This is a genomic window from Streptomyces sp. NPDC017993, from assembly GCF_044328065.1.
GTDB lineage: Bacteria > Actinomycetota > Actinomycetes > Streptomycetales > Streptomycetaceae > Streptomyces.
In genome coordinates, this window is the sequence record NZ_JBIRGO010000006.1 from 338,109 (window position 1) to 448,226 (window position 110,118).

The following is a 110,118-nucleotide window of genomic DNA, read 5'->3' on the forward strand; positions in this document are numbered from 1 at the left end:
TCCGCGCTACGGGGTGCTGGGTGCGGCGGTGTCGTGGGGTCTGGCGATCGTGGTGGACAACGTCGCGTCGGCCCTGCTGGTCCGCTACCGCCTCGGCTTCCGCACGGTCGACCGCGGCTATCTGGGGGCGGCGCTGGTCGGCGTCGGCGTGGTGGCGCCGCCGGCGTTCGCCATGCGGACGTTTTTCGGCGATAGTTCGCTAGGTGCGTCCTTGGGAATTGTTTTAGCCATTGGGGCTTTCTGCGCCTCCGTCTGGCGCTATCGTTTGCCGCTGGGGGTAGGGGAGTTCTTCGGAGCGCTGCGCAAGCGCAGCTCGGAAAACTCGCGATGAACGCTGGGCCCATTTCCGCACAGAACTCATCTCGGTTCCGCTTCTCATCCTGTCAATTTCGATCGCGCTGTGCTTCCAGGGGGGACCTGTGCGCCAAAGAAGCAGACACATCAATCTCTTGCTCGCCGCTGCCGTACTCGGCACCGCGTCCACGGTGATGGCCGCCGGGCCGGCGCAGGCCGCCGGCGAGCCCACGCTGACCGCCGATCCGCTGAGCACCTGGCAGACCGACGGCATCGTCTGGGCCATGGCGTACGCCAAGGGCATCGTCTATGTGGGGGGCACCTTCACACACATCCGGCCGCCGGGGGCCGCTCCCGGCACCGGTGAGCTGGCCCGTACGAACTTCGCGGCATTCGATGCGAAGACCGGTCAACCGCTGTCGTGCGCCCCGGCCTTCACCGGCGGGACGGGCACGATCCGGGCCATGAAAGCCTCGCCCGACGGCTCGCTGATCTACCTCGGAGGTTCGTTCAGCAAGGCCGGATCGGTCGGCCGGTCCAACACCGCCACCCTCAACACCGCGGACTGCACGATCGGTTCGGCGTGGAAGCCGACGGTCAGCTCCACCGTGCGGGCCATCGACGTGACCGCCGACACGGTCTACGTCGGCGGCGGTTTCGACACGGTGCAGGGGCAGACCCGCGAACGGATCGCCGCATTGCGGCCGACGGGCGACCTGCTGCCGTTCAAGGCCACGATCCGCGGCTCGTCGGTCTCCAACGACCCCACGCCCGCGGTGAATGCGATCACGGTCGCGCCCCAGCTCAACAAGGTGATCATCGGCGGCCGTTTCACCTCGGTCAACGGCAGCCTGTTCGGCGTGCACGCGCTGGCGGGCCTGAACGCGACCACCGGCAAGACCGTTCACAGCTTCACCGGCTGGATCCCCAACAGGTCCGCCGTGAAGGCGCTGGTCAACGACGGCACGAACTTCTATCTGGGCGCCGAGGGATCGGGCGGCGGTGTCTTCGACGGTCGGGCCGCAGGCCGGCTCTCCGACGGCTCGCAGGTCTGGAAGGACACCTGCCTGGGCGCCACCCAGGCCGTCCTGCCGTACAAGGGCGTGCTCTACAGCGGCTCGCACGCGCACAACTGCTCCTCCACCCCGGGCGGCTTCCCGGACATCGAGAACCGCCAGCACTTCCTGGCGCAGTCGATCTCCGACAAGACGATCCTGCCGTGGTTCCCGGACACCAACGACGGCATCGGCGAGCAGATCGGCCCGCGGGCGCTGACCATGGCGGACGGCATCCTGTGGGCCGGCGGCGAGTTCACCACCGTCAACGAGAAGGCCCAGCAGGGCCTGACGAGGTTCGCGGCCGCGCCCGACACCGGGGCCCCGCAGGTGCCGATCCTCAGCGGGACGAGCTCCTCCCGGGGCAAGATCACGCTGAACTGGAAGGCTTCCTGGGACCGGGACAACGGCGTCCTGACGTACAAGATCTACCGCGACGGCGTCTATCTGACCTCGCGCAACCAGGATTCGCGCTACTGGAATCGGCCCAACATGAGCTTCACGGACACCGTGGATCCCGGCACGCAGCACCGCTACTCGATCGAGGTCACCGACGGCACCAACGTCTCCGGGCGCAACGGCCCGGTCTACGTCACCGCCAAGAGTTGATCGCACGCCGAGTGGGGGGTACATGACGCACCGAGTAGGTTACGCACCCGGGGTCTACGACCTATTCCACGTCGGGCACTTGAACATTCTCCGGCACGCCAGGAGTCAGTGCGACTATTTGGTGGCGGGTGTGGTGTCGGACGAAATGGCTGTACAAGCCAAGGGAAAGGCGCCGGTCATTCCGCTCACCGAGCGGTTGGAGATCGTGCGCAGCGTGCGATTCGTCGACGCGGCGTTTGTCGAAACCGTGCCCGACAAGCTGGAGACGTGGCAGCAGGTGCGCTTCAACGTCATCTTCAAGGGCGACGACTGGAGGGGCACGGAAAAGGGCGGCAGACTGGAACGCGACTTCGCGACGGTGGGGGTGGAAGTGATCTATTTCCCCTACACCGTGCACACGTCGAGCACCTTGCTGCGCAAGGCACTCGACGGGCTCGCGGCTTCCGCCTGACCTGACGAATCGGCCGTCCCCGGCGCCTCAGCGCCCGGGGGCGGCCAGTTCGCGATACCACTTGGCCAGGAACGCCACCATGAAGAGAACATGCGCGGCGAGCAGGACGCAGTAGAGCGTCACGAACAGGTCGCGGCTGCCGAACGCCAGGAAGATCGCGCAGAACACCCCGTAGTCGACCGGCAGCAGTGCGACGGAGCGCAGGGTGGACGCGGGGGCCACGACCGCCGGCGCGCCCGCAGCGCTCTTGAGCCGCTCCGCGCGCTTGAGCTGTTCGGTGAGGATGCCGCCGAAGAAGACCATGACCGCGGCGAACTGGAACGCGACGGGAACGAGCAGATACACGGGGGCGGAGAAGTCGAAGTGGCGGTAGAACGAGATGAGCACAGCCATGTGGAGGGCCAGCATCTTCGCGCAGTCGACCACGTGATCGAGCCACTCCCCGGCGGGGCTGCCGGTGCCGGTGAGCCGGGCGAGCTGCCCGTCGGCGGAGTCGAGTGCGAAACCGAGGACCAGCGCGACGAAGACACCGAGCGCCACGGCGGGCGAGGGGCCGAGCGTCGCGATCAGTGTGCCGCCCAAGAGGGTGAACGCCGCACTGATCAGGGTTATTTGATTGGGCGTCAGCTTCATGCTGTAGCCGACGGCGGCGAGTATCCGGCCGGCCGGCCGGTTCACGTAGCGCGAATACAGAGACACCCCCTTCGCGGATTTCTGCGCCGCGGAAAGCTCTCTGATCGCGTAACCGAACTGGCTCATGTCCCCCACCTGATGACTGGACCCCCCGAAGGAGCAACATCATGGCAGGAAGGCTCTCCCGGTCAACCGGCGGCGCCACCCGCAGGGCGGTGCTGGCGGGTACGGCCGCCGCGTTGGCGGCCGGCCTCGCGGGCTGCGACTCCCAGGAGTCCCCGCCGTCCCCGGATCCTCAGGACGACGCCAAGGCCCGCACCGTGACCGGCCGCAAGCCCAAGGGCAAGGACGTCGTCGACGTGGTGGCGGACTTCGGCGCCAAGGGAGACGGACGCACCGACGACAGCCGCGCGTTCGCCCGTGCGTACACCTACGCGGCGGGCCGGGTGTGGGACCACATCGGCCGTACGGTGATCGACGTGCCGGCAGGGACCTACCTCATCCGGGAACCCAATGCCCTGATCAACGCCGGCGGCGGCAAGCTGAAGGCCAACGGTCTCCGGTTCCGGGGCGCCGGCAAGCGGATGACGCAGATCCTGTTCGCTCCGGCGCGGGCCGAGAACGCCTACCTCTGCCGCAACGAGGACAGCTGGGCGAACATCATGTTCGAGCAGATCGGATTCCGTTCCGGCACCCCCGGCGCCTCCTTCTTCTACTCCTACTCGACCGGTCAGGCGCAGGACTACCGCTTCACCGCCTGTGAGTGGACCGGTGAGTGGACGTACGGACTCGCGCTCGACGGGAGCAACACCAACTCGGAGATGCGCTGGGACGCCTGCCGGGTGGGCGGCGCCTACCGAAAGGCGTTCCTCTACTCCGGGCTCTCCCAGAAGTCGACGGATCCGCGGCAGCAGGACCAGTTCCTCAACTACTGGTTCAACGACATGAAGGTCGAGTACGAGTGGGGCAACTTCCTGGAGTTCCCCTACGGCGGTTCCATCACCTGCCGCGGCGGCTCGTACATCATCACCGGGCGGCGCCCGCAGGCCTCCAGCCCCTACGGGCGCACCAGCACCTTCTTCCGCTTCCCCCGCGGTCCGCACCACGACTCCGTGCAGCGCTTCCACGCCGAGGACATCCGCTTCGAGGTGCGCGACCCGGAGACCGTCGTGATCGACTGCGCCTGGGACAGCGGGACGGTCCACTTCAACGACTGCGACGACACCGCTCAGTCCTTCAAGCCGTTCGCGAAGGGGACCCGGCCCCACCGCTACCACATCGGCGCCAGAGGCCCCCTGGTGCGCTATGACTCCTGCCAACTGTCCGGGCAGCACGTCTACGAACAGAAGGACCCCGGCGGCTCCGGCACCCGCGCCCGCTACGACATGTGCCTGCTGCGGAATCACTCCCAGAAGAACTTCGTCAAGGGCGCGGGCGGCCGGGTGACGTTCGTCGACTGCATCGGCAAGTGAGCTGACCCCTCACCCGGACCACGACACGGACTCCGGCCGGTCACAGGACCGGCCGGGGCCCCTGCGGATCGGCCGGTGTCAGGAGTTGCGTTCCGACGAGGATCGGGTATGCGAGGAACTCCGCACCTCTTCGGTGCGGGCCCTTCGGCCGGTGCGCCAGGGGCGGGCCGGGATGCGCCACGCTCCGTGGTTGCACACGGTGGAGGGTGTACGCATCAGCAAGATCTGGAGTGGTCATGGGCAATGAGGAGCACCGAGAGCAGCAAGGCGCCGAGCCCGGCGCCGCCCAGCGTGAACGCGATCAGGCGGACGCGGCGCAGCGGAAGGCCGCCCAGGAGGACGCTCCGCCGCTCACGCCGCCGCGCCACGAACCCATGGCGAAGAAGCCTGGCGATCAGCGCAGCGCCGACGGCGGGACGGCATCGCCCGTCCGCGACGACTCCCGGGAAGAAGACTCCCAGGAGTGACCGCCGCACCCGGCTCCCGACGTACTCGATCACGCCGGCGCCGCCGCTGAGGGCATCTGCCGTGCCATACGGCGAACGGTCCCCCCTCAGGGCAACGAGCCTCTGTGGTGGGGCGCCCTACCTCAATGGGCGACGTTGAGCCATTCGTGGTGTGATCGAAGGTGGGGGTCAGCAACGAACGCTCCGAAGGCTGGAGGAATCATGGCCAAGAACCTGCGAGCCCGGGACATCATGACGGACGGGGTGCAGTGCGTCGGCGCGCACGAGACGCTGTTCGACGCGGCGAAGATGATGCGTGATCTGAAGGTCGGCGCTCTGCCGATCTGCGGGGACAACAACAAGCTCATGGGCTTGATCACCGACCGCGACATCATCATCAAGTGCGTCGCCGAAGGAATCGACCCGTCCACGGTCCAGGCGGGGACCCTGGATGGAGAGCTGCACTGGATCGATGCCGAGGCGGATGCCGCCGAGGTCCTGCAGACGATGGAGAGCCACCAGATCAAGCGCCTCCCGGTGATCGACGTGGGCAGTGGCCACCGCCTGATCGGCATGATCACGGAGGCCAATCTCGCGAAGAACCTCAGCGACGAACAGATCGCGGAGTTCGCGAGCCGCGTGTACGCGGCCGCGGGCTGACCCGCCGGGCGCCGTACTTCACCGTGTGAAGTCGCCGCAGTTGCACCGCGGTTCGGGGTGGAGCTGCGGCTCTTCCGCGTCCGCGTCCGTGGCGGTCCGATCCTGGCGGACCGTGCGGAACAGGCCCGCCCACAAGAAGGGCTCGCCGTAGTGCGGGGATTCGGCGGGCTCGTCGTGCATGCGACGCAGCTCGACCTCGGCAAGGTCGGAGAAGATCCGGCGCAGGGAATCCGGCGTGTAGGCAAGACCGCCGTGAAGGCGGGACTCGCGGTAGTAGGCCGCGTCGGGGAGTTCGGAGCCCATCTCGCCGGCCGCGAAGCAGGTGAGCCCGAAGTGACCACCAGGGGCCAGGAGGCGGTCGAGCAGGGCGAGGTAGCTGATGCGGCGGTGGGGCGGCAGATGGTGGAAGCAGCCCGAGTCGTAGATCAGGTCGTAGGTCCCGCCCAACTCGGTCTCGGTGAGGGCGAAAGCGTTGGCGCAGTGGAACCGGATGTCGACTCCGGCCTCGCCGGCGCGCTCTTCGGCCCATGCGACAGCGGTCGGCGAGAGGTCGACCGCGTCCACCGCGAAGCCCAGGGATGCCAGATGGAGGCTGTTGCGTCCCGGCCCGCAGCCCAGGTCGAGGGCCCGGCCCGGCGTGATCAGGCCCCGGTCCAGGTACGCGACCAGGTTTTCGTCAGGCTTCGCCACGAAGAACGGCACCGGCTTGGAGCGGTCGTCGTAGAAGCCGTCCCACCAGGTGGCTGCGTCTGCCGTCCAGCGATCTGCATCCGGCGCGAACAGGCCGTCGAGGAGCTCCAGCACGTCGTCGACCGTGCGTATGTTCCGGTCCATCCGATCCCCTTCCACGTGCCCGGGACGCTAGCCCCAAACCCGGTAAATGCCCAGTTCAGAGGTCATATGGCGAGGCCGCTGACGAGGTTGACGGCGCCTGCGCGCGCACGGAAGGCATCCCGCTCCCGACCCTCCCGCACGGGCGCGCACACCCCCGTTGAGAGCCGCTACGGTGGCTTGCCGGACATACCTGAGGCACGTTTTTCAGGTGCTCTCGTGGCCGGTCAAGGCTTCCCGGCCGCTCTCCCGCTGCTGCCTCCCCGCTACCTCTGCCCGGCCACTGCTCACCGGTCCCGGAAGCAGTCCATGGCCAGCCTGACTTTGGCCGCAGCCTCGTCCAGCGCCCTTTCACAGGTGGCCAGTTCGGCCGAGGTCGCGGCACTGGTGCCTGGCTGCTCCGCGGCCCGTCGGCACAGAGCGGCGACCGGATGGCTGAGAGCTCCGATGGTGTTCGCGACGGCGTAGAGCACTTCGTGAGGCGCGTCGGTCTCGGCGATGTCGTCGACCAGCGCCATGCGCGAGGCGGCCGATCGCAACTCCGCGGCGAGGGACACGGCGGCACTGGACACGGCGACTCCTTCTCGTTCGCACCTGCCGGCATGGGCCGAGGAGGCCCGCCCCGGTAGTGCGGGTCACCGGCCCGACGCGAAGACCGTACGACACGACCAGGTGCGCCCGAAGGACCGCTCACTGCTCACCGCGCCACCTCCCCGAGATCCTCATCTGGGGTAAAAGGGCAGGTCAGGGAGTCTCGGGCAACCCGACGGGCGAAGCGGTCGCGACGCGAGGAAGACGCGGGAAGACGTACGGGGGCGGGCGTGTCCTTGCCCGCACCTGGCCGGCCCGCTCGTAGCTCTTGAGTCTCCAGCCGGTGGAAGGACGAGACTCCCTCCCATGAGCGACGCACACCCGCAACTGCTGACCATCGGGCAACTCGCCCGGCGCACCGGTCTCGCCGTACGCACCATCCGTTACTGGTCGGACGTCGGCGCGCTCCCGCCCGCGGGCCGGTCCGAGGGCGGCTACCGGCTGTACGACGCGGGGTGCGTGGCCCGCCTGGAACTCGTTCGGACCCTGCGGGAGCTGGGCATCGGGCTCGGGGACGTACATCGGGTCCTGAGCGGTGACAGCACCGTCGCTGAGGTCGCGGCCACGCATGTGGCAGCACTCGACGCCCGGATACGCGCCCTCAAGGTCAGCCGGGCCGTCCTGTCCACCGTGGCGAAGCGCGGGTCCACCGCAGAGGAGACAGCCTTGATGAACAAACTGGCCCGACTGTCCGCCGCCGAGCGCCGGCAGATCATCGACGACTTCACCGCCGAGGTGTTCGACGGCCTGGGAGTCGCGTCCCGCATCAGCGAGCGCATGCGGCGCAACCCGATCGAACTGCCCGACGACCCCACACCCGAGCAGGTGGACGCCTGGATCGAGCTGGCCGAGCTGGTCCAGGACCCGGACTTCCGCTCGCGGATGCGCACGCTGATGACGCTCACCACGGCAGGGCCGGGAGAAAAACCCCCGCCCAGCGCATCCGTCTGGTTTGCGGGCCATGCCGTACAGGTGGTCGGCGCGGCACGCTCCCGCGGGGTGGACCCGGTCGGCCGGGACGCGGCCGCCGTACTGGCCGATCTCTTCGGGGACGCCGACCGGGCAGATGTATTGCGAGGGCTCCGGGCAGGCATGCTGGCCGAAGCGCAGAGGTACCGGCGGCTCGTGGCGATCGTCCGAGGACGCGAGCCGCAGCCGGCGTACACGGAGGAACTCCACTGGCTGGAGCGTGCCCTGCAGACCGAGGTTCAGCAGGCCCTTTGAGCGGCCTTGGCCCCGCCTCGGCCGCTCACACGTCGCTCGACCACCACACCCCGCGCGATCGTGCAAGCCGGCCTGACCGCGGATGCCGGGCGGAGGACCACCCCCATGGCGGTGTGCCGCCGTCCGGCTGCCCGGCCGGCGCGGCGGCTGCCCCGAGGTGATCAGGATTGTCATTACGGGCTTGGCCTGGTGCGCCTCGCTCACCTCGCCTCCCCGGGCGGATCAACCAGCGGCCGGTTCACCGCCCCCTCGCGCCCCGGCTGATGTCCTGCGGCGCTCTACGGCAGGTGCCAGACTTGAAGCACTGCGCCTGGCCGCCGGCCGGGGCCCCGCCGCCGAGGGGGAACACATGACCTGGGCCTCCTGGACCACCATCGGAATCCACGCACCCCGCGGTGCTGTGCGCACCGTGGAATCCGGCGTGATGGAAGGTGACCTGACCATCCACACCACCTGGTCCGACGACGAGGCGCACGTAGCAGTCCAGTACACAGGCGCCACGGAGTGGTACACCATGGCCGGCAGCCCCGTGCCCTGTCATTCCGAAGAGGCCAGCCGCAACTTCCATCAAGCCGTCGTCGAAGCGGTACGGGGCGAGGACGACGCGCCCTCTCTGCGCGACCTCTTCCACCAGTAGGGCGCACGACCGGGCGCGGCGGCGTCTGGCCCGGCCCGCCTCCTCACATTCGCACGCGGTGCGTGGCTCGTCGGCTCCTCGACTCGCGCCCTCAGCGGCGAGCCGCGAAAACGGCGGTCCACCACGGGCCGTGCCGGCCACCCTGGACGCCCACGCCCGCGTCCCGGAAGGCACACGTCACCAGGATCGTGTGGTGCTTGTGGCTCTTCCGCCAGGCCCGGACCACGGCCCCGGGGCCCCGCTGCCCCCGCGCGATGTTCTCGCCCGCCCGGCTCCACCGATACCCCTGGTCCGTGAGCCGACTGCCCGGATCGGTGCCGGTGCTGCCGGTGTGGGAGAGGGCCTGGACACCGGCCATGTGGTCACTGTGGCTCTGGGCGGCTCTCGACAGCGCGGGGTTCTCTCGCACAGGCGGACAGTCGGCCTCCGCCCGTACCCGGTTGATCAGCCGGAGCACGCGGTGTGGCGCACCCCGGAGCGCGGCCGGCCCACGCCACGGAGTGTTTCCGGCGTGCGGGTCGGCGACGGGCGGCCGACGGGCCGGGGGATGCTGGTGCCGCCAGGCCCCCTGCCACACCGCGGCGAGAGCCGGTGGCCGGTCTCGGTGCGTGGGCGGTGCAGGAGCGGCGAGGAGCGAGCCCTTGCGGAAGTGGTGAGGCGGAACGGCACGGCTCGCGGGCTCGTCGCCGCCCCATCCGGCCCCGGTGAGGGCCGCCGCCATCAATACGGTCGCTACGGCCCGCGTGCCGGAGTTCACGTATCGTCCCGAACCGCTCCCCATAGGCGCTCTCGCTCTCTCCCCGTGCCGCACCGTGTGAGCCGCACCGTGTGGATAGCTGCTGCCTACCCGTGGGACGCCGAGCACCATCCGGGCACGGGCGCATGTCATCCGAAAAGTGAAGGGATGACGGGATAGCCGGATGGTCGATGGCGTGTGCGGATCCCGCCGTGCGCACCATGGAAGGCCGCCATCGCCCGCTCAACAACTCCGCTTCCCCGGCAGGGAGATGGCGTCCCACCCAGCTGCGCCTTATGTTCACCCGGAACGACGCAACTCCGGCCCGCGCCAAAGCACTTGCTCTGAACGCCGTCGGCGCTCACCGGCCGGCGCGCGAGTTCACCTCGCGCTTGCCCGGGCATCGCGTAACGGACGCCCGGCCGTCACGGCGCGGTCCCAGGCTCACGCTGTTCGCCATGTCCCCGACACACAGGAGTCGCTCCAGTGGCCAGGTACCGTCCCGTCCCTGCACTCGCGGTAGCGGTGAGCGCAGCCCTCGTGGCACTCACCGCCGCAACCGGGCCCGCCGACGCGAGCACCGGCACCCCCACCGCACTGCCCGCCGTCACACCACGGGCGGAGACCCCCGCGTTATTCGACGACGAGGCGGGCGGCAACGCCAACGCCGACGACCCCGCGATCTGGCGCAACGCCACCGACCCGGGCCGCAGTCTGGTGATCGCCACGGCCAAAGAGGGCGGGCTGCGGGTGTACGACCTGGACGCGCGGCAGGTCCAGTCCCTCCCGGCTCCCCCCGCCCCCGGCCCGGACGACGCTCCCGGCCGGTTCAACAACGTCGATCTCGTCTCCCGGCTGCAACTCCCCTCGGGGCGTGCCGACATCGCCGTGGCCAGCGACCGTGGCCACGACAAGCTGCGCATCTACCGCATCGACCGCGACCGCCCCGGTGGTCCACTGACCGATGTCACGGACCCCGCCGCGCCGACCGTCTTCTCCACGGGCCAGGACGAGATCAACGAGCAGCAGACAGCCTACGGACTCGCCACGTGGACCGATCCGGCGACCGGTCGTTCCTACGCGCTGGTCAGCCGCCGCAATCGCACCAGCATCGCGCTGCTTGAACTCACCGCCACCCCGCGCGGCACCGTCGGCTACCGAACCGTCCGCACCCTCGACCTCCCGTCGTCGTTCCGGCTGCCCAACGGCTCCTCATGGACACCCTGTGCGGAACCCGGTGAACTGCCGCAGGTCGAGGGCATGACCGTCGACCCGGCCGCCGGGATGCTCTATGCCGGCCAGGAGGACGTCGGCATCTGGCGGATCCGCGCCGACCTGACCAGCAGGCCGCAACTCCTGGACCAGGTCCGCGAGTACGGGGTCCCGGGTGTCTACGACGAGGAGACCGAGGAGTGCACGGCCGGCGCCGACCCCGGTTACGGCGGCTCGCACCTGGCGGCCGACGTCGAGGGGCTGACGGTGCTCACCGAGGCCGACGGCGACGGCTATGTCCTGGCGTCCAGCCAGGGGGACAACACCTTCGCCCTCTACGATCGCGAAGTCGCTGACCGCAACGAGTACGAGGGCGGCTTCCGGGTGTCCGCCTCGGGCACGGTGGACGGTTCGGAGGAGTGCGATGGCGCGGCAGTGCTCAACGCCCCGCTCGGCAGGAAGTACCCGCACGGCCTGCTCGTCGTCCAGGACGGCCACGACACCCCGGCGGAGGGCGAACGCGAGGCCACCGGCTTCAAGTTCGTGGACCTCGGCGAGGTCATGGACAGCGTCGACGACTGAGTGCGGTTGAGCCGTCGTCGACGGCTGGGTGCGGTTGAGCCGTCCCGCAGCTGTCCAGGGACGAGCGAAGATCTCTGGTACATGACGCGATAGCTGAAGGACCGGTCGGCCAGTGGGCCGACCGGTCCAGGAACATCCGGCTTGAAACCGAAGGCAGAGAAGGAGACTGCCATCGGTGGACCCGTGCCGGCGCGCGGATCGGGTCCACGGGAGAATCCGGCCCGGAACACTCAGCTTTCGGCGAGGAGCCCTTCGCGCAGCTGATTGCAGGCACGGCTCAGCAGACGCGAAACATGCATTTGCGAGATACCGAGTTCGTCACCGATCTCGGACTGTGTCATTTCCGCTCCGAACCGCATTTGAAGCAGAGCCTGGGCACGGTCGTCGAGCTTTTCGATGAGCGGCTTGAGCGCCTGAATGTCCTCGGCACGGGCGAGCGCGGGGTCTTCCTTGCCCATCAAGTCGGCGACAAGTCCGGTCTGCTGCTTGCCGCCCGTCGCCTCTATGGGCCGGTCGATCGAGTCGGCGCTGTAGCCGTTGCAGGCGACGAGTCCCTCGATCACCTCTTCCTGCCCGAGGTCCAGGTGCTCGGCGAGCTCGGCGACACTCGGGTCGTGAATGCCCTGCCCTTCCAGGTCCTCCCGGGCGCGGGCGAGATCGACGCGCAGTTCCTGCAGCCGGCGCGGGACATGTACGGACCAAGTGGTGTCGCGGAAGAAGCGCTTGATCTCGCCGACGATGTACGGCACGGCGAAGGTGGTGAACTCGTTCTCCAGCGCGACGTCGAAGCGGTCGATGGCCTTGATCAGACCGATCGTGCCGACCTGCACGATGTCTTCCATTTCCTGCCCACGGCTGCGGAAGCGGCTCGCCGCGTACCGCACCAGCGAGAGGTTCATCTCGATCAGGGTATTGCGGGCGTACTGATACTCGGCGGTGCCTTCCTCCAGCAGCGCCAAGCGGTCAAAGAACAATTTCGAGAGGCGGCGGGCGTCGCGCGGAGCGACGCGGCGGGCGTCCCCAACCGGCGGCAGAGGGGTCTCCGGCCGAGCATCCTGGGCAACCTCTGCCCGGTCGGCCGTTGGCAGATCCTTCACCGCTGCGGTTTCCATGTCCTGCTCCTCTCTGCTAGCCGGAACGTCATGCCTCGCCTACCCACTGGTCATGCGAAAAACCTCTTACCCGTGGCTCGTTGACACTCTTTCTCGCCCGTCGGTGCTCCCTGACGGGTCCGGCACTGCCGCAGCACCGTGTGAATGACCATGGCGTGCGGATGAGTGAATGCGCCGCTCCCGCGGGTGACGTCCCGGCGCAGGCAACGGCTCGCGGCGCGGAGCAGCCGTTGAAGTGTGCCGGTGAGCCGCCGTCCGCAGGTCGCGGGGCCGCGTTCGCATGTCCGTCATTCCTGACCGAGTTCCTGGAGGCTCCGTGTTCGTACGCTCCCGCCGCCGCGCCGTAGTCCTGACCGCCGTGACCACTGCTGCCCTCGCGATCAGCGCCTTCACCTTCGTACCGAACAGCGGTCCGGCCAACGCGAAGCCGGAGAGCAAGAGCAAGAAGAAGACCGAGTGGATCGCGGTCAAGAAGGCACACACCCAGCCTCAGCATCTGCAGCCGGGCGACAACTGGACCATCTACCTCGACCTGCGCAAGAACGACAACGGCAAGCCGGGGCGCATCGTCGGGGACGGCAGCGCGCAGTGCAGCGCGGTCGACGTGAGGCCCCAAGGCGCCATCGTGCAATGCCAGTACGTGCTGCGCAATGATCACGGCACTCTGGCACTCACCTCGTTGATGGACCGCTTCGGCCCGGGCCCGCACTCCGCCGGAGCGTCGGTCAACGGAGGGACGCGCGCCTACGCCGAGGCCGAGGGCGACGCGGTCGTCACCATGCACGACGAGCGCGTGACCTTGCGCGTCCGCCTCGGCGACTGACGACGCGCGCCCCCGACCGCCACACGCCCCGCACAACCGCTCGTTGACGGACGGACGGCACGGGGCGGCGGCGGGCGGCGGGCGGCGGGCGGCGGGCGGCGGGCGGCGGGCGGCGGGCGGCGGGCGGCGCGGAACTATGCAGCTCCCGAGTGCTCTCAGCCCAGCCGAAAGCCACACCGGCCACAGGCGCCCCCGTCCCCACGGGGGCGCGCCGAAAAGCCATAAAATGCCACTGGAACCTCGGCCTCACCGAGCAGTCTCAGCCGTGCGTCCAGGCCGACAGGGCCGCCGCGAGGATCGTCACCACGGCGAGGCCGATTCCCGCCGCGCGGAGCGGGCCGCCCGTGGCCACCCGCAACGACGACGGGCGTTCCGCCGTCCGCACCCAGGGGGCGGGTCCGTAGTACGGGGTGTCCAGCCAGTACGCCCCCAGCAACTCGGCGTGTGACAGCGGCTCGTCATGCTTCATCTCAAAAGGGTCCATATCACCGCCAACGAGAGACCCTGGCTTCGGCAACGAGACACGCGCGCACCGCAACCTGATCGTCATCGACGCACCCTGTGCCGACGACATCCGCCGGGCGGCCCATCCCTCTAGACGGTGCAGACGGTGAACAGGCCCCCGTCGGGATCGCGGATGACCGCGCGGGCACGGCAGGTGCCGCTGTCGGTCGTCGGCAGTGGAGTGACGGTGCCTCCGGCTTCGACGGCGGCCTCGGTGGCCCGTGCCAGGTCGTCGACGGGGAAATCAACGCTCCACCGGGGCCGGACCCTGGGATCCGGGTCGGCGGCGATGCCTCCGCCGCGCAGGGCGGCGACGGTACGCGCACCGTCGCGCACGACGACCTGGCCGTCCTCCTGGATCGCGGTGCAGGTGCCCGGCTGTTCCGAGGAGGACCAGTCGAAGACCTCGCTGTAGAAGATGGCGGCGTCGGACGCCGTTCGCGTCCGCAGCTCGACCATGGCCGGTGCGTTGCCCTGTCCTACCGACCATGGCAACACCTCGCCTTCCCAGAACCCGAAGACCGCGCCGTCGCGGTCGGCGGCGAGCCCCGCGCGGCCCTTGCCGAGGGCGAGTGGCCCCACCGCCATGGTCGCGCCCCGCTCGCGGATGCGGTCCGCGGTTCCGTCCGCACTCTCGACGGCGAAGTACGGCGTCCATGCCACCGCCACCTGAAGGCTCTGGGCGAGGGCGCCGATGCCGGCGACAGGCTGCCCGTCGAGCAGGGCGACGGAGAACTCCTCCCCCAGGCTTCCGGGCCGGTAGCTCCAGCCCAGGACCGCCGCGTAGAACTCCTGGGTCGCCCGCAGGTCGCGGGTGACGAGGTTCGCCCAGCACGGGGCACCGCGGACCGGCGTGCTGTGCGCTGTTTCCGACATGACGTCCTTCCCACTCGGTTGGCCCCTGCCCGGCGACTGCCCGGCTGTGCGCAGCGCAATCCCCGCACGAGGCAGAGGCGTTGCCGAGGGTCCGAGGGGTCGGCGAAATGACGGACGAGCGGACGCTCAAGTTGAGTGCGCGTCGAGCGCCCGACGGCCGGAGGCGCGCCGCGGGCCGCCCGCCCGCAGCGCCTGTCCGCCTCGCTCAGCTGCCGTCAGTTGATGTCGCAACCGATGCCGTCGCCATCCGCGTCGAGTCGGTGCGGGTCGTCGTCACCCACCCACACGGGCCCGTCGAGGTCGGGGCAGTCGACGTCAGGAACACCGGCGGGCGGTCCCGGGGGATACAGCTTGCTGTTCTCGTCATTCGGTGTCTGCCCTGGTGCGGTGTCCTGCGGGCTGGGCGTCGAGTCGCCCAGCTCCTCTATGGCGGCGCCGGTGATGACACCGCCGCTGACGGTGTAGCTACCGGCGTATTGGCGCACGGTCCCGTCCGTCTGGAGTGCGTCGAGGGTCACCGACACGGTGTTGCCGCTGACGTCGACGATGCTGACGCTGTCCCGGGCCGTGTCCGCGAAACCCGCCTGGAAGGACTCGAAGGAGCCGCCGAGGCTCTTGCCGCCCAGCTCCCACGCCCGTCGGAAGTCGCGCGCGTTGACCGCCGCGAAATACGCCTTGACGGTGGACTCGGCATCAGCAGGCGGCTTCACCGTCTGTTTCGGCGGGGCGGACGGCGGCGTCTGCGACGCGGGAGGGGGGTTGGACTGCGGCCTCGTGGGCGTCGGGGGCTCGGTGACGGTCTGCGTGCTGGTGACCGTCGCGCCTTCCTGTGCGTTTCCTTCGCCGGAGCCGCAGCCACTGAGGCCTGCTAATGCCAGCGTCCCGGCCAGAAGCAGGGCGGAACCTGCGGGGAGAATGCGGCTCATCGGGTCACCTCACGGTGCTGATCGCGCTCTGCCCTCAGTGTGCGCCGCCCGCCACGGCGACGCCCGTGGATCATCCAGGAGCGCGCCCGCCGCAGGGTGCAGCCGGCGGTGCGTACTGTGCTCCGACGGCTGCGGGAGGGACATCGCGGTGACCGACGGCCGGCCGTCGGCGTGCGGGACGACCCCGAGGACCACGTCAGTCACAGCAGACTGGGACCGATGAAACTCTTGCGCCGACATGCCCCTACGCGCCGGCGCCGATCGCCCTGGGCGGTATCGGTACGCCGAGCCTGGACGGCCACACACGCCTGTGCGCCGCGACCGGCCAACGGTCGCTCGTGGAGAGCTTCGGCAGTGACGGGCATCCCGGCTCCTAACACCGGCGTCGACGCGTGACACTCTCCTGATGGCGGGTCACCACCCCGCCGAAACCCAGACGGTGCTGTGGTCACGCGTGCTGGACCGACTGCACGGCCCGCGACGGCCGCGTCACCCAGGTCCGCCGTGCGATCGGCACGTCACAGCCCTCCCGGACGCGGGACGCGCCCCCGTCGCCCTCTGACGCACGCCGCCCGCGCGGCGACGGCACCGTGCTCCAGGCGGCGGATCCCGGCAGGCCAGGCCCCCGCTCCGGCGGAAAACTGGACCGATACCGGAGCCCTCCCCGCCACGTCCCGGGCCCCGTATTCAGGAAGAGGCGATGACCGTGACGACGCCGCACGAAGGCGAGCCCGAGGGTGGCCACGACCCCGCGCGGAACGGCGAGCACACCGGTGCCCCTGATCGCGGACCGGTCGGCGACGGCACCCCCGGCTCCCCCGGCTCCTCCGCCGACTCGACGACGGACGGCGAGTCCACCCCCGCCAGCCCCACCGCGCTGCGCAAGCGCTCATGGAAGGACGCCCTCAAACGCACGCTGCGGGAGTTCCAGGCGGACAACCTCAGCGACTGGGGAGCCGCACTCACCTACTACGGCGTGCTGGCCATCTTCCCCGCCCTGCTGGCCCTGGTGTCCATCCTGGGCCTGCTCGGCAGCTCGACGATCCAATCGCTCATCGACAACCTCGGCAGCCTGGCCCCGGGGTCCGTCCGGGACGTCCTCACGAACATGCTGGAGCAGATGGAGGACAGCCAGGGCGCGGCAAGCCTCGCCCTGATCGTGGGCATCGTCATCGCCCTGTGGTCCGCCTCAGGGTACGTCGCGGCTTTCATGCGGGCCGCCAACGCCATCTACGACATCGGCGAGGGACGACCGGTGTGGAAGACCTTGCCGGTACGTCTGGGGATCACGGTCGTCGTGGTGGTGCTGCTGGCTCTCACGGCGATCGGGGTGGTGTTCACCGGTCCTCTCGCCCAGAAGATGGGTCAGGTCCTGGGGCTGGGCGACACGGCGCTGACGGTGTGGAACTTCGCCAAGTGGCCGGTACTCGTCATCCTGGTCTCGTTGATCTTCGCGGTGCTCTACTGGGCCGCTCCTAACGTCAGACGCACCTTCCGCTGGGTGACGCCGGGCGGTCTCCTGGCCGTGGTGATCTGGCTCGTCGCCTCCGCGCTGTTCGGCCTGTACGTGGCCAACTTCAGCAGCTACGACAAGACCTACGGCAGCTTCGCAGCGGTGATCATCTTCCTGGTCTGGCTGTGGATCTCCAACATCGCGACCCTGCTGGGTCTGGAGTTCAACTCGGAGCTCGAACGGTCCCGGGCCATCGAGGGCGGCCACCCGCCCGAGGAGGAGCCGTACGTCGAACCGCGCGACACCCGCAAACTCTGAGAGAGAGTCCGTGAACCGGGTCAGCGGGTGAAGCGGTTGCTGAGCTGCCAGGTGGCGGCGGTCCGGGTCACGGCTTCGTGGGTGGCGGGGAGGTCTCGTAGCCGCGTACGAGGCGGCGGAACCTGGCCGGCCAGGCGAAGGAGCATTCCACGACCCAGCGGCGGTGGAGCAGGACATGGCCCTTGGCCTGGTCAGGGCGCTTGACGATCGCCACGGCCAGGTCCCAGATGTTGCGCTGCGTAGATCCGGCACCACGCCCCCGCGCGCGGATCCACCGGCGGGGCAGGGCGTAGACGGTCTGGTGCCGCGGGAAGTCGGCCGGCAGGGCCCGCGCGTTCCGGATGCGGGCCAGGTAGAAGATCGCGTCCAGGACCAGGACCAGGGCCCGGTCCCACTGCTCGGGCCTGCCTCCGCGCCCGTCGGTGCTCCCCGTCGCCGGGAGCAGCAGCGCCGGCAGCGCCCACTGCCCGTCGGTCATCGTCGAACCGGGGTACAAGTGCCGCCGCGAGAGACGATCACCACCCCGGCCTGAGCAGGGCAGGGCAGGGCGAGTCTGCACTCGCCGATACGTGCACCCGGGCTCCTGGTAGGGCCGGAAAGCCTGGGCAACTCCTCTCCTGCCAGGAGTCCTTCACCTTCCGTGCGAGCCGCCCACCGATCGAGCACGCGGGCGCACTTCGCATCGTCCGGAGGTGTCGCCCGGCGCCTCACATATGTTGCCGACGCCGTCGGCGAAGGCGCGTCAGTGGTGGTGACCCTGCCGGCCGAGGGTTTCCACGGGGGTCGCGCCGGGGCGGGTCCACTGCGGCACGGGCCGGCTGGTCGGGCCCCAGGTGGCGACGCCGTCGGCGTCCGAGCGCCAGGTGCAGCTGATCGGCTCGCCATGCCCGCCGACGGGCGCGCCGGTCTGCGGGGCCTCGGGCCAGCCCTCGGGGTCGTCCTCCCACGCCTCGCGGCGGCCGTAGGGCGTCATGTCGAGCAGGCCGAGGGACCCGTTGACCGGCTCGTTGCCACGTCCCGTCGTGGAGTAGGTGAGGAACACGCGGTCGCCGTCGCGCAGGAAACAGGCGATGTGCCCCATCTGTCCGCCGATCGGCGCCTCCACGCCCCGCACCGAGTACCAGGGCTGGGTGTAGCCCATGAACTCGACGTAGGGAGCCACCTCGTCCCACGGGCCCGAGGTCAGGACGGCGAACGAGACGCCCCGGGCGTTGAGGTAGACGGCGTCCTTCACGTGCCAGGCCGTGGTGGTGCAGCCCTCGCACTGCCCCTGGTGCGGTGCGCCGTCGTACCACATGTGCTGGTAGACCACGAGCTCGTCGCGACCCTGGAACAGGGATAGGAACGGGACCGGCCCGTCAATGCCGGTGACCTTGACCGCGCCGTCGAGCTCGACCATCGGCAGCCGTCGCCGGGCCGCGGCGATCGCGTCGCCCTCATGGGTGTGCGCCTTCTCGCGGACCAGCAGCTCCTCGCGCGCCGCCTGCCAGGTGGCCAGGTCGACGACTGGCGGCTTGCCGGGGAGGTCGCCGCTCGCGTTGCCGGGCGTGGTCGTCATGGTGCCCTCCGTGGTGTCTCGTGCCGGGCGGCGTCGTACGACGGGCAACGACGCTCACCGGAACAGACTCGCGACCCGGCCGGAACTCATCGCACCAGGAGGCACCCTCGGTCGAGCCTGCACGGACCACGTCGGGCCGACATCTTCACAGGCGCGCTCTGGCGCCGGTTTCACCCGGGGCCCCGTCGGCAACGCGGTCCGGCCGGCGTCTTTCCCGGTCAGCGCGCGTAGAGCACGGCGTAGGCCATGAAGAACGCCGCGCAAAGGAGGACGACGATCCCGATGATGATGGCGGGGCCTTTGGCCCAGCCCCGCGTGAGGTCGGCGCGAGGGCCGGTCTCCGCACCCGTGCTGTCCTCACCGGGCGGGGTCTCCCCCGGGGGCACCAGACCACCGGGGTCAAGGCCGGGCGTGCGACGAGGCTCCGGATCCGGTTCTTGCGTGTCCATATGTCGAGCTTGCCCGATAGCGACCGATTCATTGGTGAGCGACGCCGGATCATTACCCCGGCCGCCGTGCGCACCGCGCCACGGGCGAGCGAGGAACCGCCGCCCCCCCAAAGATCTTGAGCGGCGTCTGCGGCGGCCACCCGATACCGCCGTGAGCTGCGGCATCGGCCACGGCGCGGGCCGAGTCGCCCGCCCCGCAGCCACACAGCGGCAGATAACCTCTCCCCCGAGCCCGGGAAAATCTGCCGCGGTGAAGGTAGACATGGAAAAACGACGCGGTTAGGGTTTCTCGGGTAGCCGACGAAGTCAGCGATAGGCGGCGGCGACGAACTGCCGCGAGGAACGCGGAACGGCAGTGGAGTGGTGGGGCCGGAAGTGCGCGATGGTCCCACGACTGATTGCCGGGCCGGGCGGCCGCAGGGTCGCCACCCGCAGAACCACAACACGGAGCAGGAAGTTCAACCGAGGAATTGAGAGAGGAGCAGACACCATCAGGATGGCCCGAGCAAGGCCCAGGCCGCTCGGGAACCGCAGGCCCCGGAATGGAAGGTGGTCCCCGGTCACGCATTCGCGATCCCCGTATCTCCGACCTCCCAGACGGACATGCGGAAACAGAAGGCCGGCGCCCGGCGCCGGCAGATGGTGTTGAAACCCCTCGGGGCCCCGGTGCCGTACGGCGCCGGGGCCCCTCGACGCGTCACAGAAGAGGTGCAAATGCCCCCAGAAAATCCCCCGAACACCACCGACCGACTTGATGATGACGATTACCCTGCCTACACCATGGGCCGCGCCGCGGAGATGATCGGCGCCACGCCCACCTTTCTCCGGGCCATCGGCGAGGCACGCCTGATCACCCCGCTGCGATCAGAGGGCGGCCACCGCCGCTACTCCCGCTACCAACTGCGCATCGCCGCCCGCGCCCGCGAACTCGTCGACGACGGCATGCCGATCGATGCCGCATGCCGCATCGTCATCCTGGAAGACCAGCTCGAAGACGCTCACCGGCTGAATGCCTCACTTCGCGAGTCCACGGCCGGAACGGGCGAGAGCGCGCATTCCTGACCGGTGTATTACCCCACGCCGGACGCCGGGGCAGCAGGCACCAACTACGTACGGGTGACACGCCGTCGCCGTCCTTTCCCACGTCGGCCACGGCCCCGGGACGGGCGGCGGCCGGGCCACCCGACAGGGGCCCCCGTCAGCGGAAACAGCCGTCCGGGCCGCGGATCGTGCGGCCCGGACGGACGAATATCTCCAGCCTCAGACGCAGAATTTTTCCCGATGTGCGGCAAGGGTTCACGACCCGACGAGCGCAGCGATATTACTCACCGCGCCCGTTCGCATGCACCGTGTTACTGTCGATCTCAGTTGCAGTTGTGGTTCCCAAAGACTTCAAGTGCGCTTAACGGCTTTCCGTGCCGGTGGGTGTGCTTTTGTATTTCCGGTGCATTCCGGACGGGGTAATCATCGCGGCAACGCCGGCCGCGCACAGTGCGCGGCCCGGGAATTGCCCCGAAGGAGATATGGCATGGCTACCGGCACCGTGAAGTGGTTCAACTCGGAAAAGGGTTTCGGCTTCATCGAGCAGGAGGGCGGCGGCGCTGACGTCTTCGCCCACTACTCGAACATCGCCGCCCAGGGCTTCCGCGAGCTTCAGGAAGGCCAGAAGGTGACGTTCGACGTGACGCAGGGCCAGAAGGGCCCGCAGGCGGAGAACATCGTCGTCGCCTGACCGAGGCGCACGAGCCGGTTGGGGCCCGCACCGTGAGGTGCGGGCCCCAACTGTTGTGCCACAACGGGCCGTCGGTGCTGCAGCGACCTTGAGGCGCCCCACTCTTCGCGCACCTCTTTCAGACGCTTCGACCGTTCGACACCGATATGTGCGGATCCATGCGTTCTTCACGGCTCCTTCATGACAATCACGACTGTTTCACCTCCCGGCCGCATGACAGCGTTCGTGGCATCACGAGGCCGAGGGAGTGGGATGAACAAGGGTTACGCCGTCTTCTGCGACGCCGACCGGCAGTTCTACGACGCCCCGCATCGGCTGCCGGCCACGGGCAAGGGCAGCGCCGGCCTCTACGAGACACTGCGGCAGGAGCTGCCGGACGGCTGGCAGCGCCACCGCTCGGGCGACTGGCTGGCGTTCCGCCCGCTCGACCGTGAACTGCCCAGCCAGGGCTGGAAGATTCACGTGTCCGCGTGCTTGGACAACGCCGAGAAGGTGCTCGACCGGGTCTGGGACTACTGCGTACCGAGAGCCATCGCCTTCAAGTGCATGCCGAGCCGGTACCTGCTGCACACACGCAACGCCAAGTACGCCGACCGCGGCGCCAGCGGGAAGTTCCTCACCATCTACCCCGCCGACGAAGCGCAGTGCCGCGTCATCGCGGAGGACCTGGACGCGCTGCTCGGGGGCGAGCCGGGGCCGTACATCCTCAGTGATCTGCGCTGGGGTGCCGGGCCGGTGTACGTCCGCTACGGCAGCTTCACCGAGCGGCACTGCTACGACGACGCGGGTGAGCTGTGCCCCGCGGTGGAGGACGCGCAGGGCCGGCTGGTCCCCGATCGCCGGGAGCCCACGTTCCACGTACCGCCGTGGGTCACGCTCCCGGACTTCCTCGAACCGCATCTGGCCGCCCGCTCCGCGACCACTGTCACCGAGATCCCGTACCGCATCGAGCGCGCGCTGCACTTCTCCAACGGCGGCGGCGTCTACGTCGCCCGAGACCTGCGCACGGACGAGCGGGTGGTGCTCAAGGAGGCCCGACCGCACGCCGGACTTGCCGCGGACGAGGCCGACGCGGTGACCCGTCTGCGGCGTGAGAGAGACGCACTGCGGCGACTGTCAGGGCTGGGGTGCACTCCCGAGGTGCGCGACTGGTTCACGCTGGGCGACCACTCCTTCCTTGCGTTGGAGTACATCGAGGGGCGGCCGCTGAACAGCTTCTTCGCCCATCGCCACCCGCTGATCGAAGCGGATCCCGGCCCGGACCGGCTCGCCGAGTACACGGAGTGGGCCCTTCGTGTGCACGGTCTGGTGGCGGACGCGGTCGCCGCGATCCACGCCCGCGGCGTGGTCTTCAACGATCTGCATCTGTTCAACATCATGCTGTCCGAGGACGAGACCTCGGTGGTGCTGCTGGACTTCGAGGCCGCCGCGATCGACGACCAGAGCGTCCGTCAGGTCATCGCCAACCCGGGCTTCGTGGCCCCCGCCGACCGCCGGGGCTTCGATGTCGACCGCTACGCCCTGGCCTGTCTGCGGCTGGCCCTGTTCCTGCCGCTCACCAGCCTCTTCGCGGTGGACCGTACGAAGGCGGCGCATCTGGCGCGGATCGCCGCCGAACAGTTCCCGGTACCACGGGCGTTCCTCGACGAAGCGGTGGCGGAGATTCTGCGCGGGCACCGGGCACCGGCCACACCGTCGACCGCGCCCGCGGACGCCGGGGCGGACTACCTGCCGGTAGCGCTGGACGACTGGCCGCGCAGCCGCGACTCCATGGTGCGAGCCGTGCTCGCGTCGGCCACGCCCGAGCGGGAGGATCGCTACTTCCCGGGCGACATCGCGCAGTTCGCGACGGCGGGCGGCGGCACCTCCTTCGCCAACGGCGCCGCCGGGGTGCTCTACGCCCTGGCCGAGACCGGCGCCGACCGCTGCCCCGAGGCCGAGGAATGGCTGCTGCTGCGGGCGAAGTCACCCGCCTCCGGCAGTCCGCTCGGCTTCTACGACGGCCTGTCCGGCGTCGCCTGGGTACTGGACCGACTCGGACACCGCGAGCACTCCCTGGCGCTCGTCGAGCGGATCACCGCCGAGAGCTGGACCGACATCGCTCCCGATCTGCACAGCGGGCTGGCGGGACTCGGCCTGGCCCTCGACTCCCTCGCCACGTCCACCGGCGAGAGCGCCCTGCGGGACAAGGCACTGCGGTGCGCCGAACTCGTCGCCGAGAGCGCCGAAGCGTCCGGCGGCGAGGGCACACAGGCCCGCCCGGCGGCCCGTGCCGGCCTCCTGCACGGAGCCACCGGCACGGCGCTGCTCTTCCTCCGCCTGTACGAACGGACCAAGGACACCGCCCTGCTGGACCTGGCCGCCGACGCGTTGCGCCGGGATCTGGCCCGCTGCGTACAGGGCGTCGGCGGCGCTTTACAGGTCGACGAAGGCTGGCGGACGATGCCGTATCTCGGCGCCGGCAGTGTCGGTATCGGCATGGTGCTCGACGACTACCTCGCGCATCGTGCGGACGCGGAGTTCGAACGGGCGCGGGGCGAGATCGTGCGGGCCGCGCAGGCCAAGTTCTATGCCCAGCCGGGGCTGTTCCGCGGCGCGGCGGGCATGGTGTTGCACCTGAGCCGCACCACGGCCGGTGGCCCCGGTACGCACGCCGCCGATCTGCGCAGGCAGATCGCCTCACTCTCCTGGGGCGCCGTTCCCTACCAGGGGCACCTGGCCTTCGCCGGGGAGCAGATGATGCGCCTCTCCATGGACCTGAGCACCGGCACCGCAGGGTGCCTGCTCGCGCTGGGCAGCGCGCTGCACGACAAGCCCGTGCACCTGCCCTTCCTCCCGCCGCCACCGCGGCCCTGAAGCCGGCCCCTCCGGGGGCCGAATGAGAAAACCCTGTCCCCACCTATGAGAGGAACCATCATGACCCTTCTCGACCTCCAGACGATGGAAACCCCCAAGGCCGAGACGACGGACGAGTTCACCGGCGGCGGAGGCGGCGGAAGCCGCGCGAGCCTGCTGCTCTGCGGTGACAGCAGCCTGAGCGTCACCACCTGTAACTGACGGCCGTCTGCGCTGAGGCTCAAGCCTCCGCGTGATGTGCTCGCGGCAGCCCCGGGCGGACAACCGTCCGGGGCCGCCGCTCCGCCGTACCCGTCCCACGGAGCCGAGGTCCGCACCGCATGGCCCCCACCTCCGGGCCCGCCGCGCCCCGGCGGCCCACCGCCCCGCACGGCGCACCGGACACCGGTGCCCGCCGTCTGCTGGCCGGCGCCCTCCGACACAGCGCGGGCCGAACCGCGGCCGTCTGTCTCTTCAGTACGGGCTCCGCCGCGGCGGCCGTCGCCCTGCCCGCCGTACTCGGGCACACGCTCGATCTGGCGCTGGAACACTCGGCGGCCCTCCCCCACGCGGTAGCCCTGTGCGCGATGCTGCTCGCCGCCGAGGTGCTGCTGGACACGCTGGTGGCGTGGACCGGGGGCGTCACCACCGCCCGTAGCACCGCGTGGCTGCGCCGCCGCGGTGTCGATCATCTGCTGGCGCTGGCCCCGCACCGCGCTGCCGACCGCTTCTCACCCGGCGATCTCGTCACCCGGCTGACCGGCAACGCCGCCGAAGCGGGTGCCGCACCGACGACGGCGGCCACCGGCCTCGCCGCCGTCCTCACCCCGGTGGGCGGTCTGCTGGCCCTTGCGCTCACCGACCTCTGGCTGGCCGCCGTGTTCATCGCCGGGGTACCCCTTCTGGCCCGCCTGCTGCGTGTGTTCGCCCGTGGCTCATCCGACAGCGTCTCGCGCTATCAGCGGGTTCAAGCGGACATCGCCACCCGGCTCGTCGAAGCGCTGGGGGGCGCCCGCACCGTGGCCGCCGCCGGCACTGTGGACCGTGAGCGTGCCCGCGTCCTCACCCCGCTGCCCGAACTGGGCGCGCAGGGACGGCAGATGTGGCACGTGTACGGCCGCGCCGTGGTCAGCAGCAGCATCCTGGTGCCGCTGCTGACGACCGCCGTGCTCGCCGTCGGCGGAGTGCGGCTGGCGCACGGCGGCCTGTCCGTCGGAGAGCTGCTGGCGGCTTCCCGCTACGCGGTCCTCGCGGCCGGCCTCGGTGGTGTGATCGGACAGCTCAACTCCCTGCTGCGCAGCCGCGCCGCGGCCCGTCGGGCGGCCGAGCTGCTCGCGGTGGCACCGATGCGCAGCGGCAGCCGCCCGCTGCCGGACGGTGGCCCCGGACGGCTGGAGCTGCGTGCGGTCACCGTGGTGCGCGGGGGCGCCACCGTGCTGCGCGACATCGACCTGGTCGTGCCGGGGGGCACCACCATGGCTGTCGTCGGGCGGTCCGGAGCGGGCAAGTCGCTGCTCGGCGCCGTGGCCGGCCGGCTGGCCGATCCCGACGTCGGCGAGGTCCTGCTGGACGGGGTGCCGCTGACCGAGGTGGACCCGGCGGCGCTGCGCCGGGAGGTCGGGTACGCCTTCGAGCGCCCGACGCTGCTCGGTGACACCGTCGAGGCCGCGGTCGCCTTCGGGCCGTACCGCCCGCCCGCCGGGGAGATCGAGGCCGCGGCGCGTGCGGCCGGCGCCGACACCTTCGTGCGGCTGCTGCCCAAGGTGTGGTCCGCGCCGCTCCGCGACGCCCCGTTGTCGGGCGGTGAGCGTCAACGCCTGGGTCTGGCGAGGGCGTTCGCCCATGCCGGCCGACTACTGGTCCTCGACGACGCGACCTCCAGCCTGGACAGCGTCACCGAACTGCACGTCGGCCGCGCGCTGGTGCACGACGTACAGCCGGGCACCCGACTGCTGATCGCCCACCGGGTCTCCTCCGCCGCCCGCGCCGATCTGGTCGCGTGGGTGGACAACGGCCGGATACGTGCCGTCGGCCCGCACGACCGACTGTGGGAGGACGCCGCCTACCGGGCGGTGTTCGCCCATTCCGGTGACGACGCGACGGCGGCCCCGTGACGAGCACACGCGAGCGGCTGCTGCCGCAGGCACTGCGCTTCCTGGGCCGCCGCAAACGGGTACTGCTCACCCTGGCCGGCTGGTCGCTCCTGGAGTCGGCGCACACCTTCCTCGGCGGCTACGGCATCGCCATGGCACTGGACCACGGCTTCCTGGCCGGCCGCACCGGTACCGGGCTGGTGTGGCTGGGCGTGGCAGCGCTGGCCGTGGTGGTGGGCGGGCTGGCCGGCGGCGGGGTCTTCCGCGGGCTGGCCGACCTCGTCGAGCCGCTCCGGGACGGTCTGGTGCGCCGGGTGGTGGGGAGGGCGCTGACGCAGGCCGTGTCGGAGCCGGCGCGCGCGGCCGACAGTGCCGTGGTCTCCCGGTTGACGAACCAGACCGAGATCGCCCGGGACAGCTTCGCCGGGCTGGTGCTGGTCGCGCGCTCCTTCGTGTTCACCGCCGTCGGCGCGTTGCTGGGGCTCGCGTCGCTGGCACCGCAGCTGTTGCTGCTCGTACTGCCGCCGCTGATCGTGGGCCTGCTGCTCTTCCTTGCGACGCTCCGTCCCATGGCCGGCCGCCAACGCGCCTTCCTGCACGCCGACGAGGCGGTGTCGACGCAGGTCGGGGCGATCGCGACCGGACTGCGGGACGTGGTGGCCTGCGGCGCGCAGGAGCTGACGGCCGCACGGGCGCACGCCGTGATCGAGAGCGAGGCACGGGCAGCGCGTTCCCTCGCCCGGTGGGCGGCCGCGCGCTCGCTGTCGCTGGGCGTGGCGGGGCATCTACCGGTCCTGCTCCTGTTGGTCGCCGCCCCCTGGCTGTTGCGTCAACAGGTCACGGCAGGCGCCCTGTTGGGAGCCTTGACCTACCTGACCCAGTCCCTCCTGCCGGCTCTGCACACCTTGATGAACGCGCTCGGGGCGGCCGGCACCAGGCTGCTCGTGGTGCTCGACCGACTCACGGCCGGGCCGGAGGAGCCGAGCGGGCCGGGCACGCAGCGCCCCTCCACACCGCCTGCCGCGAGCCTCAACCCAAGCGCTGCGCCCTCGTCTCCGCCCGCCCGGGCCCGCCAGGGTGGCTCCCGGGTGGAGCTGCGTGCGGTGACGTTCACCTACGGTTCCACGGCCCAGCCCGTGTTGCGCGACCTCGATCTCACGGTCGAACCGGGCGAGCACCTGGTCGTCGTGGGCCCGAGCGGTATCGGCAAATCCACCCTGACCGGGCTGGTGGCCGGCCTCCTCGAACCCGCGCACGGCGAGGTGCTGGTCCAGGGAGGGCCGGCGCGCGTCCCGAGCGCCGACGATCCCGCGCTGCTGCGGGTGCTCATCCCGCAGGAGGCGTACGTCTTCACCGGCAGCGTGCGCGAGAACCTGCTCTACCTGTGCACGGCGGGGGCGCCCGCGGCGGCCCTGGAGGCGTCGGCGGAGGCGGTCGGGCTCGGTCCGTTGCTGCACCGCCTGGGCGGTTTCGACGCGCAGATCGATCCCGCGTCCTTGTCGCAGGGCGAGCGTCAGCTCATCGCGCTGGGCCGGGCCCACCTCTCCCCCGCACCGCTGGTGCTGCTGGACGAGGCGACCTGCCACCTCGATCCGGCGGCCGAGGCACGGGCGGAGCTGGCCTTCGCGGAGCGGCCGGGGACGGTGATCGTCGTGGCGCACCGGATCAGTTCGGCCCGGCGGGCGGACCGCATTTTGGTCCTCGACGGCGTCCACGCCGCCTGCGGCACTCACGACGAGTTGCTCAGCCGCTCGGCGCTCTACCGTGACCTGGTCGGGCGTTGGCACGCGGAACGCCTCTGAGAGCGACCAGGCCGCGCCCCGTAAGTGATCTTGTGGGGTCTCGACTTGCGTGGGTCCAGCCGCCACGGCCGAACCCCGCACGCGGCCGACCCGCCTATTACGGCTGTGTCGCGATCTGGATCAGGTTGCCGCAGGTGTCGTCGAAGACGGCGGTGGTGACCGGGCCCATCTCCAGGGGCTCCTGGGTGAAGGTGACGCCGAGCCCGCGCAGGCGCTCGTACTCCGCCTTCACGTCGTCGACGGCGAACTGGGCGAGCGGGATGCCGTCCTCTACGAGCGTGTCGCGGTAGGTCTTGACGGCCGGGTGGCCGGCGGGCTCCAGGAGGAGTTCGGTGCCGCCGGGCTCGTCGGGCGAGACGACGGTCAGCCACCGGTCCTTCTCGCCCACCGGGACGTCGTACTTCTTCACGAAGCCGAGGATCTCGGTGTAGAAGCGCAGGGCCTTGGCCTGGTCGTCGACGAAGACGCTGGTCAGATGGATCTTCATGGGGTGTTCTCCTCCGGTCCGGATGATTCGGGCACGAGCCATCGCTCGGCTATCTGCCGCAGCGGGGCCGTGTTCAGGTCGTGGAACTTGTAGCGGCCCTCCCGCCTGGTCTCGACGAGCCCGGCGGCCTCCAGCACGGCGAGGTGCTGGGAGACCCCCTGGCGCGAGATCCCGAGCTGGTGCTTCATGCTCAGTCGCGAGCAGATCTCGAACAGTGTCTGTCCGGACTTCTCCACAAGCTCGTCGAGGATGGTGCGGCGAGTGGGGTCGGCCAAGGCTTTGAAAAGGTCGTCGGCCACCATCGCAGGATAGGCAACTACTCACTTGCCTATCAAGTCGAGGCGCGCCGCGTACCGAGTCGGCCCGCCGTCGGCAGGCGCAGGTCCGCGGGCGGCGTCGCGGTAGGCGGCAAGCTTGCCGACGCCAAGAGCCGCGGTCATCTCCCGGCCGCGTCGAGGAGGATCCGCACCAGCTCACGCGGCGGGGAGAACATCGGCATCTCCCGCCCCTGCCACCAGCCGGAGGCGAAGGCATCCCCGTCGGCCGGGCCGGTGGAATCGACGAAGACCACGCGGGCCGGCCGGTCACCGATCCGTTCAACGGCCAGGCCGACCGGGATGCCGGAGTAGCTGTGGCCCACCAGGACGACATCGAGGCCGTCCTCGCTCTTGCTTGTGCCCGACGTCGCGACAACTGGGCGGATGCAAGAGCCTGCGAGACGGAATCGGGTCGTCGTCTCAGGTGACGTTGCCTCTCAGGTGCGCTTCTGCGGCGTCGTCTCAGTTGATGTTGCCGGAGCGTGGGCCGTCCGCCTTTCACTGCGCGCCCCTCGATCGAATGCCCGCATCGTGGTGTGCCGCACTTCGTTTCCCGAGCCGGCGATCCCGGTCACCGCGACAGTCACGACGCGCGTCCTGACGTCAGTGGCGTCCGTAGGCACGGGCGAGTACGCCCACGGTGGCGGCCATGGCCTGCCGCAGGTCGGTCGGCGCGACGACCTCGACGTCGATACCGAGCCGCAGCAGCTCACCGCAGGCGTGCTCGGTGCTCTCCGTCGGAATGACCGCCTCGACCCATCCGTCGTCGCCGACGGCGGTCGCGGTGGAGTCGACGGCCCGCACCACCTCCGGAGGAAGATTGTCCGGCAGGCGTCGGCGTCCCTGTGGGGACAAGCGGATGGTGGCCGAGCCGGTGAAGCGGCGTGCCTGGAAATCGTCGAGATAGGAGGTCCAGTACGCGCCCAGGTCGAAGTCCTGCGGCCGATCGAACCGCTCGTCGCTCAGCACCGTGTCGAGGACTTGGGTGACCCGGTAGGTCGCGATCCGACTCTCCGCAGCGGCCACGAGATACCAGATTCCGGACTTGAGTACCAGGCCATAGGGGCGGAGACGGCGACGCACCTCTTGCGGCGCGCGCCAACGGCGGTAGAGGACGTCCACCGCACGCCGGGTGAGCACGGCGTCGACGAACAGGGGGAGATACGGCGTCTGTTCAGGCTCCCGGTACCAAGCCGGAGCGTCCAGGTGGAACACCGCCGCGGTCCGCGCCGCCTCCTCACGCAGTTCCGCCGGCAGCGCGGCCAGCAGCTTCAGCCGTGCTGCCATCACCTCCGCCGCGAGCCCCAGATCGGCGGCGGGGCCGGGCAGCCCGGCGAAGAACAGCGCCCGTGCCTCGCCCTGGCTCATCCCGGTCAGGCGGGTGCGATAGCCGTCGAGCAGCTGGTAACCGCCTCCGCGGCCCGGCTCCGCATAGACCGGGACCCCGGTGGCCTGCAGACGCGCCAGGTCACGGTATGCGGTCCGCACGGACACTCCCAGCTCGTCGGCGATTCCCCGCGCGGACATCCGCCCACGGGATTGCAGCAACAGCAGTACCGACAGCAATCGACCAGCAGACATGGGCGCATTCTCCCCGGAAACCCTGACAGCCCCTGACACACGGCTGTCCTACCGTCAGTCCACGCCCAGCTCCGACCGAACGAGCGGGGAACTCATGCCCGGAAGAGAACTGAACAGGAGCATGCCGTGACGCCTACCGATCCTGTCGGCCGCCCCGCCGTGATCGAGCTTCGCCAGTACACGCTGCGTCCCGGCCGACGCGAGGAACTCATCGAGCTGTTCGACCAGGAGTTCGTCGAAACCCAGGAAGAGGCCGGGATGTTCGTGCTCGGCCAGTTCCGAGACCTCGACGCCCCGGACCGCTTCGTCTGGCTGCGCGGGTTCCGGGACATGGCAGCACGACACCGCGCGCTGACAGCCTTCTACGACGGCCCCGTCTGGGCCAAGCACGGCCCCCAGGCCAACGCCACCATGATCGACTCCGACGACGTCCTGCTGCTGCGCCCCCTGCCGGAAGAGGACGGCTTCGCCCTCTCCCCGTCCGAGCGTCCCCGGGTCGGCGCTCCCGCACCGGACCGATTCGTGTCCGCCACCGTGTGGTCCTTCCCTCCCGGACGACCCGACGGCGTCGCACTTTTCCGGGACGGGCTCCTTCCCGTCCTGCACACGACAGGGCCCGCACCGCTCGCCGCCCTCACCACCGAGACAGCACACAACACATTCCCCAGGCTGCCCGTCCGCAGCAGGGAGAACGTCGCCGCGGTCTTCACCTCTTACCCCGACGAGAGCACTTACCGACAGCACCTCGCCGATGTACAGGCCCATCCCCTCGCGCGGGACGAGCTCCTGCCGGGCATCGAGCGAGAACAGACAGCGGCCCCCCGGATACTGCGGCTGGCGCCTACAGGCCGCTCAGTCCTCTCCTGACCCGTCGTGCCTCACCCTCTTCGTGGCGCTGTTCGGGGAACGGTCACCGTGACCGTTCCCCGAACGCTTCCGCTTTCTCCACTGCTCAGGTACCGCAACGTAGCGGAGCGGTCCGACAACCGCCCCGGAACGCTTTCGACCCGCGTCCTAGAGCCAGCCCGCCCCCTGGGAGATGCGGATGGCGTCGACCCTGTTGCGGGCTCCGGTCTTGCGGTTGATCGCGGCCATGTAGTTGCGGACCGTGCCGTTGCTCAGATGCAGCTCACGAGCGATTTCGGGGACCGAAGCGCCGCCGGCGGCGAGCGTCAGCACTGACAACTCGCGTTCCGTCAGCGGCATTTCGGTGGCTTGCAGAAAGTCCACCGCGAGCGAGCTGTCGACATAGCGCTGCCCGGCAGCCACCAGCCGTATCGCACGGAGCAGGCGCACCGGAGGGGTGTCCTTGTCCACGATGCCCAGGGCACGGGCGGCCACGGCGCGGCGCAGCACTCCTGGCCGGCACGCCGTGGCCAAAACCAGCAGCGCGCATCCCGGCCCCCCGGGCCCGTTCGGGGACTCCGCGGTGCCGGGTGCGTCGCCGTCGACGATGCAGACCTGCGGACGGAACGCCCGCGCACGGCCGGGCGCTTTGTTCCAGGGGGCCGCGGCGACCTCGATGTCCTCCTCGTCGCTCAGTAACGCGGTGAGCGCGGAGCGCATCAGCCAGGTGTCGTGCACGAATAAAACCCGGATCACGTTCGCCCCTGTTCCTGAAGTTTCGAACCTTGCACCGAGCACGTCCATTAGTACCCGGTTCGAACGAAACGCGGTCTTCGCTTTTCGGCCATTGGGGCGCACGCCGGAGCGCACAAATTCCTATTGCGCGCCTACCAAGCCGAGGGACGCTCGGGCGACGCGCCGCCCGCACCGCACCGAGGGGGCAGCCCGCCGGCGAGCCGGCGCAATCAGGGTGGATACGGAGGGCGGCCCCCGGCAGAGGAAGGCGAGCCGGCGACCAGCCCGCGGCGGGCGAGCGCCTGCAGGAAGTCGTTCAGATCGAGATCCGCCGACGTGGTGCCCCGCACCCGCACGAAGGAGTAGACGTTCCAGCCGATGTCGCCGACATGCAGGTCCCAGGCGGCGCCGTCGACCTGCACGGTCTCTCTCCGGGTGCCCAGCGGTGCCGCACCGCCGTCTCTGGCCAGCCAGATCATGACCTCGTGCCGGGGGTCGCTCTGCCAGTCCGCGTCGGCCTTGTCGTGCAGCCACAGGTCGTAGGCGACGTTGTACACGCTGTCCTGCGACTCGGTGACCTGGTACTCCCACTTCGACCGCACCGGGGTTCTCGCGGAAATCCTGACCGGCAGCCCGGTCTCCTGCGACTTCCAGCCCCAGTGCCGGCCAAGGACGCTGCCGGCGTAGGACTTCACAGCGGTGTGCCCGCCCGACCACTCATAGGCGGTGCCCCAGCCGATGGTGCTGCAAGACCGATAGTTGTCCCAAATGCAGCTCGAGCCGCCGCCGTTGTCGGCTCCCCAGGTGTTGTTGTTGAGCCAGTATTTGCCCATGCCGATGGACTCGTAGGCCCCACAGCCACTGGCGGCACGGGCCCGTTGCGATGACACGTCGACGGCATAGAGGCTCAGTCCGGCGAGAGCGGCGAGTGTGACCGTCACGGCGGAGAAACGTCTGCCGGCGAGCCGGTGGCGTCCGAGGCGTGACATGGGCAACGACATTTCGCGTGAGGGAGGTTATGCCACTCAGTCGCCGCGGACGCCCCAAAGGTTGCCGTCGGGATCACCGTGTGCCGGTGATCCGTTCCGTGACTCCGCCGGTGGAGGCAGAGGGCAACCTTTCGGCGCGCGGCGGCGACCAGTGGGTGTCAGCGAGCCGGACGCACGGTCCGCTCGCGCCCCGTGGAAGGGAACCATCCGCTGTGAGCAGCACCGCAGGACGCCATCGGCGCACTCGTACGCTTTCGCTCGCCGGCACGACCGCGGCCGCTTTAGGCGTCGCCGGCTATCTGGCGCTGCCGTCCCACGACGCCCGCGCCTCCTCCGCCACCGTGGTGGTGTCCAGTACGGCAGCCCTGGAGAGCGCGGTCCGCGACGCCCGGGCCGGTACGGTCATCCAGGTGCGGGGCGGCACGTATTACCCGGCCGATACGCTCAAGTCCTCGGCCGACGGCACCGCGTCGAGCCGGATCACCCTCAGCCCGTACGGGTCCGAGAAAGTGAAGATTGACGGATCGAAGCTGCCGGCCGGCTCCTGGCTCGCGGCGATCCAAGGCGACTACTGGACGGTCTCGGGCATGCAGTTCCAGCGCTCGCCCGCACACGGCGTGGTCGTCACCTCGTCGTCGGGCGGAATCTTCAGAAATCTCACCACCAACGACAACGGCGACTCCGGATTCACCCTGCGCGGCGAGAACTGCAACGACAACCTCATCGCGAACCTGGACTCCTACGGCAATTACGACCCGGCACACCACGGGCAGAACGCCGATGGTCTCGCGGTCAAGTTCGGCTCCGGCAGCGGCAACAAGGTCACCGGGGCGCGGCTGTTCCACAACGCCGACGACGGCATGGATCTGTGGCAGTGGGCCAGCGCGGTCACCGTCGAGCACTCCTGGGCGTACGGCAACGGCAAGAACCGCTGGAGCGACCCGGCGTTCGAGGGCAACGGCAACGGCTTCAAGCTCGGCGGCGGCGGAGCGACGGCCGCGCATCTGGTGAACAACAACGCGACCTGGGACAACGCGTCGCACGGCTTCACCGAGAACAGCAACACCGGTGCCATCGCGGTCAACCGAAACACCGCTTACCGGAACGCGGATACCGGCTTCTACTTCGCGACCGGACGGGCCCGGCTCGCCGCGAATCTGGCCGTCGGTGGAGCGGCCGAGGCGAAGCTCGGCGGCTCCACCGTCTCCGCGCGCAACAACTGGGACCCGGGCATTCCCATCCCCGCTGTGAACGAGTCCGGGGCGGCCTCGGCCCAGGGTGCCCGTAAGACGGACGGCTCCCTGCCCGCGACCGACTTCCTCAGGGTGAGCGGCGGCGGGATCGGATCCACCATGGACTGACGCGGGTCAGGGCCCGTGACGAGCCGGCTTCCTGCGGCACAGCACCGCAGGAAGCCGGCTCCTCGTCCCCTCCCCGCGTTCAGTCGCTGCTGACGTTCCCGGGCGCATAACGGCAGTTGATCCCATCGGGGCCACTACCGGTCCTGGCCGGCTCCGCCCCGGTGTTGTTGCCCAGGTAGCGCACGCAGGGCTCGATGCCGGTACTGGGCTCGATGCCACCGCTGTCCCCGTGGAGTCGGATGTCGCGCAGCTCCGCGATGTCGCCGTAGTTGACGTTGATCGCGGCTATCTCCTTGCCCGGAGCGGTGAGGTCGACGTCGTGCACGATGACGGACCGGCGGTACTGCGTACGGCAGTTGGCGCACGAGCCGACCAGCTTGCCGAAGTCGACGGCCTGGAATCCGCTCAGCTTCAGCTTGCCCATGCCGTTGAACTGAAAGACGGTGTCGGCCGCATGCCGCGCGCCGCCCCCGGTCACCGTGTACACGGCATCCGCCGACGTCCCCTCGAACGTGGCGGCCTCCTCGCCGACGTCCTCCCACCACACGTTCCGCAGGGTGCAACTGCCCAGGCAGTGGACGCCATCAGCCCCGGAAGGGCTCAGCACGACGTTCGTGAGCTCAGCGCCGTCCTTGAGCGTGAAGACGGCGTCGCGGCCGTCGCCCTGGCCGCCGTCGCCCAGCTCGCCGCCGGCGCGGTAGCGCTTGAGACCGCCGTCAAAGGTGCCGGACACCTCTATCGTCTCGGTGACCGCCTTGCCGCCGCTGGGCGACGGCCATGAGCCGGCCGCACCGGCGGGTGCCAGCAGCACGCTGGTGGTGAGGGCGGCTCCGGTCATGCCCAGTGCGGCGACCAACCCGGCCAGGGTGCGCCGGCGCTGCACACGGCGCCTGTGGATCCTGCGTCGTTGAGCTCGGGTGGTCATCGGTGGTTCCTCCGTTGTGGGGGGACTGGGCTTGCGCCCTTGAGCTGCCGTCGGGGAGCAGGGGGTTGCCACGCCGCCCTACCGTGCCGGTCCGTGGTCGGCGCGCCCTGGGGCGAAGTCCCCACGGACGGTGAGGTTCTGCCCTCCCGCGCGCCCACGAGCCGTATACGTGTCGTACTCGGCGGACCGGCCGCCTTCCGCGTGGTTGTACTGTCCGGCGAACACATGCCGTCCCGCCGGGACCGTTCTGCCGTCCTTGAGAATCCAGCGGTAGACCAGTGCGTCCCGCTGCCGGCTCACGGACACGCTGAAGTCCTCTGCCGGGCGGGTCCGCCAGTTCCCGGTGCTCAGCACGCCCCCGGTCCGGACGATGCGCAGTTCGACCGTGAGGGCGGTCAAGGGCTTGCGGACATCGAGGGTGACCTCGCTCTGGGTCCAGTAGCGGTTGCTCCCCGGGTCGAGGGCGCCCTCGGACCGGAGCGGGCCGTCTTCGGGGTGCGGGGCGGCCGGCGGGGAAGCGGCCGACGGACGCGGGGAGGCAGGGCCGGCGGGCACCCGGTGGTCCTGCTCGCCGTGATGGAGGGACGTGGCCACGGCGTAGCCGCCGACCAGCAGCAGCGCTGCGGCTCCCGTTGCCATGGCGACTCGTGGCCAGCCCGCGGTGACGCCTCGTGGAGGCCGCCGCCCGGTCCGGGCGGAGCGCTCCATCCCGCTCTCCACGCGCGCCAGCATCCGCGCCCGATCGGGTTCGTGTTCCTCGGCCGCCGCGCGCAGCTGCCCGCCCAGATCGTCCATCAGTTCCCGCCCCCGACGAGTTCCCCGGCACGTGCGCCCAGGATCCTTTCCAGTTCCGCCATGCCCTTGGAGGTCTGGCTCTTCACCGTACCGACGGAGATGCCCAGCGCGAGCGCGGTCTCCTTCTCCGTGAGATCGAGCGCGTGCCGCAGAACGACGCACGCGCGCTTGCGGTCCGGCAGCCTGCGCAGGGCCTGTCGTACGTCCACGACCGCCGCGACGTCGGGGCCCTCGGTGCGGTCGCTCCGCGGCGCCCAGAACAGGGCGATCCGACGACGTTCCCGTACGGCACTGCGCACACGGCTGCGCGCCATGTTCGCCACCACGCCGCGTGCGTAGGCGACCCGGTGGTCGGCGCTTCGTACCCGGTCCCAGCGCTGCCATAACGCGACGAGCGCATCCGCGGCGAGGTCGTCCGCGGACTCCGCCTCGCCGGTCAACAGATGGGCGAAGCGGGCGAGTTCGGCGTGGTGCCGCTCGAAGAACTCGTGGAATTCAGCGGATACGTCATTGACGACCATGTCCGCTCAAGCCTCTCATCATGACGCGCCCATGCCCAGGCTTGTTACCAGGAGAGAGGGAGAATAGCAGCGGACGATGAGGCGACGGCGGGCGGGTTCTGACGGAGAGAAAGCATTCGGTGGCCGCGGCATGGTTGCCGACGCCGCCCGCGATGATGCGGGCCAACGGGGCGCTCGGCTTCCTCGCGTTCGCTGTGTGGGCCAGTAGGCGAATGAGAGCGACGGCGGGGGCAGCCTCAGCCGCGAGGCGTCCTGAGCGGTCGCGCCGAGCAAGGGACCGAGCGAAGACCTGAGCCGCGGTCGTGCGTTCCCCGGGCTGCGCGCCGTTCAGGTCAGCTGATCGGCCGCACACTCGACGATGCGCGGCGGCTCCTGGGTGAAGTCGCTGTACCGCACCCAGTGCGGCCGCACGCGCACGTGGGTGATGCCGGGCCACGCCAATCGGTCGCGGCCATCCGGATAGGCATCGAAGTAGCACTCCTGGAGGCGCTGGAGTTCACGGCCTTCAGGGAAGTCGGCGACACCCTCGATCTGTGCCGTGATCGCGTCGTCCCATCCGATGACGAGCGCGATCCGCGGATCGACCCGCAGGTTGCGGTACTTGCGCGTCGTGTCGACGGTGTCGAACACGATCTCCAGTGCGTCACTCACGGCGAACCCCACAACAGCGGCCTGGGGCGCGCCTTCCGGCGTGACGGAGGTCTGGACGGCGAGCCGGTACCTCCGCAGGAACCGCGTCAGATCGTCGCGCTGCACGCCAACCTCCTCTCACCGGGACGGGCCGGGACCGTTCCGTGCGTCGGGCACGTGCCGCCTGCTCCCCTACTGTCCGCGGCCGGTGACATAGTCACGAGCCCGGTCGACAAGACCGACCCCGGGGGCCAGCAGCTTGTTGGCAGGCGGCGTGCTGGGGGCGGCGGGATGCGGACGCGTGGGGGCGGTCTTCTTCGCATCGCGGACCTTGTTGCCGAGACTCTCCAGGACGTACGGGTGGCAGGACTCGCGGAGTTGGACGAACAGGTTGCGTTCCTCGTCCTCGACATGAGCCATGACTTCCGTCCGTACCTTGGCGACGAGCCGGTCGAAGTCGCTGTCGTCCGCCTCGAGGCCCTCCAGATCCTTCAGCCGTTGCTCGACCCGAGCGTGATCGTCGATCTCCTTGTCCGCGAGGGCATCACCTCCCTGTACGTGCTCGCGGACGGCCGGGTAGAGATGCTGCTCCTCGGCGACGGAGTGCCGCACCAGCTCGATGGTCAGCGCGTCGAGGAGCGACTTGCGATCCGCGCTGCCCGAAGGAGCCTGCGCGAACTGCTCGAAGAGCCTGTCCACCTCACGGTGGTCAGTGGTGAGTTCCTCGATGACGTCTCCGCCATGCCCCATGAGAAATACGCCTCCTGGTGACGCGTGCGCCTGCCCGGACGGCCCGGAGCGCCAAGGGACGCGTTCCCTTCACCCAGGGCGGATAACGAGTCGTCGTACGGATTCCGCCGGATGCCCGGCGTCGGCCGACGGGGCGAGCCGCGGCGGGACGACGGTGGCCGGCCGGCCCCCTGCCGGTGCCGGGGCCGGCTCAGGCCGCTCCGGGTCGGGGTCGCGACCGGGCTCCGGCGGCGGTACGGGTTCGGGATGGACGGGATCGAGGGGCCCGGGTGGCGGCGGGTCGGGCACCGGCCGGCCGGGCGGATCGCTCCCCGGCGGCGGCTTCGGGTCCCGCTCCGCCCGCGACGTGCCTGTCTGCGGAGGCGGCATGACCGGACGGGAGCGGGCTGTGGCGGGGCCGACTGATCCGAGCCGACCGGTGGCGAGGGGGTTCGGGCGCACGTTTGTCTCCAGAGTGTCGAAGATTCTCGAATGAGGGCGATGGGAGGTGAAGGAGCCGGCGCCCCCGCGGGGGCTCTGGCCGAGGGGCTCCGGGCAGTGGCCCGCGCTCCCCCGTCCGCGCTTTGCTTCGTACTGCTTCATCCGGCGCGTGTGCCCTGTTCATGACGGCTCAAGCTCAGGGCGGATCGAGCTCGGCCGGATCGGGCTCAGGGCGGATCGGACTCAGGGCTGGGGGCTGAGGGCCTGTTCCCGTACGTAGTCGCACGAGCGCCGCAGCAGCCGCGAGACGTGCATCTGCGAAAGACCGATCTGGGCGGCGATCTCGCTCTGCGTCAGCCCCATGAAGAAGCGCAGATACAGGATGCGCCGCTCGCGCTCCGGCAGCAGTCGCAGTGCCGGTGCCGCCGCCTCCCGGTCGTCCACCAGCCCGAGAGCCGGATCCTCCTGCCCCACCCGGTCGCTGAGCGTGTGGTTCTCCTCGCCGCTGATTGGACGTTCAAGGGACAGCGCGGTGAAGGTCTTCTGTGCGTCCAGGCCGATCAGCACGTCCTCAACGGGCAGGCCGGTATGCGCGGCCACGTCCTGGACAGTGATCGATTTGCGGTCCGGCCTGGCCGCGAGCTCTTCCCGCGCGCGGTGCACCTGCGCCCGCAGCTCCTGGGCGCGCCGGGGGACGTGTACAGCCCACATGGCGTCACGGAAGTGGCGTTTGATCTCACCGATGATGGTGGGCACCGCGAAGGCACCGAACGGCGTGCCCGTCTCCGGGTCGAACCGGTCGACGGCCTTCAGCAGGCCGACGGCAGCGACCTGGCGCAGGTCGTCATCGCTCTCGCCCCGGCCGTGGTAGCGCCGGGCGAGCCGGTGAGCCATCGGCAGCCAGGCGCGGACGATCTCCTCCCGCAGTTCCTGCCGGCGGGGGCCGTCCGGCAACGTCCTCAGCTCGGCAAACGCGGCACCGGTATCCGGGTCCTTCTGCGGATACCGATTGGGCCTGGCAAGGGAAGTCATCCGAACTCACGCCTTCCGATCGGTTGCCCCGTATCGCATCGCGTCCGGGCGGCGCTGCAGGCCGCCTGGCCTTCCCGTTCCGTCCACTCCACTCTGCGACAGTCGTCCCGCGCCCGCGACAGGGCTGGGTGGCGCGGGCAGTCGCGGGGCCGGCCTACGAGATCGGCACCGCGCCGGTAGCTCCCGGCGGCCGCGATCCGACCCGGCCAGGTGCGAGCCGTCAGCCGAATGCCGCGGTTCAGCGCGCTCCCCGCGACGGGATCGGGCCGGACGAGCGGCCGTGACCGTACGTAACCGACCACACCCGTTGCGCGCACAGGCCCGCACGGGACGCTCGCCCTGCCACCCCTCGGAACGTCCGGGCATTTGCCACATCCCACCCCCACCGCCGACGCTGGAGGAGTGGCCCTCGTTTCCGGGTCAGCGCGACGCTTCCGGGTCCGCACGAGTGACCCGGCCCGGATGCGTACCACCCGACGGGCCCCGATCATGGAGCCGTGGAGCCGCCGACGCGGCAAGGAGGCGACGCATGAAATTGCCTGACCAGGTCAAACGGCTGCTGACTCTCGGTGACTCACGGCACTTCGTGCCCGGTGAGAACGACAAGCCGCCCGCCGCCGACCAGCCTCAGGAGCGCACACGCCCGACAGAAACCAAACGCCGGAAACGGTCCAGCGCCGCCCATCGGTGACGCGAAACCGAGGGAGCCACAGTGACGAAGCACAAGAAGTCCTCGCAGCCGAAGATGGGCGAAGGCCCCAGCAGGCACAAGGGTTCCGACCAGCACGGTTGGTCACCCGACGTCGACGAGACGAAGCAGCAGAAGAACCCGAGCGCGGAACGGTCCTTCGACCCTCAGCGCCACGCCCCCGACAGTCCGCCCCGCAGGGAGACCGCGGAGGAGGACAAGGTTCCGTCGGCCAGCGAGGTCAAGAGCACGTCGCGCAGCGGTGAGCAGATCGCCGCCAAGGAGAGCGAGAAGGGCATGCGGGACACCGGTGAGAAGGGCCCGTCCCGGCGGCCCAGCGGGCGCAAGGACGCCGAGGCCCACACAGGGGTGGACCCGCAGAACCCCAAGCGCAACCCGTGACGCCACCCGTGGCCCCACCGCCCCGGCACCGCACCTACCGCGCAGAGCGGGCGCGGGGGCTTTACACCCACTGAGACCCCGGCCGGGAATCCCGGCCGGGGTCTCATTGCCCCAAGCGATCACCGCAACCCGCGTCCGGCCACATGCACATCCCGCCTCCTGCCGTCCCTGGCTACATACGGAACGTAGGGTTCGTCGGCCCGGATTGTTCATCGCGGAGCAGGACCCCCTCACCCCCCGCCCCTAGCCTCGCTGCAACATCACCAACGAGGGGCGGTACCGGTGAACTGGCTCATCCACGACTACCGCGAGAACGATCTCGCCGAAGTGGTCCACCTGATCGACTCCACGGCCGAGCTCGGGCAGGAATCGGTCTTCTCGCTGGCCGAATGCATCAGCGCCCTGACCTCCCGGCAGCCCGCGGTGGTGGCCGTCCACCAGGGAGTGCCCATCGGAACGGCGCTGGCCTGCGTGGCCGGTGAGCGAGGCTGGGTGATGCGGATCGCGATCTCCTCCGCCTGGCGCGGCCGGGGCTTGGCGAGTGCGTTGCTGGTGGAGCTGGAACGGCGGCTGATCGCCGCCCGGGTGAGCCGTATCGCCTATGTGCTTCCCGAGGAGGACCTGCTCGGGGAGGGCCTGCTCAACGCCGGCTACACCCGGCAGCCCGCCGTGGCCTACTTCGAGAAGGTCGAACCGCACCACGGCCCGTCGGCGAGCCTTCTGGACGATCTGGGCGGCCGCTTCCTGCCCACCGACCTGTGGGCCAAGGTGGCGGGCATGGAGTCGGAGAAAGACCTGATCGAGCGGCGTGTCGTGCTGCCCCTGGCAGAGCCGGAGCGAGCGGCCCGGCACGGCGTGCGGCCGCCTCGCGCCATCGCCCTCTTCGGTCCCCCGGGCACCGGCAAGACCACCTTCGCCCGGGGTATCGCCTCCAAGCTCGGCTGGCCCTTCGTGGAGCTGCTGCCGTCCCGGCTGGCCGACGAGGGCAACCTCGCGGCCGCGCTGCGCACCGCGTTCGCGCGCATCGCGGAGCTGGAGCGGGTCCTGGTCTTCATCGACGAGGTCGAGGAGATCGCGCCGGTACGCAGCGAGCCCGCGCAGCCAGGGGGCCTGCACGGCGTGACCAATGAACTCCTCAAGCTCATACCCGGGTTCCGCGAGCGGGACGAGCGCCTGCTGGTGTGCGCGACCAACTCCATCCGCTCGCTCGACCCGGCGTTTCTGCGTCCCGGACGCTTCGACTATCTGATCCCGATCGGCACGCCGGACGCGGCCGCCCGGTCGGCGATCTGGTCGCGGTACACGGACGGCCGTGCCGAGGTGGACGTGGCGGCGCTGGTGGCGGCGACGGAGCTGTTCACGCCTGCCGACATCGAGCACGCGGCCCGGATCGCGGCCCAGGCGTCGTTCGAGCGCGATCTGGAGTCGATCGGCCTGGGCGCGGGCGCAACGGGCCGCCTCGGCGCCGGCACCGAGGACTATCTCGCCGCCATCGCCCGGTGCCGGCCGACGGTCACGCCCGCGATGATCGACGAATTCGACGCGGACATCACCGCCCACGCCCGCTGCTGAAGGACGGGCGCCCTGCGGCAAAAACTTGGGACAACAGCCGCGGGGCGCCCCCGAACCGAGCACCCGAACGTCTCTCCCTCACAGCGCAGTTGGCCATGCCGAAGCGGCCGCCGGTACACCCGCCCACGGGCCCGACGCCCGCCCTGCGGAGGACATCGGGCGCACTACGGACGGAGGACACAACCCTTGGCGACTCCTCCGCCGGGGCGATGCCGGCTCCGGCCCCCGCACGTAGCGTGACGTGCAGCGTCCAGGGGGACGTGTCATCGAGAGAAGCGGGGGCAGCGCATGTCGGAGATCGTCGACCTGGGCGCATACGGTACGGACTTCACCTCGGACCCCTATCCGTACTACGCCAAGTTGCGTGCCCAAGGGCCCGTACACCGTGCGCGGGTTCCCGAGGTCCAGGACATGTGGCTGGTCGTCGGCTACGAAGCGGTCCGGTCCGCGCTCACCGATCCCCGTCTGACGAAGGACTTTCGCACCTCCGGGCTTTACGACGCCGCTGCCCAGGAGTCGCCGCTGTTCACCCACATGCTGGACTCCGACCCGCCCCACCACACGCGGCTGCGGAAGCTGGTGGCCAGGGAGTTCACCTCCCGCCGCGTCGAGGCCCTGCGCCCGCGGGTGCAGCAGATCACCGACGAGCTGCTCGACGCGATGCTCGCCGTCCCCGACGGCCGCGCCGACCTCGTCGAGGCGCTCGCCTTCCCCCTGCCGATGACCGTCATCTGCGAACTCATCGGCGTCCCGGACATCGACCGGGAAGACTTCCGGGCCTGGTCGAACGAGCTCGTCGCACCGACCGCACCGGAAGCGACCCAGGCGGCCACCGAGGCGATGACCGCCTACCTCATCGGCCTCATCGAGGACAAGCGCCAGGAGCCGGGCGAGGACCTGCTCAGCGCCCTGATCCGCACCAGCGACGAGGACGGTGACCAGCTGTCCCGCGACGAGCTGGTCGGCATGGCGTTCCTGCTGCTGGTCGCCGGCCACGAGACGACCGTCAGCCTGCTGGCCAACGGCGTCCGTGCGCTGCTCAGCCACCCCGCCCAGCTGGCCGCGCTCCGGGCCGATCCCTCGCTCCTCGACAACGCCGTGGAGGAGATGCTCCGCTACGACGGTCCGGTGGAGACCTCGACCTGGCGCTTCACCTCCGAACCTGTCGAGATCGATGGCACGCTGATTCCCGCCCGGCAACCGGTGCTGGTCGTGCTCGCCTCCGCGTCCCGCGACCCCGAACGCTTCGATGCCGCCGACGACTTCGACATCACCCGCGAGACCCGCGGCCATGTCGCCTTCGGCCATGGCATCCACTTCTGCCTCGGCGCCCCGCTGGCCCGTCTGGAGGCCCGTATCGCCCTCCGCGCTCTGCTGGACCGCTGCCCGGACCTCGCCATGGACGCCGATCCGAACGCCCTGAACTGGCGCACCGGCATGCTCATCCGTGGCCCGGAGCAGCTTCCCATCCGCTGGACGAAGCCGAGCGCGTAGTTCCGGCGCGCTGCGGCCCCGCCCGACCCGGCGCGCCGGCCCCGCGTCAGCAGCTCAGGTTGTCACCAGGAGTGGTGCCCAGGATCTGAACGAAGCTCTGGTAGCTGTTGATCCGGCTCTGCACCTGGCCGGGGTTGCCGCCGTTGCACTCGATCGATCCGTTGATGCTGCGGATCGTCTCGCCGAAGCCGGCTCCGCTGACCATCGCCTGGTGCGGCGTCATCGTGCCGGGCCCGGTCTGGGTGTTCCAGTACCAGAGGGCGGTCTTCCAGGCGACGGCGGAATCCTGCTCGACGAGGTAGGGGTTGTTCAACAGGTCGATGCCCAAGGCGTCACCCGCCGCCTTGTAGTTGAAGTTCCAGCTGAGCTGGATGGGGCCGCGGCCGTAGTACGCCGCCTGGCCGGCCGGGCACCCGTACGGCTGGGTGGCGTCGCAGTAGTGCGGATAGTTCCCGGTGTTCTGCTCCACGATGTGGACCAGGCCGCCGGTTTCGTGGCTGACGTTCGCCAGGAATGCCGCCGCCTCCTGCCGCTTGACGGTGTCGCTCCCGGTGTTCGCGAATTCGGGATAGGCACTGAGCGCCGCCGTCAAACCGCTGTAGGTGTAGAACGCGTTCCGGTTCGGGAACATCTGGTTGAACTGCGCCTCGCTGACGACGAACCCCTCGGCCGACGCGTCAGAAGCGGCCGCCTCGGCGGCCCCGGACGCGGCACAGGCCCCTTGGTCCGACCAGACGGCGTCGTGTCCGGGTGCCTCACTGTGACTCCGCTGCTGCGCGGACCAGTTGTGTCCGCCGTACGACGTGGTCTTCCCGTCGGCGTAGGTGGCCGACGCGTCCCACGACGGGGCGCAGCCCGCCGCTGCCGCCGCCGGCACGACGGGCACGAAGAGGGCTACTCCCGCCGCCATGGTGGCGGCACTCAGCACGGCGGCAATACGTGACTTCATCGCGTGACTCCTTCGCGCGACCGGTCCCTTGACGGAGCACGGCCCCGCATGTGGGGGGGAAGTGGCGTGCGGAGGCGGTCCGTTGACGGTCTGCCATCACGCGGTCCGACGTCGCGAAAAGCAGACAGACATCGACCGAATCCCGCACGCCGACGGAAGGTCTTCGCGGCGTGCGGGGCGCGATCGACGCCCCGCCGCACCAAGGGAGATGCGGTCTAGACCAACACCCTCAGGCTATGACCGCTCCGGTGAGCATGTCCATACCAATGACGCCCGAAAGACGGTCGGTTCGGCGGTCACCCCGTACCCGAACCAGTCCGTGCGAGGCGCCCCGGCACCGCCGCTCAGCTGAAGGGATCCAGCGTGATGGTGGCCTGCTGGGGGTTCCCGTCGTGCACCAGCGACTCGTGATTGCCGACATCGTCGAAGGCGAAGGCGTACGCCTTGCCGTCGGCCATCTGCGCGTGAATCGTGCGGGCGTAGTGGTTGGTCACCGCGTCCTGATAGAAACCGCCGGAACCGGCGTCCGGCTGCTGGGGGTTGTTCAGCAGCGTGGACCGGTTGAAACCGGCGCACAGCGTGCGGGAGATCGGGCCGCGCACGAGGTCGTTCGGAGCGTCCAGCAGCTTGTAGCAGCCGAAGATGCTGTCCGCGTCCGGCTTCTGGAAGGAGGTGACGACCGTTCCGGAGCTGTTGGTGAAGTTCATGGCGTTGCCGGAGACCCGGCCGTAGTACGTGGTGTTCGGCTGGTCGGCGAACGGTGTCACCGACAGGGTCGATGAGGCGTATTTGCTCCACACCCGGTCGATGTAGTCATTCATCACGCTTGCGGGCAGGGCGCCGGACTCGATGCCGTGGCCGGGAGCGAGGGCGCGCAGAACCGTGCCGTCGGCGCGGGTCTGGATCAGGTTGCCCCAGCCACCCGGCTGCCCCTTGAGGGCACTGAAGAAGCCGTTGTAGCCACCCGGCTTGAGGTGCCCCGTGCTCGCGGTCGTCCCGTCCGCGCGTTGGACGCCGACCGCGTACGGAGCCGAGAACATGTCGACCTGCGTGCTGTTGAGCCACAGACCGGCGTCGTTGAGCGTGTACTCCGACCAGTTGAAGAGGATGTCCCTGTTGGGGTCGCTCGGATTCTGCACCGCGGGCTGCACGAGACCGCCCGTTGTCAGCTTGAACACGAGCTTCTGGCCGTAGGAGAAGTAGATGCGGCCGGAGAACTTCGGCATGCGGATCGTCAGGGAGCTGCCGTTGGCCGGCCCGGCGATCGACGCGTCGGGGGCGGGGGTCGGTGGATTGCCGCCCGCCGGCCACGGGTGGAACGTACCGTTCGCGTCCGCCCAGCCCTGCTGCCCCGTGGCGAGCAGGGTGCCGATGTTGTAGACGTAAATCTGCTCACCGCGACCGGAGTTGTTGGTGAACCGGAGCGGGATGGTCGCGGGAACCGCCGCCTCAGCGGCCGCCTCGGCACTGGGCGTCGCCGCCTCGGCGGGGGCGGTTGCCGCCATTCCCGCAGCGAAGATCACCGCCGCGGCCAAGGATCTGAGCACTTTGGGTAAGGCCGGCACGTCGTCCTCCTCATCGGTGGAACTCACCAGGGCTGGAGCGTGAGGCGCGGATCCTTCGGCGCGGGGAGGCGCGTGGCGGACGCGACGGGAGCGTGCCGGCCAACGAGAACAGGTACGTGCCGCCCGCCCACGCCGTATGAGAGCGCTCTCAATTGTGCGCCCCCAGAATCACTCCCCGCCATGGGACCGTCAAGAGAACGCACCGAACACGTCAACTCACCGCACATGCACCGCACTTCACGGGTCAGTTCCGTTCGGGACGGCCCTCGCCATTCCTCTCCCCACAGCCACCACATCCCGGAGCATCCCGCCCGCTCGTGACCGCATCCGACTTCCTCAACACCGCCCGCGCGTTCAGCGACGCCGTGGCCAGCGACGGTCGCCGACCTCGGATGCGGCCCCGGACGCGTGACGGCACACCTGCACTCGCTCGGTCTGTCCGCGTACGGAATCGACCTGTCGCCGCGGATGGTCGCGCCGGCCCGGCGGTCGCATCCGGACCTGCGGTTCGAGGAAGGGTCGATGACGGCTCTGGACCTGCCGGACCGCGGCCTCGCAGGCGCCTGCGCCTGCGCCTGCGCCTGCGCCTGCGCCTGATACTCCCTCATCCACGCCCCGAGGGATCGGCTGCCCCGCATCTGTGCCGAGCCGGCCCGGGTACTGGCCCCGGGCGGCCATCTGCTGGTCGCGTTCCAGGTCGGCGACGTGCCGCTGCACCTGTCGGAGCCGTGGGGTCACCCCGTGTCGCTCGACTTCCACCGGCGGCAGCCGGTCCACATCGCCGAGCTTTTACAGCAGGCCGGACTCACCATGGGCGCCCAGCTCTTGCGCGAGCCCATCGAGGGCATGGAGACGACCCAGCAGGCATTGCTGCCGGCTCGGAAGCCGGGTGGCACCCGCCGGACCTGCCCGTACGTCCCCGCGACCGATCAGGGGGCTCTGTGCGAAAGTGGCCCGATGAAGACGATCGGGCTGCTCGGGGGCATGAGTTGGGAGTCCACGGCGGAGTACTACCGGCTGCTGAACCAGCTGACGCGTGAACGGCGGGGCGGGCTCCACTCCGCGAAGTGCGTCCTGTACTCCGTGGATTTCGCTGAGATCGAGCAGCTACAGGTCGCGGGACGCTGGGACGAAGCGGCCCAGGTACTCGCCGAGGCGGCCGGATCACTGGAAGCCGCGGGCGCGGAAATGCTGCTGCTCTGCACCAACACCATGCACAAGGTCGCCGATCAGGTAGCCGCCTCGGTCGGCATCCCCCTGCTGCATCTCGCCGACACCACCGCGGACGCGGTGCGCGCGGACGGCTTGCGCCGCGTCGGCCTGCTGGGCACCGCGTTCACCATGGAACAGGATTTCTATCGCGGCCGCCTGGAATCCCGTGGACTGGACGTGCTCGTCCCGGACGCCACCGGGCGCGGCACCGTCCACCGGGTGATCTACGACGAACTCTGCCGCGGCATCGTCCGCGAGGAGTCCCGGCAGGCGTACACGGCGGTCATCAGGGATCTTGTCGCTGCGGGCGCCGAAGGCATCGTGCTGGGCTGCACCGAGATCGAGCTGCTCATCCAGCCGCAGGACAGTCCGGTACCCGTCTTCCCGACCACCCGGCTGCATGCCGAGGCAGCCGTCAGCCGGGCACTTTCCGACGGCCGATAGCCCGCTCACCGCCGTAATCCGTAGCGCCGAAAGGCACGCCAACTGTCATATCCGCACAGATCCTTGGGTCCGGAAGGACACCGGAAATCCGGCGGGTACCCTGACGTCGTGTCGCGTAGCGAGTTAGAACGACTGGCAAGAATCCGGATGCAGGTGACCGGTGAGTCGCTCGAACGCGCCCTGGCCGCACTCACGGGACAGACCGCAGGATCCGACCCTGAGCACGAGAACGACGCCCCGCCGTCCCAGGATTTTCCGCAGCGCGAGGACACCCCGCATCTGGAGGACGTCTCGCTGTGCGAAGGCGCCCAGAGGCCCGACGAAGACGTCCGGCAGCCGACCGAGGACATTGCGGCGCCGGCCCAAGAACGTGATGTCCCGGAGCCGCCCCAGGACCAGGTGGACCAGGACCGCCCGGTGCCGGGCGCGGGTCGAAAGCGTCAGTCGCGGTCGCATCTGCGCGGCCTCTAGCCCAGGCGGGCGAGTAATGCGGGGGTGAATCCCGTAGCCGGCACCTGCGCCTTCGGCACCTGAGGTAGTACTCCGCGGCTACGCCGGCTGGGGGCGCCGTACGCCCCGTGGACCGCCGCGGCTCGCACCGTCGGCGGCCATGCGCCCGTTGCTCGCCCCAGGGGGCCGGTGGTGCCATGATCACGGCGACCGGCCCCGACGGGGTTTTGTGCAGTGCTCGGCCATCGGCAGCGAGTCCGGGGCACCGGGCCCGGGGATACGTCTGCGTGACCGGCCCACGCCGGGACTCAAGGTACTCAGATGCTCAGGGACTCAGGGTGATGCTCGCGGGTGCCGGCAGGGTGAGGGCAATGCTCACGAGCGGCGGCGCTTGCGGGTGCCGGAATCCGCACTCGGCACAGGGGAGCCTTCCGCCGGGGCCTCGTCGAAGTCCGGGGCCTGGAAGGGGTTCGTAGAGGGGGTGGGCGAGCCGGTGGCGGCCGGGACGGGCGCCGGTTCCGGCGAAGAGAACGGTGAGTTCGTGTCGATGGGACGACTCCCCTTTCCTCGGGGGTTCGCGGGGCAGGACATGCCTCAAGGGCCGGGCCGGGGGGAGGGATCTTGCATGCTCTCCTCGGCCGTGGCCCGGCCGTCCTAGAGGTTGGTCAGCTTGGGGTACGGGCTGGTGATCCGCTCCTGCATCGAGCCGAAATCGACGATGACCGCGATCCCTTCCTCGACGGCGGTTACCCGGCCGAGGCCGTACACATCGTGGGTGACCCGGTTTCCTATGGCGAAGCTCTTACGAGGCGGCGCAGCCGGGGCTTTGAAGGGGCTGGTGGGCAGAGGACGCTTGGTTACCGCTGGCTTTGTCATTGGGACCAGTATGCGCCTGCCGGAGCCTCCTGTGAGCCCGTGCACTGCGTGAACCTTCTCCACGGGCTCTTTTGCCACCTCCGGAAGCACTCATCCATGCGCCTGAAATGGGCAGATTTACACCCGTTCGTTATTGGTGAGCTCCGCCACAGATCCGCCCGCGCGGGCTCCACCGGCCTTGAAATTGCCCTCCTGAATTCCCTCGGGCGATACTTCGGTGCCGCTGTTCGCCGACCCCGGGGGCCGGCGCTCGGAGAAGCTGACCGCGTTGGTGCACTCGTGTCTGCCGGTCCTTGCCGCCCACGGCGACAAGCCGGACGCTGAGGCCGGTGCGAGACCGCCGCGGCTCGACATCCATGGCTCGGCGTCCATGGCTCGGCGTCCATGGCTCGACGCGGCGGATCCACCCGCCGCTCCGCCTCGCTCACGGCGTGAGGGGGCGTGCCAGGAGCGGCGTCCGGAGCATCTGGTGCCCGCCGCTGGCCAGCATGCGCACCTCCGCCCGGTCGCTGATCTCCGCGCGAACGATCCCCGATTCATCTTCGTAGACGGGATACCCGCCCGCGCCCGCCTTGTCCGTACGCCGGACGATCACCACATCGTCTTCCACGGCGGGGGCTTGAAATATCAATTCGTAGCTTTCCGGGTATTCCATCGGGGCCTCCCGACATGGCTCTGCGCAGGCCCGCCGCGCCGCTCCCCCGCGGCCGCGACACGCCGCTGTACCTCGGTCTTTCCATCCTCGCGCACGCGCGCCCTCGGCGCCTCATCTACACGAAGTGCGGACATGATCTTGGACCGGCACTCGGACCGCCGGCACTCGCACTCGCCGGCCGAGGGAGCCGTAACGGGTGCAGGCCCGACACGCCCGCCCCGGAGCACCGGATCGGCACGGGAGGAGCCGCGAATGCCGACGGATCGAGGGGTGCCCCGCCCCCGTGCGCTGTCACAGGGGCGGGGCGGGTCCGAGAAGCGCCAGCAGCTCGGATAGTGACTACGCCACGGTACGGGCGACCACTGACAACGGCGGCTCGGAAGGCAGGCGAGGAGACCGGCCGTGCGGGTAACTCGGCGTGGATCAGGAGGGGTTGAGGCGCTCAGGGGCATGCCGGACGGCGTCATCCCACCCTGGCGAGCAGGCCCGCACGCGCGCCTCGGGACGGGCGGTAATACCACCCGATAGGAGTAACCGAAGCGCCGCACCTCTCCCCCGCCGACCCCGATGACCTTCCCGGCATCGCACTACGTGCGTACGCTCCCTGCCCGCCGAACGAACAGCAGAGGCCGGCAACAGTTGCCGGTCAGACGAAAGGACGGTGTTGCGGAGTGACGGTGGCAAATGAACACGATGAGGCTGGTGGACCTCGGTTCTCACTCGCCTCGGTGGTCCTGGACTGCCCGGACGCTCATGCGCTCGCGGACTTCTACAGGCGGCTGCTGGGCTGGGAGGTGAAATACAGCGAACCGGACTGGGTGGTACTCAGAGGCCCGGCCGGTGGCACGGGGCTATCGTTCCAATCCGAGGCAGGCTATGAGCCGCCCGTATGGCCTGAGCAGGCCATGGTCCAGCAGAAAATGCTGCATCTCGACATTCGCGTCGACGATCTCGATACGGCCGGAGCGTATGCCGTCTTGGTCGGCGCGACGCAGGCGGAGCACCAGCCCCAGGACGATGTCCGCGTGTTCTTCGACCCGGCGGGACACCCGTTCTGTCTGTTTCTTCGGTGAGGTGGGCGGCGAGAGGCAGCGACAGGCGCTCTCCACCGGGACCGAGGACGCCTGACCGACGATGGGGGGCGGCGGCGGAACGATGGCCACCGTGGGCCCGTGCGCGCGGCATCTGCGGCCCGTCATCACCTCAAGGGTGAAAGTCCGGCGCGGTTCCGGCCCCGAACGCGGAGCGTGTGGGACTGACCACATGCGGGCAGCGCCGCGTGGTGAAGTCCTCTACGATCCTCGCTGGTCAGGGAGTTGGGGCGGTCGGCAGGGACGCCGGCGGTCGGCGCATCGACCTCACGAGGCGACATACGACGCACTGAGTTGTCAGCGGCTGCCACTAGCATGTTTCACATGCCCTTAAGCCCTTCTGCCCCTAAGGACGCGCCCGTGCCTGCCTCCGAGGCCAACGAATCGATCCGCCGATTTGTGCGAGCCCGGCGTGGTCGGGCGTGGACGCCCCAGGACATGGCGGAGTATGCCGGGCTGCTGGAAGTCTGGACCCTCGCCGTGCGCGCGGAGGTTGTCGAGGCGGCCTGATCGGACGTAGCGGCAGACGGAGGACGCCGGAGCCACGCCGGGCACGTCACACGTCGCATGTCTCAGGTCGGGCGCGCCCAGCACACCGCACAGGCCGGGGCGGTCTCATCGTGCCGCACCGTCGGATGCTCCCACTCGTGGCGGACGACTCCCCTGGCCGGAGCCCGCAAGATCATCGGTGGCCAACCGAACGGGGCGCCCACCCTGACGTCCGAATTCCGCCAGCGGCCCCGCTCTCCGTCCGACAGGCTGAAAATGCCACGCGAGGGCGGCCCGCCGGCGGCAACCGACCGGGATCGGAGCGCACACACCGCCCCTCCCCCGCCCCGCGCCTCCTCCGACGGAAGCACTCATGATCATCAACAACGCAGTGAACGCCCTGCCGCGGGACATGGGCTCTCCGCTTCTCCCACCAGCAACGGCAACCGCTTACGGCCCCCTGCCCTCCCCGGCACCCCACACCGACGCGGAACTCAAAGCCCTGCTCAGCCTGTTGACCGCTCCCGGCCCACCCCCGCGTACGCGAACCCGTATCCGCACAGTGGTCGTGGGGCACAGCAGAGACGCCGCGTCACGATCTGCCGCGACCGCCTTCGTCGAGGCGTGGCACTCGGCCGGCCTGCCTGTCCTGGCCGTGGTCGACTGGCCCGAGCAGGCCGCCTCCTGGCTGCGTGCCGCCCAGCGGTTCACCGCAGAAGAACCCGACGCCTGGGTCGTCGCGGCGGCACCGCTCGGATGGGCACAGATGAGTCGCCGTCTGCGCCGGAGCACCGGTTGGGACCCGGCCCGTACGTACGGCTTCGCGTCCCTCGCCGACTCCCGTCTCCCCGCGCTCACCGGCCCGGCGACCCTTCACGGGATGCGCGGCGCCACTGCGGACGGCGGAACGTGGGCCGTGGAGCGCGACTGGGTCACCCAGCGCCCGCAGTCCGGCCCGTGAGCCCGTGAGTGGGCGGCCGTGGCACGCTGAACAGGAAGAGCCCATGACGGGCGCTGCACCACGGTGCCGTGGGGGGCGAGGCCGCCCAGGGGCGAGACGCGAAGTCGGGGCCCCGGCGCAGGCAGGGAGACAGGTCGAGGAGCGGAGTCGAGAGCAGATGACCACGCCACTTCCCGGATTCGAGGAGTTCGGGCGACTCGACGGCTCCACGAGTCACCATTCCGGCGCCGTCCCCGCCTCCCCCGGTACCGGCCCGGCCGCTCCTGATGGCGAAGCCCGCTCCACTGCCGCGCCGACCGAGCAGGGTCGTACCGGTCGGCGGCTCATCGCCCCCGGCGCCGTCCACGTCCCCGGCTGGCTGCCCCTCGCCCAGCAGCGCGAGCTGGTCTCCGCCTGCCGTGACTGGGCGCGCGGCCCCGCGCCGATCCGGCACACCAAGCTGCCCAGGGGCGGCGTGATGTCCGTCCAGACGGTGTGTATCGGGTGGCACTGGCAGCCGTACGCGTACACCCGCACCGCCGACGACGTGAATGGCGCACGGGTCGCCGCTTTCCCGGAGTGGATGGTGGCGTTGGGGCGGAAGGCCCTGGTCGAGGCGTACGAGGACGCAACCGCGGGTGACGACTACACACCGGACACCGCACTGATCAATTTCTATGACGAGCAGGCGAAGCTCGGTATGCACCAGGACAAGGAAGAGCGGTCCGACGCCCCGGTTGTATCCCTCAGCATCGGCGACACCTGCGTCTTCCGTTTCGGCAACACCGAGACCCGGACCAAGCCGTACACCGACATCGAGCTGGCCTCGGGCGATCTGTTCGTCTTCGGCGGCCCGTCCCGCTTCGCCTACCACGGCGTGCCCAAGGTCCGTCCCGGCACCTGCGACCCGGCGTCCGGTCTTAACGGCGGCCGCCTCAACATCACCATGCGGGTCACCGGACTCGGCTGATCCGCCCTGGTCCGACCGCGGCGCGCCGGGTCTCACCCGGGCAGTGGCCGTCCGCCTGGCTGTGACCGCTTCGTGGCCGTGGCATGGTCACGGCAGTGCGGAGCGGGGCCGGTAAACAGATCTCCCCGCTTCCGCCCGTCGCGAGGCAGACTGGACTCATGTGCCGCAGCATCAAGACGCTCCGTCCGCCCGCCACCCCCGAGGTCACCGATGAGGACATCCGGGCCGCGGCCTTGCAGTACGTCCGCAAGGTCTCCGGGTTCCGCGCGCCGGCCGCGCACAACCGTGAGGTGTTCGATGACGCCGTGAACGCCGTGGCGGCCGCGACGCAGGAACTCCTCGACGGCCTCCAGGTCCGCGGCTCCGCCGCCCACCGGACCCCCGAGCACCCACCGCACGCCCACCAGCACTGACCCTGCCGACGGCCGCATCGGAGCACGGCCGGCCCCGCACGAGCCGGACGAGCGAGGAGCAGCTCCGACGGCTCGGGCCGCTTGGCTGCTTAGCTGCTTGGCCGCCTGGCTGCCTGGCTGCCTGGCTGCCTGGCTGCCTGGCTGCCTGGCTGCTCCGGCGTACGTCACCTCCCCACCGCGCCGCGCCGCTCTCACCAGTCGAGCAGCGCCTGCACCGGAAGGTGATCACTCGGGAACTGGCCGTTCTCGGAGAAGGTGTTGATCGAGGCCCGCCGCGTACGCACCGCAGGCGAGGTGAGAATCCAGTCGATCCGATCCCCGTCAGGCACCAGCGGCCGGTACCCGTGGAAGGTGGCGTACAGCGCGCTGCGCTCCTCGGCACTGTCCCAGCTGTCGACGAGGCCGCCTTTGAGCATCGCGTCGTAGACAGGGTTCTTGTGCGCCGCCACGTTGAAGTCTCCCGTGACGATCCTCGGCACGGACGGGTCCTGAGCCCCCAGCCGTTCGGTGATCAACGCTGCGGAGCGCTCACGAGAGTACTGGTTGAGGTGGTCGAGGTGAGTGTTGAGTGCGTAGAACTCCTGGCCGGTTCGCAGATCGCGGAAGCGGACCCAGGTGGCCATCCGAACGACGGTGTTTCCCCAGGTGGACGACCCGATCAGATACGGCGTGTCGGAGAGCCAGAAGTGGTCGTACTCGACAGGTGCGAGGCGGTGGACGTCATAGAAGACGGCCACGAATTCGTCGCGGCTCCCGCCGCCCCGCCCGGTGCCCACCCAGCCGTAGCGCGGCCCGAGGTCGGCCGCGATATCCCGTAGCTGCCCGTAGAGGCCCTCCTGCGTGCCGAGCAGGTGCGGCGCTTCGCGACGCAGCAGCGTGCGCATCACGGGCCGGCGCTCGGCCCAGGAATTCGGCCGGGTGTCCGCGGCGTATCTCAGGTTGAAGCTCATCACCCGCAGCCCCGGCTCGTGATCGGCGGCCTCCGCCGTGCCGGAGCCGTACGCCATGACCGGCGCGGCGACGGCGGTTGCGGCCGCCGCGCGCAGGGCGAAACGCCGACTGAACGGCGCCGTCGCGGCCGCCGGGTCCGGCGAGTGGATCGGGGAGGCGGGAGCGGGGACTTCGTTCGGCGCGGGAGCGGAAGCGGTCACAGCGACTCCAGGGGTCCATTGCGCCGGCAGAGGCCGACAGCGACTGACTGCAGAGTCTCGGACTCCACAGTGAGCCGGAAGTAGCCTTCGGGACACGGCAGTCGAAACACACGACTGCCGCCGACCGCTGCCCCGGCCCGCTCCCATCCGGCTACCGGTCGCTGGCGGGACCCTGCCAGTCGGCGTGCCGGATACGGGAGAGCTCCCGTACCTCGCCGAGCGTGCCCCACTCGTCCTTGCCCAGGCGCGAGAGGGGCTTCAGGCGGGAGATCTCGGGATGCCCGTCGACCATCACGTCCTCCGACACGACCGCATGCACCACCCGCCCGAACACGACGGTGGAGTCCCCGATCCGGATCGTGCTGTGCACCTCGCACTCCAACGCCACCGGCGAGGCCGCGACGCGCAGCGGCTTGACCCGAAGACCGGGCTCGGAGGCGATGCCCACCGCCTCGAACTCACTCACCCCGTGCGGAAAATCGGTGGCGCTGTCATTGATCTGCTCGAAGAGACCCTCCGGGGCGAGATTCACCACGAACTCGCCGGTCGCCTCGATGTTCCGCAAGGTGTCCTTGCGCCCGACGGAGCTGAACTGCACCACCGGCGGCGCCACGCTGGCAATGGTGAAGAAGGAGTGCGGCGCGAGGTTGTGCGTCCCGTCCGCCGACATGGTCGACACCCAGGCGATGGGCCGCGGCACCACGGTGGCGGTCAGCAGCCGGTAGAACTCGTTGCGGGGCATGGCAGCGGGATCGAAGTCAATGCGCATGGTGATCAGTATCCACACCGACGGCCACGGATCTCGCAGCGGACCCACGGCCCCCACCCTCCGAGTGCGACGGAAAGCGCCGGGAATCGAAGCCGCCGCGCACCAGGACCCGACCACCGTGGACCAGGTGAAATGCCCCTAGGACACGACCGTCGACTCCACCGAGAAGAACCCACCGTCCTCAACGGCTGCTGACGGCCGGCCGACCAGCTCAACACCAGAGCCGGGCGGCCTCTGCCAGGCCATCCCCCTCCCCATGCCCTGCTGTGATCCAGGGCTTCTGACAGTCTCCGTCGACGAATGATCACTTGGGGATAGCGGTGCTAAGGACACAGGTGGTCCTTCGGTCCCTGGCCCACTGTGTCGGCGTCGAGCTTGTCGCAGGCGGTCCTGGTCCTCGGCGCGGGGGAATCCGTTGGCCGGATGAAAGTTCAGCTCGAAATCCGTCGGTGGCTGCTGGAGAGGTCACGCTCTGCACGAGGCGCACCCGTCGGTTGCCAAGTGCACGGCTGGGCGACGCGGAACGGCAAGGTCACCGCAGCCACGCACTGGAGTGCCGGGGGCGGGGCCCGCGGGAGTTCCCCGCAGCGAGGCGGCGACGCCTGCCGCCTTTGGCCGGTAGCGCTGATTGCGCAGCAGCTCCTTCTTGTTCATGTAGGTCTCCTTAGTGTCCATCAGATTCTCCCTGTGGTCTGTGGTCTGTGGTCTGTGGGCGTGGGCGGGGCCTGGGTTTGGCTGCTGCGGAACGTATGGCCTCTTCGGGGCTGAGTCGGGCTGCAGGTGCGGGCCGTGGGCGACCGCGCGCTCCTTGACGCCGTCGTGGAGCTTGGCGGCGGCAGCCGCTATGAGCTTCTGGGAGCTCCGGGCTGCGGCGAGGTCGGTCGCCTGTTGCCGACGGAGCCGGCGCTCCTGGAGCGGGGAGACGGCCCCGGTCATCGCGGCCTTCACCCGGGCGGCGAGAGCGGCACTGGCGGGCTGGGCGCGCTCGTAGAGACGTGCCGTCCGGCGGCAGGTCAGAGGGCGGACCGTGGCGTGGCCGTCGGTGTGGTGCGGGTACAGGGAGCGGAAGCCGGCCGTGAGCGCGCGGCCGATGCTGCGGGTGTGGTTGTCGATGGCGGCCTGGCGTATGAGCGGTTGCAATCTACCGATCTGTGACGGGCCTGAAGACAAGACCTGTGGCCAGATGCTCGCTGCTGTGGTCATCCCTCATGTAGATCCTGCCGCTATCACCGGTATAGCGGTAGTTCAATGAACGCTGCAGCGTCTCGAAGGCGGATGCCTCGTCCTTCATGTTCTGTGCTGCGCAGGTGCGGTGCGTGGTGAGTTGGGCGTCGCGGAAGAAGACGTGGGAGCCGTTGAAGAAGACTTTGGCGTTAAAGTCGTTGCAGCCAAGCTTGCCGGTGACGGTGCCGTCGCGGTGGAATTCGAAAGAGGTGTCCTTGGCGGACGCCACTTTGTCGGAGCTGTCGTAGGCCATCCGCTCGTCAAGTTGGAACTTGGTGTCGAAGATGCCTGGGGATCTGACGATGGTGAGCGTGGCTACATCACCGTGCTTGTTCCGCAGTTGCGGCAACGAGCCGGGAGGCGGCCCCCCAGGTTTCTGCTCCAGTTTCTTCTCGGTGATCTTCAGCTGGCCTCGGTGGAAGAACTTCTTGACCTTCGCCTCGAAATCTGTCAGCTCCGAGTTCCGTGGTGTGAGGCCCTCGGCCTTCGACTTCTGTGCGTCCGGGCCCGTGGAGCTCGCGATGTCCTTCTGCTGCTTTCCCAGCGTCGGGCATGAGGCCGTCTCGTCGGGCGGAGCAGGCGTCGCCGAAGGAGGGGGCAGCACCGGAAGGTCTTCACCCAATGTCAGCGTGGTTGCCTCCAGCTCGGCTTTCACTCGAAACGGCGTGCAGCCGTAGTCCCCTGCAACTGACCCGTCCTCGCGGAACTCCACCCACGGACTGGCGATCTGGGGCCCGTGCGCCTCTTGTCCGTCCACCGTGAGCGTGAGGTCATCGAAGGCCCAGATCCCACCGAACAGCCTGCCTCCGGGGCCTCCTGGCCCCTTCTTCGCGGGGAAAGCGGATGCCGTAGCACCCCCGCTCCGGCCGCCCTCATCGTCCGAGGCCGCCCCACAGGCTGAGATCGCGCCGCACACCATTGCTATGCCGGCGACGACCCCCGCAACACGTCTTAGAGAGATCTGCACGCCAACCCAAACGTCTTTCCTGAAGATCCAGTTCCACCTCCTGCGGTGACAACCCACGCGTGTACAGGTGTAGATGACAGGTTCGCTCCACCACATAGGGCACGGTCTTAGATATCGTCCTTGCCGCCGCGGAACTACCGTTAAGACGAGGTGTAGCGCCGGAGTACGTCGCTGGTGTGCTGGAATTCTTCCATCAGGGGAAGCTGTGCGATGTCGGCGATGACTTCCAGGAAAGTGGCGTAGGACTCCAGGAATGCTCTGTAGGGGTAGGTGGTCTCGCTGGCGCGCCACTGGTCGAGGCTGCGGGTGAGGGCGGCTGCTTGGTAGAGCGTCCGTTCCAGCCGTCCCAACACCGCACCGTAGTTTTCGAAGCGGGTGCGTTCGCGGTGCCGGCGCAAGAGGCGGCGCGGGTTGTTATAGCGGCTCTCCTGCGCGGTGTGCATACCGGCCCGGGCCTGGGTAATCAACTGCTCACGCGTCGCCGAAAAGCCGGGCCCGCAAAAAGGGCCCAGCCGGTGTTGTACCGCTCGGTCCGGCAGGAAGCGCCTCGCGGGCTGAGCATGATCTCCTCCCGGCGGCGCGGACGCGGCAACGTCCTGAGCGAGGAGGGCGTGTCAACGCGTGGGGGCGTGTCAACACGTGAGGACGGAGTCGTCCTCCACGCGAGTGCCCGGGAGCTGATGGCGTGCGGCGATCAGGGCTGCGTCCCCGTCACGCGTTCCGGTCGAGACGCACAAGGTGTAGGTGACATCCTCCAGCCGCTGGCGCACGGTGTTGCCGCCTTCCTGGGCCTGGAGCAGCCGAAGAGCCTGGTACTGCTCAATGAGATCGCGCAGTACCGCGGGGTGGGCCATGGGCACGGTCCGGCTCCTTCTGTCGCCAACGAGGTCTTTGCAGCGGATGCCCGGCCCTGCGGTTCTGCATGCGGGCTGTCTCCGGTCACCGAAGGTGCAAGTGCGAACGCCTTGTGATCGGTGGACAGACACTCCGCACGGTCTCCACCCTGGCGTTGATCATTTTCGCGCCCATGTTCGGGCTCGTCGCCCAGGACGGCACCAGGCCCCAGCGCAGCGACGGTAGCTGCCAGGCATGGCCGCACATACCGAGAGGTCGCGAGACCCCGGGTATGCCCGGCCCACCCAAGGGGACTCGCCGTCCACCGGCGCCAGATGCGTAAAGCACGCGCGTGTGCGGCACCATGCCGCCATGAAGACTGCCCGGACCCCTACGTCTGCCTGCGGCCCTCGGCGAGACGCCGCGCACGCCCCTCCACCGGAAGAACTGCGACGAGAGGCCAGGTGCGTCGCCACGATGCCCGGCGGCTGGTTTGACGTGCTTCGCCGATGTTGCTGGTGCAGCACATGGGCGACGGTTCAGGCGCTGCGCACAGACTGGAACTGCACCCAATGCCGCACCTGGCACGGGCCGACGGAGTGCCTCACTGCGGAGGGCCTTCCGGTCGAGGGGCTGACCTACCGGGGGTCGGGCGAGTTCTTGGGGGCCGTGGATGCGCGTTGGGCCTAGAACGCCCTGCCCCGATGGCTGCTGAAGCCGTTTCCTCGAGCCGGGCGCGGCGATCATAGAGTGCTCGCACTGCGCGCGCTCTCACCCGGCCCGGTTAGGCGCCCCGGCTCGGCTCCGTTAGGCGCCCTCGTCCCCGTCAGCCGCTCGGCGTGTGGCTCAGATCGACGAGGCAGAAGATGTTGCCATCAGGATCCGCCAGGACAACAAAGAGACCAGCCACAGAATCCAAGTGACGCCCGCGAGCGGTCTGCGGCGGTCGACCGGGGCCACCTCGTAGAGAGCGGCAGACAGGCGGCCCCGGCCCGGTTGGCGGTCCCCGACAGAGTGGCGAGCGGGGCTCCGACGTAGCCTGCTGCCATGACTGACGCACCGCCGCTGACTCCATCCGAAGCCGTTGAGCTGCTGCTGGCCGGCAACCAGCGCTTCGTCTCCGGTACCCCGGAGCACCCCAATCAGGACGCCGCGCGCCGCGCGCAGACCGCATCCGGCCAGCGCCCGTTCGCTGTGCTCTTCGGCTGCTCCGACTCACGTCTGGCCGCCGAGGTCATCTTCGACCGGGGCCTGGGTGACCTGTTCGTTGTCCGCACTGCAGGCCACGTGGCGGGGCCGGAGGTGCTGGGCAGCATCGAGTACGGCGTGAGCGTGCTGGAATGCCCGCTGGTGGTAGTGCTCGGTCACGACTCATGTGGTGCGGTCGCGGCCACCCGTGCCGCCCTGACCGACGGCGTTGCGGCCACCGGGTACGTGCGCGACGTGATTGAACGTGTCACCCCCAGCGTCCTGGCAGCCCGCGCCGCCGGGCTCACCCAGGACGACGACATCATCGCCGAGCACATAAGGCACACCGTCGACCTCCTCCTCGACCGCTCCCGAGTGCTCGCCGATCAGGTCACCGCCGGACAGACGGCGGTGGTGGGCCTGTCCTACCGGCTCGCCGATGGCAGCGCCCGACTCGTCACAACACGCGGCCTGCCCGCCGAAGCGGCAGCCCCCGGCCCGGGCGCCTGAACGCCGGCTCCACGGGCGACGGCGGCGAGGGCGATGCCTAAAAGGCCCATCCGGGCCTGGCCCGGAGTGCGTCCGACACGCCTGGCGTTGCGGTTCCGCGCTGCGCTATCGCTGGGAGGGACCGACCCGTATCGCAGGGGCGCTGAGCTTGCGGCCACAGGTCGACTTGGTCACTGGGCAGATCGCCGCAGGCCAGCCAGCCACCTACAGCCGCCCCGCAGGAGTTCGTCCGCGCCGTCCGCGCCCTGCTCGACGCCACAACGGACGGGGAACGCGACGGAAGCGAGCGCCGCGCCCTCGCGTGATGCCGGTATGGGGCGTGGTAGTCGACAGGTATGCCAATGAAGCCCATCGCCGCTGACGCGGAACGTGACTCTCTGATCGGGCGGCTTCGACGCGCGGTCAGCCGGTCACCGGTCGGCCGCGGGTGGCGGCAAAGCAGGGAGCTTGAACTGGGGCAGCGCGCGTTGGGCTTCGCCGCGCTCGGGTTCCTCACGTTGGTGCCGCTGCTCATCATTGTTTCCACTGGCGATCCCGAGCACGGGCGGGGGTTCGCGCAGTGGTTGGGGGCAGGGCTCGGGGTGTCGACGGCCTCCAGAGAATTGATCGAGCAGTTGTTCGCTCGACCCGGCCAGGCTCTGCGCAGCACGACCGCGTTTGGGTTTGTCGCCCTCTCCCTGTTCGGCCTGACCTTCGGGGTAGCGGTGCAGACCGGCTACGAGAAGGTCTGGGGCCTGCCGGCGGCCCGCTGGCACGCTCATTGGCGGCATGTGCTGTGGCTCGGTGTACTGACCGGATTTCTCTTCGTCTCCGCCACAACGTTGCAGCGCGAGCCCTTCGCGGGAGGAGCCATCGCGTCGTTGAGCGCCGTGCTGTTCCTCTGGTGGTCCCAGCGCGTACTGCTCGGCGGGCGGGTCCGCTGGCGTGCCCTGCTCCCCGGCGCCGTGGCCACCGTGGTTGGGCTCCTCGGCCTGAGGGTCTTCTCCAGCCTCGTCTTCTCGCCCCTGATCGCGTCCAGCACCGTCACCTACGGCCCTGTCGGCACCGTCCTGGTCATCCAGTCCTGGCTGGTCGGTGTCGGTGTCGTCGTCTTCGGGGGTGCGCTGACGGGCCGGCTCCTGTACGAGGAGACCTTCCGCAGGGCACGCGCATGGAAGCGGCGCAGGCGACATGCGGACCGGGGCTGACAAGCGCGGCGCCCCTGGCCCACCCCTCCTCCAGCGGCATGCTCGGGTGAGCCCCGCCGCCGCGTAGGAGCCGGTCTCAGGTCAGCGGATACGACGTGCGGCCGGACGCGTCGTCGATCTCGTCGTGGGCCTTCGTCAGCAGCCTCATGGCCAGTTCGTTGAGTGCGCGGGCGCCCGCGACCTCCTCACCGACCCTGGGCTGGTTGGAGTCGGCCGGGTGACGGCTGGCGTAACCATGGGCCCGTACCTCGGTGCCGTCGCGCAGCCGTATCAGTGCGGCCGCACGCGTGCGTTTGGCGTCTTCCTCGAATTCCAGCTCGACATGCCATCCGACGGCGCTCTGCAACATGACGATCACCTCCAGCCCCCTCTTACAAGGGTGCGCCCGCTCCAGCCACCGCGCACGGCGTTCATGCGGGGAGCACCGTAGCGGCAACGCATCTCCGGGCTTCTGCGAACCCGGATCCTCGCCCAGCCATGAGCCTCGCCGACTTGGTCTCCCCTCCGGGGCCGCCGTGCCGGCGGGTGTCACTGCTGACCTCAGCCGGGGCGGCTGCCGCTACCTGCGACAACTGCCCCTACTGGCCGGTGGATCTCGCTTGGAGACGAGCCGTTTCATCGACGCGTCCGGCGCTCGTCCGCGAGGCACCGGTGGTCACCGGTTGGTCACCGTCAAGGCGGCGCGCGCAGCGGCGAGGTCTCCTCGGAGAGCGGGGAGCCCTTGGTGGCTCGGGCGAGGACGAGTGCGCCGAGCATGGTGCACAGCCGGGTGATGCCGTCTACGCCAACTGCACTCCCAGCGCGGCACATTCCCGCCGCCCCGTCCGCGCTCGTGCGGTGCCGCGTTTCCGCTCCGGGACCTTGCTCATTTCGCGATCGGTGTGCGATCTTAAATTCAGTCGGTTCATGGAAACGTTTCCACAAGGAGGTGGGGCGCATGGCCACGATCAAGGACGTCGCCGCACGGGCCGGGGTCGCGCTCGGTACCGCGTCCCGAGTGCTCAGCGGCAGCAGTCAGACCTCGGCCGACTCCCGGTCCCGCGTGCTCGCAGCCGCGGCCGAGCTGGGCTACATCGCCAACGGCCCCGCCCGTTCCCTGCGGCGCGCCCGCACCGACGTGCTGGGGCTGCTCGTCTCGGACATCCGCAACCCGTTCTTTTCCGAGCTTGCTCACGCCGCCGAGCAGGAGGCGCGCCGCCACGGATACACCGTCCTGCTGGCCAACGCGAACGAGGACGCAGAACAGGCCGACGCCTACCTTCAGACCTTCGCCTCCCAACGCATCGACGGCCTGCTGTTCTCGCCGCAGAGCACCGTCTCGCCGCAGCTCGCGGCCACGCTCGCGTCCGGACTGCCGCTCGTGTTCCTCAACCGCAGGATCGAGGGCGTCGACGCCCCGCTGTACGGCACCGACAACGCTCAGGGCGTGGAGCAGGTGCTCGCCTGGCTGCAGCGCCGGGGCCATCGCGACGTCGCCTTCATCGGCGGCCCGGACACGATCTCCACCGGAGCCGAGCGCCGCGCCGCCTACCTCTCCGGTCGCCAGGCGCACGGCATCAGCACCGACGACAGGCTGCTGGAGGCCGGTGACTTCCTGGCGGGCGGGGCGGCCGAGGCCATGTGCCGCATCCTCGACCGCGGCGTCACGTTCACGGCCGTGTTCGGCACGAACGGTCCGACCACCCTGGGTGCCGTGCGCGCGCTGCGCGAGCGGCTCGGCGCAGAGGAGGCCGCGCGCATCGAGATCGTCTCCTTCGACGACCTCGACTGGTTCGAGTTCGCCTCACCGCCCATCAGCGCGGTCCGCAACAACGCGTCGTCGATCGGCCGACTCGGCGTACGAGGGCTCGTCGACCTCATCGCCGGCCGCGCCGCACCCGGACAACGCATCCCCACCACCTTCGCCGACCGGTCCTTGCCGGGCGTCCGATGAGCACCCGGATCGCCGTCCCCGCCACCGTCTCCGTAAACGCCGACTCCCTCAGCCGTCCGCCTGGCCCCCGCCAAGCTGTCGCAGCGCGGGCCAGGACGCTCCTCACCGGTGCACTCGGCGGTGCGCTCGGCGGTGATGCCGCCCTGCCCGATCTCCCCGCTCGCGAGCCCAGCGTCATCCCTGGTGGGGCTACTCAGCCGGAGGGCACCCCGTCAGGCCGTGCGACTGTGCGCCGTGATGGTGCCCGGCGCCGAGCACACGATCGCCGTCAAGGCCGTCGACTGCGCTTACGCAATCGCGCAGCGTGCGATCAACGGCTGCACGCTGCGCTCACCGCCGCTCTCACACCCGACCGAGCACTGCAACGTCCGTCCTCCACCTGGCAAAACCGCAGTGTGCCCTTCCTGAAAGGAACAGCCGATGAAGGTCGCCCTCGGCGCAGACCACGCCGGATATGCGCTCAAAGACACCGTGCGCCAGGCCATTGAGGCTCTCGGGCATGAGGTGATCGACTGCGGCACCCACAGCTGCGACCCTGTCGACTTCCCGGACATCACCCGCACAACCTGCGAGGCTGTGCTCTCCGGCTCCGCCGATCGGGCCGTGCTCGTCTGCGGCACCGGCCAGGGCGCCGTCATGGCCGCCAACAAACTGCCCGGCGTCCGCTGCGGCCTCGCCCATGAGCCCTACTCCGCGCACCAGGCCGTCGAGCACGACGACGCCAACGCCATCGCCATGGGGGCGTGGCTGGTCCCGCACGCGCTCGTGCCCGAGATCGTCCGTGAGTTCCTCGGTGCCGTCTTCGACGACGACGAAGAAACCCGCCGCCGGGTCGCCAAACTCAACGCACTTGACGCCCTGACCCCGGCCCCCTGACAAGCCGCCCACGCACCCCCTTGAGCGGGTGAGCCTTCTCTTTCGCTGATACCGAACGCCCTGCCCACGGACGACTACGCCGGGCGCCTCCTCGTCATGCCCCCAACACCCGGTCAATAGATCAGGCCTCCCCTCTTGCGGCCCCCATCCTCCTCACTGCGTATACGCCGGGGACGATCCGGCGACCCTTCAAGGAGAACTCCCATGACCACCAGCGTCCCTGCCGGACCGCGGAGCGTGCTCGGCTCCAAGGACCGCGTCAAGACCGCGGTCGCCGCGGCCTTCGGCACGAGCGTCGAGAACTACGACTTCATCGCGTACGGCACCGCCTCCGCGCTCTACTTCGGAGCGGTGTTCTTCCCCGAGAGCGATCGGTTCGTCGGCACCCTGCTCTCCTTCGCCACCCTCGCGGTCGGCTTCGTCATGCGCCCTCTCGGGGGCGCCATCGGCGGCTACTTCGCCGACAAGTTCGGCCGCAAGCCCGTCCTCGTCGCGGCCATGATCGTCATGGGCGCCGCCACCTTCCTCATCGGCGCGCTGCCGACCTACGAACAGGTCGGTGTGCTCGCACCGATCCTGCTCGTGGCCATCCGCATGATCCAGGGCCTGGCGTTCGGCGCCGAGTGGGGCGGTGCGATCACCATGGCCTACGAGCACGCGCCATGGCACCGCCGCGGCATGTTCGCCGCGATCCCCCAGTCCGGCAACCCTCTGGGCATTGCCCTGGCCAGCGGCGTTTTCGCGTGGAGCGACACCCTCGACGGCAACTGGCAGTGGAGGACGCCCTTCCTGCTCAGCGCCGTCCTCGTGATCGCCGCGCTGATCGTGCGCTCCCGGCTCTCCGAATCCCCCGAATTCAAGGAAGCCCAGGCCGGCGGCAAAACCGAGAAGAACCCGTTCCTCGCCACTCTGGCCGACGACTGGCGCGCCATCCTGCGCGTCATCGCCTTGCGCGTCGTCGAATCCTTCGCCTACTACTCCACCGCGACCTACCTGCTCAGCTACATCACCGAACGCCACCCCGACCTCAGGCCCGTCGCCCTCGGCGCGATCACCGCCGCCAGCATCCTCGCCATTGCGGTCACCTTCCTCGCCGGCGCGCTCACCGACCGGATCGGACGCCGTCCCCTCTACATAACGGCCTGTACGGCGGCGGTCCTCTTCGCCTTCCCGATGTATCTGCTCACCAACTCCGCCCAACCCACCCTTGTGTTCACGGTGTTCATCATCGGCATCGGCGTCATCCACGCATCACTCACCGGAACCCAGGGCTCTCTGCTCACCGAGCAGTTCCGCACCGCGACCCGTACCTCGGGAGCCTCGCTCGGCTACCAACTCGCCGCGGCCATCGGCGGCTTCGCCCCACTGCTCGCCGCCGCTCTGGTGGGTGCGTTCGGCTGGCCAGGCGCCGCGCTGCTCTACCTCGCCGCGGCCGTGATCGGCCTCGGCGGCATCCTCGCAACCAAGGAGACCTGGGGCCGCCATGAGCGAGAGCGCGTGCTCGGCCTCGTCGCACAGGAAAGGGGTGCTCAGACCGCTTCAGGGACGTCGGCGAGTGGCGTCCTGCCGCCCTCGTCCAAGTCTCGGTGAACTCTGTTTTCCTCCTCACCCGTGAGTCCGCGGCGCACCGTTGCGCCCGGGCGGCCGGCAGCCCTGCCGAGCTGTACGCCGTGATTCCCTCTCCGCGCCAGTCCCAGCCGCGCACGCCGCCGGAGGTGGTCGAGCCGGCGATGGCGCTGAAGAAGGAGAACCCCGAGCGCACGGCGACGCTGGTCAGAAGGTTCTGCGGGCCCAGCTGGGCTGGGCGCCGGACGAGCGCACGCTGCAGCGGATGTTCCACCGCACCGGGCTGATCGCGCTCAAGGCACCCCGGCAGAAGGAGACGGTCGGCCGGTTCGAGGCCGACCGCCCCGACGAACTCCGGGTCGGTGATGCTCTGCACGGCCGCGGATCGATGGCCGTGCAGAGCGAATCGCTTCGTCTTCCTGGATGACCATTCCAGGGCGGTGGACTGCCACCGGTGGGGTTTCGCGGAGGACGCCGTCCGCCTGGCGGCGGCCCGGCGGGCCCGCGCCGGCGGCCCGGCTCAGACCCCGGAGGAGACCTCAACCTTCTCGTTGGGCCCCGTGTCCTGTCCCTCGGCCGCCGCCAGCCTGCGGTTGCGCTTGACCGAGGAGAAGAAGGACCAGGCGATCAGGACGACGCCGACGAGGCCCGTGATGACCTCGTGGATCTCGTACTGGATGGTGACGAGCAGGATCACGGCGAGGGCGCCGATCGCGTAGTGCGCGCCGTGCTCCAGGTAGACGTAGTCGTCGAGGGTGCCCTGGCGGACCAGGTAGACCGTGAGCGAGCGGACGTACATCGCGCCGATGCCGAGGCCGAGCGCCATCAGGACGATGTCGTTGGTGATCGCGAAGGCGCCGATGACGCCGTCGAAGGAGAAGGACGCGTCCAGGACCTCCAGGTAGAGGAACATGAAGAACGCGGCCTTGCCGGCCATCACGACCGCCGGGACCTTCTTGCCGCTCCTCTTGGCCTCTTCCTCGGCCTCATGCTCGCGCTCCTCGTCCTCTTCGAGCTTGTTCTCGAAGAAGCCGGAGAGTCCGGCGACGATCAGGTACGTGATCAGACCGGCAATGCCCGCGATCAATACGGTCTCGGCCTTGTTGACGTGCGCACCGCCGTGCTGGTGGGCGTTGACCGCGAACGTCATCGAGGTGACGACCAGGACGATCAGGGCGATGCAGACCGACAGCATGTCGACCTTGCCGAGCTTGGCGAGAGGACGCTCAAGCCACCCGAGCCACTTGATGTCACGGTCCTCGAAGATGAAGTCGAGGAAGATCATTATCAGGAACATGCCACCGAACGCGGCGATTGACGGGTGAGCGTCGGTCACCAGCTGCTTGTACATGTCCTTGTCGGTCATCGCCAGGTCGACGGCCTCGATCGGGCCGATCTTGGCGCTGATGGCGACGATCACGACCGGGAAGACCAGGCGCATGCCGAAGACCGCGATCAGGACGCCGATGGTGAGGAAGAGCTTCTGCCAGAAGGCATTCATCTTCCTCAGGATCCCGGCGTTGACCACGGCGTTGTCGAAGGACACCGAGATTTCGAGGATGGACAGGATCGCCACGATCCCGAAGCCGGTCCACCCCCCGTAGAGGACCGCCGCGACGAGGCCGAGCGCGGTGACCGCGAACGACCAGCCGAACGTTTTCAGAAGCACTGGCTACCCAATCGTTTTGTACGGGGTTCCCCCGCGCCGTACTTGGCTTTACGAATCATTGACCCCGAAGTCTAGAGCGATGCCTCGCAGCCCTGACACATACATCGGGCCAACAGCGCAGAACTTCCGCCGGCCGCCGTGCCGGTAGACCTCGCCGAAGAGCATCGCCGTCTCCGTGGACGCGTCTTCGCTGAGGTCCCAGCGGGCGCGCTCCTGGCCGTCGACCTGGTTCACCACGGGGATGGACGCGTTGCTGACCTGGCCGAGAGTTTGCCCGCGGTTGTCGGCGTCGTGGATCGAGACCGGGAAGACGATCTTGTCGCCGGTGGCGGGCACCTTGGAGAGGTAGTTCAGGTTGTGGAAGCTGAACTACTCGTCGCCGCGCGGCCAACTGCGATGCTCAAGTGGCCAACTGCGGGGGCCTGGCGCTCGGCATTCCCTGGAATACGCCCAACTGCCCGGGTCACGGCCGAGTGCGTCCAGTGCCTCCCGCATCAACAGCGATAGCTCGCGTTCCTCGTCCGCCGCGATCCAGCGATGGAAGCCGACTTTGTATGACGGGTGCTGCTGGCGTCGGCCGATGGAGACTCGGGGGGTAGGTGGCGGGACGGGCGTGCAGGGTCAGCCGGCCCGGCCTCTCGGTGACGACCATGGCGCACATGTGCTGGGCGACTCCGACGGCAGCGCCCTCGAAGGTCCCCGCTCCGTGCTGCTCGACGTCCGTGTCCGAGCGTTCGCCATCGGCCGCCGGGCGCCCGCACTCCACCGGTGTGGAATCCACGATCCAGCCGTAACCGGGCGCCGGGGTCGCGCAGGCGAGCGTGAACGTCGTACGGGCCGGTGAGCGAGCAGGAGGCGAGCCAAGCATGGACCCCGGTTCCGCCTCGATCACGACCGCGATCTCGGGTCCATACGGTGGGCTCTTGTCGGTGGGTCACAGATCCAGGACGAGGAGCGGGCAGGCGGCGCGCGAGACGCAGAGGAACATCGTGTCGTTGCATGCCTGTTCAGCAGGGGTGAGCAGGGAGTCTCGGTGGTCTACCACCCCGTCGAGGACCGGGGTCTCGCAGGTGCCACAGGTGCCCTCCTCGCACGAGGACAGGACCTGCACGCCGGCCTCCTCAACACTCTGGAGGACGGTCTTGTCCGGCGGGACGGTCACCGTGATGCCGCTGCGGGAGAGTTCCACCTCGAACGAGGCCGAAGGGGCGTCGTCCACCCGCGCCTTCGGCGTGAACCGCTCGACGTGCAGCGTGCCCTCCGGCCAGGAAGCACACCGCCGTTCCACCGCGTTGAGCAGGGGCTCGGGACCGCAGCAGTAGACGAGGGTGCCGGCGACGGGGCTGTCGAGCAGCCCGTCCAGGTCGAGGAGTCCGGACTCGTCCTGGGGGCACAGTTCCACCCGGTGGGGGTGGTCCTTGGTGAGTTGTCTAGCGAAGGCCATGGTGGCGCGGTTGCGCCCGCCGTACACCAGTCGCCAGTCGGCTCCCCTCCGGTCGGCGGCGGCGATCATCGGCAGGACCGGGGTGATGCCGATGCCGCCCGCGATGAACAGGTAGCGGGGGGAGTCGGCCAGCGGGAAGTGGTTGCGGGGGCCGCTCACCCGGACCGTGTCGCCCTCGGCCAGCGTGTCGTGCACGTACCGGGACCCGCCCCGGCTCTCCGGCTCGCGCAGCACGGCCACGTGGAAGAGGGAGGTGTCACCCGGGTCGCCGCACAGTGAGTACTGCCGTGCCAGGTCGGGGCCCAGCATCAGGTCGATGTGGGCGCCCGGGCTCCACGTGGGCAGCCGCTCGCCGGAGGGATGGGCCAGGCTGAGCCGGACGACGCCCTCGGCGAGGGGCTCCTTGCGCACCAGGGTCAGGTCGAGTTCGGCCCCGGGGCGTGGCAGGCTCGTGGTGGTCATGGTGACTCTCTTTCCGGACCGTGGGCAGCTTCAGGCGAAGGCCGCCTTCGAGGCTGAGGGGCGGCGGCGGGAGCGAACTCCGGGGCAGGGCCGGGGTGGTGATCATCGGGATGGCCCAGCAGCCAGTCCCACAGCCCGACGGGGTCCTCGAACTCCCGCTGCGCGCCGCAGTGGCAGACGGCCAGCAGCCGGTCGGTACCGAGCACCCAGTGGATGCGGTAGACGTCCTCACCGGAGAGGACGGGTGGATGCTGCGGGATCATGGGGCCACCGCCCGGTCCTGCGACCCGGCCCCCTCCTGGGCCAGGCGAGCGAGAATGCGGCGGGCGGCGAGCCCTCCCGTGTCGATGTTGATACTCAGCTCCTGGTAGCCGGCCGGCTCGGTATCCAGGGACTTCTGCAGCACGTTGAGGGCCACGACATCCTGCATGACCACCGTGTGGTTGTTGCCGCGAAGAAACTCGGTGACGTCCTGGTCATCGAGGGCGAAGTCGCGGGCCACGGCCCAGAAGTCGTACGTCGTCCTCTCCGTCGAAGGGGTGATGCCGTAGACGACCTCGACGTGGAAGGCATGCGGGTCGCTGCCGTCCGGATTCGGCCCGGGTGCGCCGACGGGCGCGATGCGCGAGTGGAGCAGATAGAGACAGGGCGCGTGGTACTCGATGTCCTGCCAGCGGCTGATGCGGCCCTCTATACCTGTGGACTTGGCGTAGAACGGAGGGCACTCCGCGTCGTCCATGTGGCGGCTGACGTAGACGATGCCGGCCTCGCCGTCGACCTCGGTGGTGATGGGCGTCTCGGCCACCTCGGGAGTGCCGATGTAACCGCCGTGCAGGTACGTCTCGTGCGACAGGTCCATGAGGTTGTCGACCAGCAGACCGTAGTCGCCGTCGATCGGCTCCATGCCCGACACCACGGTGTAGTCGGGCGAGTCCATCCACGGAGCGCGGGGCGGCAGGGCATCCCCGGGCTCGCGGTCACCGATCCACACCCACACGAAGGAGTCCTGCTCGACCACCGGGTACGTCTTCAGGCGCGCCGTGCGCGGGATGCGCTGCTGGCCGGGGACGAAGACGCAGCCGCCGTCGTTGCCGTAGGTGAAACCGTGGTAGCCGCAGACCACCCGATCGCCGTCCAGCCGGCTCGGCGCGTGCGACAGCGGAAAGCGTCGGTGCACACAGCGCTCGGACATGGCCACCGCCCGGCCGTCCTCCGTGCGGTACAGCAGGATCGGCTCGCCCAGTACGGTGCGTCCGAGCAACTCGCGCCCGACCTCGCGGCCATAGGCGGCGACGTACCAGTGATTGCGTACGAAAGCAGTCATGATCGTTCCTTTCTGAGTGGGGCGTTCAGTGCGCGTGGTGCAGAGGCCGGGACCGCGACGGCGGCCGGCAGGGGCTCATCGGCCCCTCGCCGCGGGAGGTGTGCAGAGAGCGTCGCGGGAGCCCCCCCGGCGGACCGGGGCCTGGCCTCGACCAATGCGGACCATCGTGGGGTCGGCGCCCCCGGGTCACCAGGGGGCTTTCCGAATGCCGGGAAACATCTGCGTAGTTGCGGCCGCGCCGCTGTGCCGGGACGGCATCAGGATCTGCGACACGGCACGGCACACGCGGGGTATCGAAGCCTTCGAGCCCGGGACGGCGCGGTTCAGACCTGCGGCGTGCTCATCGCGCGGGAGATCGCCCGGGCGCTCGTACAGACGAGCCGGGCCAGCGCATGCGCGGAGGTGCTGCCATGGCGTACTACCAGCGACACCGAGGCGATCACCGCGCCGCCGCGGTGCACAGGGGCCGCGACCGACAGGGCGTCCATGGTGACCTGACGGTCGCTGACCGCGTAGCCATGGGTCCGCGCCTCGGCCAGCATGCGCCGCAACGCACGCGGATCGGTGACCGTTCCTGGTGTGAACCGCTCGAGGGGGCCGGCCAGCGCCTGCTCCTGCACGTCGGCTGGGGCATGCGCCAGAAGCACCAGCCCGACACCGGTGACCGTGAGGGCGAACCGCCCGCCCACGCGCGTCAGTACCGGCACGGCACCGGACCCCGCGATGCGCTCGACGAAGACGACCTCTGTACCCTCGCGCACCGCGAGCTGAACGTTCTCGCGGGTGATCTGGGAGAGGTCCTCCAGGAACGGCAGGGCCCGCTCGCGCAGGCCCTGTCCGCGCGGCGCAAGGGAGGCAACTTCCCACAGTCGCAGGCCGACGCGATAGCGCCCCTGGTCGCTGCGCTCCAGCGCTCCCCAGGCGGTGAGTTCGCCGAGCATCCGGTACACGGTCGACACCGGCAGGCCAGAGCGCCGCGAGAGTTCGCTCAACGTCATCTCCGGGCAGTTCGCGCTGAACGCACCGAGGATCTGCAGCGCGCGGCCCAGTACGGGCCGCGGGCCCGGCTCGGAACTGCGGCGGCGGGCTATCGGGCCCGTTTCATCCGGCACGGGTGAAGGCTCGTCATCGGCATGCCGCGCCTCACGTGCGAGCGAGTCGTCCAAAGCGCCCTCACCGGTTCCCGATTGCGCCTTCCGGCCGGCTGTCGCGCGGCCACCTGCGGCGGTTTGACGTTCCGCTGTCGACGTGTCCCAAGCTGTGGCGGTCAGTGTGCAAGAAGGTTGCTGCCACGTCGAGACGTCGGCACTTCTCCTGCTGATTGCCGTCCGTGTCCTCGACGAACAGCCGCACCCCCGGGTGATGTAGACGACCCCTGCTTGGCCGCCACACGCCATGTGATCCCCGCCATGTGGCCCACGCCGCCCAGCAAAACGCTACCTCTCACTTGGCTTTCGCGGCTAGAGCGTGTCTCTTTGACGAACTGCCGGTTGATTGGATGCGTCTGTCCGGTTAGTGATCACTGATCCGATGTGGGACCGGATCGAGCCGCTGATGCCGGCCGATCCGGTCCGTGGACGGCGGTGGGCCAACCACCGCCGCACCCTTGAGGCCATTGCGTGGAAGTACCGCACCTGCTCGCCGTGGCGGGACCTGCCCGATGAACTCGGCCCTTTCCAGACCGCCCACAAACGCCTGATCAGGTGGGCAGTCGATGGCACATGGACACGGATCCTCGCCGCCGTCCTTGCCGCGGCGGATGCCGACGACGAGGTGGGCTGGACCATCTCGGTGGACTCCACCGTCTGCCGGGCTCACCAGCACGCCGCCGGAGCATCTAAAAAGGGGCATCAGGTCGGGACGAGCCCACAGATCACGCGCTCGGTCGCTCCCGCGGCGGACTGAGCACGAAGGTCCATCTGGCCAGCGACAGCCGCGCACGGCCTCTCGCTCTGTTCGTCACCCCGGGCCAGGCCGGTGACGCGCCAGCCTTCGAGGCGGTAATGGCCCGCATCCGGGTGCCTCGAAGAGGGCTGGGAAGGCCGCGTACCAGGCCCACAGCTGTCCTCGCGGACCGCGCCTACTCCTCCCGCGCGATCCGCTGGCATCTCCGGCGTCGTGGTATCCGGGCCGTCATTCCGCAGCCCGCCGACCAGATCCGCAACCGCCTGAGGCGTGGCCGCAACGGAGGTCGCCCACCCGGCTTCGACACCCAGCTCTACAAGCAGCGGAACACCGTCGAACGGTGCATCAACCGCCTGAAGCAGTGGCGCGGCCTGGCCATGCGAACCGACAAACTCGCCATCGCCTACCAGGCCGCACTGCATCTCGCCGCCATCCTCATCTGGACCCGACACTGAGCGGCAATGAACCTAACCGTCAGTCCCTGGTAGCCAGCTGGTAGCGCCCACCACTTCGCGCGCTATGTCGACCACGGAACGTCCGTCGGTCGTCACTCGCACCGTGCCCACGGGTGTCTGCTCGTCCAGAATCCGCGCCTTTCGGGCGCTGCTCTTCAGCTCGTGCTCCAGCTCCGAGCCAAGTTCCCGACCCGTCAGCCGCTCACGGGCAGTGGCATCGGACGCGGTAAGCACGACCCGTACGATCCTGACATTCGCACCCATGGCGCGCTGGAACATGCCCTCGTTCTCAGCCAGTACGCTCACGGTGTGCGTGTAGATCAGGCGGTGGTACCCGAGCTCGGCGTAGTTCGACCAGAGCGCCGTCAGATTGCGCTCGGCGATCTTCTTGCGGCGGGGGTCCCCCTCCGGAGCAGGATGTGCCTGCCCCATGAAGTCGCCATCGATTACGCAGTGAGGAACCGTCGCGGCGCGCAAACGCGCTGAGACCTCCCATCCCACCGTCGTCTTGCCGACGCCAGCGCGCCCTCCGATGAGCAATACCTCTGCTTGATCCATAACTGCACCCTGCCACCGAGTAGCCAAATCGCGCGAACAAGTTGTGCGCGGATCAGGGAGACAGGCCCTAGGTGTGGTCGCACCGAACGCCCGGGCAGCTCTGCCGAGATCCCGAGGAGCGTCACGGCCGCTGCCGGCCTTGACCGCCATCCCCGAGGCGATCACCCTCGCCGCGGCGGGCGCACTCCAGGAGCTGGGCTCGTCGAGCGCGATCGTTCCGAAGCGGGGTGGTCGTTGCGGAACCGCCGTGGGGTGATTGGTGCGATCACCGCGGAGAAGTGGCCACGAAACTCCACCTCGCCGCGGCGGCCGCCCGGCCACTGGCCTTCGTCGTGACAGCAGAGCAGGCCGGTGAAGCCCCGGCGTTGGACGAACACCACGACGCACCGTCTCTCCTGCCTACCTCAGGCGGGACCCTGCGCGTAGAAGGGCTTGCAGCCGCCGTCCACGTTGTCGGTGGCGATCTCCAGCACACTCTTCCCGTCGGCCGCCGGCAGCAGCGCGCTGCTGTAGTTGGCGCAGGAGTCCTCCTTACCGGAGTTCACCGCCACTGGAGCGCGCTTCGACTGCCACGCGCCTTCCCCACCCTTGCTGTTGGTCCAGAACGTCCGCTCGCCGCCGGGATTCGGTTTGCCGTCCCGGTCGCGCGTCACCTGCCCGATCAGCATCAGCTTGCCCCGCGGGTTGCCGCTCTCGGGAGCCCACGCCAGCGTCGGCGTGTGGGCAAAGTAGTGACCGTCGGCAGTCTCCGGACGTGTCCCCAGATCCGACGGCTCGCCCCACTCCCAGCCGTCCTCGGACGTACGGGTGTGCACGACGCACGCGTACTTCCCGCCGGGCGTGCAGATCTCGTAGACCATGACGTACTTGCCGCCAGGCAACTTCCGCACGACGGCCATCCCCGGCCGGTCCGGCTCCTGGCTGCTCTCGACGGTGGCGTGCCGCCCGTTCCAGCTCTTACCGTCCGAGGTGCGTACGGCCATCAGCTTCTGGCTGTGCTTCGGGTCGGTCTCGTCCGAGTAGTGGCACACGAGGTTGCCCTGCGCATCGATGGAGAACTCCGGTTCCCACAGGCCCCCTTCGTTCCCGGCGGTCGCGGCGATCGACAGATGCGACCAGGAGCGTCCGTGATCGGTGCTCTTGAAGACGCGGATCGACATCTTGCGGGGCTTCTCGGTCTGGCCCGGCGAATCCGCCCACAGCAGCGTCCCCGCGGGCATGTCACCGATCTGCTTCGGCAGTTCGTACAGTGTGCTGCAGCACAGCCCCTTGCCGTCGGCGCCCTTCGGATCGGCGACGGAGCCGACCTCCCGGAACGTCTTCCCGTTGTCGGAACTCTCGTGGATGACTCCGACCCCGTCCTTCCCCCGGAAGGTGACGTTCGAGGTCAGGATGCGGCCGTTGGCGTTTCCGCTGTGCTGCAACCGGATCGCCCGCGGGTAGAACCCGGGCTCCTTCTGCAGCGGCCGGCGTGCGGCGACTCCCGCCGTCCCCTCCAGCGGTTCGGCGGCGGTGGGCGCGGAGCCCCCGCTCCCCTTTGCGTCTCCCGTGCCGCCTCCGCCACCCTCGCCCTCCCCGCCGACGACAGCTTGTGTGACCACCACCGCCAGTAGGACGCACAGGAGGGACGAGCCGAGTATCAAGAGCAGGCTGCGCCGGCCGAAGGGCGCGCGTACGAAGGGCATGAACTCCCCAGCAATCGAAGATCGTTGTTCATGCCACGCTTTCACAGCACGCTGTTCAGCAGCGAAGGGCCGGGTGCATGGTGACAGGACCGGCAACACGGTGACACGCCCGCTACACGGTCCCAGAGGGTCCAGGGTGAGGCGGCGTCCCAGGTAATGGAACCAGCCGGCGTCGCCGGCGGCGTCGGCGACTGCCTGGACGTGCTGCAGCAGCCGCTTCCCGGGTGCCGTCGGCCGACCACAGCATGTGCCGCTTGTGGACGGTCTGCCATGAGCCGAAACGGTCGGGCAGCTTGCGCCACTGACCGCCGGTGCTGGGCCGATGAAGGATCCCGTTGATCACGTGCCGGTGATCACGCCACCGGCCGTAACCGTTGCTGCCCCTGGGCAGCGACGGCTCCAGCACCGCCCATTCGCCGTCGGTCACGCCCCAGCCGAGCATGACCACAACAACCCATAACTGATCGACGAGGCACCCCCCCCCAGGCGGCAGGAGCTCGGTGGGACCGGCGACGGCACTCGGTATGGTTGTGCGCATGGGGACGCCAAGGGGGCGGCGCGGCGGCTACGCAACGGGGCTGGCCAGGCGCAACCAGATCCTTGAGGCCGCGCTGCTGCGCTTCGGCAAGGACGGCTACCGCAAGACCTCGCTGGCCGGCATTGCCCGCGATGCCGGGATCACCGACGCCGGACTGCTCCATCACTTCCCCGACAAGCAGCAACTGCTGCTGGCCGTGGTCCAGTACTGGCACAAGCAGCTCGACGAGCAGTGGGTCCGCGTGTCCGACTCGGTGCGGGACGCCTTCCGATGCCACTTCGACGACACCGCCGAGTCGCTGAACATGCCGGGGATGCTGGAACTCGCCGTCGTGGTGGGCGCCGAGGCCACCGCTCCCGACCACCCCGCGCACGGCTTCTTCTCCCAATGGCAGGAGAAAGGCGTACGCGAACTCGCGGACCGTCTGCGCGCCGGCACCGAGGCGGGGGAACTCAAGGCGGGGCTGGACCACGAGAACATCGCCCGGGAGTGCGCCGCGCTCGACGCCGGGCTACGCCTCCAGTGGCCGGCCGCCGGGCGCTCCTTCGACTTGATCGCCGTGATGCGCTCCCACCTGAACCGCCTCATGACCAGCATCGCGGCTGACGGCAAGGGACTGTAGCGTCCGGTCGGGGCGGGCGGCGCAAGCCTTCCGCATCGCCCCTGCGGTAGATCTCGCAGTGGGCCTCCCGCCTGCCGCGTTCACCCGCTCCTTGCTGCCCAGCGCTGCGCACGGCCCTTTCGGCCCGCCGGTGCCGAGGTGACGGGCCGAAGTCGTTCCTCCACGTAGCGCCGCCGGGACCACCCCCTTCCGGGTGCGAGCTGTCCTCAGACCCGTTCGAGCAGTAGGGCCATGCCCTAGGTTGTGTCCGCAAAGTCCCTTCGTCCGCCCGGAGGGCGGGGCTCGCGGTGTCTGGTGCACTGCACTCGCTGCGCTCGCTCCGTCTCCGCTCCTCATTCAGCCGGTGGATGCCGAGCGCCCTCGCAAGGCGGAGGGCCTTCCCGGTACTGGGCGTACCGGGAAGATCCCGACAACGCAGCGAGGGTGCGTGCCAGGCGCCGCGAGCCAGAAGGGACTTTGCGGACACAACCTAGTGCCGAGGGCTCGGCTGACGGCCAGGACCTGTGAGGCGAAGGCCTCGTTCAGCTCGACGATCTCCACCTCGTCGATGCGGAGCCCTGCCCGGTCGAGGAGACGGCGGACCGCATCGATCGGCCCACGCCCATCAAGGCCGGATCGACGCCGCTCACCGCCGTACCGAGGATGCGCGCCCGTACGGGCAGGCCCCGACGCTCCGCGAGCTGTTCATCCACGAGTACGGCTGCTTCGGCGCCGTCGTTGAGCGAGCAGGAGTTCCCGGCGGTCACCGCGCCGCCGGGCCGGAAGGCCGGTGGCAGCGCCGCCGGCTTGTCCCTGCCGGTGTCCGGGCGTGGCCCGTCGTCGGCCGTGACCGGTCCTTGCGGGGCGTGCACCGGCAGGATCTTCAACGCCGACCTCACCGACATCAGGTTGATTTACCCGGACGGCGAGGACCGCCAAGCCGATGCACTCGGCGTCAGCCGCCGACGGGGCGAACCGGATTGCCCGACGCCAGAGCATGCCGTCGACTGGACCGACAGGGTGGTGGATCCCTTGACTGAAGCCGGGCACCCCAAGATCAGAGGTGGAGGCTGCTAGCTTCGCGAACTGTCCGAGGCCCAGGAAACTGCAGCCGAGGCCAACCCATGTTGCGTACGGAGGCCGCGGTGACTGGAGCGAAGGAAAGCCCGGACGGCCCGACGGGCGCCCACCTCAAACGCCGGAGCTTCCTGGCATCAGCCGCTTTTGCAGCCGCCATGCCTGTCGCGGCCGCCAATACTGCGCAGGCTGTCGAGCTACCGGCCGACGGACCTCCCACTACGCCCGACCACTGCTCCGTGGGGCGCCTCCTCGCGGTTCCCGAGGACGTCCGCGGATCGGCCTGGATCAGGTCGGCCCTCCAGGTAGCCGTCGAACTCGAACTCGCCACAATTCCGGCCTACTTGTGCGGCTGGTGGTCCATCAAGGACCGTGGCAGCGAGGCCGCCCGGTTGATCCGACGCATCGTGGGCGACGAGATGTTCCATCTGGGTGTGGTGTCCAACCTGCTTGTCGCCGTGGGCGGGCGGCCGAAGATCAGAGACGCGGCACCCAGCTACCCCGGACCATTGCCCGGCGGTGTGCGTGACGGAGTGACCGTGTATCTGTCAGGGCTCACCAAGTCACTCGTGCATGACGTGATGATGGCGATCGAGGCTCCTGAAGCCCCGCTCGCCCAGAGCGAAGACACTTCACCCACTGTCGGCGCCTTCTACAGCGAACTGCAGAAGGCATTCCGTTCCACGGCACCTGAACTGTCAACCCGGGGGCAACTGTCCGAACACATCGGCTCGGACGCGCTGAAACCGATCGAGAACCTCGACGACGTCGAGTGGGCCCTGGAAATGGTCAAGGAGCAGGGCGAGGGCACCGCCAGTTCCCCGTCCGACACCTTCGAGGATGACCATCCAGCCCACTACTACGCGTTCGGCGAGATCTACCACGGGCGGCGACTGCGCAAGGTGGGAGGGAGATGGGAGTTCACTGGTTCGCCCATGCCCTTCCCGGATGTCCGCCCCATGGCACGAGTACCGGAAGGCGGATGGCCCGACCCCCCGGCGCACGTTCGACAACTCCTGAACAATTTCGACGCCGCTTACCACGCCGTGCTCAACTCCCTTGACCACGCCTGGGACGGAGGCGGCCCCCGCGCCTTGAGCACGGCGGTCCACGCCATGCGCGGGCTGGAGGCCCCCGCGATCGAACTGATGGAGACCGCCATTCCCGACGGCGCGGGCACCTATGGGCCCGAGTTCGGCCCACTCCCAAGCCATCCCGCCCCCTGACGGTGATGCTGTCGGAGCACGCGCACCCCGCTATGCCAGGGGCTCCGGGGCCGTCCGGCCAACACCCATTTCCTCAGAACTTCGCCGGCGCGAAGTTGTGCGTCCCGTCCGCCGGCAATTCCGGCCGACCAAGGTAGCGGGCGAGTTCACCACCGCCCATCGAGCGCGCCACGAGCATCACGTCCTGTAGATCGAGATCCGTGATGAGGTCGTTCAGATGGTCCGCAAAGGTGTCGAAATCGTAGCCGTCGTACACCGGCGTCGAGCGACCGTGACCGCGCCGGTCGTGGGCGATGCCTCGGTAGTCGGCATCGGTCACCGCCTTAGGCGCCGCCGACCAGCCTGGCCACGGCCCTGAACGGCAGGGTGACGACGGTGGCGATGGCCCCGCCGATGGACCGAAGAACATCTGCGATTGCCGTCAACAGGGTGCACCTCCCTCTTCTCCGGCGCAGAGCGCTGGATCTGGCTTGCCGCTGCACGGCCGGTCATCGGGCAGGTGGCCGAGGGCCGGCCGAGGAAACGTTCACCCAGCTCACGCTCCCTGGCGTTCCTCCACGGTTTCAAGGATCTTGGTCTGTGGCGTCCCGACCAGAGCCGGTGCGGCCTCGCTCGACGACCAGACCTTGGTCTGTAGGAGTCCGAGGAACTTCTCCGCCTCGGCGACGGTCTCGAAATCGAGATCGATCACGACGTACTGCGGATCGCCGACCGGGCGCTGGATGCGATACCTGCGTACCCCTGACTGCTGCCGGAACGCGGAGAACCGGTCGAACGCGGCCTTCCAGAGATCGAAGTCGGTGATCGCGTGTTCGACATGGAGCGTGGGCATGCTGCCTCCCGATACAGACGACGTTGCCTGTCCTTCCACTCCACGCCTGAGTGAGGCCGCCCGCGACCGGACGAGCAGACCGGGCCCCGGTCTGCGGCCGACGCCCGAACCGCCGCAGTTCCGCGTCCCTTGCCGAGGCCCAGCCCAGGGTGCTCACGCCTCGGCGAAGACGCCTTCGCGCAGGGTGGCCAGAACTCGGGCGAGAAGGCGGGAGATGTGCATCTGGGACAGGCCCATGTCTTTGCCGATCTCGGACTGTGTCATCTGCGCACCGAAGCGAAGTTCGATCAGGGTGCGCTGGCGCTCGTCCAGCTTGGCGAGGTGCGGCTTGCGGGCGTCGAGATCGAGGCGCTGTATCTCGCGGCTGCTGCGGAGGCCAGTATCGGCGGCGACTTCTACGAGGTGGTCGACACGAAGCACCAGGCGCAGTGGAGGCGGCACCCAAGGGTGCCACTGGTCGGTTCACGTGCCCCTCTCCTCTCCCCCGCCGGGACCAGGAGTGTCCGGTCCGGCCAAGTCGCAGAGTGCACCCAACGTCGGCCAACTCATTCAGGTGACTAGGACCTTTGAACTACAGGTCGGCGCACAGGTCGAGTGGTGCTCGAGCTCCGCAGATGCGGGTCACGGTGACGACGATGGTGACGCTTGCTGTACTGCCACCGGAGATCGTGCAATCTGGTCAAGGTCAATGCGCATCGACACGTACTTCGGTTCACTCAAGCCGCGATATGCGGGCGCGGAGGTCAGCCGGCAGTGTTGGGCGTCTGCTCGGGAGTGGTTGCACCGGCGGGAGACGTGCCGGTCCAGCTGGCCAGGAGGTTGATGGCTTCGGCGGCGGGTGAGGCCGGCTCCGGAGTGTAGATGACGAGGGTCTGCTCGGGGTCGTCTTCGACGGCCAGGACGACGTAGTCGAGGGTGAGGTCGCCGACGAGCGGGTGGTGCAGACGTTTGCTGCCGCTGGTATGGGCGAGGACGTTGTGGTCGGCCCACATGCGGCGGAAGGTGTCGCTGTGCAGGGACAGCTCGCCGATCAGTTCGGTGAGCTGTGGGTCGTCCGGGTGGCGTCCGGCGTACAGGCGCAAGGTGGCGACGCAGTCAGCGGCCACCCGTTCCCAGTCGGAGTACAGCGTGCCGGCGGCTTCGTCGAGGAACACGAAGCGGGCGGCGTTGCGGTCGCGGTGCGGCCGGGCTTCGAAGTCTGCGATGAGGGCGTAGCCGAGCCGGTTGGCCGCGAGGATGTCCATGCGTCGGCCCTGCACGACCGCGGGAACGCCGAGTGCGTCCAGGGCGCGGTAGAGGGCGGGGCGGACCTTTTGCGGGGCGAGGGGCCGCTTGCGGCGTGCCCGTCCGGTTGTGGGCTGGGCGAGGTCGAAGAGGTGGGCACGTTCGGTGTCGTCCAGCTGGAGGGCGCGGGCGACGGCCTCCAGGACGGCCTCGGAGACACCTTGAGTGCGTCCGCGCTCCAGGCGGATGTAGTAGTCGACACTGACCCCGGCGAGCTGGGCGACTTCTTCGCGACGCAGCCCCGGGACCCGGCGGGCCCCGGTGTGGGGCGCGACGCCGGCCTGCTCGGGGGTGATCCGGGCTCGGCGGGTGCGCAGGAACTCGCGGATCTCGCTGCTGCGGTCCATGCATCCACCGTACGGCGGGCCCGGGTGCCTTTCAGCCGGCGAGGGAGGCACTGGCAGACCCCCGGTGGAGCGGTGCTCCGTACGGGGGTCCGGACGGCGCTGTCGGGTGGTTGCCTGGGTGGCGGGGCCCTGAGCTGCACCGATCATGGCACGCGCAAGACCCTCACCTGGTGTGACGGCCTGCGGGCCGCGCCGTACATCCGGAGGAAAGGACAACGCCTTCATGGCTCCGAGACCGACCGGCAACGTCGTGCTCGTCACCGGTGCGAGCGCAGTGGGGGCGGACATCACCGACGGTTCTCAGGCTGGGGCCGCCGTGCGGCAGGCGGTGGAGCGACGCGGGCGGCTGGACGTCCTGGTCAACAACGCTGGGCTGATGCTGCTGGTCCGGTCGTCGGCGCGGATCCCAGGAGTGGGAGCGGAATGATCACGGTCACCGGCCAGGGGCCGCTCCACACGACCTATGCCGCTCCACCGCACCTGCTCAAGGCCGCCGATGAGGGGCCCGCGGTGGGCGCCGACATCGTCAACATCAGCTCGATCCCCGGCCCTCAGGCATCGGCGAATTCAGTGAGGAGCATGAGCGACTCGCCCCACTTAGATCGCCGACGGGATCGCCTACATCGTGACCCCGTCCTGGCACGCCTCGATCGCCGAGCTCCGGGACATCCCACCGACCATGCCTGACGGCCACCACGACAAGGAGCAAACCAATGAAGCACGTATCGCTGGGCGGGCTGGATGTCTCGCGCATCGGCCTGGGCGCCATGACCATGGCCGGCATCTACACCACGGGCGGGGGGCTCGACGACACCGAGTCGATCCGCACCATCCACCGGGCACTGGACCTCGGGGTCACCCACATCGACACTGCCGAGATCTACGGTCCCTTCCACAGCGAAGAGGTCGTCGGCAAGGCCATCAAGGGCCGGCGCGACGACGTCGTCGTGGCGACCAAATTCGGTCTGGTCTCGCACTCCGGCGGCGGCCCCGGCGTCATCGACAGCAGCGCCGGCAACGTGAAGACCGCGGTCGAAGGATCCCTCAAGCGGCTCGGCACCGACCACATCGACCTCTACTACCAGCACCGCGTCGACCCGAACACCCCCATCGAAGAGACCGTCGGCGCGCTGGCCGAACTGGTCAACGAGGGCAAGATCCGCCACATCGGGCTCTCCGAGGCCGGCCCCCGGACGATCCGCCGTGCGCACGCCGTGCATCCGGTGGCCGCGCTCCAAACGGAATACTCCCTGTGGACCCGCGACGTCGAGGCAGAGATCCTCCCGCTGCTACGCGAGCTCGGCATCGGGTTCGTTCCGTACTCGCCGCTCGGGCACGGCCTCCTGACCGGTCAGATCCGCTCCGTGGAGGACTTCCCCGACGACGACTGGCGCAAGACCAACCCGCGCTTCATCGGTGAGAACTTCCAGCGCAACCTGCGCATCGTCGACGAAGTACAGGCGATCGGCGCCGAGATCGGAGCAACTCCGGCACAGACCGCGCTGGCGTGGCTGCTGACCCGCGGCGACTACATCGCCCCCATCCCAGGAACCCGGCGGGTCTCGCGCGTCGAAGAGAACACGGCTGCCGACAGCGTCGAACTCACCGCCGATCAGCTTGACCTCCTGAACAACCTCACCCCTGCCTCGGGCGAACGCCACGACGAGGCGAACATGTCCAGCATCGACCGCTGACCACGCTCACTTGGTCCCTCAAATCGAGGATCAGCTCGTCTCATTCGGCGCGCCACGGTTGGATAGCCGTGGCGCGCCGAGCGTCGGTTGCGCGGCGCCCGGGTCACGACCATCTGCTGTCACCACGAGGCAGGACGACCAGTCCGAAGAAGCCCCGGACCTGGCATACACCGGAGCCGCCGCGCGCGGGGCACGCGCGCGCTCCCGGCCACGCCTACCTTAGGACCCCGGATATCACCACGTGGAGCGGCCACGGGCAAACATGACGCGACCCCGGCTCGTTGGTGTGGGATCTGCGGCTCATGCACGGGGATCTCGTAGAACTGCCGGTTCTGCGCCAGGATTTCACGAAGCAGGCCGTCCGGATCAGTAGTCTCGTGGGAATATGCACACCGGCCCGGTCGCCACACTCCCCGGACGACTGCGTCGCTCGGGCAGCGCATCGCGGAAGGCGTTCTTTCCGGCAGATTCGTCCTAACGTACTGGCAATATCACCTTTCTCGGAGGAATTCCCCCGCCGACGGGCCCGGGTGGTCTCTGGAAATTCCCGGGTCCCGCCGACGTCGCAGCTGGTTTCCCTGCCACGCTTGGAGAACGCCTAGCTGCCGAGGGCCCCCGTGGCCGCCCCGACGATCGGGGAAAGGGTGTCGTCCAGCATCTGCCCGTGGACCTTGAGGTTGCCGGCAGGATCGCTGAGCATGCTGGTCAACTCCCACGACGGGTCACTCAGGTGGTACATCTCGACGTGATGCCACAGCGCGTCCGCCGATTCGCCCACCGGGCTGGTGAGGGTGGCTGCCGGAACCGTCGTGTGGCCCGCGTGTGCGGTCGTCATCGGTGCCGCCGAAGCCGTCCCGGTGCCGGCGACCCCTATGACCGCCACCGCGGCCACCAGCGTCCCGGCGAAGCCCACCCACCGGCGGCGTGCAGTCGCGCCCGATGCAGCGGCAGAATCATGGCCTCGGTTCACGTGTCGGTAAGCACTCATGAAATACCCCTTCCTTGTGGAACGTCAATAAGCTGACGCCCTTGGGTTGCGATAAGAAGTTCAACACGATCTCAACCCCGCATGGTTTCCCTCTCGTTGCTGATCCAAGAACGGTGACTCACCGTCAAAAATTCAGCGCCTGCAGGCCCATTTAACAGTTGAGTGACTCATGGGAAATGACTGAGCAACTGAGACAGCGTCTGATCTGGGTACCGCGCCGCAATTCCCCTGCCATACGCGGGAAACCCTTCGATGCGAGAACGTGACGAAGCTCCGGGGGAAGAGGAACTGGAGAAGGGGAGTTCGCGGGTTTGCGGCCGTTCAGTACCTGCTCATCCTCGGGTGGGTCCGCCCGGTGACGCCCCGCCCGGTGCGGGTCTTTCCCTGTACTCAGGAGAGGGACGATGATGACGATTCAGGAATCTTTGCCCACCACATTTCGGGCGACCTCTCGGTCCCAGCCGGAGCGCACGCACCTCGCTGATCTGCTGATCCAGGCTGCCGAGCACTACCCGGGCAACGGGCTGCAGTATTGCCTGACGGACGATGTCGCAGAGAGCCGGCTCCAGCCTTACCCCGAGCTGCTGGACGAGGCCCGCCGGATCCTTGCGGGACTGCGTGGCCACGGCGCGGGAGCCGGCCGCAAGATCGCGCTGCTGCTGGAGCGGCCGGATGACTTCCTGCCCACCTTCTGGGCCTGTCTCCTCGGAGGCATGACCGCCTGCCCCCTCGTTCCCATCCGCAATGACCAGGAGCGGTGGAGCGCCCAACTCGCGCACGTCAACGCCCTGCTCGACGGTCCGCTGCTGGTCACCACGGCGCGGCTGCGTGACGAAATGCCCGAGGTTCCGGGCCTGGAGACAGTGGCCCTCAAGGACCTCACCGCCCACTCGGGTGACATCGCCCCCGCGGACGTGACGATCTCCGAGGCCCGCCCCACGGACGTCGCCCTGATGGTCCTCACCTCGGGGTCCACAGGCAACTCCAAGGCCGTGACGCTCACCCACGCCAACCTCCTGGCCTCCATGGCGGCGAAGGCCGAAATGCAGAGCCTCGACTCGGCGGACATCACGCTCAACTGGATCTCGTACGATCACGTCGCTGCTCTGCTGGAGGCGCACCTGCTGCCGCTGTCGGTGGGTGCGAACCAGCTGCAGACCACCCCGGACACGATCCTGGGCGACCCGTTGCGCTTCCTCCAGCTCATCGACGCGCACCGCGTGACGATGACCTTCACGCCCAACTTCCTGCTCGGTCTGATCAACCAGGCCTTGGAGCAGCTGCCCGGCGAACTACCACTGGACCTGTCCGGGCTGCGGCACATCGTTTCGGGCGGCGAGGCCAACTTGGTGGCCACCGGCGTGGCCTTCCTGGACAACCTCGCCCCGTACGGACTCGACCGTGGCGCGCTGTGGCCGGCGTTCGGCATGACGGAGACCTGCGCGGGCAGCATCTACAACCCCGACTTCCCCGAGAAGGACCTCGCCGAGGAGTTCGCGGCGGTCGGCGGCCCTGTGAGAGGCCTGACCATCCGGATAGCCGCCGAGGACGGCGGGGACGGAGTGCCCGCCGACGGCGAAGTCGGCGAGGTCCAGCTGAACGGGCCGATGGTCACCGGCGGGTACTTCAACAACGCGCAGGCCACCGAGGAGGCGTTCACCCCCGACGGCTGGTTCCGCACCGGCGACCTGGGGCGCCTCGTCGACGACAGGCTCACCCTCGTCGGGCGCAGCAAGGACAGCATCATCGTCAACGGCGTGAACTACTTCAGCCACGAGCTGGAAGCTCTCCTCGAAGACCTCGACGGCGTACGGAAGTCGTACGTCGCGGCCTTCCCGACCCGCCCCGAAGGTACTGACACCGAGCAGTTGGTGGTGGCCTTCGCGACCGCCCTCGCCCCGGACGACGAGGCCGGTCTGCATCGCCTGCTGATCGCGGTGCGCAACAGCGTCGTCATGGCGTGGGGCTTCCGCCCGGCGCTACTGCTGCCGCTGCCCGAGGACGCCTTTCCCAAGACCAGCCTCGGCAAGATCCAGCGTTCACTCATGCGAAAGCGCCTGGAGGCAGGCGACTATGCCGCGCACCGGGCGGCGGTCGACGATGTGGTCACCCTCCACCTCGGGGGGTACGTCGCCCCGGAGGGTGAGACCGAGCAGGCCCTGGCAGGGATTTACGCGGAGCTTTTCGACATGGCGCCCGGGACGGTCAGTGCCACGGCAAGCTTCTTCGACCTGGGTGGCACCTCGCTGGACATCCTGCGGATGAAGCGGCTGGTGGGCATCCGGCTCGGCGCCGTGGACCTGCCGGTCCTCGCCATCCTCACCGCGCCGAGCGTCCGCGAGCTGGCCAAGCGGCTCACGTGGCGTGAGGACGCCGAACCGGCGGCGTACGACCCGATCGTCCCTCTGCAGAGCAGTGGCGACAAGACGCCGCTGTTCTGCGTCCATCCGGGCGTCGGCGAGGTTCTCGTCTTCGTCAACCTGGCCAAGTACTTCGTCCAGGAGCGCCCCTTCCACGCGCTGCGGGCGCGCGGCTTCAACCCCGGGGAGAAGCCCTTCGAGTCCTTCGACGAAATGGCCCGTACGTACGCCGCCGCCATCCGCGAAAAGCAGCCGCACGGCCCGTACGCGCTGGCCGGCTACTCCTTCGGCTCTGCGGTGGCCTTCGAGATCGCCAAGATCCTTGAGGCCGAGGGCGAGCGGGTCGACTTCGTGGGCAGCTTCAATCTCCCGCCACACATCAAGTACCGCATGGACGAGCTCGATTACATCGAGACCGCGGTCAACCTGGCGATGTTCCTGGAACTGATCTCCAAGCAGCAAGCCGCGGAGCTGCCCGCGCAGCTGCGTCCGCTCGGCAAGGACGAGCAGCTCAAGCACCTGATCGCGATCTCCCCGCCGGAGCGGTTGACCGAACTGGACCTCGACCTGCCCCGGTTCACGGCCTGGGCCGACCTCGCCGACGGCCTGACCGGACTGGGCCGCACGTACCACCCGAGCGGCACCGTGCGCTCGATGAGCGTCTTCTACGCGATCCCGCTGCGCGGAACCAAGGAGGACTGGCTCAACGACGAGCTGCGCCGCTGGGACGAGCACACCCGCGAGGAGAACCGCTACCTCGACGTGCCCGGCGAGCACTACACGCTCATGGGCCCCAAGCACGTCGCCACCTTCCAGAGCATCCTGCGGTCCGAGCTCGACCGCTCCCTCAACGGCAAGTAAGCCCAGGAGGCACTACTTTGACGCACGGTAAGAAAATCTTGATCACTGGTGGCACCGGTCAGGCGGCCCGCCCGGTCGCGGAGGCCCTCGCCGCTGACAACGAGGTCTGGTGCCTCGGCCGTTTCGCCACCCCCGGTGTCGAGGGCGAGCTGCGCGCCCAGGGCATCACGACGTACCACTGGGACATGGGCGAGGACACCCTCGACTCGCTGCCCGACGACTTCACCCACGTCATGCACTCCGCGGTCCACCGGGGCTACGACGGTGACTTCGACACCGCCATCGAGGTCAACTCGGTTGCCGTCGGAAGGCTCATGACCCACTGCCGCAAGGCGGAGGCGTTCCTGCACGTGTCAACCGGCGCGTTCTACAAACGCCAGACGCTCGACCATCAGTACAAGGAGACCGACCCGCTGGACGGCGTGGCGGACTGGCTGCCGACCTACCCCGTCTGCAAGATCGCGGCGGAGGGCACCGCCCGCGCGTACGCCCGCACGGTCGGCGTACCCACCACCATCGCGCGCCTCAATATTTCGTACGGCCCGGCCTCCTACGGCGGCGTGCCCGTCATGTACTTCAAGAAGATGCTGGCCGGCGAGCCCCTCCAGATTCCGCTCGAAGGCCAGAACTGGGCGTCGCTGATCCACACCGACGACCTCGTGCACCAGGTCCCGCTGCTGTGGGGCATCGCGAGTACGCCCGCGACGATCGTCAACTGGGGCGGTGACGAGCCGGTTGGCATGACCGACTGCGTCGAGTACATGTCGGCGATCACGGGGGTCGAGGCGAAGGTCGACAAGACCGACGTCACCCGCGAGACGTACGCCTTCGACAGCACCAAGCGGCGGTCGCTGATCGGCGACTGCACCGTCGAGTGGCACGACGGCATCCGCCGCACGCTGCGGGCGCACTTCCCCGACATCACCCTGAAGGACGCGAAGAAGGTATCCGTGTGAGCCCCACCGACGCGGAGAAGCGGATACGGGCCGCATACGAAGCCTTCCACCGCCGGGACATCGACGCCATCCTGTCCTGCTTCGACCCCGGGGTCGTCTGGGTGCACCCCGACGGGATGCGCGAGGTGGGCCTGGGCGGGCCCAAGCACGGGCACGACGGCATACGCGAGTTCCTCACTCGCGTGCCCGGCGTGCTCGGCGGAATGATCCTCGACCCGCACGAGTTCCTGGTCGACGGCGACCGGGTGATGGTGCTCGGGGATCGGGAGGTCACCTCCCGCGACGGGCGGAAGGCGACCTTGCGGTTCGTCCACTCCTGGACACTCGGCAAGGACGGTTCGGCCGTGCACTTCGAGGACTACTTCGACACCGTCGAGATGTTCCGCCTGATGGACCCGGACTCGGTCCGCGTCCCGCAGCCCGGAGCGGGCGCATGAGCCGCGGCGCTGTTCTTCGCCCGGCTGTGGGCCGCCAAGGAGGCCGGTGCTCACCTCTCGACCGGCGATGGGCTGCGGGTCTGTCGGAGCGGCACGGTGGCATCGGCTCGACGCGGTCTGCGCTGGTGGCTGCGGTGCGCGAGGCCTGGCACCGGTGTCCTGGCTGTGTGGCCCGGAACTCAGCGCAGGTGGGCTGGTGGGCGAGCGGTACACCACGTTGTGCGACCCGCGCCAGGGCGGTCGCCGTGACCGAGCCCGGGGCGCTCCCCCTGGCCGGACCTGCTGGACCTACCCACACCAAGGAGGTTCCGTCCCGATGCCCACCGCATATCTGGGCCCGTCCGGTTCGTTCACCGAAGCCGCGCTCTCAGGCCTGAAGGTTCCGTCCGGCGAGGCCGTGCCGTACCCGAGCGTCCGCCAAGCGCTCGATGCCGTCCGCAGGGGGGCCGCGGATGCCGCGGTCGTGCCGTGGGAGAACTCCGTCGAGGGGGCCGTCACCGCCTCCGTCGACGCCCTCGCGCACACCGGCGACCTGTGCATCACCGGCGAGACACTGCTGCACGTCCAATTCGCGCTCGCCGTGCCACAGGGCGGCTCGCTCTCCTCGGTACGCCGGGTGCTGACACATCCGCACGCCCACGCGCAGTGCCGCACCTGGATCGAAACCCGCCTCCCGCACGCTGATTTCGTCGCGTCCGCCTCGACGGCGCAGGCCGCCCGCGAGGTGGGGAACTCGCGTACTCCTGGTACCGCCGCCATCGCCTCGCCGAAAACGCTCACGGCATACGGTCTCGACGTCGTCGCACAGGACATAGGGACCCGGTCGGATGCGGTGACCCGCTTCGTAAAGGTCACCCGACGCAATAGGCGGTCCTCTCCGACCGGGGCGGACCGCAGCACCCTGGTCGTGCCGCTGGCGGGCAAGGTGAGCGACCTCCACGACGTACTACTTGAATTCGTCCGCACATCCGTGCCGTTGACGTCGGTGCTGTCCAGGCCCAGCGGTGTCGGCTTCGGTGGCTACTCCTTCCTCCTCGAATGCGAGGGCCATATAGACGAGCCCTCCGTCGGTTCGGTCGTCGCGGCCCTGCGCCGGCGCAACGGCCACATCAATTTTCTCGGCAGCTATCCACGTGCCATATCGAATAGTGCTCCTACACGAGGTGAAACGTTGTGACTTCCCTACTCCCCACTGACGCGCAGGACCTTCTCTTCAAGCAGGCCCACACCGCACACACGTACACCGACGAGCCGGTGAGCGACGAGCAGGTCAACACCATCCACGAGCTGATCAAGAACGCCCCGACCTCGCTCAACAGCCAGCCACTACGAGCCGTCCTGATCCGCAGCGACGAGGCACGCACACGACTGGTTGAGCGGATGGCACCCGGCAACCAGCCCAAGGTGCGCCAAGCCCCGCTCGTTGTCGTCCTCGCAGCCGACCTCGAATTCCACGAGACGCTGTCCAAGGTCGCGCCGCACGTACCGAACGCCCGCGACTTCTTCGTCGACGAGACCATGCGGCATGACACCGCCGTGGTCAACGCATCTCTCCAGATCGCCTACTTCATCGTGGGCGTGCGGGCTGTCGGCCTCGCCATCGGCCCCATGGCGGGCTTCGACGCCAAGGCCGTCACCGAGGAATTCTTTCCCGGCGGACACCACCGTGCGCTGGTCGTGGCGGCTGTCGGGCACCCAGGCCCGGACGCCTTCCGCCCCCGCGCTCCCCGCCTGGAATACGACGAGGTATTCCGGAGCGTCTGACAAGACACGGCATGTGGACGGGGCCGGGCAGGCGGGACGGCCGCAGGGCCAAGTGCCGGCGTGCGCAACGGCAGCGCTCATGGAGGGATGAGGGGAGGCAGCCGCGCGGAGACGCCGGTAATCCGCCTGCCACCCACCACGGCAGAGGTTGCGCGGACATCAGCGCGTGGCCCAGAGCCGCCGTCGTCACGCACACGCCGCGAAGACCGCGGCAGGAGCAGGGCCCATCTCCAGGACCCGTCCAGTGGGTCACCTCACGCGTCACTGCGGGAACTCACGTATCCGTTTGTCCGACCTTCTGGAAGCGGCACGGCAGCGGACCGCGCCACTTCACCTTCGAACAGGGAGCGCCCGCGTGCCCACTGAACAACGTCTCGCGTCGAGCGCTACGGACGATGCCCGGGACACTGCCGACTCGGGCGGGCAACAGCCTGCCGTACGACGGGCCGGATGGTCCGCCCTTCGCCCGTTGGTGCTGCGGCTGCACTTCTACGCAGGCGTTCTCGTGGCGCCCTTCCTCCTTGTCGCTGCCGTCACCGGGCTGCTGTACGCGGGCTCGTTCCAGGCGGAGAAGATGGTCTACGCGCACGAGCTGAACGTCCCGGTCGGTACGCGCACGTTGCCGCTGTCGCAACAGGTCGCTGACGCCCGCAAGGCACACCCGGAGGGCAAGATCGCCGCCGTGCGGCCAGCGCCGCAGCCAGGGGACACCACGCGTGTCCTGCTCTCCGGCGTGCCGGGTGTGTCCGCCGACCACCAGCTCGCGGTCTTCGTCGACCCGCACACCGGCAGCGTCCGGGGAGCGCTGGAGACGTACGGCTCCACCGGCGCACTGCCGCTACGCACCTGGCTCGACGAACTCCACCGCGACCTGCACCTCGGGGAGAACGGCCGCCTCTACAGCGAACTGGCCGCCAGCTGGCTGTGGGTGGTCGCCGGCGGCGGCCTCGCGCTGTGGATCGGTCGGAAGCGGACCAACCGCAAGCTGCGGGCCCTCGCCCTGCCGGACCGCACCGCCACCGGACGGCGCCGGACGCTGTCGTGGCACGGCGCGGTCGGGCTGTGGGCCGCGGCCGGCTTCGTCTTCCTGTCCGCGACCGGTCTGACCTGGTCCGCGTACGCCGGAGCCAACATCGATACATTCCGGCAGTCGCTGGGACAGGCGACCCCGACCCTTTCGACGGCGACGGCGACGGCCGAGGACCATGCCCACCACGGAGACTCCGCAGGGATGGCGGGGATGCCGGACATGCCTGGGATGGGCGGGAAGAAGGGCGGCGCGTCGGGATCCGCGTCCTCGCCTTCGGATGTGGGGATCGACGCGGTACTCAAGGCGGCCCGTGCCGAGGGGCTGTCCAACCCCGTCGAGATCGGCCTGCCGACGGGCAAGGGCACTGCGTACACGGTCAAGCAGGTGCAGCGCAGTTGGCCCGAGAAGCAGGACGCCGTCGCCGTGGACCCGGCCACGGGAAAGGTCACCGACGTCTCGCGCTTCGCCGACTACCCGGTGCTGGCCAAACTCAGCCGCTACGGCATCGATCTGCACACCGGCACGCTGTTCGGCATCGTCAACCAGATCGCGCTCGCCGCGCTCGTCCTCGCGCTGATCTTCCTGATCGTCTGGGGCTACCGGATGTGGTGGCAGCGACGGCCCACCCGCGATCGTGGCCTGTCCTTCGGTCGTCCGATTCCGCGCGGCGCCTGGCGGCAGATTCCACTGCCCGTGCTCCTTCCGCTCACGCTCGTCACCGCCGTGGTGGGCTGGGCGGTCCCGTTGCTCGGCATCTCGCTCGTCGGGTTCCTGGTCGTGGACGTCGCTCTCGGTGTGCTCGCGCGCCGGCGTCGCGTCCCGGTCGCTGCGGACTAGCCTTCCTCGCCGCATGCACGGCCGCCGCCTGGGAACGGGAACGATCTGCTTGATCGCTGTGTCCCGATCACGCTCAACCAGACGCCCTGGTCGTCGGTCTGGTCGTTTCGCAGCTGGCGATACGGGTCCGGCGGCTGGAGGTGGCTGTCGTCACCGACGCCGAATACCTGTCCCGCCTGCAGGAGACCGCTCAGCTAGCGGGGGGCGCATCCTCCCAGGCCCTCGTCGACCACGTTCGGCGTGAGCTTACCGACCTTCTTCACCTCAAGGGCTGCCGGTTCGAATACGGAAAGCTGATGGGGAACCCCCCGCGGATGGAGCACGACGGCAGTATCCGGTCGGGGCGCCGCCCGTGGGATGCCGGCCCCGGGCCCCTTGGCGTCAGCGCAGGCCCGCCCCGTGGCAGTCGCCCTCGCTGCGCAGACCGGTTCCGGGGCTTCCCCACCAGGGCTGACGCCGCCTACGGCGCTTCGCGTAATGACCGCATCAAAGGTCCCCGCATGCCCGTAAGGGGCCCGTCAAGGAGTGCCGACGCGAGGCCGCCGACGCGGTTTGCTTCTTCTCGGCCACACGGCTGATTTCCATCTCTTCACTTCATTCAGGAGCTCACGATGGCCGACCTGGCCTTCGTCGTCACCACGATCGCGGTCTTCGCACTGGTGGCTCTCATCGCCAAAGGGGTGACCAAGCTGTGACCGTCGAGAACGTTGTCGGCCTCATCGTCGCCGTCGCCCTGCTCGGATACCTCATCCTCGCCCTCGTGTACCCGGAGAGGTTCTGAGCACCGATATGAGCCCCCAAACCGCTGGTGTGCTCCAGCTGCTCGCGCTGATCGGCGCTCTCGCACTGGCATACCGTCCCCTGGGCGACTACATGGCCCGCGTCTACTCCTCCGAGCGGCACTACCGACCGGAGAAGTGGATCTACAAGGCCATCGGCGCCAACCCGGCGGCCGAGATGCGCTGGCCCGCCTATCTGCGCGGCGTCCTCGCCTTCTCCGCCGTGAGTGTCCTCTTCCTCTACCTCCTACAGCGCCTGCAGGCCAGCCTCCCCGGCTCACTCGGCTTCTCGTCGATCGACCCGGACCAGGCGTTCAACACCGCCGCGTCGTTCGTGTCGAACACGAACTGGCAGTCGTACTACGGCGAGCAGGCCATGGGCCACGTCGTGCAGACCGGCGGCCTGGCGGTGCAGAACTTCGTCTCCGCCGCTGTCGGCATGGCCGTGGCGGTGGCGCTGGTCCGCGGCTTCGCCCGGTCCCGTACCGGTGAGCTGGGCAACTTCTGGGCGGACCTGGTGCGCGGCACCCTCCGCATCCTGATCCCCATCTCGGTGATCGGCGCGATCATCCTGGTCGCCTGCGGCGCCATCCAGAACTTCTCCGGCATCCACGAGGTCGGCCAGTTCATGGGCGGTACGCAGCAGGTGAACGGCGGCGCGGTCGCCTCCCAGGAAGTCATCAAGGAGCTGGGCACCAATGGCGGCGGCTATTTCAACGCCAACTCCGCCCACCCCTTCGAGAATCCGACCCCCTTCTCGAACCTCTTCGAGATCTTCGTGATCCTCGTCATCCCGTTCGCGCTCACCCGCACCTTCGGCAGGATGGTCGGCTCGATCAAGCAGGGCTACGCGATCCTGGGCACGATGGTGACCATCTGGCTCGGGTTCACCGCGCTGATGATGTGGACCGAGTTCCACCATGGCGGGCAGGCCCTCGACCTCGCGGGTGGCGCGATGGAGGGCAAGGAGACGCGCTTCGGGATCGGCGGCTCGTCGATCTTCGCGGTGGCCACCACACTCACCTCCACCGGGGCGGTCAATTCCTTCCACTCCTCGTTCACCGGGTTCGGTGGCGGCATCACGATGCTCGGCATGCAGCTGGGCGAGATCGCGCCCGGCGGTGTCGGCTCCGGCCTCTACGGCATGCTGATCATGGCGATCATCGCGGTGTTCATCGCCGGCCTGATGGTCGGCCGTACGCCTGAATATCTGGGCAAGAAGATCGGCACCCGCCAGATCAAGTTCGCCGCCTGCTACATCCTGATCACACCGGCGCTGGTGCTCGCCTTCACCGCCGCGGCGATGGCCCTGCCCACCCCGGCGAACTCGATGACCAACTCCGGCGCGCACGGCTTCTCCGAGATCCTCTACGCCTATACCTCGGGCGCCAACAACAACGGCAGCGCCTTCGCCGGCCTCAATGCCGACACACAGTGGTTCAACACCACCATCGGTATCGCGATGCTGCTCGGCCGGTTCCTGCCCATGGTGTTCGTCCTGGCGCTGGCCGGCTCGCTCGCGGAGCAGAAACCGGTCCCCGAGACCACCGGCACGCTGCGTACGGAAAAGCCACTGTTCACCGGGCTGCTGGTCGGCACCATCCTGATCATCACCGGGCTGACCTACTTCCCGGCACTGGCGCTGGGGCCGCTCGCTGAAGGGCTGGCGTCATGAACCACGACAAGAAGCAAGAGGACCCCGGCTCCATGTCCACCGCCACTTCGACCCGTGCGCCCCACCAGGACGTGCCCACCGGCCACAAGCCGGATGCAGGGCGCGTCGGCGGGGGGCTGTTCGACCCCAAGCAGCTGATCAGATCCTTCCCGGACGCGATCCGTAAGCTCGACCCCCGGGTGATGGTCAAGTCGCCGGTGATGTTCGTGGTCCTGGTCGGCTCGGTCGTCACGACCGTGCTGGCCCTGACGGACCCGGGCGACTGGTTCGGCTGGGCCATCGCGGCCTGGCTGTGGCTGACCACGATCTTCGCGAACCTGGCGGAGGCGGTGGCGGAGGGCCGCGGCAAGGCGCAGGCGGACACTCTGCGCAAGGCCAAGACCGACACCGTCGCCCGCCGCATCACCGGCACCGGCGAAGAGCATGTACCGGGCACTGACCTGCGTATCGGCGACCTGGTGGTCTGCGAGGCCGGCGACATCATCCCCGGCGACGGTGACGTCGTCGAAGGCGTCGCGTCGGTGGACGAGTCCGCCATCACCGGTGAATCGGCTCCCGTGATCCGCGAGTCCGGCGGTGACCGGTCCGCCGTCACCGGCGGTACCAAGGTCCTCTCCGACCGCATCGTCATCAAGATCACGACGAAGCCCGGCGAGACCTTCATCGACCGGATGATCAATCTGGTCGAGGGCGCAGCCCGGCAGAAGACGCCCAACGAGATCGCGCTGAACATCCTGCTCGCCTCGCTGACCATCGTCTTCCTGCTGGCTGTCGTCACGCTCCAGCCGTTCGCGATCTACGCGGGCGCCGAACAGTCGATGATCGTGCTGACCGCTCTCCTGGTCTGCCTGATCCCGACCACCATCGGCGCCCTGCTCTCGGCAATCGGGATCGCCGGCATGGACCGGCTGGTGCAGCGCAATGTCCTCGCGATGTCCGGCCGCGCTGTCGAGGCCGCGGGCGACGTCTCGACCCTGCTGCTGGACAAGACCGGCACCATCACCCTGGGCAACCGGCAGGCCGCCGAGTTCGTCTCGGTCAAGGGCGTCACCGAGGCCGCACTGGCCGACGCCGCCCAACTTTCCTCGCTGGCGGACGAGACCCCCGAAGGCCGGTCCATCGTCGTCCTGGCGAAGGAAAAGTACGGGCTGCGCGAGCGCAGCCAGGGCGAGCTGGAGGGTGCCGAGTGGGTGGCCTTCACCGCCCAGACCCGGATGTCGGGTGTGGACGTCGACGGTCGCAAGGTACGTAAGGGCGCGACCGGATCGGTCGTGGCCTGGGTCAAGGAGCGGGGCGGCAGTGTTTCGGAGGACGCCCAGGCGCTCACCGACCGGATTTCACAGGCTGGTGGCACGCCGCTGCTGGTGGCTCTGGAAGACGCGGAAGGCGCCCGGGTCCTGGGTGTCATTCACCTCAAGGACGTCGTCAAGGACGGCATGCGGGAGCGGTTCGACGAACTGCGCCGGATGGGCATCAAGACGGTCATGATCACGGGTGACAACCCGCTGACGGCCAAGGCCATCGCCGAGGAGGCCGGGGTCGACGACTTCCTGGCCGAGGCGACGCCCGAGGACAAGATGGCGCTGATCAAGCGCGAGCAGGCCGGCGGCAAGTTGGTCGCGATGACGGGCGACGGTACGAACGACGCCCCGGCGCTGGCCCAGGCGGACGTCGGGGTGGCCATGAACACCGGCACCTCGGCCGCCAAGGAGGCCGGGAACATGGTCGACCTCGACTCCAACCCGACCAAGCTCATCGAGATCGTCGAGATCGGCAAGCAACTCCTCATCACCCGGGGCGCGCTGACCACGTTCTCCATCGCCAACGACGTCGCGAAGTACTTCGCGATCATCCCGGCGATGTTCGCGGTGGTCTACCCAGGGCTGGACAAGCTCAACATCATGGGGCTGGCCTCGCCCGAATCGGCGATTCTCTCCGCGGTCATCTTCAACGCGCTGATCATCGTCGCCCTGGTGCCGCTGGCCCTCAAGGGCGTGCAGTACCGGCCGACCACCGCGGACAAGTTGCTCCGCCGAAACCTGGGCCTGTACGGGCTCGGGGGGCTGATCGCCCCCTTCATCGGCATCAAGATCATCGACCTGCTCATCTCCACCATCCCTGGCATCGGGTGACGACCATGAACAACTCTGTAGGAAACACGGCCCGCCTCATCGGCGCCGGCCTGCGGGCTCTGCTCGTCCTCACCGTGATCTGCGGGATCATCTACCCGCTCGCCATCACCGGTGTCGCCCAGGCCCTGTTCAACGACAAGGCCAACGGCTCCGAGATCACCTCCGAGGGCAAGGTGGTGGGCTCCGAGCTCATCGGCCAGACCTACAACCTCCCGCTGAAGAAGGGCGAGGAGACCCCCGCGCCGGACCTGCGCTGGTTCCAGCCCCGCCCCTCCAACGGCCTCGGCAGCAACAGCGTCAACACCCAGTACAAGCTCATCCTCTCCGGCGCGACCAACCGCTCCGCGGACAACGCCGAACTGATCCAGTGGGTCACCGACGCCAAGAAGGCCGTCGTCGTGGACAACAAGACGAAGGATTACGCGGTGAAGCCTTCGGAGGTGCCGGCCGAGGCCGTCACCTCCTCCGGCTCCGGGCTCGACCCGCAGATCTCCCCCGAGTACGCACGGCTCCAGGTCCACCGGGTGGCCGAGAAGAACCACCTCAACGTGCAGCAGGTCGAGAAACTGGTGAAGGACAACACCGAGGGCCGGACCCTCGGATTCATGGGCGAGCCCCGCGTCAACGTCCTCGAACTCAACATCGCCCTCAAGGCGCTGGCCAAGAGCTGATGTTCCAGCCGACCGAGGTCCGGAGCCGGTGGCAAGCGCGACGTTCGCGCACCGCCGGCTCCGGACCGCACTTACCTCAGCCACCCCGAAGGGAAGGCATCACACCGATGGCCAGGGCCCTGGTGGTGGAAGACGACCCGCAACTCGTCCGTGCCTTGAGGATCAACCTCCAAGCTCGGAAGTTCGACGTGGAGTCGGCAACCGACGGCACAACGGCGCTCCGGCTCACGGCCGCCCGCAGGCGGGCATCTGTCGCACCGTCAGCCATGCATCCCAGACCGCGGGTGTCAGGCAGCGGGGACTGCTGGTACCGCTCTACTGCGTGCTACTGGTGATGCCAACTACTGGTGGCTCGGAGTAAGCGCTAGTGGGCCGCCTGTTGCGCAGGAGGTGCCTGATGGGGAAGTAAGGCACGTTTCGTTGTCCTCAGCGCGCATCATCTGGATCACCAATGCTCGTGGTGTTCGTCACGATCCCGAAGCCGGCGCACCGTAAGTGAGGCCACGGGCCCGCTGGGCGTAAGGGGACGCCGGGGCGACCATGGCCCGGAATCCCCTGGGTAGGCATACTGGCGGCCATGTCACCTTGTAGGAGCCAGTTCGTCGATGATCCACGACCTTCGTAAAGCAGTCCGCGTCCCGCGCATGCGCCCTCATGCTGTGGACCTCAGCCACCCGGCGCGCTCTCCGCTCGGCAACGCCGTCGTGAACTGTGTGGTCTACGTGGACGGTGTGCGCCAGATCGGCGACTGCCCGGCGCACGAGGCGATCGAGCGGGTCCGCGAGACCGATGAGGGCTTTGTGTGGATCGGCTTGCACGAGCCGACGGAGGAGGAGTTCTCCGGCATAGCGGAACTTTTCGGCCTGCACCCTCTGGTGGTGGAGGATGCCGTTCATGCCCACCAGCGGCCGAAGCTGGAGCGGTACGACGACACGCTGTTCACCGTCTTCAAGACCGTCACCTACGTGGAGCACGACCAGCTCACGGCCACCAGTGAGGTCGTGGACACCGGAGAGATCATGGTCTTCACCGGTCCCGACTTCGTGATCACTGTGCGCCACGGCGGCCACGGCTCCTTGGGGCCGCTCCGCGAAAATCTCGAATCGATCCCCGGACATCTGGCCAAGGGCCCCTCCGCCGTGCTGCACGCCATAGCCGACCACGTCGTCGACGACTACCTGGCGGTCACCGCGTCCGTGCAGATGGACATCGACGCGGTGGAGAGCGAAGTCTTCTCGGCCCACCGCGCCGGCGCAGACGCCGGACAGATCTACCAGCTCAAGCGCGAACTGCTGCAGCTCAAACACGCCGTGATGCCGCTGGACCGCCCCCTGCAACTGCTTGCCCAGCAGCCCACGCAGCTGGTCGACACCGATATCCAGAAGTACTTCCGGGATGTCGCCGACCACCTGGCCCGGGTCAATGAGCACATCACCGCCTGCGACGAGCTGCTCAACTCGATCCTTCAGGCCAACATCGCCCAGATGTCCGTGGCCCAGAACGAGGACATGCGCAGGATCAGCGCCTGGGTCGCCATCATCGCGGTGCCCACCATGGTCTGCGGCGTGTACGGAATGAACTTCGACCACATGCCCGAGCTGCGCTGGACCTACGGCTATCCACTCGTCCTCGCCGTCATGGCCACCGCCTGCTTCCTCATGCACCGCGGTTTCCGCCGCAGTGGATGGCTCTGAACTCCGGCCGGCTCCCTGGCCCGGCTGATCACTACCAGCCTGCGCTGTACTCCGACGCAGTCCTAGTGCTCTGCGGCCGGGCGAGGGGCGCGCACCCGCGCACCCGCCCCGGGGGGAAATGCGTGTCCCTCCCGAGTTGCCTATCCCTGGCCTGGACTTGGTTGCGCGGCGTCGCCTGAGGCTGTTTCGGGTTTGGTGTGGAGGACCTCGCGGGCCTGTTCGGCGGCGCGAGTGATGCTCTCGCTGATGAAGTCGAGGAAGCGGGCGACGTTCTCCAGGCGGGTGGCGGCGGGGGTGTCGGGGCCGAGGATGGCGACGCCTTGGCGTGCGGTTTGGACGAGCTGATCGTTGGATCGGGCGCTGGCGATCGTCGCCTGGTAGAAGAGTTCGTCGTCGACGACATAGCGGTCGCGGCGGCGTTCGTCGCGCTCTCGGCGGACGAGGCTCTGGCTCTCCAGGAAGGCGATCGCTTTGGAGATGGACGCCGGGCTGACCTGGAGGCGCTGGGACAGTTGGGACGCGGTGAGGGTGCCCTCGTCGGTGGTGAACAGGCAGGTCAGCACCCGGGCCGTCATCTTGGTCAGGCCCGAAGCCATGAGGACGGTGGTGAGCGTCTCTTCGTACTCGGCCACGGCCTCGGCGTCGCGTCCGTGTGACTGAGGGACTGACTCCGCCCCTCGAGAGGTGGCGGGCCTGCGCCGGTGTGCGCGGCGTTCGGTGGCGCGGTGGGCCAGGTCGGCGCGGTAGGCGGCGGGGCCGCCGTTGCGCATCACCTCACGCGTGATCGTCGAGGTAGGGCGATCGAGGCGTCGGGCGATCTCGGCGTAGGGGAGGCTGTCGGCCAGCCCCAGCGCGATCTGTTGACGTTCGGCCTGGGTGAGCCTGCCTCCCGGCATCGCGATCTCCTTGGTGATCTTTCGTGGTGGTCCCTGATCCACCCCACCATAGCGTTCACCCTCATCCATTGCAATGATCGAACCAATCCGCGTTGCGTTACCAGCGGAACCGTTGCAACGATTTTATAGCTTCTACCTGCATTGATGCACTTCACTCGCAACATACTCGTTGCCTGATTAATGAACGCAACGTAGCGTTTCCACTATCAGAAACAACGAACGAGCACTGGAGAGCACGATGCAGAAGTTCGACACCCCCGCCCCGATCTCCGCCGTCCTCGACATCCCCGCCGGACGCATCCAGTTCATCGCCGCCGACCGCGCCGACACCACCGTCGAGGTCCTGCCCGCCAACCCCTCCAAGAGCCGCGACGTCCAGACCGCCGAGCAGACCACGGTCACCTACGCCGACGGCGTCCTGCGGATCCACGCCCCCGAGCCCAAGAACCAGCTCTTCGGCCCCTCCGGATCCCTGGAGGTCACCATCCAGCTGCCCGCCGGCTCCCGCGTCGAGGCCAAGGCCGCCAGTTCCGAACTCCGCGGCGTCGGCCGCCTCGGCGACGTCGCCTTCGACGGCGCGTACCGCCAGATCAAGATCGACGAGGCCGCGAGCGTCCGCCTCACCGCGATCGACGGCGACGTCGAGGTCGGCCGGCTCAACGGCCCCGCGGAGATCAGCAGCACAAGGGGCAACATCCGGATCACCGAGGCAGTGCGCGACACGGTCGTCCTCCGCACCCAGTCCGGCGACATTTCGATCGGCGCCGCCGCCGGCGTCTCGGCCGCCCTGGACGCCGGCACCGGCTACGGCCGCGTCAGCAACACCCTCAAGAACGACGGCACCGCCGAGCTCGACATCCGCGCCACCACCTCCCGCGGCGACATCACCGCCCGCAGCCTCTAGCCGCCCGCAGCCTCCAAAGGAGCCCCCTCATGACCGACTTGGCCATCGCGGCGAACGGGCTGCGCAAGTCCTACGGCGACAAGACCGTCCTCGACGGCATAGATCTGCGCATCCCGGCCGGGTCCGTGTTCGCGCTGCTCGGGCCGAACGGCGCCGGCAAAACCACCGCCGTGAAGATCCTGTCCACGCTCATCACCGCCGACGGCGGGCAGGCCCAGGTCGCGGGCCAGGACCTCGCCGCCGACCCGCAGGCCGTACGTGCCTCGATCGGCGTCACCGGACAGTTCTCCGCCGTCGACGGCCTGATCACCGGCGAGGAGAACATGCTCCTCATGGCGGACCTGCACCACCTCTCCAAGCGCGAGGGACGGCGGGTCGCCGCCGAGCTCCTGGAGCGGTTCGACCTGGTCGAGGCCGCGAAGAAGCCCGCCTCCACCTACTCCGGCGGCATGAAGCGCCGCCTCGACATCTCAATGACCCTGGTCGGCGACCCACGGATCATCTTCCTCGACGAGCCGACCACCGGCCTCGACCCGCGCAGCCGCCACAGCATGTGGCAGATCATCCGCGAGCTCGTCACGGGCGGCGTCACCGTCTTCCTCACCACCCAGTACCTGGAGGAGGCCGACCAGCTCGCCGACCGCATCGCGGTGCTCAACGACGGGAAGATCGCCGCCGAAGGCACCGCCGACGAACTGAAGCGGCTCATCCCCGGCGGGCACGTCCGGCTTCGCTTCACCGACCCGGCCACCTATCAGGGCGCCGCCCTGGCACTGCGCGAGGTCACCCTGCCCCAAGCCCTCGACTTCGCTCGAGCAGGGGGTGCCGCCACCGACGAGTCGCTGACGCTGCAGATCCCCAGCGACGGCAGCCAGCGCGATCTGCGCTCCCTCCTCGACCGGCTGGACTCCGCCGGTATCGAGGCGGACGAGCTGACCGTGCACACCCCCGACCTCGACGACGTGTTCTTCGCCCTGACCGGCGCCGCCGTACCGAGCCGGCCCAACCAGCCTAACCAGCCCAAGGAGACTGTCCGATGAGCGCCCTCTCCCTCGCCGTACGCGACTCGTCCACGATGCTGCGGCGGAATCTGCTGCACGCGCGGCGCTATCCGTCCCTCACCCTGAACCTGCTGCTCACCCCGGTCATGCTGCTGCTGCTCTTCGTCTACATCTTCGGCGACGTGATGAGCGCGGGCATCGGCGGCGGCGGCGCCGACCGCTCCGACTACATCGCCTATATCGTCCCGGGCCTCCTGCTGATGACCATCGGCAGCACCACGATCGGGACCGCGGTGTCCGTCTCCACCGACATGACCGAGGGCATCATCGCCCGCTTCCGCACGATGGCGATCCACCGCGGATCGGTGCTCATCGGACACGTCGTCGGCAGCGTGCTGCAGTGCGTCATGAGCGTGATTCTCGTGGGCGCCGTCGCCGTCGCCATCGGCTTCCGGTCCACGAACGCCGGCGCCCTGGAGTGGCTCGCGGCAATCGGACTGCTCGTGCTCTTCGCCACGGCACTCACCTGGATTGCGGTCGGCATGGGCCTCATCAGCCCGAACGCCGAGGCCGCCAGCAACAACGCAATGCCGATGATTCTGCTGCCGCTCCTGTCCAGCGCCTTCATCCCGGTCGACACGATGCCGGGCTGGTTCCAGCCGATCGCCGAGTACCAGCCGTTCACGCCCGCCATCGAAACCCTGCGCGGACTCCTCCTCGGCAGCGAGATCGGCCACAACGGATGGCTCGCGGTCGCCTGGTGCCTGGGGCTCGCGGTGCTCGGCTACTTCTGGTCGGCCTCGAAGTTCAACAGCGACCCGCAGTAACCGCCAGGGCGACGCGGGCCGCCTCCCGCAACTCGTCCCACCCGAGGGCGGCGTACACCGACACAGCGTCGGAAGTACGCCGCCCCTTCGTGTGTGTTCGTTTGTGCGTAGCTGAGGCGTCGCCGGATCAGGGCGTTGGCTTGGGCGAGGAGCTCGCCGTCGGCGGTGGCGATCTGCGAAGAGGTTGGACCCCGAAGCGGGTGAGAGCAGCGCATCGCTGTCGGCGAGACAGCCGGCCCGGTAGGCGCTGTCGGCCAGGACGCCGCTCATCGAGAACAGGTCCGGCCCTCCTCGATGAGCGGTGGCCGGCAGGTGCACAACCGGGATGCCGCGTTCACGCGGATCGACCGATCGCCGGCTTCCGTGACGTCCGCCCCGCCACCATCAGTCCCACACCGTGAGTGCCTCAACGCGGTGAGTAGATGCTGGTCACGGCAGGACCCGGCCCCTTGCGCCGCCCGGTGGGAAATCGGGCACACGGGGGCCCCAGATCCCGCACGGCTGGAGCCGGCAGGGAGCATGGCCGGCATGAGTACACAGCATCCCGCCGAGCGGGGCGGCCCCGGACGCGACTGGTTCGCCGCCTTCTCCGAGCGGGCATCGAACGTCACCAGCTCCCCGCTGTTCTACGCCCTGTGCGTGCTCCTGGTCCTCGGCATGGTCGCCGTACACCTCGCGCACCTGCCGGTGCCCTGGCTGATCTTCGCGGGGGATGTCATGACGGCCATCAACCTCCTCTTGCTTACCTTGCTGAAGAACACCGAACGGCGTGACGCGCGCGCCGTTCAGCGCAAGCTGGACGCCATCGCGGCGGCAATGCTGGAGCAGCGCGAGGGCGCGAGCCACACAGCGGCCGACGAGCTACGGCGTGCCATCCGCATGGAGGAGTCACAGTGACGGGGCTGCGTCACGCGCCTCGGTCTCAGAAGCGCGCGAGGTGCCGTCAGGATGCCTTCGATGGCCTTGGCTGAGACGCCGGCGGTCTCGGCGGAGACGCCGGCGCTCTTGGCTCGGGGCTGCGTCACGCTCGTGGAGCCGGCGGTGGCTCCGAAGGCGCCGGTAGCGGCCGGGACGACGACTGCCGCGTGGTTTCCCGTACGCTCGGGCGCCTCTCACGAGTCGTGAACGGCACGACCGGGTCGAGGACGTTTCGGGGCACGTCTTCCAGCTGGCTGACGGCTTACGTCAGGTGGTGGGGCCCGTGGGCGTGCGCAGTGTTGCCGCTGTCGCGCCAAGCAGGGCCAGGGTCAGGATGATTGCCATGAAGACCTGGCCGTGCACGCCGAGGATGAAGCGGGTTTGGTCGGAGAACTCCGGGTCATAGGTGGCGGTGCCGGGGAACAGGAGTGCGCCGATCATGCCGAGCCAGGGAGTGGCCAGGACCGCGGCGGCACACAGCAGCCGGCCGCGGGTGTTCCGGCCCTGACGCAGGGCGAGGGCCAGGCCGATGAGGCCGAGAAGCACCGTCATCACCATGTACTGGGCGTCGTGGAACTTGGCGTGGGGCGGCCAGCCGGGGTTGAAGGCGTGCTGCGCCGCCAGGTCCGGGATGACGAAGTCGGCGAGCACCGCGCTGACCGTTGTGATCGCTCCGACGAGGGCGATCAGGATTCGCGGGAGGAGCATGGGTTCACCTCTTGAGGTTCGGTGGCTTCCCGGGGACGACACGCCTTCGCGGCGTCGGGCGGATGGGGTCACGTGGGGGGCGTGTCAGAGCGTCCAGGTGTAGGCGCGGGCGATCGAGCGGTTGAAGAGTGACTTGGGCAGGAGTGGGAGAGCCACGTCTCGCAGGGCGGCCAGTGGCGGGGACGTCCAGTGCGCGGGAGCGCCGGCCTGCCGGGAGCGGCGGGCGATCATCTGGGTGCGCGGCCTGCGGATGTGGTCGTATTCCTCCAGCCCCGCACGCACGCCGAGGGTGTCCGCTGCTGCGGCAAGGGTGACTGCGTCCTCGAGTGCCTGGCAGGCGCCCTGCCCCAGGTTGGGAGTCATGGCATGCGCGGCGTCTCCGAGAATCGCGACCTTTCCGGAGACGTACGTCGGCAACGTCGGCAGTTCGTATGTGTCGTGCTGCAACACCGCGTCCTCGCCTGCGGTGTTGAGCAGTGTGGGGATGGGGCCGGGCCAGTGCGTGAAGCGTTCGCGTAGCTGGTGCAGGTGGGTGCGGGAGCCGATCGGGGCGTCGGCCATCATGTAGCAATAGACGCGGCCATCCGGCATTGGCACATGCCCGAATCGTTCGCCTCGCCCCCACGTCTCCACGCTCCCCTCGACGGGCTGGGGTGGCGCGATGAAGCGCCAGGTGGTGTATCCGACGTAGCGCGGTCCGGGTAGGTGTGGCCAGAGGGAACGCCGCGTGACGCTGTGCACGCCGTCAGCGCCCACGACGAGATCCGCGGTGGAAGTGCCGCCACTGTGGCGGACCGTGCCATCGGACCGCACCTGGCACACCTCGGTGCCGGGCCGCAGCGCCTCTACGGGCACGGCCGCGCGCAGGAGGTCGACCAGGGCGGCCCGATGCACGGTCACCCACTGACCGAAGCGGCGTTTCAGGTCGTCGATGTCGTTGCGGATCAGCCAGCCCCCGCTCGCACGACGGATGCCCGCGGGTGGATCGGCCAGTCCGCCGGAACGCAGACGATCACCGAGGCCCAGTGCGTCCAGCGCGCGTAAACCGTTGGGCTGAATCGACACTCCCGCACCGATCTCGGTGAACTCCGGAGCGCGTTCAAGGATCTCCACCTGCCAGCCACGCTGGTGGAAAGCGACAGCCGCGGTCAGCCCACCGATGCCACCGCCCACAATGATCGCCTTCATCGTCGAGTCTCCTCTGTGGTCGTTGTGTGCCGGGGTCAGCGCGGGCTGCGGCGGACTTGAGCGGATCTGGACAACCGCCACCACACGGCCGCAACGAGCAGCACAGCCACGAGAAGAGCCGCCCCATCCACACTCCTTATAGCTTCTAGATTTCCTTAGAGGCATTAAGGAAACATAGATGCCCTAGGATGTCAACGGCGCTGAGCTGAGGGCGCTGACGGAGCGACAGAGGGGCGACGATGGCCGCAGGGACCGGCAGCAGGCGGGAGAGGTTGCGACAGGCGACCCTCGATGAGATCCACGCGGCCGCGCGCAAGCTCCTGGTCGAGCAGGGATCGAGTGCGGTCACCATCAACGCGGTCGCCAGGCAGGTGGGAATGAGCGGCCCGGCGCTGTACCACTACTACGCCGGCCACGACGAGTTGGTCGGCGCGGTGACAGCGGACTTCTTCCGCGAGTTGGCCACGATCATGGAACACGCCCGGGACGCCCACACCCACGCGCCGGTCGGCGAACGCATACTCGCGGCCTGCCGAGCCATGCGCGCCTGGGCGATCACTCATCCCGCCGAGTTCGGCTGGATCTTCGCGAGCCCGATCGCCCCGCCGAACCGACAGCCGGACTCGGCACGCCACCAGGCCGGGCAGCGTTTCGAGCAGGTCCTGCTGGACCTTACGGTCGAGCTGTGGCAGACGCGACCGTATCCGGTGCCCGATCCGGCCGGCCTACCCACGTCACTGCGCGAGCAGCTGACCGCCTACTCCGCCACCATCGACGGGCGCCTGCCGCCCGAGGCCGCGCACGTCTTCCTGTCCTGCTGGACCAGGCTGTACGGCCTGCTGTGCATGGAAGTCCTGCACCAACTGGACTTCGCCTACTCCGACCTGGAACCCGTCTTCGAGGAATGCCTACGCGACCTGAGCGGCGTCCTCGGCCTGTAAGGGGTCGCATGTGGGTTCGCGAGCGCCCGTGGAGCCAGGTGCCCTTCGAGTTCCGATCTCCAGGTCGAGCTGCGGGAGCGGCATCGCCAGTTCTTGGTGACGGGCGTCCAATTCTTGGTGACGGGCGTCCGTCCTACTGCCAGAACGTCGCGGACGCTCGGAGTCTCATCGCCTGGGACGGTAACTGTCTTCGATCACGAAAGAAGCCGCGCGCAGCGAGCCCGAGCTGGAGTTGACGAGCGGCCTGAGAGCCTGCCGGATCGTCAAGACACTTGCGTGCCCACGGCGCAGAGAAGCAAGACAGCGAGCTCGCCGCACCCGCACACCCTCGCTCGCACCGGCCCACCGGCCCGGCGCACTCTAACCAGCACAGCGCAGCGACCGGCCCCGTCCGACACCACAACGCCCCCCTAACCACCATCAACAGGAACCAGGGCAACGTACGGAGGGAAGTCGGAATCCCCCGGCCCTCTTACCAAGGGGCCTGACCTGCTGCGATGCCCAGATGTGACGGTCGGTGATGTGTGCCCAAGGGGGGCGCCTACCGGGGGCTTGTAGAGGGGCCCATGTAGGCCCCTCCCAGGCAAGGACAGAGCCTCAGGAGTCACAGCCCGTCGGGACGGGGTAGACGCCCCGGAGCGGCACTCAAAAGATGGGCGCGTGGCGAAACGGTGTTGCCCAGCACGAGGGCCCAACTAGAAGTGGGAGCGTGCCCTCCCCGACACGGGCCCTGCTGCGTGCCTTCGTCGAAGTCGACCGCGCGACAGAGTCATCCGAGCGGCTCGCATCCAAGGTCATCACCTACGCCCGATTCACCGTCATGTTCCCGTCGCGGGCCGACGTGGCAACGACCCGTCGGGGCTGCGTCCGTGGCAGCAAAGCTATGCGATCTTCCCGAGGCTGCTGTTCGTGTTGACCGGTGCCGGCCCGCGGGCGCTCGCGCAGCGGGTGGCGGATCTGCGGGCAATGGTGTGCGAGCACCCGCTGACCGAGCAGTTCGCGGACGAGGTAGCGGTGGGCGCGGCGGTGCTGAGGAGATGGAGGAGCACGGGCCCTCGGCTGCGGTGTGGTGGCCGCTCGACGGTCGCCCCGGCCGTTGCAGCTGGATGGAGTTGTGAGCACCGCCCGACTCCCGATCGCGGGGAGACGGCGCGGACGGTCGAGCTGTACGGGCCGGACGACGGGGGCTGGTTCCGCACCGCGGTGATGGACTGGATCACGCTGTGCGACGACCTGTGAGATGCGGATGTGCGCTGCCGCGGGCAAGGTCGTCGAGGGACAGGCATCCGGGGCCTCCGCCTTCCCGGCGCGGGCGCCCCGAGCGGGTCGCAAATCCGACCCGGGCACCACAGCGGGTCGGAGAGACCACCCGCCTGGTCGGAAATCCGACCCGCATTCGGGATCTGACCCGCGAGAACGCGGCGCTTCTCTTTCTACTAACTCTTCTCTCCCCTGCAGCGCCGCGGTTAACTCTTCTCTCCCCTGCAGCGCCGCGGTTAACTCTTCTCTCCCCTGCAGCGCCGCGGTCGGGCAAATGTCCCTCACACCGCGGGGCCGCGCCCGTCCACCCAAGGCGACGCGAGCGAGGCCCTTTCTCGTAGGCGGCAGATCATTGCCCGGCAGGATCATGCACCACGAGACCGGGAGTCGAGGATGGGCCCAACTTCCCCAAGGCGGCGGGAGAGATGGCTTGCTCCGACGACCGCAGCACGATCTGGTCTCCGGCCGGCGTCACCTCCAAAGAGAAGTCACCGACCGAGAGCTGACCGAGGTCCTGGAACTCCTCGTAGACACGCTGCACTTCAGCCCACAGATCTCGCTCCCCGAACACGGTCGCTGAATCGACGTCCGCGATAGCTGCAGAGCCATGCCGGTCCTGCAGCCAGACGCGCAGAGCACCCTCGTGCTCACCCTCCACCAGGGAGACCCCCGGCAGGCGCGCCCCCGCGTACAAGGCGAACGGCAAATTGAGCAGGTCGCGGGGATCCAGGGCCGACCAGCGCGACCGCGAGGAACTGGCGTCCACCGGCGCAGCATCTGCGGCCCGGTGTGAGCGCATCGGCATGTAGGAGGCGCCGCCCATAAACGGGCCCCGCGCGAGATCGCCGCTTTCCCCTACCGTGAGCTGCACCAGGGCACCGCTCCAGAACTCCCGCGCGATCGGGGCGACGAGGATGCCGCCCGGCTTGACCTGCCGCACCAACTCGATGGGCACATGCCGCAGGGCGCAAGTAGAGATGAGGCGGTCAAACGGCGCGCCCGCCGGGTACCCGTGCTCTCCGTCGGCAACCACCAGTGTCGGCGCGTAGCCGGCCGCCTTGAGGTTCCGGGAGGCCTGCGCAGACAGGGAGGCGTCGATCTCGACGCTGGTCACTTGCCGGTCGCCGAGTCGTGCGGAGAGCAGGGCCGCCACGTATCCCGTAGCTGTGCCGATCTCCAGGACGCGGGATTCGTCGCGGACTGCCAGGAGGCGGAGCATCTGGGCGACCATGCTCGGCATGCTGTTCGAAGAGCTGGCGATGCCGGGCCCGTCCTCCTGGCCGTCGTCGACTTGGGTCACCACCGGCTCGTCGCTGCTGATGAGGGCCCGTCGATCGGCGTCCGTAGTGATCGGTTCGCATCGCCGCGGGCCCTGCCGCCAGATCCGGTCGGGGATGAATTGGTGCCGCGGTGTGCGCTCCCATACGGAGCGCCATTCGGGGGCCAACAGGCCGCGCTCGTCCAAGGACTGGACGAGCGCGGCGTGCCCCTGTTGGGGGTCGGTCACGTCATTTACCGCCCGACCCGTTGCCATCGGGCGACGGCGGGGTGGGGGGCGGATTCCACGGCTTGTCGGAGGGTGCCCCGCCATGCTTGCCGTCGTCGGTCATGTGCGGTGTGCTCATGAGTCCTCCCTTGTCGGTCTCTGTTCTTACCGTCCGTCCAGCTGTCACGGTCAGGTCCGTAGCAGCCGGCCTACCCGCTGCGCCTCGTAGGTCGCAGAGCAACGGGAAATCAGGAGCTGAGGTTTGGCGGGTCTCTGGGGAGCCGCACGCCGGCTCTGCTGGCGAGGATCCGGGCGACCGACTCGGGCACAGGACACGGGCTGACCGGCCCGGTCGCGCACAAGCCGCAGACGGTCAGGACGATGCACGGGCCCGTGGCCGTGTCGATGAGGACGTCGCGAAGGTCGAGGGGCGAACCGCAGTCGCAGCGGTCGTCGTCAGTCATGCCTCCCCCCGGCAATACCAACCGCGAGGACGAACGCCAGTGCGGCGAGACACGTGACGTACGTGATGACGAGACGGATTCGGCACTGCTCAGACACGCCGGCATCCAGCGAGGGCCTCGTGAAAGCGCTGGTCGGACTCATCGAACGTGGTGGCCGAGTAGCCGCTCGCCTGCGCGATGCGCTGTTGAATCGCAATGCGATCCTGAACGTCGTGGGCAAAGCGAGACCAGTTGTGGACCAGGCAGACCACCTCGCGGTCGGGGGCTGCCGCACGCATAGCCGCGAGCAGCTCGCCCAGCTGTGGCCGAGCGGAGTCGAGTGCAGAATCACCGAGGTCGAGCCAGCGCCCGGCGAGTACCCATCCCTTGCGGTCGGCGTAGGTGTGGCAGCCGATGAGCCGCATGTCGAGAGGGCGCTGGGCTCGGGACGCCCACCGGTCGTAGATGAAAGCCAGCGGAGCCCTGTGTGTCATCGGCCAACCTCTGCGGTGAGCCACGCCAAGAGCCACTGACAGTCCCGGG

General features: G+C 69.1%; 114 protein-coding genes and 8 pseudogenes (2 of these 122 running past the window's edge). 61 read left to right on the forward strand and 61 right to left on the reverse strand.

Going from position 1 to position 110,118, the window contains the following annotated elements:
- From ACH4FH_RS13505 to ACH4FH_RS13515, 3 genes are all read left to right on the forward strand, one after another.
- Window positions 1–331 carry the end of an oligosaccharide flippase family protein gene (locus ACH4FH_RS13505; protein WP_398555947.1) on the forward strand. The gene continues 1,241 nt to the left of window position 1, outside the view, so 331 of the gene's 1,572 nt are visible here — the last part of the coding sequence; the start codon falls outside the window, past its left edge; the stop codon is at window positions 329–331.
- An 88-nt stretch (window positions 332–419) separates the two neighbouring features.
- Window positions 420–1,958, forward strand: a complete 1,539-nt coding sequence (locus tag ACH4FH_RS13510; RefSeq protein ID WP_398555948.1) for a fibronectin type III domain-containing protein — start codon at window positions 420–422, stop codon at window positions 1,956–1,958.
- A gap of 22 nt (window positions 1,959–1,980) precedes the next feature.
- Window positions 1,981–2,409: an adenylyltransferase/cytidyltransferase family protein gene (locus tag ACH4FH_RS13515; protein ID WP_398555949.1), complete on the forward strand. Its 429-nt coding sequence runs from the start codon at window positions 1,981–1,983 to the stop codon at window positions 2,407–2,409.
- Window positions 2,410–2,436: 27 nt separating this feature from the next.
- Here the strand turns inward: ACH4FH_RS13515 and ACH4FH_RS13520 are convergent, their stop codons facing one another.
- A complete protein-coding gene (locus tag ACH4FH_RS13520; RefSeq protein WP_398555950.1) occupies window positions 2,437–3,168 on the reverse strand; it encodes a CDP-alcohol phosphatidyltransferase family protein in 732 nt (243 codons plus the stop codon).
- A 41-nt stretch (window positions 3,169–3,209) separates the two neighbouring features.
- Between ACH4FH_RS13520 and ACH4FH_RS13525 the strand changes: the two genes are divergently transcribed.
- From ACH4FH_RS13525 to ACH4FH_RS13535, 3 genes are all read left to right on the forward strand, one after another.
- Window positions 3,210–4,514, forward strand: coding sequence for a glycosyl hydrolase family 28-related protein (locus tag ACH4FH_RS13525; RefSeq protein WP_398555951.1), 1,305 nt, complete (start codon window positions 3,210–3,212; stop codon window positions 4,512–4,514).
- Between the two features lie 236 nt (window positions 4,515–4,750).
- Entirely contained in the window at window positions 4,751–4,981 is a 231-nt protein-coding gene (locus ACH4FH_RS13530) for a hypothetical protein (RefSeq protein ID WP_398555952.1), read from the forward strand.
- Between the two features lie 201 nt (window positions 4,982–5,182).
- Window positions 5,183–5,620 (forward strand): CBS domain-containing protein, encoded by a 438-nt coding sequence (locus tag ACH4FH_RS13535; protein ID WP_398555953.1) that lies wholly within the window; start codon window positions 5,183–5,185, stop codon window positions 5,618–5,620.
- A gap of 18 nt (window positions 5,621–5,638) precedes the next feature.
- Here ACH4FH_RS13535 and ACH4FH_RS13540 read toward each other — a convergent pair whose 3' ends face one another.
- Complete coding sequence (locus tag ACH4FH_RS13540; protein ID WP_398555954.1) at window positions 5,639–6,454, reverse strand: class I SAM-dependent methyltransferase; 816 nt, start codon at window positions 6,452–6,454, stop codon at window positions 5,639–5,641.
- A 284-nt stretch (window positions 6,455–6,738) separates the two neighbouring features.
- Window positions 6,739–7,023 (reverse strand): hypothetical protein, encoded by a 285-nt coding sequence (locus ACH4FH_RS13545; RefSeq protein ID WP_398555955.1) that lies wholly within the window; start codon window positions 7,021–7,023, stop codon window positions 6,739–6,741.
- A 325-nt stretch (window positions 7,024–7,348) separates the two neighbouring features.
- Between ACH4FH_RS13545 and ACH4FH_RS13550 the strand changes: the two genes are divergently transcribed.
- On the forward strand, window positions 7,349–8,266 hold the full coding sequence (locus ACH4FH_RS13550; RefSeq protein ID WP_398555956.1) for a MerR family transcriptional regulator: 918 nt from the start codon (window positions 7,349–7,351) through the stop codon (window positions 8,264–8,266).
- Window positions 8,267–8,615: 349 nt separating this feature from the next.
- Complete coding sequence (locus ACH4FH_RS13555; protein WP_398555957.1) at window positions 8,616–8,903, forward strand: hypothetical protein; 288 nt, start codon at window positions 8,616–8,618, stop codon at window positions 8,901–8,903.
- Window positions 8,904–8,994: 91 nt separating this feature from the next.
- Here the strand turns inward: ACH4FH_RS13555 and ACH4FH_RS13560 are convergent, their stop codons facing one another.
- Window positions 8,995–9,792, reverse strand: coding sequence for a CAP domain-containing protein (locus tag ACH4FH_RS13560; protein ID WP_398555958.1), 798 nt, complete (start codon window positions 9,790–9,792; stop codon window positions 8,995–8,997).
- Between the two features lie 333 nt (window positions 9,793–10,125).
- Between ACH4FH_RS13560 and ACH4FH_RS13565 the strand changes: the two genes are divergently transcribed.
- Window positions 10,126–11,433, forward strand: a complete 1,308-nt coding sequence (locus ACH4FH_RS13565) for a phytase (RefSeq protein WP_398555959.1) — start codon at window positions 10,126–10,128, stop codon at window positions 11,431–11,433.
- Window positions 11,434–11,663: 230 nt separating this feature from the next.
- Here ACH4FH_RS13565 and ACH4FH_RS13570 read toward each other — a convergent pair whose 3' ends face one another.
- Window positions 11,664–12,545, reverse strand: coding sequence for a SigB/SigF/SigG family RNA polymerase sigma factor (locus ACH4FH_RS13570; RefSeq protein ID WP_398555960.1), 882 nt, complete (start codon window positions 12,543–12,545; stop codon window positions 11,664–11,666).
- A 316-nt stretch (window positions 12,546–12,861) separates the two neighbouring features.
- Between ACH4FH_RS13570 and ACH4FH_RS13575 the strand changes: the two genes are divergently transcribed.
- Window positions 12,862–13,368, forward strand: coding sequence for a hypothetical protein (locus ACH4FH_RS13575; RefSeq protein WP_398555961.1), 507 nt, complete (start codon window positions 12,862–12,864; stop codon window positions 13,366–13,368).
- 259 nt (window positions 13,369–13,627) lie between these two features.
- Here ACH4FH_RS13575 and ACH4FH_RS13580 read toward each other — a convergent pair whose 3' ends face one another.
- From ACH4FH_RS13580 to ACH4FH_RS13590, 3 genes are all read right to left on the reverse strand, one after another.
- Window positions 13,628–13,837, reverse strand: a complete 210-nt coding sequence (locus ACH4FH_RS13580) for a hypothetical protein (RefSeq protein WP_398555962.1) — start codon at window positions 13,835–13,837, stop codon at window positions 13,628–13,630.
- A 125-nt stretch (window positions 13,838–13,962) separates the two neighbouring features.
- A complete protein-coding gene (locus tag ACH4FH_RS13585; protein WP_398555963.1) occupies window positions 13,963–14,748 on the reverse strand; it encodes a VOC family protein in 786 nt (261 codons plus the stop codon).
- A 215-nt stretch (window positions 14,749–14,963) separates the two neighbouring features.
- Window positions 14,964–15,674, reverse strand: a complete 711-nt coding sequence (locus ACH4FH_RS13590; RefSeq protein WP_398555964.1) for a hypothetical protein — start codon at window positions 15,672–15,674, stop codon at window positions 14,964–14,966.
- Window positions 15,675–16,374: 700 nt separating this feature from the next.
- Here ACH4FH_RS13590 and ACH4FH_RS13595 point away from each other — a divergent pair.
- Window positions 16,375–17,445 carry a YihY/virulence factor BrkB family protein gene (locus ACH4FH_RS13595; protein WP_398555965.1) on the forward strand — a complete coding sequence of 357 codons (1,071 nt, stop codon included), beginning with the start codon at window positions 16,375–16,377 and terminating at the stop codon, window positions 17,443–17,445.
- A gap of 67 nt (window positions 17,446–17,512) precedes the next feature.
- Here ACH4FH_RS13595 and ACH4FH_RS13600 read toward each other — a convergent pair whose 3' ends face one another.
- The 3 genes from ACH4FH_RS13600 to ACH4FH_RS13610 form a co-directional block, all read right to left on the reverse strand.
- Window positions 17,513–17,923 carry a transposase gene (locus ACH4FH_RS13600; RefSeq protein WP_398555966.1) on the reverse strand — a complete coding sequence of 137 codons (411 nt, stop codon included), beginning with the start codon at window positions 17,921–17,923 and terminating at the stop codon, window positions 17,513–17,515.
- A 264-nt stretch (window positions 17,924–18,187) separates the two neighbouring features.
- Window positions 18,188–19,003 carry a DUF899 domain-containing protein gene (locus ACH4FH_RS13605; protein ID WP_398555967.1) on the reverse strand — a complete coding sequence of 272 codons (816 nt, stop codon included), beginning with the start codon at window positions 19,001–19,003 and terminating at the stop codon, window positions 18,188–18,190.
- Window positions 19,004–19,221: 218 nt separating this feature from the next.
- Complete coding sequence (locus ACH4FH_RS13610; protein ID WP_398555968.1) at window positions 19,222–19,452, reverse strand: DUF6480 family protein; 231 nt, start codon at window positions 19,450–19,452, stop codon at window positions 19,222–19,224.
- A gap of 714 nt (window positions 19,453–20,166) precedes the next feature.
- On the opposite strand from ACH4FH_RS13610, the gene ACH4FH_RS13615 reads away from it, so the two are divergent.
- From ACH4FH_RS13615 to ACH4FH_RS13640, 6 genes are all read left to right on the forward strand, one after another.
- Entirely contained in the window at window positions 20,167–20,514 is a 348-nt protein-coding gene (locus ACH4FH_RS13615; RefSeq protein ID WP_398556075.1) for a MerR family transcriptional regulator, read from the forward strand.
- 466 nt (window positions 20,515–20,980) lie between these two features.
- A complete protein-coding gene (locus ACH4FH_RS13620; protein ID WP_393897030.1) occupies window positions 20,981–21,184 on the forward strand; it encodes a cold-shock protein in 204 nt (67 codons plus the stop codon).
- A 252-nt stretch (window positions 21,185–21,436) separates the two neighbouring features.
- A complete protein-coding gene (gene lanKC / locus ACH4FH_RS13625; RefSeq protein WP_398555969.1) occupies window positions 21,437–24,040 on the forward strand; it encodes a class III lanthionine synthetase LanKC in 2,604 nt (867 codons plus the stop codon).
- Window positions 24,041–24,100: 60 nt separating this feature from the next.
- On the forward strand, window positions 24,101–24,241 hold the full coding sequence (locus tag ACH4FH_RS13630; RefSeq protein ID WP_393897032.1) for a SapB/AmfS family lanthipeptide: 141 nt from the start codon (window positions 24,101–24,103) through the stop codon (window positions 24,239–24,241).
- Window positions 24,242–24,360: 119 nt separating this feature from the next.
- Entirely contained in the window at window positions 24,361–26,133 is a 1,773-nt protein-coding gene (locus ACH4FH_RS13635) for an ABC transporter ATP-binding protein (protein ID WP_398555970.1), read from the forward strand.
- Entirely contained in the window at window positions 26,130–27,914 is a 1,785-nt protein-coding gene (locus tag ACH4FH_RS13640) for an ATP-binding cassette domain-containing protein (RefSeq protein ID WP_398555971.1), read from the forward strand. Before ACH4FH_RS13635 ends, ACH4FH_RS13640 begins: the two co-directional genes overlap by 4 nt.
- Window positions 27,915–28,011: 97 nt before the next feature.
- Here the strand turns inward: ACH4FH_RS13640 and ACH4FH_RS13645 are convergent, their stop codons facing one another.
- The 4 genes and pseudogenes from ACH4FH_RS13645 to ACH4FH_RS13660 form a co-directional block, all read right to left on the reverse strand.
- Complete coding sequence (locus tag ACH4FH_RS13645) at window positions 28,012–28,401, reverse strand: VOC family protein (protein WP_398555972.1); 390 nt, start codon at window positions 28,399–28,401, stop codon at window positions 28,012–28,014.
- Entirely contained in the window at window positions 28,398–28,700 is a 303-nt protein-coding gene (locus ACH4FH_RS13650; protein ID WP_398555973.1) for an ArsR/SmtB family transcription factor, read from the reverse strand. The genes ACH4FH_RS13645 and ACH4FH_RS13650 overlap by 4 nt, the downstream gene beginning before the upstream one ends.
- A 203-nt stretch (window positions 28,701–28,903) precedes the next feature.
- A pseudogene (locus ACH4FH_RS13655) lies at window positions 28,904–29,053 on the reverse strand (alpha/beta hydrolase); the annotation flags it as partial.
- Between the two features lie 268 nt (window positions 29,054–29,321).
- Window positions 29,322–30,299: a helix-turn-helix transcriptional regulator gene (locus ACH4FH_RS13660; RefSeq protein ID WP_398555974.1), complete on the reverse strand. Its 978-nt coding sequence runs from the start codon at window positions 30,297–30,299 to the stop codon at window positions 29,322–29,324.
- A 126-nt stretch (window positions 30,300–30,425) separates the two neighbouring features.
- Here ACH4FH_RS13660 and ACH4FH_RS13665 point away from each other — a divergent pair, with 126 nt between their 5' ends.
- Complete coding sequence (locus ACH4FH_RS13665; RefSeq protein ID WP_398555975.1) at window positions 30,426–31,166, forward strand: NIPSNAP family protein; 741 nt, start codon at window positions 30,426–30,428, stop codon at window positions 31,164–31,166.
- Window positions 31,167–31,313: 147 nt separating this feature from the next.
- On the opposite strand, the gene ACH4FH_RS13670 is transcribed toward ACH4FH_RS13665, so the two are convergent.
- A complete protein-coding gene (locus tag ACH4FH_RS13670) occupies window positions 31,314–31,901 on the reverse strand; it encodes a response regulator transcription factor (RefSeq protein ID WP_398555976.1) in 588 nt (195 codons plus the stop codon).
- Window positions 31,902–32,110: 209 nt separating this feature from the next.
- A complete protein-coding gene (locus ACH4FH_RS13675) occupies window positions 32,111–32,821 on the reverse strand; it encodes an endo-1,4-beta-glucanase (RefSeq protein ID WP_398555977.1) in 711 nt (236 codons plus the stop codon).
- 260 nt (window positions 32,822–33,081) lie between these two features.
- On the opposite strand from ACH4FH_RS13675, the gene ACH4FH_RS13680 reads away from it, so the two are divergent.
- Window positions 33,082–34,230, forward strand: a complete 1,149-nt coding sequence (locus ACH4FH_RS13680) for a right-handed parallel beta-helix repeat-containing protein (RefSeq protein ID WP_398555978.1) — start codon at window positions 33,082–33,084, stop codon at window positions 34,228–34,230.
- Window positions 34,231–34,309: 79 nt separating this feature from the next.
- Here the strand turns inward: ACH4FH_RS13680 and ACH4FH_RS13685 are convergent, their stop codons facing one another.
- From ACH4FH_RS13685 to ACH4FH_RS13710, 6 genes are all read right to left on the reverse strand, one after another.
- On the reverse strand, window positions 34,310–35,155 hold the full coding sequence (locus ACH4FH_RS13685; protein ID WP_398555979.1) for a pectate lyase: 846 nt from the start codon (window positions 35,153–35,155) through the stop codon (window positions 34,310–34,312).
- 78 nt (window positions 35,156–35,233) lie between these two features.
- Entirely contained in the window at window positions 35,234–35,950 is a 717-nt protein-coding gene (locus ACH4FH_RS13690) for a hypothetical protein (protein WP_398555980.1), read from the reverse strand.
- Entirely contained in the window at window positions 35,950–36,471 is a 522-nt protein-coding gene (locus tag ACH4FH_RS13695) for a SigE family RNA polymerase sigma factor (protein WP_398555981.1), read from the reverse strand. Before ACH4FH_RS13695 ends, ACH4FH_RS13690 begins: the two co-directional genes overlap by 1 nt.
- Before the next feature lie 327 nt (window positions 36,472–36,798).
- Window positions 36,799–37,227 carry a pyridoxamine 5'-phosphate oxidase family protein gene (locus ACH4FH_RS13700; RefSeq protein WP_398555982.1) on the reverse strand — a complete coding sequence of 143 codons (429 nt, stop codon included), beginning with the start codon at window positions 37,225–37,227 and terminating at the stop codon, window positions 36,799–36,801.
- Window positions 37,228–37,293: 66 nt separating this feature from the next.
- Window positions 37,294–37,851: a hemerythrin domain-containing protein gene (locus ACH4FH_RS13705; RefSeq protein ID WP_398555983.1), complete on the reverse strand. Its 558-nt coding sequence runs from the start codon at window positions 37,849–37,851 to the stop codon at window positions 37,294–37,296.
- A 663-nt stretch (window positions 37,852–38,514) separates the two neighbouring features.
- Window positions 38,515–39,303 carry a SigB/SigF/SigG family RNA polymerase sigma factor gene (locus tag ACH4FH_RS13710; protein WP_398555984.1) on the reverse strand — a complete coding sequence of 263 codons (789 nt, stop codon included), beginning with the start codon at window positions 39,301–39,303 and terminating at the stop codon, window positions 38,515–38,517.
- Between the two features lie 529 nt (window positions 39,304–39,832).
- Between ACH4FH_RS13710 and ACH4FH_RS13715 the strand changes: the two genes are divergently transcribed.
- The 4 genes from ACH4FH_RS13715 to ACH4FH_RS13730 all read left to right on the forward strand — a co-directional run bounded on the left by ACH4FH_RS13715 (window position 39,833) and on the right by ACH4FH_RS13730 (window position 43,459).
- Window positions 39,833–39,994: a hypothetical protein gene (locus ACH4FH_RS13715; RefSeq protein ID WP_398555985.1), complete on the forward strand. Its 162-nt coding sequence runs from the start codon at window positions 39,833–39,835 to the stop codon at window positions 39,992–39,994.
- Between the two features lie 21 nt (window positions 39,995–40,015).
- On the forward strand, window positions 40,016–40,393 hold the full coding sequence (locus ACH4FH_RS13720) for a hypothetical protein (protein ID WP_398555986.1): 378 nt from the start codon (window positions 40,016–40,018) through the stop codon (window positions 40,391–40,393).
- A gap of 282 nt (window positions 40,394–40,675) precedes the next feature.
- Complete coding sequence (locus tag ACH4FH_RS13725) at window positions 40,676–41,965, forward strand: ATP-binding protein (protein WP_398555987.1); 1,290 nt, start codon at window positions 40,676–40,678, stop codon at window positions 41,963–41,965.
- Between the two features lie 288 nt (window positions 41,966–42,253).
- Entirely contained in the window at window positions 42,254–43,459 is a 1,206-nt protein-coding gene (locus tag ACH4FH_RS13730; RefSeq protein ID WP_398555988.1) for a cytochrome P450, read from the forward strand.
- 46 nt (window positions 43,460–43,505) lie between these two features.
- On the opposite strand, the gene ACH4FH_RS13735 is transcribed toward ACH4FH_RS13730, so the two are convergent.
- A complete protein-coding gene (locus ACH4FH_RS13735; protein ID WP_398555989.1) occupies window positions 43,506–44,408 on the reverse strand; it encodes a chitinase in 903 nt (300 codons plus the stop codon).
- Window positions 44,409–44,752: 344 nt separating this feature from the next.
- Entirely contained in the window at window positions 44,753–45,913 is a 1,161-nt protein-coding gene (locus ACH4FH_RS13740) for a glycoside hydrolase family 64 protein (protein ID WP_398556076.1), read from the reverse strand.
- A gap of 450 nt (window positions 45,914–46,363) precedes the next feature.
- On the opposite strand from ACH4FH_RS13740, the pseudogene ACH4FH_RS13745 reads away from it, so the two are divergent.
- From ACH4FH_RS13745 to ACH4FH_RS13755, 3 genes and pseudogenes are all read left to right on the forward strand, one after another.
- Window positions 46,364–46,570: pseudogene (locus ACH4FH_RS13745) on the forward strand (class I SAM-dependent methyltransferase); the annotation flags it as partial.
- Window positions 46,571–46,930: 360 nt separating this feature from the next.
- The gene (locus ACH4FH_RS13750; RefSeq protein WP_398556077.1) at window positions 46,931–47,629 is read left to right on the forward strand and encodes an aspartate/glutamate racemase family protein; all 699 of its coding nucleotides are present in this window, start codon (window positions 46,931–46,933) and stop codon (window positions 47,627–47,629) included.
- Window positions 47,630–47,776: 147 nt separating this feature from the next.
- Window positions 47,777–48,100, forward strand: coding sequence for a hypothetical protein (locus ACH4FH_RS13755; RefSeq protein ID WP_398555990.1), 324 nt, complete (start codon window positions 47,777–47,779; stop codon window positions 48,098–48,100).
- Between the two features lie 633 nt (window positions 48,101–48,733).
- On the opposite strand, the gene ACH4FH_RS13760 is transcribed toward ACH4FH_RS13755, so the two are convergent.
- Together ACH4FH_RS13760 and ACH4FH_RS13765 are read right to left on the reverse strand one after the other, a co-directional pair.
- Window positions 48,734–48,955 (reverse strand): hypothetical protein, encoded by a 222-nt coding sequence (locus ACH4FH_RS13760; protein WP_398555991.1) that lies wholly within the window; start codon window positions 48,953–48,955, stop codon window positions 48,734–48,736.
- A 424-nt stretch (window positions 48,956–49,379) separates the two neighbouring features.
- The gene (locus ACH4FH_RS13765; RefSeq protein WP_398555992.1) at window positions 49,380–49,610 is read right to left on the reverse strand and encodes a DUF6296 family protein; all 231 of its coding nucleotides are present in this window, start codon (window positions 49,608–49,610) and stop codon (window positions 49,380–49,382) included.
- Window positions 49,611–50,287: 677 nt separating this feature from the next.
- Here ACH4FH_RS13765 and ACH4FH_RS13770 point away from each other — a divergent pair.
- The 5 genes from ACH4FH_RS13770 to ACH4FH_RS13790 all read left to right on the forward strand — a co-directional run bounded on the left by ACH4FH_RS13770 (window position 50,288) and on the right by ACH4FH_RS13790 (window position 53,513).
- Window positions 50,288–50,683, forward strand: a complete 396-nt coding sequence (locus ACH4FH_RS13770) for a VOC family protein (RefSeq protein WP_398555993.1) — start codon at window positions 50,288–50,290, stop codon at window positions 50,681–50,683.
- Between the two features lie 378 nt (window positions 50,684–51,061).
- Window positions 51,062–51,211 (forward strand): hypothetical protein, encoded by a 150-nt coding sequence (locus ACH4FH_RS13775; protein ID WP_398555994.1) that lies wholly within the window; start codon window positions 51,062–51,064, stop codon window positions 51,209–51,211.
- A gap of 352 nt (window positions 51,212–51,563) precedes the next feature.
- Window positions 51,564–52,151: a hypothetical protein gene (locus ACH4FH_RS13780; protein WP_398555995.1), complete on the forward strand. Its 588-nt coding sequence runs from the start codon at window positions 51,564–51,566 to the stop codon at window positions 52,149–52,151.
- A gap of 157 nt (window positions 52,152–52,308) precedes the next feature.
- Complete coding sequence (locus ACH4FH_RS13785; protein ID WP_398555996.1) at window positions 52,309–53,100, forward strand: alpha-ketoglutarate-dependent dioxygenase AlkB family protein; 792 nt, start codon at window positions 52,309–52,311, stop codon at window positions 53,098–53,100.
- Between the two features lie 158 nt (window positions 53,101–53,258).
- Window positions 53,259–53,513 (forward strand): DUF2277 domain-containing protein, encoded by a 255-nt coding sequence (locus ACH4FH_RS13790; RefSeq protein WP_398555997.1) that lies wholly within the window; start codon window positions 53,259–53,261, stop codon window positions 53,511–53,513.
- Between the two features lie 191 nt (window positions 53,514–53,704).
- On the opposite strand, the gene ACH4FH_RS13795 is transcribed toward ACH4FH_RS13790, so the two are convergent.
- The 8 genes and pseudogenes from ACH4FH_RS13795 to ACH4FH_RS13830 form a co-directional block, all read right to left on the reverse strand.
- Window positions 53,705–54,520, reverse strand: coding sequence for an endonuclease/exonuclease/phosphatase family protein (locus ACH4FH_RS13795; protein WP_398556078.1), 816 nt, complete (start codon window positions 54,518–54,520; stop codon window positions 53,705–53,707).
- Between the two features lie 295 nt (window positions 54,521–54,815).
- The gene (locus ACH4FH_RS13800; protein WP_398555998.1) at window positions 54,816–55,433 is read right to left on the reverse strand and encodes a flavin reductase family protein; all 618 of its coding nucleotides are present in this window, start codon (window positions 55,431–55,433) and stop codon (window positions 54,816–54,818) included.
- A gap of 465 nt (window positions 55,434–55,898) precedes the next feature.
- Window positions 55,899–56,573 carry a hypothetical protein gene (locus ACH4FH_RS13805; protein ID WP_398555999.1) on the reverse strand — a complete coding sequence of 225 codons (675 nt, stop codon included), beginning with the start codon at window positions 56,571–56,573 and terminating at the stop codon, window positions 55,899–55,901.
- 1 nt (window position 56,574) lies between these two features.
- Window positions 56,575–57,414: an META domain-containing protein gene (locus ACH4FH_RS13810; protein ID WP_398556000.1), complete on the reverse strand. Its 840-nt coding sequence runs from the start codon at window positions 57,412–57,414 to the stop codon at window positions 56,575–56,577.
- A 350-nt stretch (window positions 57,415–57,764) separates the two neighbouring features.
- On the reverse strand, window positions 57,765–58,091 hold the full coding sequence (locus ACH4FH_RS13815; protein ID WP_398556001.1) for a hypothetical protein: 327 nt from the start codon (window positions 58,089–58,091) through the stop codon (window positions 57,765–57,767).
- Between the two features lie 165 nt (window positions 58,092–58,256).
- The gene (locus ACH4FH_RS13820; RefSeq protein ID WP_398556002.1) at window positions 58,257–58,484 is read right to left on the reverse strand and encodes a DUF5133 domain-containing protein; all 228 of its coding nucleotides are present in this window, start codon (window positions 58,482–58,484) and stop codon (window positions 58,257–58,259) included.
- Window positions 58,485–58,581: 97 nt separating this feature from the next.
- Window positions 58,582–58,707 (reverse strand): annotated as a pseudogene (locus ACH4FH_RS13825) (SOS response-associated peptidase family protein); the annotation flags it as partial.
- 577 nt (window positions 58,708–59,284) lie between these two features.
- Window positions 59,285–59,356: pseudogene (locus ACH4FH_RS13830) on the reverse strand (VOC family protein); the annotation flags it as partial.
- A 149-nt stretch (window positions 59,357–59,505) separates the two neighbouring features.
- On the opposite strand from ACH4FH_RS13830, the gene ACH4FH_RS13835 reads away from it, so the two are divergent.
- Both ACH4FH_RS13835 and ACH4FH_RS13840 read left to right on the forward strand, forming a co-directional pair.
- Entirely contained in the window at window positions 59,506–60,156 is a 651-nt protein-coding gene (locus ACH4FH_RS13835; RefSeq protein WP_398556003.1) for a carbonic anhydrase, read from the forward strand.
- 335 nt (window positions 60,157–60,491) lie between these two features.
- Window positions 60,492–61,343, forward strand: a complete 852-nt coding sequence (locus tag ACH4FH_RS13840) for a ribonuclease BN (protein ID WP_398556004.1) — start codon at window positions 60,492–60,494, stop codon at window positions 61,341–61,343.
- 76 nt (window positions 61,344–61,419) lie between these two features.
- Here the strand turns inward: ACH4FH_RS13840 and ACH4FH_RS13845 are convergent, their stop codons facing one another.
- Together ACH4FH_RS13845 and ACH4FH_RS13850 are read right to left on the reverse strand one after the other, a co-directional pair.
- Window positions 61,420–61,692, reverse strand: coding sequence for a DUF1876 domain-containing protein (locus tag ACH4FH_RS13845; protein ID WP_398556005.1), 273 nt, complete (start codon window positions 61,690–61,692; stop codon window positions 61,420–61,422).
- 306 nt (window positions 61,693–61,998) lie between these two features.
- Window positions 61,999–62,123 (reverse strand): annotated as a pseudogene (locus ACH4FH_RS13850) (TetR/AcrR family transcriptional regulator); the annotation flags it as partial.
- Between the two features lie 157 nt (window positions 62,124–62,280).
- Between ACH4FH_RS13850 and ACH4FH_RS13855 the strand changes: the two are divergent.
- From ACH4FH_RS13855 to ACH4FH_RS13870, 4 genes are all read left to right on the forward strand, one after another.
- On the forward strand, window positions 62,281–63,276 hold the full coding sequence (locus ACH4FH_RS13855) for a LacI family DNA-binding transcriptional regulator (protein ID WP_398556006.1): 996 nt from the start codon (window positions 62,281–62,283) through the stop codon (window positions 63,274–63,276).
- Between the two features lie 420 nt (window positions 63,277–63,696).
- Window positions 63,697–64,152, forward strand: a complete 456-nt coding sequence (locus tag ACH4FH_RS13860; RefSeq protein ID WP_398556007.1) for an RpiB/LacA/LacB family sugar-phosphate isomerase — start codon at window positions 63,697–63,699, stop codon at window positions 64,150–64,152.
- A 204-nt stretch (window positions 64,153–64,356) separates the two neighbouring features.
- Window positions 64,357–65,742 carry an MFS transporter gene (locus ACH4FH_RS13865; RefSeq protein WP_398556008.1) on the forward strand — a complete coding sequence of 462 codons (1,386 nt, stop codon included), beginning with the start codon at window positions 64,357–64,359 and terminating at the stop codon, window positions 65,740–65,742.
- A 241-nt stretch (window positions 65,743–65,983) separates the two neighbouring features.
- A complete protein-coding gene (locus ACH4FH_RS13870) occupies window positions 65,984–66,145 on the forward strand; it encodes a hypothetical protein (protein WP_398556009.1) in 162 nt (53 codons plus the stop codon).
- Between the two features lie 93 nt (window positions 66,146–66,238).
- Here ACH4FH_RS13870 and ACH4FH_RS13875 read toward each other — a convergent pair whose 3' ends face one another.
- The 6 genes and pseudogenes from ACH4FH_RS13875 to ACH4FH_RS13900 all read right to left on the reverse strand — a co-directional run bounded on the left by ACH4FH_RS13875 (window position 66,239) and on the right by ACH4FH_RS13900 (window position 71,729).
- Window positions 66,239–67,387, reverse strand: coding sequence for a DUF475 domain-containing protein (locus tag ACH4FH_RS13875; protein WP_398556010.1), 1,149 nt, complete (start codon window positions 67,385–67,387; stop codon window positions 66,239–66,241).
- A gap of 48 nt (window positions 67,388–67,435) precedes the next feature.
- A pseudogene (locus tag ACH4FH_RS13880) lies at window positions 67,436–67,732 on the reverse strand (TerD family protein); the annotation flags it as partial.
- A 589-nt stretch (window positions 67,733–68,321) separates the two neighbouring features.
- Entirely contained in the window at window positions 68,322–69,293 is a 972-nt protein-coding gene (locus ACH4FH_RS13885; RefSeq protein WP_398556011.1) for a PDR/VanB family oxidoreductase, read from the reverse strand.
- Entirely contained in the window at window positions 69,290–69,556 is a 267-nt protein-coding gene (locus ACH4FH_RS13890; protein ID WP_398556012.1) for a hypothetical protein, read from the reverse strand. Before ACH4FH_RS13890 ends, ACH4FH_RS13885 begins: the two co-directional genes overlap by 4 nt.
- On the reverse strand, window positions 69,553–70,617 hold the full coding sequence (locus ACH4FH_RS13895; RefSeq protein WP_398556013.1) for a Rieske 2Fe-2S domain-containing protein: 1,065 nt from the start codon (window positions 70,615–70,617) through the stop codon (window positions 69,553–69,555). Before ACH4FH_RS13895 ends, ACH4FH_RS13890 begins: the two co-directional genes overlap by 4 nt.
- A 323-nt stretch (window positions 70,618–70,940) precedes the next feature.
- Complete coding sequence (locus ACH4FH_RS13900; RefSeq protein WP_398556014.1) at window positions 70,941–71,729, reverse strand: IclR family transcriptional regulator; 789 nt, start codon at window positions 71,727–71,729, stop codon at window positions 70,941–70,943.
- Window positions 71,730–72,147: 418 nt separating this feature from the next.
- On the opposite strand from ACH4FH_RS13900, the gene ACH4FH_RS13905 reads away from it, so the two are divergent.
- Window positions 72,148–72,977 (forward strand): IS5 family transposase gene (locus tag ACH4FH_RS13905; RefSeq protein ID WP_398556079.1). Its coding sequence is split into 2 segments (ribosomal slippage): window positions 72,148–72,466 and window positions 72,466–72,977, totalling 831 coding nucleotides; the frame shifts between segments, so codons are not numbered across the junction.
- A gap of 12 nt (window positions 72,978–72,989) precedes the next feature.
- On the opposite strand, the gene ACH4FH_RS13910 is transcribed toward ACH4FH_RS13905, so the two are convergent.
- The 3 genes from ACH4FH_RS13910 to ACH4FH_RS13920 form a co-directional block, all read right to left on the reverse strand.
- Window positions 72,990–73,535: an AAA family ATPase gene (locus tag ACH4FH_RS13910; protein ID WP_398556015.1), complete on the reverse strand. Its 546-nt coding sequence runs from the start codon at window positions 73,533–73,535 to the stop codon at window positions 72,990–72,992.
- A gap of 404 nt (window positions 73,536–73,939) precedes the next feature.
- Complete coding sequence (locus tag ACH4FH_RS13915; RefSeq protein ID WP_398556016.1) at window positions 73,940–75,220, reverse strand: exo-alpha-sialidase; 1,281 nt, start codon at window positions 75,218–75,220, stop codon at window positions 73,940–73,942.
- A 112-nt stretch (window positions 75,221–75,332) separates the two neighbouring features.
- Window positions 75,333–75,758 (reverse strand): transposase, encoded by a 426-nt coding sequence (locus tag ACH4FH_RS13920; protein WP_398556017.1) that lies wholly within the window; start codon window positions 75,756–75,758, stop codon window positions 75,333–75,335.
- Between ACH4FH_RS13920 and ACH4FH_RS13925 the strand changes: the two genes are divergently transcribed.
- Window positions 75,757–76,380 carry a TetR/AcrR family transcriptional regulator gene (locus ACH4FH_RS13925; RefSeq protein ID WP_398556018.1) on the forward strand — a complete coding sequence of 208 codons (624 nt, stop codon included), beginning with the start codon at window positions 75,757–75,759 and terminating at the stop codon, window positions 76,378–76,380. The two genes, ACH4FH_RS13920 and ACH4FH_RS13925, sit on opposite strands and share 2 nt — an antisense overlap.
- A gap of 336 nt (window positions 76,381–76,716) precedes the next feature.
- Here ACH4FH_RS13925 and ACH4FH_RS13930 read toward each other — a convergent pair whose 3' ends face one another.
- On the reverse strand, window positions 76,717–76,920 hold the full coding sequence (locus ACH4FH_RS13930; RefSeq protein WP_398556019.1) for a hypothetical protein: 204 nt from the start codon (window positions 76,918–76,920) through the stop codon (window positions 76,717–76,719).
- Window positions 76,902–77,264, reverse strand: coding sequence for a hypothetical protein (locus tag ACH4FH_RS13935; RefSeq protein WP_398556020.1), 363 nt, complete (start codon window positions 77,262–77,264; stop codon window positions 76,902–76,904). The genes ACH4FH_RS13930 and ACH4FH_RS13935 overlap by 19 nt, the downstream gene beginning before the upstream one ends.
- 222 nt (window positions 77,265–77,486) lie before the next feature.
- Between ACH4FH_RS13935 and ACH4FH_RS13940 the strand changes: the two genes are divergently transcribed.
- Window positions 77,487–78,662 carry a ferritin-like protein gene (locus tag ACH4FH_RS13940; RefSeq protein ID WP_398556021.1) on the forward strand — a complete coding sequence of 392 codons (1,176 nt, stop codon included), beginning with the start codon at window positions 77,487–77,489 and terminating at the stop codon, window positions 78,660–78,662.
- Between the two features lie 73 nt (window positions 78,663–78,735).
- On the opposite strand, the pseudogene ACH4FH_RS13945 reads toward ACH4FH_RS13940, so the two are convergent.
- The 5 genes and pseudogenes from ACH4FH_RS13945 to ACH4FH_RS13965 form a co-directional block, all read right to left on the reverse strand.
- Window positions 78,736–78,993 (reverse strand): annotated as a pseudogene (locus ACH4FH_RS13945) (alpha/beta fold hydrolase); the annotation flags it as partial.
- Window positions 78,986–79,090 (reverse strand): LPFR motif small protein, encoded by a 105-nt coding sequence (locus ACH4FH_RS13950; RefSeq protein WP_398556080.1) that lies wholly within the window; start codon window positions 79,088–79,090, stop codon window positions 78,986–78,988. The gene ACH4FH_RS13950 and the pseudogene ACH4FH_RS13945, both read right to left, overlap by 8 nt.
- A gap of 107 nt (window positions 79,091–79,197) precedes the next feature.
- Window positions 79,198–79,494 carry a hypothetical protein gene (locus ACH4FH_RS13955; protein WP_398556022.1) on the reverse strand — a complete coding sequence of 99 codons (297 nt, stop codon included), beginning with the start codon at window positions 79,492–79,494 and terminating at the stop codon, window positions 79,198–79,200.
- Between the two features lie 153 nt (window positions 79,495–79,647).
- Entirely contained in the window at window positions 79,648–79,914 is a 267-nt protein-coding gene (locus tag ACH4FH_RS13960) for a sigma-70 family RNA polymerase sigma factor (protein ID WP_398556023.1), read from the reverse strand.
- Between the two features lie 323 nt (window positions 79,915–80,237).
- The gene (locus ACH4FH_RS13965; RefSeq protein WP_398556024.1) at window positions 80,238–81,125 is read right to left on the reverse strand and encodes a helix-turn-helix transcriptional regulator; all 888 of its coding nucleotides are present in this window, start codon (window positions 81,123–81,125) and stop codon (window positions 80,238–80,240) included.
- A 223-nt stretch (window positions 81,126–81,348) separates the two neighbouring features.
- On the opposite strand from ACH4FH_RS13965, the gene ACH4FH_RS13970 reads away from it, so the two are divergent.
- Both ACH4FH_RS13970 and ACH4FH_RS13975 read left to right on the forward strand, forming a co-directional pair.
- Window positions 81,349–81,552 (forward strand): SDR family NAD(P)-dependent oxidoreductase, encoded by a 204-nt coding sequence (locus ACH4FH_RS13970; protein WP_398556025.1) that lies wholly within the window; start codon window positions 81,349–81,351, stop codon window positions 81,550–81,552.
- Between the two features lie 286 nt (window positions 81,553–81,838).
- The gene (locus ACH4FH_RS13975; RefSeq protein ID WP_398556026.1) at window positions 81,839–82,819 is read left to right on the forward strand and encodes an aldo/keto reductase; all 981 of its coding nucleotides are present in this window, start codon (window positions 81,839–81,841) and stop codon (window positions 82,817–82,819) included.
- Between the two features lie 598 nt (window positions 82,820–83,417).
- Here ACH4FH_RS13975 and ACH4FH_RS13980 read toward each other — a convergent pair.
- Window positions 83,418–83,807, reverse strand: coding sequence for a hypothetical protein (locus ACH4FH_RS13980; protein ID WP_398556027.1), 390 nt, complete (start codon window positions 83,805–83,807; stop codon window positions 83,418–83,420).
- A gap of 407 nt (window positions 83,808–84,214) precedes the next feature.
- On the opposite strand from ACH4FH_RS13980, the gene ACH4FH_RS13985 reads away from it, so the two are divergent.
- From ACH4FH_RS13985 to corA, 12 genes and pseudogenes are all read left to right on the forward strand, one after another.
- Entirely contained in the window at window positions 84,215–87,028 is a 2,814-nt protein-coding gene (locus ACH4FH_RS13985; protein WP_398556028.1) for an AMP-binding protein, read from the forward strand.
- A 38-nt stretch (window positions 87,029–87,066) separates the two neighbouring features.
- Window positions 87,067–87,984, forward strand: a complete 918-nt coding sequence (locus ACH4FH_RS13990) for an NAD-dependent epimerase/dehydratase family protein (RefSeq protein WP_398556029.1) — start codon at window positions 87,067–87,069, stop codon at window positions 87,982–87,984.
- Window positions 87,981–88,421, forward strand: coding sequence for a nuclear transport factor 2 family protein (locus tag ACH4FH_RS13995; protein WP_398556030.1), 441 nt, complete (start codon window positions 87,981–87,983; stop codon window positions 88,419–88,421). The genes ACH4FH_RS13990 and ACH4FH_RS13995 overlap by 4 nt, the downstream gene beginning before the upstream one ends.
- Before the next feature lie 316 nt (window positions 88,422–88,737).
- Complete coding sequence (gene pheA, locus ACH4FH_RS14000; protein ID WP_398556031.1) at window positions 88,738–89,598, forward strand: prephenate dehydratase; 861 nt, start codon at window positions 88,738–88,740, stop codon at window positions 89,596–89,598.
- A complete protein-coding gene (locus ACH4FH_RS14005; RefSeq protein WP_398556032.1) occupies window positions 89,595–90,185 on the forward strand; it encodes a malonic semialdehyde reductase in 591 nt (196 codons plus the stop codon). Before pheA ends, ACH4FH_RS14005 begins: the two co-directional genes overlap by 4 nt.
- A gap of 355 nt (window positions 90,186–90,540) precedes the next feature.
- The gene (locus ACH4FH_RS14010) at window positions 90,541–92,052 is read left to right on the forward strand and encodes a PepSY-associated TM helix domain-containing protein (RefSeq protein ID WP_398556033.1); all 1,512 of its coding nucleotides are present in this window, start codon (window positions 90,541–90,543) and stop codon (window positions 92,050–92,052) included.
- A 691-nt stretch (window positions 92,053–92,743) separates the two neighbouring features.
- A complete protein-coding gene (gene kdpF / locus ACH4FH_RS14015; protein WP_398556034.1) occupies window positions 92,744–92,833 on the forward strand; it encodes a K(+)-transporting ATPase subunit F in 90 nt (29 codons plus the stop codon).
- Window positions 92,834–92,841: 8 nt separating this feature from the next.
- Window positions 92,842–94,506, forward strand: a complete 1,665-nt coding sequence (gene kdpA, locus ACH4FH_RS14020; RefSeq protein ID WP_398556035.1) for a potassium-transporting ATPase subunit KdpA — start codon at window positions 92,842–92,844, stop codon at window positions 94,504–94,506.
- A gap of 32 nt (window positions 94,507–94,538) precedes the next feature.
- Window positions 94,539–96,638 carry a potassium-transporting ATPase subunit KdpB gene (gene kdpB, locus ACH4FH_RS14025; protein ID WP_398556081.1) on the forward strand — a complete coding sequence of 700 codons (2,100 nt, stop codon included), beginning with the start codon at window positions 94,539–94,541 and terminating at the stop codon, window positions 96,636–96,638.
- A gap of 5 nt (window positions 96,639–96,643) precedes the next feature.
- Window positions 96,644–97,309, forward strand: coding sequence for a potassium-transporting ATPase subunit C (locus tag ACH4FH_RS14030; RefSeq protein ID WP_398556036.1), 666 nt, complete (start codon window positions 96,644–96,646; stop codon window positions 97,307–97,309).
- Window positions 97,310–97,416: 107 nt separating this feature from the next.
- A pseudogene (locus ACH4FH_RS14035) lies at window positions 97,417–97,551 on the forward strand (DNA-binding response regulator); the annotation flags it as partial.
- A gap of 363 nt (window positions 97,552–97,914) precedes the next feature.
- A complete protein-coding gene (corA, locus tag ACH4FH_RS14040) occupies window positions 97,915–99,003 on the forward strand; it encodes a magnesium/cobalt transporter CorA (RefSeq protein ID WP_398556037.1) in 1,089 nt (362 codons plus the stop codon).
- Window positions 99,004–99,143: 140 nt separating this feature from the next.
- Here the strand turns inward: corA and ACH4FH_RS14045 are convergent, their stop codons facing one another.
- Window positions 99,144–99,899, reverse strand: a complete 756-nt coding sequence (locus ACH4FH_RS14045) for a helix-turn-helix domain-containing protein (protein ID WP_398556082.1) — start codon at window positions 99,897–99,899, stop codon at window positions 99,144–99,146.
- 238 nt (window positions 99,900–100,137) lie between these two features.
- On the opposite strand from ACH4FH_RS14045, the gene ACH4FH_RS14050 reads away from it, so the two are divergent.
- The 4 genes from ACH4FH_RS14050 (at window position 100,138) to ACH4FH_RS14065 (ending at window position 103,528) form a co-directional block, all read left to right on the forward strand.
- Window positions 100,138–100,803, forward strand: coding sequence for a DUF4097 family beta strand repeat-containing protein (locus tag ACH4FH_RS14050; RefSeq protein WP_398556038.1), 666 nt, complete (start codon window positions 100,138–100,140; stop codon window positions 100,801–100,803).
- Window positions 100,804–100,832: 29 nt separating this feature from the next.
- On the forward strand, window positions 100,833–101,843 hold the full coding sequence (locus tag ACH4FH_RS14055) for an ATP-binding cassette domain-containing protein (RefSeq protein ID WP_398556039.1): 1,011 nt from the start codon (window positions 100,833–100,835) through the stop codon (window positions 101,841–101,843).
- On the forward strand, window positions 101,840–102,631 hold the full coding sequence (locus ACH4FH_RS14060) for an ABC transporter permease (protein WP_398556040.1): 792 nt from the start codon (window positions 101,840–101,842) through the stop codon (window positions 102,629–102,631). Before ACH4FH_RS14055 ends, ACH4FH_RS14060 begins: the two co-directional genes overlap by 4 nt.
- 528 nt (window positions 102,632–103,159) lie before the next feature.
- Window positions 103,160–103,528 carry a low affinity iron permease family protein gene (locus ACH4FH_RS14065; protein ID WP_398556041.1) on the forward strand — a complete coding sequence of 123 codons (369 nt, stop codon included), beginning with the start codon at window positions 103,160–103,162 and terminating at the stop codon, window positions 103,526–103,528.
- 288 nt (window positions 103,529–103,816) lie between these two features.
- Here the strand turns inward: ACH4FH_RS14065 and ACH4FH_RS14070 are convergent, their stop codons facing one another.
- Both ACH4FH_RS14070 and ACH4FH_RS14075 read right to left on the reverse strand, forming a co-directional pair.
- The gene (locus ACH4FH_RS14070) at window positions 103,817–104,257 is read right to left on the reverse strand and encodes a DUF6640 family protein (RefSeq protein WP_398556042.1); all 441 of its coding nucleotides are present in this window, start codon (window positions 104,255–104,257) and stop codon (window positions 103,817–103,819) included.
- An 84-nt stretch (window positions 104,258–104,341) separates the two neighbouring features.
- A complete protein-coding gene (locus ACH4FH_RS14075; protein ID WP_398556043.1) occupies window positions 104,342–105,445 on the reverse strand; it encodes an FAD-dependent monooxygenase in 1,104 nt (367 codons plus the stop codon).
- Between the two features lie 239 nt (window positions 105,446–105,684).
- Between ACH4FH_RS14075 and ACH4FH_RS14080 the strand changes: the two genes are divergently transcribed.
- From ACH4FH_RS14080 to ACH4FH_RS14090, 3 genes are all read left to right on the forward strand, one after another.
- A complete protein-coding gene (locus ACH4FH_RS14080) occupies window positions 105,685–106,386 on the forward strand; it encodes a TetR/AcrR family transcriptional regulator (protein ID WP_398556044.1) in 702 nt (233 codons plus the stop codon).
- 652 nt (window positions 106,387–107,038) lie between these two features.
- Window positions 107,039–107,302 (forward strand): hypothetical protein, encoded by a 264-nt coding sequence (locus ACH4FH_RS14085; protein ID WP_398556045.1) that lies wholly within the window; start codon window positions 107,039–107,041, stop codon window positions 107,300–107,302.
- Entirely contained in the window at window positions 107,296–107,625 is a 330-nt protein-coding gene (locus ACH4FH_RS14090; protein ID WP_398556046.1) for a hypothetical protein, read from the forward strand. The genes ACH4FH_RS14085 and ACH4FH_RS14090 overlap by 7 nt, the downstream gene beginning before the upstream one ends.
- 370 nt (window positions 107,626–107,995) lie before the next feature.
- Here ACH4FH_RS14090 and ACH4FH_RS14095 read toward each other — a convergent pair whose 3' ends face one another.
- The 4 genes from ACH4FH_RS14095 to ACH4FH_RS14110 form a co-directional block, all read right to left on the reverse strand.
- Window positions 107,996–109,153 (reverse strand): methyltransferase domain-containing protein, encoded by a 1,158-nt coding sequence (locus tag ACH4FH_RS14095; protein WP_398556047.1) that lies wholly within the window; start codon window positions 109,151–109,153, stop codon window positions 107,996–107,998.
- A gap of 227 nt (window positions 109,154–109,380) precedes the next feature.
- A complete protein-coding gene (locus ACH4FH_RS14100) occupies window positions 109,381–109,596 on the reverse strand; it encodes a hypothetical protein (protein WP_398556048.1) in 216 nt (71 codons plus the stop codon).
- Between the two features lie 89 nt (window positions 109,597–109,685).
- Entirely contained in the window at window positions 109,686–110,069 is a 384-nt protein-coding gene (locus ACH4FH_RS14105) for a recombinase family protein (protein WP_398556049.1), read from the reverse strand.
- Window positions 110,066–110,118: the 3' end of a DUF6415 family natural product biosynthesis protein gene (locus ACH4FH_RS14110; RefSeq protein ID WP_398556050.1), read on the reverse strand. Its footprint extends 517 nt past the window's final position; only the last 53 of its 570 coding nucleotides appear in the window; its start codon lies off the right edge, out of view — the gene reads right to left on this strand; the stop codon is at window positions 110,066–110,068. The genes ACH4FH_RS14105 and ACH4FH_RS14110 overlap by 4 nt, the downstream gene beginning before the upstream one ends.

What these genes read in the sequence shown, in the direction of transcription:
- ACH4FH_RS13935 (WP_398556020.1), bottom strand. Translation starts at nt 77,264, where the DNA reads ATGTCGGTGAGGTCGGCGTTGAAGATCCTGCCGGTGCACGCCCCGCAA.
- ACH4FH_RS14105 (WP_398556049.1), bottom strand. Translation starts at nt 110,069, where the DNA reads ATGACACACAGGGCTCCGCTGGCTTTCATCTACGACCGGTGGGCGTCC.
- ACH4FH_RS14075 (WP_398556043.1), bottom strand. Translation starts at nt 105,445, where the DNA reads ATGAAGGCGATCATTGTGGGCGGTGGCATCGGTGGGCTGACCGCGGCT.
- ACH4FH_RS13785 (WP_398555996.1), top strand. Translation starts at nt 52,309, where the DNA reads ATGACCACGCCACTTCCCGGATTCGAGGAGTTCGGGCGACTCGACGGC.
- ACH4FH_RS13845 (WP_398556005.1), bottom strand. Translation starts at nt 61,692, where the DNA reads ATGTTGCAGAGCGCCGTCGGATGGCATGTCGAGCTGGAATTCGAGGAA.
- ACH4FH_RS13760 (WP_398555991.1), bottom strand. Translation starts at nt 48,955, where the DNA reads ATGACAAAGCCAGCGGTAACCAAGCGTCCTCTGCCCACCAGCCCCTTC.
- ACH4FH_RS14065 (WP_398556041.1), top strand. Translation starts at nt 103,160, where the DNA reads ATGAGTACACAGCATCCCGCCGAGCGGGGCGGCCCCGGACGCGACTGG.
- ACH4FH_RS13730 (WP_398555988.1), top strand. Translation starts at nt 42,254, where the DNA reads ATGTCGGAGATCGTCGACCTGGGCGCATACGGTACGGACTTCACCTCG.
- ACH4FH_RS13690 (WP_398555980.1), bottom strand. Translation starts at nt 35,950, where the DNA reads ATGGACGATCTGGGCGGGCAGCTGCGCGCGGCGGCCGAGGAACACGAA.
- lanKC (WP_398555969.1), top strand. Translation starts at nt 21,437, where the DNA reads ATGAACAAGGGTTACGCCGTCTTCTGCGACGCCGACCGGCAGTTCTAC.
- ACH4FH_RS13560 (WP_398555958.1), bottom strand. Translation starts at nt 9,792, where the DNA reads ATGACATGCGCCCGTGCCCGGATGGTGCTCGGCGTCCCACGGGTAGGC.
- ACH4FH_RS13620 (WP_393897030.1), top strand. Translation starts at nt 20,981, where the DNA reads ATGGCTACCGGCACCGTGAAGTGGTTCAACTCGGAAAAGGGTTTCGGC.
- ACH4FH_RS13605 (WP_398555967.1), bottom strand. Translation starts at nt 19,003, where the DNA reads ATGACGACCACGCCCGGCAACGCGAGCGGCGACCTCCCCGGCAAGCCG.
- ACH4FH_RS13535 (WP_398555953.1), top strand. Translation starts at nt 5,183, where the DNA reads ATGGCCAAGAACCTGCGAGCCCGGGACATCATGACGGACGGGGTGCAG.
- ACH4FH_RS13595 (WP_398555965.1), top strand. Translation starts at nt 16,375, where the DNA reads ATGACCGTGACGACGCCGCACGAAGGCGAGCCCGAGGGTGGCCACGAC.
- ACH4FH_RS13515 (WP_398555949.1), top strand. Translation starts at nt 1,981, where the DNA reads ATGACGCACCGAGTAGGTTACGCACCCGGGGTCTACGACCTATTCCAC.
- ACH4FH_RS13920 (WP_398556017.1), bottom strand. Translation starts at nt 75,758, where the DNA reads ATGCGCACAACCATACCGAGTGCCGTCGCCGGTCCCACCGAGCTCCTG.
- ACH4FH_RS13885 (WP_398556011.1), bottom strand. Translation starts at nt 69,293, where the DNA reads ATGACCACCACGAGCCTGCCACGCCCCGGGGCCGAACTCGACCTGACC.
- ACH4FH_RS13555 (WP_398555957.1), top strand. Translation starts at nt 8,616, where the DNA reads ATGACCTGGGCCTCCTGGACCACCATCGGAATCCACGCACCCCGCGGT.
- ACH4FH_RS13955 (WP_398556022.1), bottom strand. Translation starts at nt 79,494, where the DNA reads ATGCCCACGCTCCATGTCGAACACGCGATCACCGACTTCGATCTCTGG.
- ACH4FH_RS14050 (WP_398556038.1), top strand. Translation starts at nt 100,138, where the DNA reads ATGCAGAAGTTCGACACCCCCGCCCCGATCTCCGCCGTCCTCGACATC.
- ACH4FH_RS13965 (WP_398556024.1), bottom strand. Translation starts at nt 81,125, where the DNA reads ATGGACCGCAGCAGCGAGATCCGCGAGTTCCTGCGCACCCGCCGAGCC.
- ACH4FH_RS14070 (WP_398556042.1), bottom strand. Translation starts at nt 104,257, where the DNA reads ATGCTCCTCCCGCGAATCCTGATCGCCCTCGTCGGAGCGATCACAACG.
- ACH4FH_RS13525 (WP_398555951.1), top strand. Translation starts at nt 3,210, where the DNA reads ATGGCAGGAAGGCTCTCCCGGTCAACCGGCGGCGCCACCCGCAGGGCG.
- ACH4FH_RS13755 (WP_398555990.1), top strand. Translation starts at nt 47,777, where the DNA reads ATGCAGGTGACCGGTGAGTCGCTCGAACGCGCCCTGGCCGCACTCACG.
- ACH4FH_RS14045 (WP_398556082.1), bottom strand. Translation starts at nt 99,899, where the DNA reads ATGCCGGGAGGCAGGCTCACCCAGGCCGAACGTCAACAGATCGCGCTG.
- ACH4FH_RS14080 (WP_398556044.1), top strand. Translation starts at nt 105,685, where the DNA reads ATGGCCGCAGGGACCGGCAGCAGGCGGGAGAGGTTGCGACAGGCGACC.
- ACH4FH_RS13765 (WP_398555992.1), bottom strand. Translation starts at nt 49,610, where the DNA reads ATGGAATACCCGGAAAGCTACGAATTGATATTTCAAGCCCCCGCCGTG.
- ACH4FH_RS13715 (WP_398555985.1), top strand. Translation starts at nt 39,833, where the DNA reads ATGAAATTGCCTGACCAGGTCAAACGGCTGCTGACTCTCGGTGACTCA.
- ACH4FH_RS13795 (WP_398556078.1), bottom strand. Translation starts at nt 54,520, where the DNA reads ATGGCGTACGGCTCCGGCACGGCGGAGGCCGCCGATCACGAGCCGGGG.
- ACH4FH_RS13740 (WP_398556076.1), bottom strand. Translation starts at nt 45,913, where the DNA reads ATGGCGGCAACCGCCCCCGCCGAGGCGGCGACGCCCAGTGCCGAGGCG.
- pheA (WP_398556031.1), top strand. Translation starts at nt 88,738, where the DNA reads ATGCCCACCGCATATCTGGGCCCGTCCGGTTCGTTCACCGAAGCCGCG.
- ACH4FH_RS14100 (WP_398556048.1), bottom strand. Translation starts at nt 109,596, where the DNA reads ATGACTGACGACGACCGCTGCGACTGCGGTTCGCCCCTCGACCTTCGC.
- ACH4FH_RS13540 (WP_398555954.1), bottom strand. Translation starts at nt 6,454, where the DNA reads ATGGACCGGAACATACGCACGGTCGACGACGTGCTGGAGCTCCTCGAC.
- kdpB (WP_398556081.1), top strand. Translation starts at nt 94,539, where the DNA reads ATGTCCACCGCCACTTCGACCCGTGCGCCCCACCAGGACGTGCCCACC.
- ACH4FH_RS13695 (WP_398555981.1), bottom strand. Translation starts at nt 36,471, where the DNA reads ATGGTCGTCAATGACGTATCCGCTGAATTCCACGAGTTCTTCGAGCGG.
- ACH4FH_RS13985 (WP_398556028.1), top strand. Translation starts at nt 84,215, where the DNA reads ATGACGATTCAGGAATCTTTGCCCACCACATTTCGGGCGACCTCTCGG.
- ACH4FH_RS13660 (WP_398555974.1), bottom strand. Translation starts at nt 30,299, where the DNA reads ATGTCTGCTGGTCGATTGCTGTCGGTACTGCTGTTGCTGCAATCCCGT.
- ACH4FH_RS13580 (WP_398555962.1), bottom strand. Translation starts at nt 13,837, where the DNA reads ATGAAGCATGACGAGCCGCTGTCACACGCCGAGTTGCTGGGGGCGTAC.
- ACH4FH_RS13780 (WP_398555995.1), top strand. Translation starts at nt 51,564, where the DNA reads ATGATCATCAACAACGCAGTGAACGCCCTGCCGCGGGACATGGGCTCT.
- kdpA (WP_398556035.1), top strand. Translation starts at nt 92,842, where the DNA reads ATGAGCCCCCAAACCGCTGGTGTGCTCCAGCTGCTCGCGCTGATCGGC.
- ACH4FH_RS13975 (WP_398556026.1), top strand. Translation starts at nt 81,839, where the DNA reads ATGAAGCACGTATCGCTGGGCGGGCTGGATGTCTCGCGCATCGGCCTG.
- ACH4FH_RS13800 (WP_398555998.1), bottom strand. Translation starts at nt 55,433, where the DNA reads ATGCGCATTGACTTCGATCCCGCTGCCATGCCCCGCAACGAGTTCTAC.
- ACH4FH_RS13610 (WP_398555968.1), bottom strand. Translation starts at nt 19,452, where the DNA reads ATGGACACGCAAGAACCGGATCCGGAGCCTCGTCGCACGCCCGGCCTT.
- ACH4FH_RS13530 (WP_398555952.1), top strand. Translation starts at nt 4,751, where the DNA reads ATGGGCAATGAGGAGCACCGAGAGCAGCAAGGCGCCGAGCCCGGCGCC.
- ACH4FH_RS13630 (WP_393897032.1), top strand. Translation starts at nt 24,101, where the DNA reads ATGACCCTTCTCGACCTCCAGACGATGGAAACCCCCAAGGCCGAGACG.
- ACH4FH_RS13710 (WP_398555984.1), bottom strand. Translation starts at nt 39,303, where the DNA reads ATGACTTCCCTTGCCAGGCCCAATCGGTATCCGCAGAAGGACCCGGAT.
- ACH4FH_RS13910 (WP_398556015.1), bottom strand. Translation starts at nt 73,535, where the DNA reads ATGGATCAAGCAGAGGTATTGCTCATCGGAGGGCGCGCTGGCGTCGGC.
- ACH4FH_RS13550 (WP_398555956.1), top strand. Translation starts at nt 7,349, where the DNA reads ATGAGCGACGCACACCCGCAACTGCTGACCATCGGGCAACTCGCCCGG.
- ACH4FH_RS13925 (WP_398556018.1), top strand. Translation starts at nt 75,757, where the DNA reads ATGGGGACGCCAAGGGGGCGGCGCGGCGGCTACGCAACGGGGCTGGCC.
- ACH4FH_RS13970 (WP_398556025.1), top strand. Translation starts at nt 81,349, where the DNA reads ATGGCTCCGAGACCGACCGGCAACGTCGTGCTCGTCACCGGTGCGAGC.
- ACH4FH_RS13635 (WP_398555970.1), top strand. Translation starts at nt 24,361, where the DNA reads ATGGCCCCCACCTCCGGGCCCGCCGCGCCCCGGCGGCCCACCGCCCCG.
- ACH4FH_RS14060 (WP_398556040.1), top strand. Translation starts at nt 101,840, where the DNA reads ATGAGCGCCCTCTCCCTCGCCGTACGCGACTCGTCCACGATGCTGCGG.
- ACH4FH_RS13735 (WP_398555989.1), bottom strand. Translation starts at nt 44,408, where the DNA reads ATGAAGTCACGTATTGCCGCCGTGCTGAGTGCCGCCACCATGGCGGCG.
- ACH4FH_RS13860 (WP_398556007.1), top strand. Translation starts at nt 63,697, where the DNA reads ATGAAGGTCGCCCTCGGCGCAGACCACGCCGGATATGCGCTCAAAGAC.
- corA (WP_398556037.1), top strand. Translation starts at nt 97,915, where the DNA reads ATGATCCACGACCTTCGTAAAGCAGTCCGCGTCCCGCGCATGCGCCCT.
- ACH4FH_RS13570 (WP_398555960.1), bottom strand. Translation starts at nt 12,545, where the DNA reads ATGGAAACCGCAGCGGTGAAGGATCTGCCAACGGCCGACCGGGCAGAG.
- ACH4FH_RS13870 (WP_398556009.1), top strand. Translation starts at nt 65,984, where the DNA reads ATGTTCCACCGCACCGGGCTGATCGCGCTCAAGGCACCCCGGCAGAAG.
- ACH4FH_RS13890 (WP_398556012.1), bottom strand. Translation starts at nt 69,556, where the DNA reads ATGATCCCGCAGCATCCACCCGTCCTCTCCGGTGAGGACGTCTACCGC.
- ACH4FH_RS13750 (WP_398556077.1), top strand. Translation starts at nt 46,931, where the DNA reads ATGAAGACGATCGGGCTGCTCGGGGGCATGAGTTGGGAGTCCACGGCG.
- ACH4FH_RS13855 (WP_398556006.1), top strand. Translation starts at nt 62,281, where the DNA reads ATGGCCACGATCAAGGACGTCGCCGCACGGGCCGGGGTCGCGCTCGGT.
- ACH4FH_RS14030 (WP_398556036.1), top strand. Translation starts at nt 96,644, where the DNA reads ATGAACAACTCTGTAGGAAACACGGCCCGCCTCATCGGCGCCGGCCTG.
- ACH4FH_RS13980 (WP_398556027.1), bottom strand. Translation starts at nt 83,807, where the DNA reads ATGAGTGCTTACCGACACGTGAACCGAGGCCATGATTCTGCCGCTGCA.
- ACH4FH_RS13645 (WP_398555972.1), bottom strand. Translation starts at nt 28,401, where the DNA reads ATGAAGATCCATCTGACCAGCGTCTTCGTCGACGACCAGGCCAAGGCC.
- ACH4FH_RS13705 (WP_398555983.1), bottom strand. Translation starts at nt 37,851, where the DNA reads ATGGGGCATGGCGGAGACGTCATCGAGGAACTCACCACTGACCACCGT.
- ACH4FH_RS13895 (WP_398556013.1), bottom strand. Translation starts at nt 70,617, where the DNA reads ATGACTGCTTTCGTACGCAATCACTGGTACGTCGCCGCCTATGGCCGC.
- ACH4FH_RS13615 (WP_398556075.1), top strand. Translation starts at nt 20,167, where the DNA reads ATGCCCCCAGAAAATCCCCCGAACACCACCGACCGACTTGATGATGAC.
- ACH4FH_RS13685 (WP_398555979.1), bottom strand. Translation starts at nt 35,155, where the DNA reads ATGACCACCCGAGCTCAACGACGCAGGATCCACAGGCGCCGTGTGCAG.
- ACH4FH_RS13520 (WP_398555950.1), bottom strand. Translation starts at nt 3,168, where the DNA reads ATGAGCCAGTTCGGTTACGCGATCAGAGAGCTTTCCGCGGCGCAGAAA.
- ACH4FH_RS14085 (WP_398556045.1), top strand. Translation starts at nt 107,039, where the DNA reads ATGGGCGCGTGGCGAAACGGTGTTGCCCAGCACGAGGGCCCAACTAGA.
- ACH4FH_RS13915 (WP_398556016.1), bottom strand. Translation starts at nt 75,220, where the DNA reads ATGCCCTTCGTACGCGCGCCCTTCGGCCGGCGCAGCCTGCTCTTGATA.
- ACH4FH_RS13600 (WP_398555966.1), bottom strand. Translation starts at nt 17,923, where the DNA reads ATGACCGACGGGCAGTGGGCGCTGCCGGCGCTGCTGCTCCCGGCGACG.
- ACH4FH_RS13835 (WP_398556003.1), top strand. Translation starts at nt 59,506, where the DNA reads ATGACTGACGCACCGCCGCTGACTCCATCCGAAGCCGTTGAGCTGCTG.
- ACH4FH_RS14055 (WP_398556039.1), top strand. Translation starts at nt 100,833, where the DNA reads ATGACCGACTTGGCCATCGCGGCGAACGGGCTGCGCAAGTCCTACGGC.
- ACH4FH_RS13865 (WP_398556008.1), top strand. Translation starts at nt 64,357, where the DNA reads ATGACCACCAGCGTCCCTGCCGGACCGCGGAGCGTGCTCGGCTCCAAG.
- ACH4FH_RS13790 (WP_398555997.1), top strand. Translation starts at nt 53,259, where the DNA reads ATGTGCCGCAGCATCAAGACGCTCCGTCCGCCCGCCACCCCCGAGGTC.
- ACH4FH_RS13590 (WP_398555964.1), bottom strand. Translation starts at nt 15,674, where the DNA reads ATGAGCCGCATTCTCCCCGCAGGTTCCGCCCTGCTTCTGGCCGGGACG.
- ACH4FH_RS13585 (WP_398555963.1), bottom strand. Translation starts at nt 14,748, where the DNA reads ATGTCGGAAACAGCGCACAGCACGCCGGTCCGCGGTGCCCCGTGCTGG.
- ACH4FH_RS13840 (WP_398556004.1), top strand. Translation starts at nt 60,492, where the DNA reads ATGCCAATGAAGCCCATCGCCGCTGACGCGGAACGTGACTCTCTGATC.